Consider the following 115,343-nt stretch of genomic DNA (forward strand, 5'->3'; position numbering starts at 1 on the left):
TTGGTTGTCCGTGTTTAAGGTAGTAGGCTGGGGACTTAGGCAAATCCGGGTCCCTAAGGCCGAGAGCTGACGACGAAGCTTACTTCGGTAAGTGAAGTGGTTGATGCCATGCTTCCAGGAAAAACTTCTAAGCTTCAGGCAATTGCGAACCGTACTCTAAACCGACACAGGTGGTCAGGTAGAGAATACCAAGGCGCTTGAGAGAACTCTGGTGAAGGAACTAGGCAAAATGGTACCGTAACTTCGGGAGAAGGTACGCCGGTTTTGGTGATGGGACTTGCTCCCTAAGCTGAGGCCGGTCGAAGTGACCAGGTGGCTGCGACTGTTTATTAAAAACATAGCACTCTGCAAACACGTAAGTGGACGTATAGGGTGTGACGCCTGCCCGGTGCCGGAAGGTTAATTGATGGGGTTAGCGTATGCGAAGCTCTTGATCGAAGCCCCGGTAAACGGCGGCCGTAACTATAACGGTCCTAAGGTAGCGAAATTCCTTGTCGGGTAAGTTCCGACCTGCACGAATGGCGTAACGATGGCCACGCTGTCTCCACCAGAGACTCAGTGAAATTGAAATCGCTGTTAAGATGCAGTGTACCCGCGGCTAGACGGAAAGACCCCGTGAACCTTTACTACAGCTTTGCACTGAACTTTGAGCCTACTTGTGTAGGATAGGTGGGAGGCTTTGAAACTGTGACGCCAGTTGCAGTGGAGCCATCCTTGAAATACCACCCTGGTATGTTTGAGGTTCTAACTCTGGTCCGTTATCCGGATCGAGGACAGTGTATGGTGGGTAGTTTGACTGGGGCGGTCTCCTCCCAAAGAGTAACGGAGGAGTACGAAGGTGCACTCAGCATGGTCGGAAATCATGCAATGAGCATAATGGTATAAGTGCGCTTGACTGCGAGTCAGACATGACGAGCAGGTACGAAAGTAGGTCATAGTGATCCGGTGGTTCTGTATGGAAGGGCCATCGCTCAACGGATAAAAGGTACTCCGGGGATAACAGGCTGATACCGCCCAAGAGTTCACATCGACGGCGGTGTTTGGCACCTCGATGTCGGCTCATCACATCCTGGGGCTGAAGCCGGTCCCAAGGGTATGGCTGTTCGCCATTTAAAGTGGTACGCGAGCTGGGTTTAGAACGTCGTGAGACAGTTCGGTCCCTATCTGCCGTGGGCGTTGGAGATTTGAGAAGAGTTGCTCCTAGTACGAGAGGACCGGAGTGAACGAACCTCTGGTGTTCGGGTTGTCACGCCAGTGGCATTGCCCGGTAGCTATGTTCGGACGGGATAACCGCTGAAAGCATCTAAGCGGGAAGCCTCCTTCAAGATGAGATCTCCCTGACTCCTTGAGAGTCCTGAAGGGCCGTGGAAGACTACCACGTTGATAGGCTGGGTGTGGAAGCGTTGTGAGGCGTTGAGCTAACCAGTACTAATTGCCCGTGCGGCTTGACCATACAACAGAGATGGTTACTGACGATAACTGATCGATCGAACGAGAGATCAGCGGATTGTGCGCGAGACGAGACATACAGTTCTTGCGGTGTATTACTACAGAATGTTTTACCGACTTATTTGGGGTTATCGCCGATCAGAGAGCTGATCGAGGCAAACAGCGATAACAGGCCAGGCCGAGCCAAATGCTTATAAGACCACGCCAACCCAAGCCAGTTTGCCTGACGACAATAGAGTTGTGGAACCACCTGATCCCTTGCCGAACTCAGAAGTGAAACGCAACATCGCCGATGGTAGTGTGGGGATTCCCCATGTGAGAGTAGGTCATCGTCAGGCTTCAAATCCGAAAGGCCGTACAGGAAACTGTACGGCCTTTCTTCTTTTAAGCCTGCCGATGACCTATTTTTTCGCTGGGCGAAAAGTCATGGTGACTCGGGTCTGTGGCCCTCACCCTTCGGGTTGCCTGCGGCAGTCCAAACGGCGTTGCCGTTTGTCAGGCTTCTATTCCAAAAGCCCTGATCGCTCACGCGGTCAGGGCTTTTTAATTTGGAGTACGATGAAACTCTGTTATTGCCTAGAAAGCTATCGAGCAATTCCACTACCGCCCAAGATTCACAAAAATATCCGTCCCGCTGTTGCGAGAACTTTTAATCGAAAAGTCTCCACTGAACAGCTCTACCCGATCGCGCATGCTGCGCAGTCCGAAGCCGTCTCGCTCTGATGCACAGGCCTGATCCACATCGAAACCAATACCATTATCCGCGATACACAGGGTGACGCGCTGATCGGTGCAGGTGAGCCGGATATCGATAATGCTCGCTCTACTGTGTTTTTGCGCATTCGTCAGTGCTTCCTGCGCAAGCCGGAAGAGGAGGGTTTCCATATCTGGTGGTAACCGCTCTTCCAGTCCGGAAATTCGCAGAGATACCTGGATTTCAGCCTGATCCTGGATAAGCTGACACAGCCATTCGAGTGCGTGGGCCAACCCCAGATCATCGAGAACAGCCGGCCGTAGCAAGCGGGCAAGCTGGCGGGCTTCACTCAATGCAATTTCGGTTATTTCCAGTGCTTCGGTTTTTTCAGGAGAAGCCTCCATGGTCGCAAGACGAAGTTTCAATGCTGTCAGTGTCTGGCCGATGCCATCGTGAAGCTCACGGGCGAGTCGTTTGCGTTCCTCTTCCTGCACAGACCAGACACTGCGCGCCAAGGCCCGGAAGCGTTGCTCTCCATCAATCAGTTTCCGTGTCAACTTGTCCTGTTCGATAGACAGGCGCTGCAGCCGGTCCATTACCTCTAGCTTATCCATCAAGCGCTCTCCATGCTTCTGGAACCCAGGGAAGTTTCAAAAACTTTTTCAGTCTGTCTTGTTCTATAGTCCGTAAAAACCACTCGGGCAGTTTTTCACAGGTGTCGGGCTTGCATTCGCGGGCTCTCTGGCGAATCGCAAACCAAGACTCTTCTGGAATCGTGTCAGGGTGCAAACCCTGGGCCCATCGCCAGATTTGATTGGTGGGGTTAGTGGATTCCCGCTCAAGTTGCAGGCTGTTGACGAGGTATTGCCGCCAGCTGGACTCCCATGCGGGTAGTGGCTGGTTTAATAGTTCTCGGATGACTGGCTCACTTTCCGCCGCTCGGCCATTTTCCAGTAGCCATTCGGCTTTAATCAGTTGCCGGCGGGCAACCTGATCGGGGGTGGCGTGCTCTGGTAGTGCATCAAAACTGGGTGTGCCCCCATAGCGAAGAGAGAGCTCGGCGCGTAACAGCGCGATTTCCTGCTGCGCGCGTGAGTCCTGAAGCTCGGAGGCAATGGCGGCGGCTCTTACGAGTTCTGCTTCGGTTTTGGCAGGTTGGCCGCGCCAAAGGCTCAGCTGTGCCAGATGGATAAATGTGGCAAGTTGAGCCTGCAGATCCCCAATCTTCTCTGCTTCCTGGCGGCTTCGAAGCCAGGCTCTGGTTGCTTGTGGCCAATTCCCTTCACGTGTGTCGAGACTCGCGAGGTACTGATTGACGTACAGTAACCCTCTGCGATCACCAATATTCTGATGTTCCAGCAAAGACTGTTGAAAATAGACTCTGGCACTTTCATTGTCGCCGGCCAGCATGGCGATGTAGCCGATATTTGCCTGGCTTTCCGCTATGAGGCCTGGGTCGTCCAGCTCACGACGTAAGGTCAACGCTTTCATGTACTCTTGTTTTGCCGCGGTGTAATTACCGGACTCTTCGAGCAATACGCCTTTGTCGTTGTGAATGCTTGCCTGTAGTCGCGGTGCGCTCTCGTATGTGAGTAGCGAAAGCGCATCGTCCAGCTGTTGCTGTGCTTCTTCCGGAGCGCCCGCGACCGCATTGAGGTAGGAGATATTCGCCAGTAAGCCGGCTTGTCCAATCTTGTCACCAAGCGAGCGCCTTTTCTCGAGTGCTTCCCGATAATATTGGCTGGCATGGTTCAGCTCCCCGAGCCGCTCCTGGGCGACACCGATTGCGGCGAGTGTATCCGCTTCCAGGGTTAACTGACGTTGACTGCGGGAGAGTACCAGCGCGCGGGAAAGTGGTTCCTCGATGGCTTTCCGCGCAGCGCCGCTTTGTATCAACTGTCTTCCCAGCAGGTACCAGCCCCGTGCGTCTGTGGGGCTGCTCTCCAACCAGCTGCGTAAATATTCAATGCCTGCTTCGAGGCCTCTGTGATCTGCCAGTAAGTCAGAGTGCAGGTGCGCCAGGCGACTGTCAAAGGGCAGTCGCTCCTTCAGAATTTCCAGTGACCGCAGGGCTTTGTCACTGCTTCCGGCTAATCGCTGGCGCTCGAACTGGATTTTCAGTGCAAGGGTTGAGCTGGGGTTATTGATCAGCGACGCGGCCTCGTTGATAGATTTTTTTGCTTCTGAAAGATCGCCAAGCCCTTCCTGTGCCCTGAAATTCAGATACAGGCTCAATGGGCTGCGCCAAACTTCCGCCAGCGGCTGTGACAATTCCGCCGCCCGCTCGAACTCCCCCATATCGAGGTGACGCCGCACCTGTACGACTTCTGCCCGGAACGCATCGGGAATCGCTATCACTCTGGGAGCGCGCTGGTCCAGCTGCGCAAGTAAAGCACTACCGGCCTGCTCCAGTGCGGCAAGTGCATGTCCCGGTTCGGTCAGTCGCTGGATGGAGCGGGAGGTTTTCTGGCCCGGTGGGCCATAACGGACGGTTAGGCTCCACTGATCGCCCATCGGGCGGATTTCAGATGTCACCACCCACATAGCGCCAAAAGCCTGTAGTAATTCCTCTTGTTGACTGGTTGAAAGAGGCATCGGCCAGCTGACCTGGTTGATGTAGTTCAGCACGGGCTGCTGCTCGACCAACCTGAGGTTTGGGGAAAGCGCGAGCTGGCTGTGTAATTGTTCCGCAGCCGTGCGGGAGAGCCAGGCGGGCACCGGCGGCGTGTATTCAGCCGGTAGCACTAATAAGGTCGGTAGTGTCTGGGTTTCTGTCGGCGCCGGAGGTTCAAGTGTTGTCCACAGTAACGCCGCGATGAATGCAATGGCCGGGACTGCCCACAACCACTGCCTCAGAGGGCGAGGTTGGGTCATCCGGGTGAGTGCAATACGCGCACTCACAGGTCGTCGACTCGGGCGTTGATGGAGTAACTGAAGAATAAACTGGCTGAGATGCTTGGGTACGTCTATGCATTGCTCGTGGGGTGCTCGCGGGCGGATATTCAGCCGAGCAATCATGCGCGCGCGGCGGTCAGTGCCTTCAAACGGCAGGGAACCGGTGGCGGCTTCGTACAGGATGACCCCGAGGCTATAAAGGTCGCTACGGCCATCCACCGGCTTCTGCTGTATTTGTTCGGGGGATACATAATCCGGTGTCCCCGATGGTGCGTCGGGCTTTTCACCAAGAGCGCGAGCAACACCAAAATCGGTGATAAATGCCTGTCCGTCCGGCCGTAATAAAATGTTTTCGGGCTTAAGGTCTAGATGTACCACCTTGTTCTGGTGTGCTTGATCCAGCGCTTCGAGCAGAGACTGCGCGAGCGAGATTACCGCCTGTGGCGCAAGTCGTGTTTCCCGGTCAAGCCTGGTTGCCAGACTTTCACCCGGGATATAGTCCATTGTGTAGAACTGGCCATGATCCGAGTCAAATATATCGTGAAGTCGGACGACGTTGGGGTGGCTGATTTTGCGAGCAAGTAACACTTCTCGGCGTAAATTGACGCCTTTATGCTGATCGAGAAGCTTTAGTGCTACCTGAATACCGAGCTGTTCATCCGTTGCAAGATACACGGAGCCGTAGCCCCCTCGACCGATCAGTTGCTCGATGACGAAGCGGTTTGCCAATCGCTCGCCTTTTTGTAAAGGGCGAAAAAGATTGTTTATTGTTTTTGTTATTTCAGAATCTACTTCCACTAGTGAGGAAATCCTCGTTACCAGGCTGAAAGGCTGGGAATTTGCGTGTCCGCGGTACACCGATTTAGTTGGTCAAGATCCGCTTTAAGTAATGTCGCGGCAATCGCCATGGAAGCATTATCTGCCATGGCTTCGAGAATACTTAAATCAAGTTCGGTAATTCCTTTCCCCAACAGTAGGCTGTCCGTATAGATAACGCCGAGTTGTTTATCATCCATTACCAGTGGCAAACATGCGAGTGCTCGTATGGCGTTAAGCTGGATACTTGGCTGACTGGAGAGGAACTGATGGTCGAGGCTGTCGGATGTAACCAGAGGGCGGCCAGATTTCAGCACCTCCGCCACCGCACTGCGAGAGCCGGCAAAGTCCGCGCACTGTAACGCCTCGGGGGTTACACCGTGCATCGCGCTGATAGACAGGTTGTCTGTATTGTCTTTGAGCAAGATGAATGCCCGATCGGTACCCGCCAACTGCACCACGCCCTCGAGTACGCGCGCGAGCATCTGCTCCAGATCGCTGCTATCGGAAAGCCGTTTTCCGATTTCCTCGCAGTGTTGCCAGCGCCGGGTGTTCTGACCATGAATACGCTCAAGCTGGTGCTCGCCCAGGAGTTGGAAGCGGGCCTGTAACTCGCCGACGGACAGCCAGCAATCATCCGTGAGCTGGGCAACACGGATATTGCTGCCGTGTAGTTTGGTTCCGTTTTTGGACGCCAGATCCCTTAGAGTCCAAACACCTTCAACCTGTTTCAACTCGGCGTGCAGGCGGGAGACAGAAGGGTTGTCCAGCTGTAAATTACAGTCGGTACCGCGGCCCAGTCTGTAGACCCTGTTATCCTCGAGGCGGACTTCTTTCACCGGACGGCGAGGATAGTAGATACTGAACTGAGCCGGCACAGCTTTACCCTTGGGAGAGGCTAAAGCGCAGCGTTGCACTGGCGCCAAGTAGGTCACCCGCGGTATTGGTCAGAGGGGATGTGGCTTCCCAGACATTGCCGATTACCGAGCCTGCCAGGCTTTCGATCAAGCCAATTACCACATCCAGTGTCGCGATGGCGAGCAAGGTGTTCCCCTGTTCCCAGAACAGTCGGGAGAGATTCAGCTGATCCAGCAGTCGGTTGGTGGTGAGCCACCCCAGCCCGCTGGAGCTGATTGCGTTGCTCAGTCGTTGGTATTTGAGCGCAATCACGTCCGCGGGGTCCCTGTTATCACGGACGATCATCCATTCAGAGAAGTTGCCGGTTCTGAGGCGGGCGCGATACGAGCCTTCACTATGCTCGGCGGTCAGATCGTGGAATGTCTCACCTTCGTGTGACTTAAACACCCGGTAATTATTGTCAAAGTGAATATCGCGGGTGTAAACCATTACTTCTGCGGCGCCGCGAAAGGAAAGTGATTCGTCGACAGGTGGTTCAATCACGATCATGACCGGAAAATCGCTAACGGGCTCGACGCCAGCGGGCAGCCTGGCGACCACGTTTGGGTCGGTCACGGAAAAACGATAAGAGTCTACCCCTAAGCTTGTTGGGCTCAGGTTCTCTACTGAATTAAAAGTAACAGAGAGTTCAACGGAGTTACTGCCTTCGGCGATGAGGAATTGCGCACTGTCATCCGAAATTTCCGTTTCAGTGATGGCTGCCAGCGAGGGCAGGCTCAAGGTACATCCGAGAATACAGGCCAGTAAGCGAGACATTTTATGCTACCCCGGAATCGTTATTGAAAGCATTGTGTTCGTTTTGATCACTTTTACATCTAACTACATTAGGAAATGAAAATAAAGCGAGTTTGAGAAGTGTGTCATGGAATTTTGTCAATAGTGCGACACCGATTCTTCGTGGCATAAGCCATAACTGACAGAACGGAAATTCTCTCTTTTTGCTCGGCGAAACCCGGTACGGCAGCCGTCGAAAATTTAAACGCTTTCTGTAGCGCAACAGCTGCGCCGCTCAGATCAAATATCCCGAAGTTATCCCCAGCTCTGTCCAGTGTTTCTGTGAGTAACGGGAGTGTGTATAACTTGAGAATTTCTCGAAAAATCAATTTCTCAGATTGTCGCAGTACTCAGTCTCAAGGGCGCGATACCGCAAGTTTTATCAGGCCACACGGGCTTGACTGAAGGCTTGCACGGCAAATGCGCTAAAAATGGATGCTCCAGCCCAGCGACGCAGACTCCACCTGATAGTCTCCCCGAAGTTCCTCATTCCCGACTTCGGGGAAGAGTTCCCACTCCGCGCGAATAGTCCAGCGGTCTTTCAGCTGATAGCTGACGCCGGCTCCGTAACCCCAGTGAAAGCCGCTACTGGTATCTGAAAAGGTGCCCTCCACCGGAATGGCCACCGGCTGCAGTGAGCCGTCTTCCAGTTGGAATACCGCCAGAGCTTCGCCCCGTTGCAGTGAGCGCAGCTCGTTAAACCAGAAGCCGCCGCCCAACTTACCAAATACGCTGAAGCCCGAGCGCCCTACGGGTAAATGCCCGATGAAAAATGCATTGCCCATGCGACTGGTTAGACGGTCCTTGACGGCGAGGCGAGGAAACTGCGGGTTTGATACGACGAAATTCGAAGTGGATGTGGCGGTCTGCCGGAGATCGGCTTCCACTGCGAAGTTGGGGCTCCAGCGCCACCCGGCGTAGAGTTTCGCGCCTTCCCCTCCGTCGGTGCAGCCTGAAAGAGTGGCGACCTGATTCGTACTGTTCAGCTGGCCGACAAAGTCGCGGGTATCAGTGCACAGGTCATTGAGATCGGTAGCCTGGAGCGCAATGCCCCCGTAGCGATGGGAATAGAAGTCCGCACTGACGAGGCTGCTGCCCAGCAGTGCAAGGGGTACCACAAGCAGAAGGAGAGGCCTGACCATGGCGATACCTGCTCTGGAGTCGAGTGAATCATGTCGATAGGCCGCTCCCCTACATCCGCGGGAGCGGGCCTGAGGCTAAACCTCAGCCCCACACATCACATCATATTTTGAGGTACGCGCGCAATTCCGCCAACTTTTTGGCATTTTCGGCTTTCGAGAGGGGCTTCGCCGCCTGGTGCTCCAACTGTACCTGCTTAGGAGCGGGTAAGCTTTCACCGGCCATCAGGCGCTCACAGATCTTTTTGTAGTGACTGGCAAGCACCGGATAGGCTGAGGACTCCGGGTTGTTTGCCAGAAAGAACCAGTCCGCAGCGCGCCCTGCATGGTAAACCGCCGGGTGGCTCCAGCGGTGATTTGCTTTGGGGCTGGGAGCGTTGCAGGCTTCACGGTAGGCGGCGCGAGGGTCGGGTAGTCCGTGTTCACCCTCGGCGCAGAACTGCAGCATCTTGTGGATGGTGGGCAGATATTCGGACTGCTTAATGGCGCGCTTGGCACCGGCAACCAGTTGCTCAGGAGTAAACCCGGAGAGAGACTCGAGCCACAGCCGTTTGGCATGATTTAACGTCTGCATATCCGGGAAGGCGGAATTGAACTGATTATGGAAGCTCAATTTCAGCAGACCGAACACCTCATTCAGGGCGCGCTTGCGCGCTTCCAGCTCCGGGTTACCAGTTTGTGTCTGTGACGATGTCCCAGACTGATGTGTCCCTTGTGCGCTGGTTAGCTGAGTGCCCGGATTCTTGTGGCTTGCCATGTTGTTGTCCTATCGCGAACTTATTGCGCTCGGCCCACTTGTGCCGCGCATGGCGCACAAATACCGCATCCCAGCTTTTGCGGGCGGCATTCTGGCTGCGCCAATAGAGAATGAACTCCGGAACCAGCGAAAGCGCAAAGTCCCGATCAATTTCGCACTGATTCAGCAGGTGCCCGAGGCAGTCACTGGAGGGTTGCCAGTTGCGGGAAATGGGCTTGGCTACCGGGTTCTTTTCAATTCCCTGGCAGTAGTAAGCCCATTCCGTGCGTGCATACTCGATAAACTGTTCACCCCAGCGGGCACTGTGGCCGCCGCGCTCGAGCCATTTATAAATAAACTCTGGCAGCAATTCTGCGGCAAAGTTGGGGTTGATGGCCAGTCGGCGCAGTTGTTCCCAGGTATTCTCGCTAGGCTGCCAGTCCCGGGTCATGGGCTCAGGCTTACGCTTTTCGATAAATGGCGTGTCCTGTTTTTCCCAGTCTTCTATCACCCAGTCATTGAACTCGAGATCCCATGACACGGATTGTTTGGCACTGTTGCGGTGGTACTCCACAAAGCGCTGCAGACAGCGCTGCACAAAGGTACTGGGTACGCCTTCGTCAGAAAGCTTGCGCAGAGTTTCTTCGCTGGGTCGCCAGTGATCGGGAAGCGGCTGCTTGCGCCCCTGGGTCGCGCGAAAGGATTCCCATTTATTCTTGACCTGCTTGAGAAACAGGGAGCCAAAGGAATGACGGCTCTCCCCGCGATCCCGCCAGTAGGTGACAAACTCCGGTAACTGTTCGCGAACGAAATGTTCCGGGACGCCCAGTTGGGCGATGCGCGCCATGGTTTCGCCGTCCGGCTGCCAGCTGGGCGAAATGGTATTCGCTGCACGTGGTGCGGGGGGCTGCGCGGCGGCAGGTCGGCCGGCCGTCGCAGTGGTGGACAGCGAAAACTTGAGCATCGCACTGCTGCCGTAGGGGGCGGCCCCCAGCAGCAGGGCGCCCTGGTTGCGCAGGCTGGTGGATACCCGTTGAATATCTGCCGGCTCCCAGAACGGCAGCAACTGTTGCAGCTGTGTCCCGTCAGCGGTGTACCAGTCACGGCCCGAGTGTGACTCTACCGGCAGAAACGGTATCAGATCTCCCAGCGCACCCAGCAATACGGACTCCTCCAGACCGAGCGTGGTGGCCAGAGTGGGAGAGATGACGAGGGGGCGTTCCGGGAGCAGGGGGTGTTTCATGGGCGCGATGATACCACCCGGGAGGGCGGCATCGGGAGAGCAATTGGCTCTGGTTTAGGATCGGGAGCTGTGACTCTAAGGTCGATTCAGCGCCCCGGGTCGATCCCCGAGGGCCGCGGCATGCTAGCCCTACCTGGCCGAAATGCGGTAGGCACAGCGGCGCGCGCCATCCAGCAGGTAGTCGCATCGCTCTACCTCTGCGTCAGGCAGACACTGGCGGAAAATCGCCAGTTCCGATCGGCAAAAGCTGCGACACACGCGGGCCGCGGCGCAGATGGGACAGTGATTCTCCAGCAGCAGCCAGACACCACGCGCCTCTTGTAGAGCCTGGGCCATATATCCCTCGCTGTCGCGTAGTTGCGCCAGTTTGCGTACCCGGGCACCAAGGCTTGTGCAGCTCCCCAGCGCGGCGCGGTAGTCCGTCAGTGACTCGCTCTCCCGGCGGGCAATCAAGGCATCCAGCCCCTGTTCGCCGAAGACTTCCCGTACATTCTCGATCAGCTTTACGGTGAGGTCCCCGTGGCGGTCGGGAAACCGGTTCTGCGCCTTTTCTGTCAGCTCCCAGTAGCTGGCCGGGCGGCCGACTTTTTCCGCACGATCGAAACGCCGCAGGAGCCCCTGCTCTGCCAGTGCGTGCAAATGCTGGCGCGCCCCGACAGGGGTCATTGCCATGCTGTCAGCGATGCTGCGGGCGGAGAGTGGACCACGGGTTTTCAGCAGGTAGAGAATCTGTTCCCGGGAGTCGCTGCCGGCGAGCACTTCAGGTTTTTCAATACTCATTGTGCATTCGCCTCCTGTGGCCAGGTTTCACTGTGGCGCTGGAGTCTTGCAAACCAGGCAGCACTGGCGATGCACAGCAGGCCGCCAAGTATCAATGTCCAGTGGCTGCCCAGCAAGGCCACACTGCTACCCAGTAGTGCAATGATGGTGCTTGTCAGACAGAAATTGGCGGTGAGCAATCCCATCACCCGGCCCTGTCCGAAGTGTTCAAAGCGCTCGGACATCATGGCCGGAAAGACCCCGTTCACCGTTGCGATACCCACCCCGATCAGGACAAACAGCGCTGCGCTTCCCCGGGCGCTCGCCAGAGGCAGCAAGACCAGAATCAGCCCGAGCCCAAGTGCGCCCCTGAAAACCAGGCGCTGAGTGCCGTAACGCCGTTTGAGCGCCGGTATGGCCACTACGCTGGTCGCAATCATCATGCCGGTGACCACCACCGTGTTCCAGGCGATCTGATGGGGTGGGAACGCAAACTTCTCGACCAGCCAGAATGGATAAAACTCGTAGAATGCGTTCACCCCAAGAGTAAATAACAGGTTGAACAGGGCCAGTGCGCGTATTGCGGGTTCACGCCAGAGGGCAAGAGAATTTTTTGTGCGTACCAGCTGCACGAAACTGGTGTTGCCGTTTGTATTCAGGGGCTCGTCTGCCGGCATCAGCAGGCGTGAGATAAGCGCGCAGGCGAAAACAGCCAGCGCGCCAGCCCAGAACACGGTGGCTGGACCGGCAGCCGCCAGGTACCCCCCGGTAAGTGGACCCAGCAACCATCCGGCGTAGGCGCAAGCCATCGCCAGTGATAGGGCCCGTGTACGGTCAATGGCCGGGTGGAGGTCTGCTGCCATGGCGCGGGCGATGGCGATATTGCCTTCGCAGAGGCCGGTGATAAAGCGTGCCACGGCAAACAGCGCATAATTCTCCCAGCGCAGTGCGAGGGCCGACAGCGCATAGCCTGCTGCGGCCAGCACCAGAGTAATGACCAGCGTGCGTCGGCGACCATACTGATCGGACAGTGCGCCGATCACACTGCTGCCAAGCAGCAGCCCCAGGGGAAAGAGTGCCAGAAGAACCCCCAGCAGCAATTTCGGTGGCAGCCCCATAAATCGGGTCAGTGCGTTTTCCGGGCCATCCAGAAACAGTGGCGCGAGTACTGGATAAGGCAGTGCAATGCCGGCGGTCCCGATTGTGGTAACGAGCAGGACCGCGAACAGAGTGGTTTTGGGAGAGAGCTTGGGCATGGGAATAAGATAAGTAAATTATTTCTTTAAATAGTAGCAGGGGCGAGAATAAAGAAACTGATTACTTTTCTATTGTGTTGATAGCGGTATGCAATGCCTCGGGGGGCGATGTCACAGCCGCTATGCTGTCTGTCAGATCAGACGTTTCGAAGTCGCACACACAGGAGTGAACACATCGTGAGCACTTTTCTGGAAGCCTGGCACCAGGCCGCCGTTACCACCCTCGGACTGTTCTGGATGGCCTTCTGGGCCTTCGCGCTGGGATATCTGATCAGCAGCATGATCCAGGTGTTCGTGACCCGCGAGCGCATGCGGCAGAGCATGGGTAGCGCGGGGGCAAAAAGTGTTGGTCTGGCGACTCTGTTCGGTTTTATTTCCAGTTCCTGCTCCTTCGCCGCACTGGCCACCACCCGCGCACTGTTTGCCAAGGGGGCGGGACTGGTGCCCTCTCTCGCTTTTCTGCTGGCATCCACCAATCTGGTGGTGGAGCTGGGGATCGTAATCGCGGTTTTCCTCGGTTGGCAGTTTGTTGTGGGCGAGTATGTGGGTGGGGTGCTGCTGATCTTATTGATGTGGATACTTGTGCGACTCACGCGCCCTAAAAAACTGATCGAGACGGCCAGACAAACCGCGCGGCAGGCAGAAGAGAGTGACGATGACAGCGGAGCAATCCCGGACTGGCGCAGACTGATCCGCAGCCGGGAAGGCTGGCAACGGGTCGCAAATCGGTTTGTCATGGAATGGAAGATGGTGTGGAAAGACGTCACCATCGGATTCACTGTTGCGGGTATTATCGCGAGCTTCGTGCCAAAGACGTTTTTTCAGGCGTTGTTTATCGGCGCTGGGGACAGTGAGCCCGCGTTCTGGCAGGTACTCGTACAATGTCTGGTGGGGCCGATTGCCGCGTTTTTTACCTTTATCGGTTCTATGGGAAACATTCCTCTGGCTGCGGTACTGTTTGATAATGGCGTTGCATTCGCAGGTATCATGGCGTTTATCTTCAGCGATCTGGTGGTGTTGCCGGTGCTGCGGATTCAGGCTCGCTACTACGGCTGGAAAATGGCCCTTTATATTCTGGCGATATTTCTCTGTATTCTGGTCGCTACCGCAATGCTGCTGCACTACGGCTTTATCGCACTGGATATTTTGCCTGATGCCGCCAGTGGTAAAAGCGTTACAGATCGCGACTACTTCAAGTTGGACTACACCTTTTTCCTGAACGTCAGCTTTCTGCTGCTGAGTATTTTTCTGTTTGTATGGCGGGTAAAATCCAGGGGTTTCCCCACATTAAATACCGATAAACTCAGCGAGATAGTATTGCTGGTGCTCGCGATGCTGGCATTGCTCTGGCTGCTGGTGGGTAGTCTGCTGCCGGTGTGAATCGTCATGCCCTGGCAGCCCGATTTTATCATGAACAAAACGATCACCCTGGGTACCTGAATGAGCCAGAGAGCCGCCTCACCGCAAACGTTTCGCCTGCAAGGGGTCAGTTGTGCGGGCTGTGTGAAAAAGATTGAGTCCGCTCTGAACGAAGTGGCCGGCGTCGAAGAGGCGCGGGTAAACCTGGGCGACAAAACCCTGCTGGTTCACGGCCCGGTGAATGCGCAGGCCTGTATCCGAGCGGTGGAATCCGCCGGCTACGGCGCAGAAGTGGCACAGGCGAGTGCGCGGGAACTGCGCGAACAACAGCGAGAGGAAGAACACCGCCATTACCGGCATTTACTCTGGCGTGCGGGCATTGCCCTGGGGTTGGGTGTACCGCTGATGGTCTGGGGGCTGATTACCGGCGAGATGGGCGTACACAGCAGCGTGCAGCAGTTCGCCTGGGGGACCGTTGGTCTGGTGACCCTTGGGGTACTCATGTTCTGCGGCGGGCACTTCTTTAGCGGGGCATGGCGCGCATTGCTCCATCACAGTGCCACCATGGATACGCTGGTGGCGCTGGGCACTGGCACCGCCTGGCTGTTCTCAATGCTGGTTGTTTTATTGCCGCAATTACTGCCGGAATCCGCGCGCCATGTCTATTTCGAGGCCAGCGCCATGATCATTGGTCTGATCAACCTCGGTCAGGCTCTGGAAGTGCGCGCTCGCGGTAAGACCAGTGCGGCAGTGGAAAAGCTCCTGGAGCTGCAGGACACCAGTGCACGTGTGATTCGAAGCGGAAAAGAGGTGGATATCCCCATCGCGCAGGTCCAGGTCGGCGACCGGTTGCGCGTGCGTCCGGGTGAAAAAATTCCAGTAGATGGCCGAGTGGTCGATGGAGAAAGCCTTGTGGATGAGTCCATGCTTACCGGCGAACCGGTGCCGGTAAGCAAAGCGGCGGGGGATGCGCTCAGCGCCGGTACGCTGAATAAAAACGGCAGCCTCGTATTGAGCGCGGAAAAAGTGGGCGCGGAAACCCGTCTGTCGCAGATCATTGAGATGGTCAAAAACGCCCAGAGTTCGCGGGTTCCCATCGCGCGACTGGCGGACACTATCTCCGCGATCTTCGTACCCACGGTCATGGTTATCGCAGTGGCGGCCGCGCTGATCTGGTACAACTTTGGCCCCGACCCCAAGGTCGCCCACATGCTGGTGGTACTCACCTCGGTGCTGATTATCGCCTGCCCGTGTGCGCTGGGCCTCGCCACGCCCATGTCGGTGATGGTTGGGGTGGGCAAGGGCGCGGAAAACGGCGTACTGGTGCGCAATGGCAAGGCGCTGCAGCAGGCAACGGACCTGGACACCCTGGTGGTGGATAAGACTGGCACCCTTACCGAAGGCGCACCGAAACTGACGGATATCGAAAGTGAAGGTGATGAAGACGAACTGCTACAGCGACTGGCGAACCTGGAAAGCCACTCCGAACATCCGCTGGCGGAAGCGATTGTCACTGCGGCCAAAGCGAAAAACCTGCCGTTGGGTGAGGTAAACAATTTTGAAGCGATTACTGCCCACGGAGTGCGCGGCGACGTCGATGGTAAAACCATTCTGCTGGGTAATCGCAAACTGATACAGCGCGAGGGCATTGAAACCGGACCGTGGCCAGAAAAAGCAGAAGCGCTTGCCGCACAGGGGCGCACCGCCATGTATGCAGCAGTGGATGGGGCCATGGCCGGTGTGATCGCGGTGGCCGATCCTGTTCGCCACGATGCGCAAGCGGCAGTAAAGCGTTTGCAGGAACTCGGCCTGCGTATCGAAATGCTGACCGGTGACAACAAGGCAACGGCAGAAGCGGTCGCTAGGCAGCTGGGGATTGAGCATGTACATGCGGATCTGCTGCCCGAAGACAAGGAAACAATCGTCGCTGATCTGCAAAAGGGTGGCGCCAGAGTGGGAATGGCCGGCGATGGTATCAACGATGCGCCTGCACTGGCGCGTGCCGATGTGGGCTTCGCCATGGGAGCCGGTACCGATGTGGCGATTGAATCTGCCGATGTCACCCTGATGCGCTCGTCGCTGCATGGAGTGGCCGATGCGGTGGAGTTATCCCGCGCGACCCTGCGCAATATCAAACAGAACCTGTTCGGCGCATTTATTTACAACACCCTGGGAATCCCCATCGCTGCCGGTGTGCTTTACCCGATCACCGGCATGCTGCTGAGCCCGGTAATTGCCGGTGCGGCCATGGCGTTTTCCTCGGTGACGGTGGTGAGTAATGCCAATCGGCTGCGGTTGTTCAGACCGTCCCAGGATTCGGCGAAATCCAACGGAGGTGATGCCTAGTGGAATCCGTACTGATTAATTTTCTCGGACTGGCCGCTATCGCATGTACCCTGTGGTGGTTCTGGTTGGCACCAAAGCAGCAAAAATCGCAGGCGGCTGAAGCCAGTGAAACACTGGAAATCCTGGTCAAGGACGGTGTTTACGAACCGGAGTGGGTGCGGGTGGCCGCCGGCAAAGAAACCCTGCTGCATTTCCGGCGGGAGGATACGTCGCCCTGCGCCGAATGGGTATTGTTTCCCGACCTTGAAGTGAGTGCGCAGTTGGCGGTGGATAAAGTCACCCAAGTAAAAATCCCCGCGGCGGACGCGGGGGAATATCCGTTTCACTGCCAGATGCAGATGTATCGCGGCACGTTGGTTGCGGAGTAAAACGCGGGATCAGGCGGCGTAGTGACTGAGAAATAACGCCGCCGTGCGCTCCGCCAGTTCGGCGCGCTCTTGTGGTGTGAGCAGTGGGCTGACCTGCATCAACTGGGGCCAGAAACAGCTGCCCTTGATCAGGCTGTGAATTTGCTTGCTGCCGATTTCAATGTCCAGGTTCTGCAGGCGCCCGTCGGCAGTGGCCGCCTTGAGCCAGCGCATGATACCCGTCTCAATGGCCGAGAACTTTTCCATCTGCTCGCGCAGCGCTTCCGGCTGATGGAAAAAGTGGTCGAAGGCGACGCGGTTCAGTTCGATATATTCGCGACTACAGATTACCCTTACTTCAGCCTCGATCAGTTTGCACAGTTGCAGTTTTAAATCGGTATCGGCCTCGTAAACCCCGTCGGCACACTGGGTGGCCTGCTGCCAGAGTTCGCCCATCAGCGTAATGATCAGCGCTTCTTTGCTGGCGAAGTGGTTGTACACGGTGCGCTTCGAGACTTCCGCCAGCGCGGCCAGTTCGTCCATGCTGGTGTTGTGTACCCCGCGCTCCTGAAACGCCCGCTTGGCAGCCTGCAGAATTGCCTGGCGCTTCAGTTCACTTCTTGTGGGTTTCTTCTCGGTCATCTGACCCTCTGGTCTCACATCGCTCAACTCGGCTTGAGAGGGATTTTACACTAGGCAGTTTACTTTTTGCGATTCCGGATTACACTACACTGTATAGTTTACTTTTTGGGTTGATCCTCATTTCATCATGAAAGCGCATTGGTTGGTAATTACAGGGGTAATCGTTATGGCTGTCAGTCTGTTCAAAGGCTGTTCCTCCGCACCGCAGAAGTTTTACAGCCCGGGCATGGATGCCAGTGCCGGGGCGAGCAACCTGTGGGAAATCACCAAGATGTATCTGCGCGCGGAACGCAAAGCGCCCACACCCACTGCGCCGCTCCCCATGCGAGACATTTCCGTGGCGGAACTGGCCGAGCCGGAATCGGAAGCGAAGGTTTATCGATTGGGGCATTCCAGTGTGTTGATCCGTATGGACGGTGAAACGGTGCTTGCCGATCCCGTATTCAGTGAGCGCGCATCGCCGATGCAGTGGGCGGGCCCCAGGCGTTTTCACCCGCTGCCGTTTGAACTGTCGTCGCTACCGCAGATCGCGGCGGTGGTGATCAGTCATGATCATTACGACCACCTGGACAAGGCCAGCATTCTGGCGTTGGATGAAAAAGTCGGTCAGTACCTGGTGCCGTTGAAAGTGGGCGATCACCTGCGCCGCTGGGGAATTGCTGATGGCAAAATTGTCGAGCTCGACTGGTGGCAATCACACACCGTCGGCACACTGAGATTTACCGCTACCCCGGCCCAGCATTTTTCCGGGCGCAGTCTGGGGGACCGGGATGAAACCCTCTGGGCCGGTTGGGCGATCGCCGGGCGGGATACCAATATTTTCTTCAGTGGCGACAGTGGTTACTTTGACGGGTTTCGAGAAATCGGCGAACGGCTGGGGCCATTTGATCTGACCCTGATCGAAACCGGCGCCTACAACGACTTGTGGAGCAAGATCCATATGCTGCCGGAGCAGAGTGTGCAGGCCCATCAGGACCTGCGTGGCCGGGCGATGATTCCCATCCACAACAGCACCTTCGACCTGGCCCTGCACGACTGGTTCGAGCCGATGGAGCGCGCCGCGGCCGCGGCCTGGGAGAAGAGCGTGCGGATGATTACTCCGGTAATTGGTGCGCCGGTTGCGATCAAGAATCCTCAGGTGATGGATTACTGGTGGCAGGAAGTTATGGCACCAGAGTCCTCCCCGATGCCACCTGAAAACGGATCAGAACCAGGCATGTAGTCCGATCACCCATAGGGTTTCACTGACCGATTCCCCCTCCTGCCGTGCGAAGTCTGCGGTATTGCCGAATTTCTTTTCGTAGTTCACGCCGATATAGGGCGCGAACTGCGGGGTGAATTCGTAGCGCAAGCGCAGGCCGGCTTCGATATCGGAAAGGCCGGAGCCGGTGTGCTGTTCGGGAGAATTCTGGCCGAAGAAATTCACTTCGATTTCCGGGCTCAGGATCCACTGCTGGGTAAGCAGCAGTTCGTACTCCGCCTCTACGCGAAACGCGCTTTCACCGTCTTCACCGATAAACAGTGAAGTGTCCACTTCGAAAAAGTAGGGCGCCAAGCCATTCAGGGCAATAACGCCCCAGTTGCGGCTGTCGGTTTCCAGCTCGAAGTCGTGGCGCGCACCCAGCTGCAGATCCCAGTAGGGGGCGATGGCGCGGCTGTACAGTGCTTGTAACTCGGCCTTCTCTGTCTCCCCTTCTTCCCGTTCAACCTCAGTTTTCAGCCACAGTTTATTGAAGTCGCCGCCAAACCACAGGCTGCCTTCCAGTGCGCTGCCATCGTGCTCGCGCGCTTCCAGCTGGTCGATGGTGACCTTGGTCAGCAACACCTCGTGATCCATTACGTGATCCGGCTGGTTCGGCGCATGTTCCAGGTTCGATACGGCTGGTGCCGGCGAACGGTCGTGATGATCGTGTTGCATGTGGTGATGCTGATGTTCGTCTTGATCAGCGAGGGCGCAGGCGGGAGCGATCGCAGCCACCAACAAAAAGTTTTTCATTGACCTCATCGTTAAACCACCCTCACTTCGCGGAACATCCCCGGCATGTGATACAGCAGATGGCAGTGGTAGGCCCAGCGACCGTAGGCGTCCGCGGTTACCAGGTAGTTGATGGTGGAACCGGGTTGCACGAGTACCGTGTGCTTGCGCGGAATATACTCCGGGTCACCGGTTTCCAGTTCACTCCACATGCCGTGCAGGTGAATGGGGTGGGTCATCATGGTGTCGTTCACCAGGGTGATTCGCAGGCGCTCGCCGTACTTCAGAATCAACGGTTCGGCATTGGCGAACTTGACCCCGTCCATGGACCACATATAGCGCTCCATATTACCGGTGAGATGCAGCTGGATTTCCCGCTGCGGCTCGCGCCGGTCGATGGTGGGGGTGAGGTTGCGGATATCCGCGTAGGTGAGCACGCGGCGGCCGTAGCGGCTCTGGTGATCGCGCAGGCCGATACCCGGGTCGCCCAAGCCATTCGCCGGCATATCCGCGCGCATATCGACACCGGGGCCGTACTCGCTGGCGTGGTGTCGCACCGGCGCGTTGCTGCCGAAGCCGGAACGGCCGAGGCCGCTGGTTTTTCCCGGCATCTGGTGGCCGGCGTGCTGGCCCATGTGCTGGCTGTGATCCATGGCGCTCATATCGTGGCCAGAGTGATCCATGCCGTTCATGCTGCCCATGTCGTGGCCGCTGTGGTCCATGCCACTCATACCGCCCATATCATGGCCGGAATGATCCATGCCCATATCTCGATGGGTCAGCACCGGGGCGTAGTCCATGTACGGTACTTCGGCGCGCAACTCCGGATGCGGCGTTAGGGTGCCGCGTGCATAGCCGCTGCGGTCGATGGTCTGGGCGAACAGGGTGTAGGCGCGATCGTCTGCGGGCTCCACCACCACGTCATAGGTTTCCGCCACGCCGATGCGGAATTCGTCCACGCTCACCGGTTCGATGTTCTGTCCGTCGCTCGCCACCACGGTCATTTTCAGCCCCGGAATGCGGATATCGAAAATCGACATGGCGGAGCCATTGATAAAGCGCAGGCGAACCTTTTCCCCCCGCTTGAACTGCGCCATAAAGTTGGCGTCCGGCGTCTGCCCGTTCATCAGATAGGTGTAGGTGTAACCGGTGACGTCGGAGATGTCGCGGTCGGACATGCGCATCTCGTTCCACATCTTGCGGTCCCGCCAGGTCTGGGCCACGCCTTTGTGGCGAATCTCCTCCCACAGGTCGCCGGCGGTGCGACGGCGGCGGTTGTAGTAGTGGCCTTCTTTTTTCAGTTTGGCGTAGATGTCATGGGGGGAGTCATCGCTCCAGTCGGTCAGCAGGATCACGTGATCGCGATCATAGGCGACCGGGTCCGCTTCGGCGGGGTCGATCACGATGGCGCCGTAGTGGCCCTGTTGCTCCTGAAAATCCGAGTGGCTGTGATACCAGTAGGTGCCAGACTGGGTAATCGGGAACTGGTAGGTGAAGGTTTCCCCGGGGCGAATGCCGTCAAAGCTGAGCCCGGGTACGCCGTCCATATTGCTCGGCAGGATCAGTCCGTGCCAGTGGATGGAGGTGTCGTGGGCGAGGCGGTTGGTGACATTGATGGTGACGGTGTCCCCTTCCTTCCAGCGCAGTACCGGTGCCGGCACTCCGCCATTGACCGCGACTGCGGTGCGCTCGCGGCCGGTGAAATTGACCGGCAGATAGTTCACCTGCAGATCAAAGCGATTGCCTTGCAAAACCTGAGGTAGAGGATTGGCCGTCTGTGCCGCGGACTCGCGGCTCGCGGGCAGTCCCGCAAGCGCGGCACCGACGGCCATACCGGTGACAAAACGCCGCCGGGAGATCGGCAGCGTGGTGACGGACGGATCAAAAAAATGCTTCATTGCGCGACTCAGAACTGTTGCTCGGCGTTTTCGATACGGGCGTAGACACTGTGCCCGCCGTCCTTATGCAGCAGCACTACGTCATAGGGGGTGAAGCGGTCGCCCACTTCCATGCCCGGGCTGCCAAGCGGCATGGCCGGAACCGCGAGGCCACGGGCGTTGGCCGGTGGGTTCTGCAGAAATTGGCGGATAAATTTGGCCGGTACGTGCCCCTCAAAAACATAGTTATTGTCGGAAACACTGGTGTGGCAGGACTGGAATTCCGGGGCGATATCGAAGCGCTTCTTCACTCCGTTCAGGTCATCCACATCCTTTGCGTCCACCGCAAAGCCCTGCTCGTTGGCGTGATCCACCCACAGTTTGCAGCAGCCACAGGTGGCGGATTTGTACGTGGTCAGCGCGATGGACGGTTGAGTAGAAGTTGCTTCGGCTGCCGGGTTTGATGCGGCGTTCTGGGTCTGTTGCGCGCGGTCGCAACCGGCACTGAGCAGGGCTGCGCCCAGCAGTAATGCGGTAATCATTTTCACGGTACTGGTCTCTCAAAAAAGTTGGAATGCGATCGGTAACCGGATTTCCGGCGAGGGATCGGATTGTCTGGAAATCAACAGAGAGGCAGCATGCGCCAGCGGTGGGCGCACCTGTCCTGTGTCAGGCAGGAATGGGTGGGCGAATATCGGATTCCGGGGCAGGAGAAGAGTCCAGCGGCCGGTAGGCAGTAGAAGATAGATTGCAGATAAGGAATTCGGTGTCTGCCGCCGTGGTAGGCAAGGCGCTGGCACAGTGGCCAGGGCAGCAGCTGCAAGCCTGGTCACAGTCGTGTGGCGCGCCCGTGGCAGAGGCATCCTCGCAGGCGCCATTGCTGCAGTGAGCAACTTCCGCGGGCTGGTGATGCTTGGGGGAGGAAATACTGTGGCTGACTTCGGCGACCGGCATTTCGACCTGTTCGTCCTCATGGCACGGCTGCGCCAGCGCTTCGCCACCAAGGGCAAGCAGTGCGAGCAGCAGGTATGTGCGGAAGACGTTGGTCATTGTGCTGGTTGAGTGAAATTTATCCGACGGGAATCTTAGGTGGGAATACCCGCGCGTGCAAGTCGACGCCCTTGGTGACTCAGTCGGGAAGGCCCCGCAGGATACGCTCCTGAGAGATCTCGCCAATTCCGCCATCAGTGCCTGCGACCGCCAGGTGCAGGTGGCTTGCGTCCGGCAGCGGCAGCATGGCGTAGTGAAACTGCCAGGGCTCGGCAGCGCCCGGGAGGTCGTCGGCGAACTGGATACCCTGCCCCAGATGGAACCCTGCCAGATTAATGCGGGAGAGCCCTTCCGAGATACCGGTACCGCGACCTTTGAAGAACGCTTCTTTCATAGTCCACAGGCGGTAAAAGTGCACGGGTAACAGTTCAGGTGGTGAGGCTGCTAGCAGCGACCGTTCGTCCGGGTGAAAATAGTGATTGGCGATACCCAGGAAGTCGCGCTTCCGTACCGGTTGTTCGATATCCACACCGATATCCGCCTCACAACTTACTGTGAGCGCAATCCACTGGCCGCTGTGGCTGAGACTGAAGCGGAGTTCGGGCACATCAAGAAGTTGCGGCTTGCCGGACTCCGCAATTTCAAACTGAAGGCTCTCTGGCGACTCCCCACTGATGCTCCCGAGGACCCGGCGCATCAGTGCGCGACTCAACAGGAAGCGATAACGGGCTTCCTCACTCCTGTAGCGTTCCCGCCGCGTGCGCTCGTCGTTGCTCAGCAGAGTTTCAAGGGCTCGGGCATCGTCACTGCCCGAGGGAATATCGTTGATATGTAAAAGCCAGACTGCCGGTAAGGTCATAGCGCAAAAAAATCAGAAACTGTGAAGTCATGCTAATCCCTGACTGGGAGGGCTGCCAGTGCTTTGAGTATTCTGGTGTTATTTGATAGTTTTGCTGGCTCTAGGGGCCTGTGATCAAGCCTCTCTTTTATGACGGTTTTTGCCACATGCCAACATTCTCCATTAATGCCCTGTTTGGCTATCTGCTGTTGACGCTGCTGGTGATCCAGCAGGCGACGGCGTGCTATGAGGGCCATGGAGATTTGGCAGAGCCAGTTGCAAACGCGGTCGTGACGCAATCGCTGGTGGACTGTAGTGATTCAGACAGCGGCAGTCCCTGTGATGCAGCGGAGCTGGCCGGGCTGGATCAGGAGTGCAATCACTGCTGCCACTGTCATGCCGGCACCAGCCTGTGCCTGCCTGCAGGGCACTATGCGCAGTGGCCTATTCCCGGTATACGCTGGCTCGCTACTATAGACAGCACCTTTCCTCGCGAGATTATCTCCGCCCTCTACCGACCTCCCATTGCCTGAGTGAACTGAAAATTCCGCGGATTCGACGCGCATCCGCGCACCGAACTTCAACCCTCACTCGGGAATTGTTTTATGTCTTTTCTTGCGACACCCGGTTACCGGTGTCTGTGTGCTACTGCACGTGTGCTGTTTGTAATCGCAGCATGCATTCCACTGTTATGCGCCCCCGTACAGACCGCTTTTGCCCGGGACCGCGATGCGCGGCCGTCGATCACCCTGTCGGAGGCCATCGCCAGAACGCTGAATCTCCACCCCTCGCTCGCGGTCTTTGACTACCGCAAGCAGTCCCTGGATGGCCGCGCACAAACGGCGGATCTGCGCCCCGCGCTCAACCTGGATATGGAGCTTGAGAATTTCGCAGGCACCGATGGCAGCGAAAATACGGAGATTACTGTCGGCCTGTCTTCGGTTATCGAACTGGGAGGTAAACGCAATGCCCGCGGAGCAGTGGTCGCCAGCGAGCGGCGACTGATGAATCTGGAGCGTGAAATCCAGGCGTTGGATCTGCTCGGCGAGGTGACCCGGCGCTATGTTCAGGTGCTCTCGGTCTCCGAACGTGTGGCGCTGGCAAAAGACACCGCGCAGCTGGCGGAGGGCGCTCTGGCTTCGGTGACGGCGCGGGTTCGCGCCGGGGCCGCTCCCACTGCAGAGAAGCTGCGCGCATCAGCGGCGCTTTCCCGTGCACAGCTACAGCAGCAGCGTCTGGAAAAGCAATTGCAGGCGGAGCGGATCGCGCTGGCGGCCATGTGGGGGGAGGCAAATGGGGGCTTCTCTGTAGCTGGAGGGCAGTTGTACCGGATGCCGCAGGTCGGCGATTTCCAGAATTATCTCGCCCGCGCGGAGCAGAATCCCCTGCTGATGCGCTTCGCTTCCGAGGCGCGCGTGCAGCAGGCGCAGCTGCGACTGGCAAGCAGCGCGGCCCGCGCCGATGTGAGTTGGGGTTTGGGAGTGCGCCAGAGCAATGAGACCGACAGTACCTCCCTGGTAGCGGGGCTCAGTGTGCCGCTGTTCAGTGGCCGTCGCGCCCGGGGGGAAATTGCCAGCGCCCGCGCCGCCCTGCAGGGTACCGCCGCGCGTGAGGATACTGCGCGTTTGCAGCTGTATACCCAGCTGTATCGTGCTTATGCGGATCGCGCCCAGGCGGTGCAGTCCGTGCGACGCCTGCGAGAGGAGATCATTCCCACGCTGACCCGCGCCATGGGGGAAACCGAGACCCTGTATCGCGCCGGTCGCTACTCCTATCAGGACTGGGTGGCGGCGAGGGAAGAGTTACTCGATGCCCGCAGCGCACTCATTGACAACGCTACTCGGGCGCTGCTGGCGGGGGCTGAGATGGAACAGCTTACCGCGGCACCACTTCTCGCTAATAACCCTGTGTCCTCGGCTGCACCAGCGACAGTGAATGAAAAATGACTTCAGGTAACACCATGTTCAAGACAGTACATATTGCCGTATTTTTACTCGCACTTTCGGCTGCGGGTTGGGCCAGCGATGACCATCATCATGAAGAAGATCATCACGAAGAAGGTCATCATGACGAAAGCGTGGTAGAGCTTTCCGATACCACACTTGCCCGCGCCGGTGTTGCCGTTGCTACGGCTGGAGCCAGAGCAATCGAGTCCACCATTACTCTCTACGGAAAACTACAACCGGAGCCCACCGCGATCAGCCATATTCGCGCGCGCTATCCCGGCCTGGTCTCCAGAATTGCCGTCAGTATTGGCGACCCGGTCAAGAAAGGCCAGTTACTCGCATCCATCAATTCCAATGAAAGTCTGCAGGAGTACACACTGCGCGCCCCCTTTGACGGAGTCGTGATTGAAAAGCACGCGGGTCCCGGGGAGTTTGTCAGTGAACAGGTGCTGTTTACGGTCGCGGATTACAGCAAACTGTGGGCCGACCTGCAGGCATTTCCCGAACGCCTTGGCCGTGTGCAACGTGGGCAACCGGTAGAAATCATTGCCGGTGAGCAGTCGTACCGGGGTGCGATTGGAAATTTGGTGCCCGCTGCAAACGGTGCGCCTTTTCGGCGTGTGCGGGTACCGCTGGATAACCATAATGGCAGTTGGTCGTCAGGGATTTTCGTCCGCGGCCGAGTAACCGTCGATGAAAAACCTGTAGCGATCGCTATCGACAATCGCGCATTGCAGACTCTGGAAGGTGAACCAGTAATTTTTGTCGAAACCAGACCTAACCACTTTGAAGCGCGCCCGGTGCGCCTTGGGTTGCGCGGAAGCGAATTCAGTGAAGTGCTGGGCGGCATCCAGGCGGGTGAGCGCTACGTGGCGGAAAATAGCTATCTGATCAAGGCCGAATTGAAAAAGTCGGCCGCCGGCCACGCGCATTGAGGGTATTTCGCATGATTGAATCCATATTGCGCTTTGCCATCGAGCGCCGCGTGCTGGTGCTTTTCAGCAGTCTGATTATCGTTGCCCTGGGATTGTGGAGTTATCAGCGACTGCCTATCGACGCGGTGCCGGACATTACCAATGTCCAGGTGCAGATCCTTACCGAAGCGCCGGGTTATTCACCTCTTGAATCGGAGCAACGGGTCACTTATCCGGTGGAAACCGCACTGGCGGGGCTGCCACAACTTGAATATACCCGCAGCCTATCACGCTACGGCCTGTCCCAGGTCACCGCGGTGTTTCGCGAAGGCACCGACATCTACTTTGCTCGCAACCTGATCGCCAACCGCCTCACCTCCATTCGCAGCCAGCTGCCCGCAGGGCTGGAACCCACCATGGGCCCTATCGCTACCGGCCTCGGGGAAATTTTTCTGTACACGGTCAGCGCGGCGGAGGATGCACGACAGCCGGATGGAGCGTCCTACGACAGTACCGCATTGCGGGAAATCCAGGACTGGATCATCAAACCGCAGCTGGCGCTGGTGCCAGGAGTGACCGAGGTAAATGCCATCGGCGGGTTCCGCAAACAATTTCATGTCACACCGGATCCGCAAAAGTTGCTGACGTTTGGCGTCACTATGGCGGATGTGATTGCGGCACTGCAGCGCAGTAACCAGAACCGCGGGGCCGGTTTTGTAGAAGTTGGAGGAAATCAGTTACTGGTGCGCTCTCCTGGCCAATTGAAGTCGATTACCGATATTGAAAGTGTCGTCGTGAAATCGGCCGGAGGTCGCGAGCGCGATGAATTCCTGGCTCCGATCACCGTTGCCGATATTGGTAGCGTTGCGATTGGCCGGGAATTGAGAACTGGCGCTGCCACGGAAAACGGTCGCGAAACCGTACTGGGAACGGTGATGATGTTGCTGGGCGAAAATTCGCGCACCGTAGCGGCCGATCTCGGGGAAGCGCTGCAGAAAGTACAGCACTCGCTACCTGAGGGTGTGAAGGTCGAGGCCGTCTACGACCGCACGCGTCTGGTAGACCGCGCCATCAATACCGTTCAGAAAAATCTTCTGGAAGGCGCACTTCTGGTGATCGCGGTGTTATTTCTGATGTTGGGAAATCTCCGTGCCGCATTGATCACTGCCGCGGTGATCCCTCTGGCGATGCTCGCCACACTCACCGGAATGCTGGGTGCCGGTATCTCCGCAAATCTGATGAGCCTCGGTGCGTTGGATTTCGGGTTGATAGTCGACGGTGCGGTAATCATCGTGGAAAACGCTACCCGGCGTCTGGCGCAGGCCAGTCACGGCCGCGATTCGGAGCTTCCGCTCAGGCAGCGTCTGGACATAGTGTATACCGCCACCAATGAAGTTATCCGGCCCAGTGTGTTGGGAGTGCTGATTATTACTTTGGTGTATATACCCCTGTTTTCGCTCACCGGCGTGGAGGGCAAGATGTTCCACCCGATGGCGGCCACGGTGGTGATGGCGCTACTCGCGGCCATGGTGTTCTGTTTTACCCTGGTGCCGGCGGCGGTGGCGGTTTTCCTGCGTGGGAACATTCGTGAGCGGGAAAATGTCGTGGTGCGCAGTCTGACAGCCCTGTACAAGCCGATACTGACAGTCGCCTTGCAACTGCGCTGGCTGGTAGTTTCTGTAGCGCTGCTACTGGTAGTGTTCTGTGGTTGGCTTGCCACCACCCTGGGTTCCGAGTTTGTACCGCAACTGAACGAAGGCGACATTGCCACCCACGCTCTGCGCATCCCCGGTACGGGTCTGGAACAGGCGGTGAAAATGCAGAAAGAGCTGGATGTGTCGCTGGGTAATGTGCCAGAAGTCGCGCGGGTATTTTCCCGTATTGGTACCCCGGAAGTCGCCACCGATCCGATGCCACCCAATGTGGCGGATACGTTCATTACCCTGAAACCGCAATCGGAATGGCCCGACCCGAAGCTACGCCGCGAGGAGTTGATCGAGCGCTTGAAGGCCGCGATTGAGGTGGTTCCGGGAAATAACTACGAATTCACCCAGCCGATCGAAATGCGTTTCAATGAACTGATTTCCGGGGTGCGCGCAGATCTGGCGGTGAAACTCTACGGAGATAATCTCGCGCAGTTGCGTCGTTCCGCCGGAGAGATTCTTGCGCAGGTGCAGCAGGTCGAGGGTGCGGCTGATGCCCGTCTGGAGCAGGTGGAGGGGCTGCCGGTGCTGTCGATTACCCCGCGACGCATGTCGCTCGCCCAGTATGGAATGGGCGTGCAAACTCTACAGGACTACGTGGCGACAGCCATCGGAGGCACCAGCGCGGGGTTGATGTACTCTGGTGATCGTCGCTTCGAATTGATGGTGCGGTTGCCGGAGGACATTCGGCAGAATATCGGCGAGCTTTCTTCTCTGCCTGTTCCGCTTGCCCAAGGTGGATTTGTGCCGTTGGAAGAAGTTGCCGACTTGAAATGGACAGAATCACCGGCACAAGTGAGCCGGGAAAACGGAAAGCGGCGGCTGGTGGTTACCGCCAACGTGCGCGGGCGCGACCTGGGATCATTTGTGCAGGCCGTGCAGGAACGGGTTGAATCGGAGGTGGAAATACCCGCGGGCTATTGGCTTGATTACGGTGGCACCTTCGAGCAACTGCAATCCGCCGCCGATCGGCTTTCCATTGTGGTGCCGGTAACACTGTTGATGATCCTGCTGTTGTTGATGGTGGCGTTCAGCTCTCTGCGCGATGCACTGATTATTTTTACCGGGGTACCCCTGGCACTCACCGGTGGTGTGCTGGCGTTGTGGCTGCGGGATATGCCGCTATCGATTTCTGCCGGGGTCGGCTTTATCGCGCTCTCAGGCGTGGCGGTGTTGAACGGTCTGGTAATGCTGTCGTTTATTCGTGAGCGCTGGCGAGAGAGTGGTGAGCTGTACACCTCCATAGTGGATGGTGCCATGCTGCGGCTGCGCCCGGTGTTGATGACGGCGCTGGTGGCGAGCCTGGGTTTTGTGCCGATGGCGCTCAATACCGGAACCGGTGCGGAGGTACAGCGTCCGCTGGCGACAGTGGTGATTGGAGGAATTATTTCCTCCACACTGCTCACCCTGCTTGTACTGCCTGTGTTGTACCGATGGGTGCATGAGAGATCCCGTAAATTTTCCCCTGCGGCAGTGGAAGGGTAGAATTGTCGACTTTCTGGGGCCCCTTGTCTGAGGGCCAAGGCTTAGCTTCGTGCCGCAGTGCTACCGGATACTGCGAGGTAGCCTCGCTTACGAAGCCCTAAAGTTTTCGAGAAGGTGTCGATATCGGGTGTGAACTTCTGAGACCTTCCGCGAGAGGGGCCTCGCGGAAGAGCCCCCATGGATGGGTTCACGGCGTGTCTCAGAAGTTCACACCCGATAGCGGCATCGCCACAGCACTAAAAAAGCGCTAATACCACCGCACCCTGAACAGAGAGAAAACCTTGGCCAAAAAATCCAAAACCGCGTTTGTCTGCAATGAGTGCGGAGCTGATTACACAAAATGGGCGGGGCAGTGTAATGCCTGTGGGGCCTGGAACAGCCTGAGTGAAGTGCGGCTGGGGCCTGCGCATACCGATAGCCGCGCGGCGAATTTCACCGATGCACAGGCGGGCTACGCGGGTGCCGCGGGGCAGGGCAAGGTACAGAAGCTTTCCGAGATTGATCTCAGTGAACTGCCCCGGATTCCTACCAACGCCAGTGAACTGGATCGGGTACTGGGCGGTGGTTTGGTGCCGGGTTCGGTAGTGTTGATCGGTGGTCATCCCGGTGCGGGTAAGTCCACCGTACTGTTGCAGACCCTGTGTCACCTCTCGCAGAAGCTACCCGCTCTGTATGTAACAGGGGAGGAGTCCCTGCAGCAGGTGGCCATGCGCGCTAAGCGATTGGGGCTGCCCGCAGATCATCTGCAGATGCTGTCGGAAACCAATGTCGAGCAGATCTGCCTCACCGCCGGTGAGGTGAAGCCCAAGGTGATGGTGGTGGACTCCATTCAGGTCATGCATATGGCGGAGGTGCAGTCTGCACCCGGTTCCGTGGCGCAGGTGCGCGAGAGTGCGGCGTATCTGACGCGCTTTGCCAAGCAGACCGGAACCGCATTGATTCTGGTGGGCCATGTTACCAAAGACGGCACCCTTGCCGGACCCAAAGTCCTCGAGCACATCATCGACTGCTCCATCATGCTCGAGGGTACCCACGACTCCCGCTTCCGCACCCTGCGCGCGCACAAAAACCGCTTTGGCGCGGTAAATGAGCTGGGCGTGTTTGCGATGACCGAACAGGGTCTCAAGGAAGTCTCCAACCCCTCCGCGATCTTCCTGCAGCGCGCCGATGAAATCGCCGCGGGTTCGGTGGTGACTTCTGTGTGGGAAGGTACTCGCCCGCTACTGGTGGAGCTACAGGCACTGGTGGACGACAGCAGCCTCGGTAACCCGCGCCGTGTCGCCGTCGGGTTGGATCAAAACCGCCTGAATATGCTGCTGGCAGTGCTGCACCGCCACGGTGGGGTACTGGTGGGCGATCAGGATGTGTTTATCAATGTGGTGGGCGGTGTAAAGGTGATGGAAACCAGCGCCGACCTGACGCTGCTGATGGCCGTGGTTTCGAGCTTCCGCAATCGCACCCTGGACCGGGATCTGATGATTTTTGGTGAGGTCGGTCTGGCTGGTGAAATTCGCCCGGTACCTTCTGGTCAGGAACGGCTGAGAGAAGCGGCCAAACATGGCTTCCGCAAGGCGATTGTTCCGGCCGCAAACCGGCTTAAAACCGATATTGAAGGTTTGCAGGTAATTCCGGTGAAAAGTCTATCCGAAGCTCTAAATGCTTTGGATATGGCTTAAGTGTCAGTCGGGGTATTAATTTCCAACCTCGTCTGTATAAGTCGCCAGCTCAGGTTGATAAGAGAGCATCGAGCAGTATTGCCAAAATCATCGTTGTACCAGATATGAAGAAAGTCCAGAAAAAAATTATGGCGAGGAAGCGATCAAATTTATTTGTATTTCTTCTTATTACTTCGGAGTTCGCATTGAGAGAGGATAGCCGACCTCTCTCCAAGACTTTGTGAAATTTTCGAGGTGTGGCTAAAGCCTGTGCAGCATTGAAAATATCCCAGCCGCTGACCAATTCAAGCCCTAATTGATCTTTTGTATCTGGGTTTTTCCTTAATCTCTTAACAGTTACCTGCCCGAAAACAACGAATAGCAGCCATCCGATTAAAAGGCCAAGAAAAGAAAACAGAACAACGAAATTTAGCGTATTCATGGCGTATTCACTGCACCCATGATTTGGTCATAATAGAGTTCTCCATTGGCCTCAAAGTGTCGATCTGCTGCTAGGGAAACAGCAGCTGTCCCCGCAATTATCAGACCTCCCGCGATAACCGCAGCCCACCCGACTGGTGTCATGAACATGAATAGCGCGACTCCCGCTTTTGCTGCAATTACACCTGCACCTGCACTTGCTGCAAAGCGGCTAGACTCTACAAACAGGTCCTTTTCCCACTTTCCCCCAGCTTGATACGAATTGTGCACTTTACCTGCACGGGACCCGAAATCTATCACCGCCAAGCCATTGCCCAGCACTTTCGTGTATTGGCTCAACTTTACCAGCCTGTGCGCCTCAATTTCACTGCTGAGTTGCAATTTCACTACATTCCGGCTGCTGCGAGCAATATTAGTACCGCGCTCGGCACTGGTCAGCGGTGTGCCACGCCGTGAGCGAATATGGCTGGTTACCACGTGCAATTCTGCGCGAAACTGTGCCTGCATACGATTAAAGGCCGTATGCGCCTTTTGCTTTAACTGGGCCTGATTCCCTGCCTTGCTCAGTTTGGCATCCCGATAGGTGAGTAGCGCTACCTGGTACTCCTTTACCGATTTGGCGAAAGCACTGATTCGCTCGCCGTAGACACTAGTCGAAGCGCCAGTCAGGGCAATGTTGTAATCCTTGAGTTGCTCCATCATGACCGCAATCGCCAGTGTATTATCTTCACCAAAGGTAAGCGACAGCTCGGTCACGGGCTGGGATATGTACTTTGGTGCCAGTAGCGTTTGGATTCGCTTGCCCTGAGCGTCGCTGTGGCCATTTAACAAGTATGGGGTGTTGGCTTTGGCAAATTTGGGAGTGGGGCAGTGCAGTTCGGTGAGCTGCTGGATGTTAACGTTACATGCCTGTTGAAGGGCGGGTGAGCTGAGACTTTTGTTACAGAGGAATACGGTACTCACTTTCAGATCCTTTGAAAATGTGCGAAACAGGAAGGCTGAAAATTCTACCGTCAATATAATCGTTGTTGAAGCGAAATTCGGAGTTTGAGCGTACCAGTCAGCGGTATCTGTGAGGGGTGGGCCGCTCGCATTCGAGCGGCCTTCGGGCTCTGCTTTACATTTTCCAGTTAAACCGCAGACCCGCGGTACGGGGTTGTCCCCATACACCGTAACCCCAATCGGCCCCGAGTGTATTCTGGTAAGTAAAATACTCTTCGTTGGTGAGATTGCGGGCGAAGGCTTCCACGCTATATGCATCGGAAGGGGAGTGCCAACTGACCTTGGCGTTCGCGAGACCGTAGGCGGACTGCATTGAATAGGGGTCGTTTTCTACCTGCAGGTAGTGATCATCCTGCCATGCATAATCGCCCTGGAATACGAGCTCACCATTGCTACCCAGACTCTGGTAATAGCGTGCTACCAGGTTGTAAGTAAACCCTGGCGCTGAGGGCAGTTCATTGCCATCGAGGGTGTAAGTGTCAGCGGCAACAACGAAGGACTGCTCGGAATCAAACTCGGTACTGAGCCAACCCGCGCCGGCGATCACTTCAAAATTGTCGGTAATCGGAGCGGTCAGCTCCAGCTCCGCACCGGTACCGGTTACATCCCCTGCATTGGTAATGACACTGCCCTCGGCGACGCTGATAAATACCTGCGCCTGAAAATCCTGTACTGAATAGTGGAAGGCGGCGGCGTTCAATCGGTAGACATCGGCAATGGTGGTTTTCAGGCCCAGTTCGAAATTATCGATGGTCTCTGCGCCGACGGGATCGGTGGCGAGATCGTTGCGGTTGTAGCTGCCAGAAAAGCCACCGCTTTTAAAGCCGGTAGAATAGCTGGCGTAGGCCAGTGTCTTCTCGGACGGACGCCAGTCGAGGCCGATGCGGCCGGTGGTTGCCTGGTCGCTCAGTTTCTTTTGTGTATCCACGGCATCGGCGTAAAAGCTGGGGCCGGCATCCTGTGAAAAATCGCGCTGTTCTTCGGTATAGCGCACGCCGCTCACCAGTGTGAAGGTGCTGCTGAGATCGTATTCAACCTGTCCGAACAGAGCCCAGGAGGTGCTGTCGAGGGTGACAATTTCCTGGTGCCACAAACCGTCCGCTGTTGTCGGTGCCTGGGTATTCAGACCTCGGTCATCCTTGTAGTAGTAAGCTCCCGTTACCCAGTTGCTGTTCTGGGTTACGCCATTCAGCCGGATTTCTTGTGTATATTGCTCCGCATCTACGGCGTACTGTTCGTCAAACCAAACTGCGGGGAGTCCGTCACCATCATCCTGCAGCAGCTTGTCCAACTCTTCGTAGGCGGTGATCGAGGTGAGGGTAAACCCTTCAAAGTCGTGGATGAGTGTGGCGGATGTACCGAAGGTGTTGATTCTGGTTGCCAGTCCATCGGCTGCACCACTGGCGACATATTCGGGTCCGAAGTTCCCGTCTACCGCCTGTTCTCCCGAGATTCCTCCCAGCCCCGGGTTCGCGCTGAAGCACTTTCCGTTTTGAATGCGCACGATCGAGCAGGTTGCAGCGCCAGCGTCCGGCGAATCCAGATATCCCAGATGGGCAAACCCAACAGATTGCTGATCAGCACTGCTGCCGTGAAGGTTTAACAGCAGGCTACTGTGATCCGCGAGGTCGATCTCAAGCTGTGTACGGTAACCGTAGCTGTCGGTGTCGTTGAGTTTCTCTCCGGTCACCACATTGGTTTGCCAGCCGTCATTGTGTGTGCTTTTGACGGCGACCCGTCCGCGGATATTTCGGTGCAGCGGGCCACTCACAGTACCTTCGAGGATACGTTCGGAATAGCTGCCATAGCTGGCGCTCGCGGTCGCCTCCAGCGTTTCAGTGGGCTTGCGGGAAACGTAGTGTACGAGACCACCGGTAGTATTGCGGCCGTAGAGTGTGCCCTGTGGGCCGCGCAGCACCTCAACCCGCTCCAGGTCGAACAATTGAATGGCCGAGCCTGCCGGGTTGCCGCGATATACGTCGTCGACATAGATGGAGACGGGGGATTCCCAAGAGTCGGAGAAATTCACCAGGCTGATGCCGCGCAGGCTGACGGAGGGGCTGGAGGCTTCGCCGAAAATGGCAAAGAAATTCATATTCGGTACTTGCTGGGTAATATCCAGCCCTTCTTCAAAGCCCATTTTGTCGATGGCATCGCCGGAAAATGCACTGACCGCGACGGAGACGTCCTGCAGGGACTGCTCGCGCTTTTGTGCGGTAACGGTGACTTCTTCAAGGACAGATTGCTGGGCGAAGGCAGTGGTGGCGGTAAGCGTACCGGCGAGTGCAATGGCGGTAGCCAGTAGTCTGCGGCCGGGTAGAAATAGCTTGAATGTTTGTGTGTCAGAATGGTGAGGCTTGCTGCGGTTTGGTGCAGGCATTTTTTTCTCCTTGTAATCGCGCGCGTTCCGTAAGAATCCGAGCTGGATTGCGCGATTGAATAGCGGGCGTCATTGCCCAGAGTGCACGGTGATATTGCATCGCCGCGATGGTGCTGGAAGTTTTCTTAAATGAAATCCAGAAAAAAAGAGCGCCAGACTGGCTAAGCTCTGGAAATACCCTACCAAAAATTACGGTTTTATCGCAATTTTGTTTCGGGTTTGAGGGGGCGGGCTTGGAGGGAGAGGTATTGAATCCGTATTGCGAAGGTGAAATTTATTCCCTTCGCAATACGTGGAAAATCAGGTGCTTGCGTTACTTGGTTAAACGCAGCATCAGCTTCATCATTTTATTCGCCAGATTGCCGTAAGGTGGCATCAGCAATTTCAGTGGATCCAGCGGGCCCTGATAGAACACCGGGCGCAGTTTGGAGAAGGTCAGGAAACCTTCGTAGCCGTGGTAGTGGCCCATGCCACTTTCGCCCACACCACCGAAAGGAATATCGTGCTGGCCAACGTGCAGTACGGCGTTATTCACGCTGACTCCTCCGGACATCACGTGATCAATGTAATAGTCCCGCAGTTCCTTGTCTTTGGTGAATGGGTAGATCGCCAGCGGACGGTCGCCGCTATTGATGTAGCTGGCCACTTCTTCGCGGTTTTTGTAAGTCTTGATCGGCAGTAACGGGCCGAAAATTTCCCGCTGCATTACGTCCATGTCTTCACTGACATTGACCAGAAGGTGCGCGGGGAATTTTTTCAGGGTGTCGTTGCGGTCACCCTGTCCGTCGGTCAGGTCGATTGCGGTCGCGCCTTTCGCCAGCGCATCGTCAAGGGTGCTCCAGATACGCTGGAAGGATCGATCGTCGATTACCGAGGTGTAGTCCGGGTGCTGAATATCCGGATAGCGCTTTTTGAAAACGCGTTTCGCTTTTTCCACAAACGCATCGACCTTGTCTTCCGGCAGTAACAGGTAGTCTACCGTCGTACAGATCTGTCCGGCATTGAACAGCTTCCAGAACAGAACCCGCTCTACGGCGGTATCGGTGTCGTAGTCGGGACCGACGATCGCCGGGGATTTGCCGCCAAGCTCCAGGGTAACCGGGGTCAGATTTGCTGCCGCTGCGGCCATAACCTTGCGCCCGGTTGTTCCGGAACCGGTAAAGATCAGGTGGTCGAATTTGAGGGTGGAGAACTCTATGCCGACGCCGCCGGTCTCCTCGAGAAATACCAGTTTATCCTGGGGGAAATAGTCGCTGCTGATACGTTGCAGCAATGCAGTGAGGTTGCGGGAGTTTTCCGACATTTTCACCATGGCGCGGTTGCCGGCGGCAAAGATATTGATCAGCGGTCCGAAGGACAGGTTGATCGGAAAATTCCACGGCACGATCACGCCCACTACACCCAGTGGCTGTGGAATGACCTTGGTCGATGAGGTCGGAAACGCGGTGATGTCGATATGGCGTCGCTGGGGCTTCATCCACTTCTTCAGGCGCTTGATGGTGTCCTTGATACCATCCAGCGCGGGAAAGATTTCTGCGAACAGGGTCTCATGATGAGAGCGGTTACCGTAGTCGCTGCTTACCGCCTGCACCAGTTCGTCCTGATGATCGCGGATCATCCGGGCCAGGGATTTCAGGTCTTCAACCCGCTGCTGGTAGTTGGGGGCGGGGTTGGCCAGGTAGGCCTGGCGCTGGTTGGCCAGCAGGTTTTCCAGGGTTGCGGTATGGGCGCCTTCGCTGGTCAGGGACTGGGTATTCATCATCGCTTACCTAACTGTGTTTCCGGTGATACCTGGGGCGGTGTTCCGGGATAGATGCTGGTCAGTTTTGCACAGGATACGGGTTTTCCCCGGAAGAGAGTTGACCGAAGGCGTCGGCAAATTGACAGATCGCGCAACCTTGAGTCCCGCTGACTGTTTAGTCGGACCTTTGGCGCAGCCAGGCTCTGGGGCTGGCGCCCATGATGCGCTTGAAGGCACGGGTCAGCGCACTGAGCTGGCTGTAGCCCACCAGTTCCGCGATCTCGGTCAGTGAGCGGCTGCCTTCCAGTAAGTAGGTACACACCTGCTCCACGCGGGTGCGGTCCAGTAGTTGCTGAAAACTGGTGCCCTGCTGGTTGAGACGCAGCTGCAGCGTGCGCGGTGCCATGTTCGCGCTATCGGCGACCTTTTCCAGAGTCACTGGCCCTCGTGGCAACAGATTGGTAATGGTCCAGAGTAACTGTTCCTGGAAGTCATCCAGCTGCTTTTTCTTTAGAAAATCATTGATCAGGCCGAGCATTTCCGGGTTTGCACCGGCGACGGGGCGCTGCAGCAGTTCCCTGGCAAACGCGATCCCGTTGTGGTCCTGCCCGAATTGCACCGGGCACTGGAACAGTTCACGGTAGGGTGCGAGTCCTGTGCTCCCTGTGGGTGCCGTACCGCACAGCTGGACCGAGCGCAGGGCGACGGGCTCGGCGAGAAGAAAGCGGATCAGATTAAATCCGCTGGCCACCAGATTGTCACTGTGCTGGCGGGAAGCAGCGGAAGGACCGGCGAACTCGTAGCGTGAACACAGGTAGGCGGTATCCGCCGACTCCTCCAGCCAAACCTTCAGCCCCTGGGCCGTCTGTCCAATGGAGGAGGTGATCGTCTCCATAGCATCGCGCAGGGTCGGGCACTGTTGCAGCAGCAGGCCGATGGTACCGAGGGCGGCAATACTCTGCTGTTGGGCCAGCTTGAGGCCGAAGTGCGGGCAGCCGCTCAATTGAGCCCCCAGTTCCAGCAGTTCAACCTTGCTCTCCATCGGGATCATCAGGTCCGGACGATCCAGATAATCCGCAGGCAGCGCAAGGCGTTGCAGCAGTGCCCCGGCATCGACGCCGAAACTGCCAAGCAGAGATTTATAACCGGTGAGCGCGCTGGCGCGGACCATTGGGAGCAAGGGGTATCCTCTCCAGAATCAATCTTCCGGATATGATACCCAACCTGCCCCCGTGCACGCGATAGTGCGTCCGCGGCGAACTCAGTCGCGTTTCTGTTGTTGCTCTTGTTCTGCGACCATCTCCGCGAACGCCAGCAGTATCGGCGATAGCTGTGACTCCCGCATCTCTTGTCCGATCAGATCCAGTTGCTGCTGCAGCTGGCTACGGTCACCGTTGATATGCCGCTGCTCTCCGCCGTTGGAAGAAGACTGCAAGGGCGATGGCAGCGGTTCAACTTCCGGTGTCCAGCGCGGGACATCTGCGGGCAGATCAGGACTCGCTGCGGGACGTTCAAAATTGCCAAACAGGGAGTTGTCACGGAAACCGGCAAAATCCTTGTCCATCTGCAGCGGACTGGATTTGTGTGAGTCCTTCGGCGCGCTGGTATCGATGCTGAGGTCATTACCAAACACCCGCGACCAGTCGTTGGGGTATTTCCCTCCATCCACCGGGCCGAAAGCCGGGTCGTAATAGTCCCCGTTGCGGCCACCCTGTAAATTGCTGGCGACATCCTCTGTTTCTTTGGAGATCAGTCGCCCGTGCATCTGTGGCATCTGGCGCTCCCACGCCCGCAGTGGCTCCATGTACTGCGGATACAATTGCGACAGGGTGATGTTGTCCACATTGATTTCGTTTTCAATGTGCGTGTTGTCGCTGTCTGTATTGTCGTCCGGATTCTGATCCGGGCCATTGCCGCCATCATCGGTGATACTCGCGGTGTTCTGAGTTTCCTGAACGGTGGGGTCCAGCGGGAAATTCACGATGACCGAAAAAGTGACGCTGCCTTGCTCTCCGGGGGCGAGTGTGCCGACGTCGAATGTGTAGCTATCGCCGTTGCGCACCCAGCCTGGCGTGGAATTAGCCGCGTCAAAGGTCGTATTTGGCGGCAACGTTTCGGTAATGACGACGCCGGTGGAGGTGGTGTTACCGCGGTTGCCGAAGTCGATCGTGTAAACAATGGATTCCGTTGGCCGAGGCTCCACATCGCCGTCGTCTTTATCGATGTACAGGTCGACAAATTCGATGGCAAAGGTCTCGCTGTCGGTATTGTTTTCCGGTGTGGGGTCGGGGCCGTTGCGGCCGTCGTCTTCTACCGCCACGGTGTTGGTCTGCAAGGAAACGTCCACGGGGATCTGGTCGGTGACGACCGCCGTCAACGTCAGCGTGATCGTGTCGCCGGCGGCCAGAGGGCCGATATTCCAGGTTACCGTGCCCGCGGCGAGGTCAACGATGCCGCCATCGCTCGCAGTAATATCGGTAAGCAGGCTGGTGTCCGGCAGGGTGTCGGTGACGACAACGCCGGTACCGTCCTGATTGCCCTGGTTGCTGACCGAGATTGTCCAGCGAATGGTGTCTCCCGGGTGTGCGGGATCGCTGAAGTTCTCCGTTTTGTCAATTGTGTAGTCCGGTCGGGCCGCGACAATGACCGCGGGGTTGTCCCGATCTTCAGTGGAGTTGTTGCCTGGCTCCTGATCTGGTCCGTTACTGCCATCGTCCACGATCGTGGCAATGTTGGTAAAACTGGCAAGGCCAGATGGTACCGGATCGGGAACGATCACCGCGAACTGCACGGTGCCAGTTTCTCCAGGCTCGAGGTCGCCAAGGTCAAAAAACAGTTCATCGCCGATTCGGGTCCAGCCCGGTGTGGAATTGGTCGGGTCGAATGTGGTGGCACCGGGAATCGTTTCGGTGATGGATACGCCGGTTGCGGTTTCGGTGCCGAGGTTCGCGTAGCGCAGGGTATAGGTAACGACATCACCGGGGAACACGATACCGTCGTCATCATTTACCTCTTTGTTAATCGCTACATCGATGTAAGTGATCTCGAACTCAGTGCTATCGGTATTGTTGTCGGGGGTCGGGTCAGGCCCGTTGGTGCCATCGTCGGTCACCGCTACCGTGTTGGTCTGGATGCTAAGCGGGAGTTGGGCGGTAAGATCATTCACCACTTCAGCGGACAGTTCTAGCGTCAACGTTTCCCCGGCGGCGAGGTCGCCAATATCCCAGGTGACAGTCCCGGCATTCAGGTCGATCACGCCGCCGTTGCTGGCGGTGAAGTTGGTAAACAGGCTGGTATCCGGCAGGGTGTCGGTGACCACGACACCGGTGCCATCCTGATTGCCCTGGTTGCTGATCTCGATGGTCCAGCTGACCGGGTCACCGGGCTGTACCGGGCTGGTGAAGTCATTGGTTTTGACGGCCACGTAGTCTGGCGTTGCCCCGATCGGGGTTACTTCGTTGTCCGTATTGTTATCCGTATTCTGATCGGGACCGTTTTCGCCATCGTCATTGATGCTGGCGGTATTGCTGGTTTCTACCACACCGGTTGGCATCGGATCGTTAAAGATCACGGCAAAGTCGACACTGCCGGTTTCGCCGGCGGCCAGAGTGCCGAGGTCGAGGGTCAGGGTGTTGCCGTTCTGTACCCAGCGCGGATCCGAGTTGGCCGCATCGAAGGTGGTGTACTCTGGCAGGGTTTCGGTAATGACGACACCGGTTGCTTCCTGGGTGCCGTTGTTGGCGTAATTCAGGGTATAGACCAGGGTATCGCCCGGTGCGGCGGTAATGCCACCATCGTCTTTGTCGATGGCGAGATCCACATAGGTAATATCAAATTCGGCTTCATCGGTATTGTTATCCGGGGTGGGGTCGGGTCCGTTGCTGCCATCGTCATCCACCACCACGGTATTGGTTTGGGTGGGGATGGTCGTGGGTACCGACTCGGCGACTTCTGCGCTGAGAGTCAGGGTAATGGCCTCGCCAGCGCCGAGGTCGCCGATATCCCAGGTGACGGTGCCGGCACCCAGGTCGATCACCCCGCCGGTGCTAGCGGTAAAGTTGGTAAACAGGCTGACATCCGGCAGTGTGTCGGTGACCACCACACCGGTTCCGTCCTGATTCCCCTGGTTGCTGATTTCGATGGTCCAGCTGACGCTGTCGCCGGGCTGAATGGGACCGACGAAGTCGTTGGTCTTGTCCGCGACGTAGTCCGGTGCTGCGTCGATGGGGGTAATGTCCGTATCGGTATTGTCATCGGGTGTCGGATCGAAGCCGTTGCTTTCATCGCCATCGATGGAAACGGTATTACTGGTCTGTTCAACACCGGAGGGCACTGGGTCAATGACGGTCACGATCAGCTCCACGGAGCCATCCTCGCCCGCCGCAAGTTCCCCCAGGTCATAGGTCAGGGTATCGCCGTTTAGCACCCAGCCCGGGTTGTCGGCGGGATCGAAATCAACATAGTCCGGAAGACTTTCGGTGATGACCACGCCGGTGGCTGGGAGATTGCCGCGGTTGCCGTAGTTGATGGTGTAGGTGATGGTGTCACCGGGTACGGCGGGGTTATCGGCGTCGATACCGCCATCGTCTTTGCGGACGAATAGATCCACCGCTTCGATCACTGCGGAGACGTCGTCGCTGACGTTGTACTCGCGCTCGATGTCGCCGTCGTCACCACCTTCCGGCGTGTCCAGAGAGGTGTAGTCGGCAACGGTGGTATTAGTGGTGGTCTGGCCGATGGCGGCGGGGTCGGTCGTTACCAGAGTGTCGATGGTAATGGTTACGGTGGTGGTGCTGTCGATCTCGCTGATGCTGATCGACAGCAGGTTGGCTGCGGAATTATCCACAATGTCCGGCGACCCGCCTCCGGAGACATCAATGGTGACATTCTCTACCGTTGCAATATACGGTGGCAGGGTATCGCGAATGACTACGTCGTAGGCGTCTGCACTGCTGTCGGGATCCAGCTGGACGGTAATCTGATACTGGGCCGGACCACCCAGGGTGAGTGGCGTACTGGTCAGTAACTGCTTGTCGATCATCAACAGTGGCTCGACGACGTCCACCGACGCCTCTGCCTCCGCACTGCCATCCAGAGTACCGTCACTATCGGTATCGAATTGCAGTTCTACATCATTGCTGAGGGTGGTGCCCGCCACGTTGGCGGGGATGTCGGTGACACGCAGACGATAGGTAAAGGTAACGGTTTCTACGGTACTGTTGTCGGTATCCGTATTTTCCAGCGTGCCAAATTCCATAATCAGTTGATTGTTTGCGGCGTCGTTCATCATCGTGATCTGATCCGGATCAACCTGCAGGGCATCTGGATCACTGGAAATCACACTGACCAGATCCACAAACTCGAAACCCGGGCCATACACATCCACTATGCGGCCGGTAAGTGAAGCCTCGGGAATGGCAACGGTTACCGAGAAGGTCACCACTTCACCGATGGTGGCCTCACTATCACTGTTAAGGTCATCGTTCTGCGAGGTGGAAACCAGTACCTTTTCCACGGTGGGAGAATTTACCGTGATAATGGCGTCATCACTGACCGCGTAATTGTTGAGCCCATCGCCCTCGCCATCACTTCCGTCGCGCTCGCCATCGGCATCGCCGTCCATGCTGCTCCAGCGTAGATCGGTATCATTGACAATTTCACTGCCCGCAATGGTGTTGGCGAGTGTGCCGGTAATGGTCAGGGTCACGGTGGTACCGGGGAATATATCCAGCTCCGCCTGGGGATCAATTACCAACTGATTGGTTGCCTCGTCATAAGTAAAAGAGCTGGTGACATCGCCGCTTTCCCCCGCCAGTTCAATCGTTGCGCTGAAGTCGATGATTTCGAAATTGTCGGGCAGCTGGTCAGTGAAGATAATGTCATACGCTGTGGTACTGCTGCCATCACCTGGATTCTCGGCGACGATGGTGTAGGTCACCTGATCGCCGTTATCACCGGTGCCAGGAACCACGGATTTGTCGATCAGTAGCTGTGGTTCTATGACTTCGATGTCGGCAGTCTGGGATACCGCCTGATCGTCCGGATCAATCTCGCCGTTGTCATTGGAGTCCCAGACAAAAGTCGCCGTATTGGTCAGTACTTCCCCTGCCTGATTGCTTTCCACATTGAGTACTTTCACCGTATACAGGAGCGCGATGGTGTTGGCCCCCGCGTCGTTACTGGCATTGCTGTTGGTCAGGGTGCCCAGTGAAAAAACGATTTCTCCGGTTGTCCCTTCGGGCGGAGGGTTCAGGGTGGCGGGATCCGTCAGGTCTCCCGGAAGATCAGAGGTAATATTGCTGCCGACGATCACTTCATCGAGACTGACAAAGGCCAGCCCCGGAGGCAACAGGTCGGTAATGGTGGCCAGTGGTACCTCGCCTTCCGGAATAATAAAGTAGGAAGCGTAACTGGCGGTTTCTCCGATAACGACTTCGGTCAGCCCGTTGAACTCCCCCTCTATTGATGTGGCAGTGACCTGCTTACCTTCGGCGAGAATGGCGGTTGTGGTAAAGGAAACCCCACCGATAGCGCGGTAGTCGTTCAGCTCACCGAGACCATCTTCACCGGTACGCTCATTTGGATTGTCTCCGTCGATACTGGTCCACTCGGCAAAGGCGCGATTGGTAATGGTGGTGCCGGGGACGATAAATTCGTCCACCGTGGCGGAAAACTGCAGAGTCAGGGTCTCGCCCATGAGCAGGTCAAAGCTCTCGCCCGCAGCCATGGAAATGGTGTTGCCGTTCACCACGAAACGGTCCGACACATCGACGCCATCCAGCGTGGCGCTCACCAGGGTGACGCCTCCGAGTTCCGGAGGCAGAGTGTCGCTGAAGGTCGCATCAAAGGCATCGGTCTCCGAGGCGCTGGCATGGGAGATGACCACGGTGTAATCGATCTGGTCATTTGCATCGATGCGCGAAGATGAGGAGGAGAAGGTCTTGTCCACCTGCAGTTGCGGTTCAATCACCGTGATGTTTTCCGCCGACGCGGTGTCCTGCACGGTGGGGTTGTTGTCCCCATCTACTGTACTGTCCCAGGAAAAATCTGCCTGGTTGTTCAGTGTTACCCCGCTCTGGTTTTCAATTATATTCTCGACCAGAACCGCATAGGTGATGGTGATGGTTTCCGTGCTGGTATTGTCGCGATTGACATTGGTCAGATCACCCAGATCGAAGGTCACCTGCTGGCCATTTTCGCTCACGACCAGATCGCTCTGGCTCCAGGAGACGCCGGCCCCATTCTGGATATCCGGGGATGCGGAGACCGATACGATGTTCAGAAATTCCAACCCCAGATCCAGAGTGTCGATAATCGATGCACTGGGGGTTTCACCCTCTGCGATAACGAGGGTGAGGGTATAGGTCGCGGTTTCGCCGATAACCGCTTCATCGTCAAGATTGGTCGCTGAATTGATGCTGGTACCGTCGAGGGTTTTGCTTACCGTGTTTGCTCGAATGGTGACAACGGCGTCGTCCTGCCAGTTGGGGCTCGAGTTGCCCTCGGTGTAATCGTTGCCGTCATCCACGCCGCCGTAAGCTTCAAGCGCGGCGGTATTGGTAATCTCCTGATTTGGCTGGACGGTATCGATGGCTTCCAGGTCGTAGGTGATGACGAGAATGTTGCTGCCATCATTGGTATTGCCCGCATCGGGTTCGCGCCCCTGGTTCAGTGCGCCCTCGGTCGATGACGGATCATCAATCACAATGCCACTGCCGAATAGGTCTCCATTAAAGGTAAGCGCGGTACCGCTACCGGTATATACCTGCAGATTCAGATTGGTGATATCGCCGCCGGGGTAATCAAACCCCGGGGGTAAAATATCGCTGATGGCAATATTGAATGCATCGGAACCACCGGTGTTTTCCACGGTAATGGCAAAGCGCACCAGGTCACCGGCATCGACTTCGCTCAGATTGGAATCGATGGGGGCAAGACCGAGATTGTCACTGGTGATCAATCCGCCGCTCCACGGCGGCGCGGTAACGGTGCCCGGCTCATCGAAGTTCACGGGCGCATTGGGATCCGGGTCGAAAACCCCGCTCTCATTGTCGGTGGAGACTACGCCCTTGGTGACAATCAGTTCTGGTGACAGGATTTCCACCTGCACCGCATCGGGATCCAGCACCGTGGTACCCTGGGTATTGGTAATGGCTACCGACGAGACATTGGTGAGTGAGAGTCCATCGGTAAACGGCTGATCTTGTACCTCGACGGTGAACAGAAGCTGGACCTTGCCGCCATTGGAACTATTTTGCGTTTCCGGTTCGAACAACCAGTTGATGGCGTTATTGTCTGTGTCGACACTGGTCGTGGTGTTGCTCCCGTTTAACGAGCCCGGGGGCCAGTTTCCGAATTCCGTGGCCGGTCCGAAACCCCACTGGTTTACATCGGGAATGATCGCCCCGTTGCCGGTATCGAAGTAAACAGGTTCTTCGGCGAGAAATACCGGTAGCGGCAGGTAGTCGGTAACACTGAGTGCTTCAAAGTCGATGGTGCCGAGGTCAAGCTCCAGAGCAAAGGTCACCGTGTCCCCTACACTGATTTCATCGAGGTCGTCGGGGTTGGTACTCCCGTTTACCGCGAATACCGACTTACTGGAATCCACCTGGGAGATAACAATTTCTTCGCTGCTGCCGTTTTCGATGATCTCGCCATTGGCAGATGCCGCGGTGGCGGTCAGTGTCGCCTGATTGCCGATCACATCCAGCGCATCCACGGAGCCACCGGGCCCCACATACTGCTCTCTGATCGCCGCCTGGTAGGTAATGACAACCGTGGTTGTCCCCTGGCTGACACCATCCGCAAACAGGTCGCCGTCCAGGCTGCCGTTGGTCAAGCTCTGGTCAATCAGCTCCTGTGAGATATCCACATCCACGGTGGTGGAACCATCCCCGTTTACCACAACCGAGGTGTTGCCGGCGGCAATGGGTGAGGGGCCGAAGCTGGTACCGTTCAGAAACAGGCTCATGGAAATGGATGAGGGGTCCACTTCAATACCATCACCGACCAGGTCACTGACCGACAGATTGTCCAGTGACATATAGTCGGAGACCTGCATGGTGAGGGTGTATTCGATGGTGTCCCCCGGGGTGTAACCCGGGCCTCCGACGTCATTGACCAGCGTGACCGCTTTCTGCAGTGAAGCGGCGGTGGCAACAATCTGTGCGTCGTCAGTACCGCTGATATCCAGGTCGTCATAAGTGCCGGTCGCGGTCGCGGTGTTCAACACTGCGTCGTTGGCGGCATCGTTCACCACAATCGGGTTACCGTTGGCATCGACCTCGGGCACATAACCGGAATAGGTCACGACAATGTCGTTGTCCGCCAGGGTGCCCTCCACCGGTGTCAAAAACGTAATGATGAGTTCTGAACCGATTTGCGCGCCTTCTGGCGGTTCGGAAATGGTGTAATCGGTACCCTCAACCAGGCTGGCACCCACAGCGCCGCCCAGGGAAACCGTTCCCGGTAGATAGTAAAAATTTTCCGGTATCTGTTCGGTAACCACGAGATCACTGATCGAGGACATATTGGCGATGTCCACATTCACCTGCCAGGTTACCGGTTCACTGGGGCCGGTAACGGTCTCGCCATCGTCGCCGATAGAGTCGTTGTCTCCATCGCCGTCCAGCGCAAATTTATCCACCAGCAGTACCGTGGGGGTTATTTCGGTTTCGATTGGCGGAGCGACGATGGCGGGGTCTGTGTCGGGGTTGTTGAGCGGATCGTTGCCGTAGGCGAATCCCGGGCGCACGTAGATCGGGATGGGTAAACCTACCATGGCGCCGGCGGCTTCATCGATCAGCAGGGAGACGTCGAGTTCGTAGGCGGGCTGGTCCGGGGTGAAGGAACCAAATGGTAGCGCCAGTGCATACCAGGTTGCGCCTTCCTCTCCCGGAGGCAGCGAGATATCACCGGTCTCATTAAAGTCGTACGGGTGGTACTCAACCGGGTTGCCGTTGCTGTCCACCCATTGCCCACTTTCGTAGGTGTAGGTTTCCACCTTCGCCCCCAGCAGTCCGCTGACGTTCTCGACTTCCAGGCCGGGCCCGACAACGATATCCATAAACGGACCATAACCGGTGGTATTCCCGGCGTTGTCGAAGGTAAACGTCATATCCGTGGACTCATTGATAAAGTCCTCACTGGGCCCGTCTACGACAGCGGTGGGGGTGGCAACCATCAGTCCCTCCCAGCTGCCCTGCAGCAGCTTGGAAAACACAATATCGGTTTCCACGTCTCCCTGATGCTGCTCCAGCTCCCAGTCGCCGCCACGCAGAGCATTGCCAGTGGCATCGTCCGAGGCGGCCACATCGGCACCGGTGAGATCCGCGATCTCCGCGATAAATTTTTCGCCGGTCAGGCTGTAGCCGGTATTGCATCCATACAGCAGGATATCGGCACCGCTACTTAAATTGCTGGACCAGCTCCGCAGTTGTGCGCGATGGCTGCTGTCGAGGTCGGACAGTGATGCGAGCGACAGGGTCTCTGCACCGATATCTATGCCGCCGGCGCCCCCGTGGGAAATCAGGTGAACGGCGTCAAATGTCTGGCCGCTTTGCTGGATCAGATCGGAGACCGTGTTGAGAGTGTCACTGGCATCCAGGGTCAGGAGTGTCACACTACGCGCGCCGATCGTCAGTTGCGTTGTCTCCTTGTCCCCAGTCAGGGCCGTTACCTCAGAGGCGCGCTGCACCAGGTCGTCGATCAAGGCCTGAGCATCGTCGAGCTGCAGGTCGATCACCACCAGCTCGGTTTTTGCTGCCCCTGCGTCGTGCAGCATGGCGGCAAACTTATGCTCGCCATTTTCCTGTTGATCCTGTTGGGCCTGCATGCCCGCCCCGCTGTCGCTGTCGTTCAGGGAGCCGGTATCGTCCGCGTTGGGTGTCTGACTCACATCGGCAGCCACCGAAGCATCCAGCAATACCCGCTTCTCCAGTGCACGGTGCAGACTGCCGAGCCTGCGCCCATGCTGGTGGATGGCATTGGCCAGGGACGATCTGGAAAACGCATTGAGTTCCATGGAGTACCTCTTTCCTTGCGGTAGCTGTCGGCAATCTTCCGGATTGCATCAAATTCGGGATTCGTAGTTACGGCTATTTATTCGCGGTTACACGCCACTTTCGCGGATCAGTACACCTGCCACGCGCTGGATCAGCAATTGCAGGAGACTTACCGGCTCACCGAACAACACCAGGTGACCGGTGCGCTGGGCGCTGACCGGGAGCGCTGCCTGCGCGCCGGCAGGGTTATCCGGTGACGGGGAAAATTCGAACTGAATCAGGTGTAGAGCCTCCGCAGTGTGGCGCGGCTGTCCGCCAGTGTTTGCAGCGGGCCGCCATTGGCGGAGGCGAGTGCCGGATCCTGAATACGTCGCGAGGCGATCGGTTCTACCGCGCTGAGGGAAACCGGCACCGGTCGCCATTGACCGGCGAGAAACAGTCGTCCCCGGCGAGCGGTGGGTTGCTCGGTACTCAGGCGCATGAGCTGTCGGGTTTGCGCGTAGGCGCGGCCCGCAAGGCTGCGGCGGTCGGCGATGCTGAGAAAGGGCTGGTTGATATCCAGAAACTGATCCGCATTCAGCCCGGGCATCACCCAGTCCACGGTGCCGGAGACTTTGGCGGTCACCTGCAATTGTTGCTGCTCTGTTTCCAGGGCGTGCAACAGCTGCCGCTTGCTGAGCAGATCCTGCAGATAAACACCGTCCAGGGCGTCCAGGGTTTCCGCAAACCCATCGCTGTGCTGGCGCCGCTGCAGCAGATTCAGCTCGGCGCGGGTGCGGGCAATTCGGTAGGCCAGTTCGTCGTTGTGAAATTCCGCGATGATCTGCCCGGCAATGACGTTGTCTCCGCGCGTGGCAAAACTGCGCAGGGTAGCGCCGGCGGGGGCCATGGCTTTCTGCTCCGCGGCAAAATAGGTGGCGGCAGGAATCTGTACCGGCCACGGCAGGGGGATCAGCAACAGAGCGAGGAGCGTGGTTGCGGCGATCATCGCGCCGGGGCGGAACACTTTCCGCCAGTGGGTCAGGGGGCGCGCCTGAGCGGTCTCCCCCGGTGCAGTCTGCATCGCAATCTCTCCCGATGGTGGGGCCGCTGGATGATCCGTACCCCTGGTACGCAGCTCGTTTACGAAAGCGAAAAAACGGGAACATTCCCGGTACGTGGGGACACACAGCAGCAGGCCGATACACAGCAGAAATACCACGATACCGGCGGCCTTAAACAGTAGCTGGTATGCGGCATAGCTGATGACGGCGAACACCATCAGCCGGTAGCACAGACTGGCGAACCCGAAAATCACCAGTAGCCGCTGTCGACGACCCGCCGGCGCCGGGTAGTCGCGCACCAGTCGCGACCAGAGCCAGTGACGCAGGCTGGCGTTGGCGGTTTGCTGAAGATTTTTCTCGCCGGTGAAATCGCTCAGCAGGTAGTAACCATCGAACTTCATCAGCGGATTGGCGTTGATCATCAGTGTGGTCAACAGCGACGTGGTGAACAGGTAAAACATCAGTGCGCGCAGGGGCCCGTCATCCAGCAGACACCAGGCGACAGCGGCGGCAACACCGAGAGTGCCTTCAAACACGACCCCGGCGGCGGAGATATGCAGGCGCGCGCCCCGTGGCAGGCGCCAGGCATCGGTGATTTCGCTGAACATGATGGGCATCAATGCAATCAGACCGACGCCGATGCTGTTGGTCCGTATACCGTACACCCGCGCCACACTGGCGTGACCCAGTTCGTGCACCAGGCTGAGCAGCAGGTAACACAGAAAAAAGATGACCGCGCCCACGGGATTCCAGCTGGCATCAAAGTAGGCAATAAATTCAGCCCAGTGCTGGCCAACGGAAATGGCACAAAAAAATGCACTGCAAATCAGTACAGCGTAAAACCAGCGCTGCGCCGTCGCGCGCGCAAGGGGCTGCAGTAGCCGGCTGCTCAGGTCGGGTGTAAAAAGCGGGCGTCGCCAGAACAGGCTTTTTTGCAGTGCTGCCAACCGCTGCTCGGTTTTGCTCACCGACGCGAGCTTTGCCGACAGGGCCACGCTGGTGGTCTGCAGCAGTTCATTGTCTTTGATAAACCGCACCACGGATTCGATTTGCTGCGGCGGGATTTCGCAGCCCTGCTGTACGGCGATTGTCCGGGCAATTTTTTCTACGCTGCCGAGATGCCAGTATTGCAGCACCAGCACTTCCAGCTCACCCAGCTCCAGATACTGTCCGCGCAGGGGGTCAAACAGCAGCCAGGTTCGCGCCTGGTGAGCGGCGCTATCCTGCCGGTTTGCGTCGTTCGGCGCACCGCTGCGATGAATCTGCAGATCGTTGCGCAGGGGTGCCCAGCCGCCACCCGCTGCATCGCGCGGGGAAGTCCCGTTGTCGGCCATTGAATCGTGGGTGTCGAATAGCTGTGTCTGCACCGGCGCGGTTACCTCATGGGAGAGCGTCAGATCCCGACCCAGCGGCGGGCGGAAGCCAGTGGACGGCGCAACAGGTAATAGATCAGCGGCACCCGCGCGCCGTACACTCGGGCGTGACCGCGGGTGTTGAGCTGGATCTGGGGGCGATCCTGCTGGATGTGTGCCAGCAGGCGATAACTGGCGGGCAGCTGCTCGCCCTCGCTGGTCAGCAGACTGTGGTAATGGAGCCTGCCTTCGATCGGCGCGAGGGGATCGGATTCCGCGTAAAACATCACGCGGGCATTCTGTGGCAGCTGGATGGCATCGCGGGTAGGCAGGTCAATCTGGATCTGACGTGCGTCGGGTTGCACGATTTCCATTACCTTTTCACCGGCGCGCACCCGGCGGCCGATCCACTCCGCGCGATCCGTATAAATGGCCACGCCGGTAGCGGGTGCCCGCACCCGGGTTTTGTCCAGTTGCGCCTGTTGGAATGCCAGTTCGAGGGTGCGGATGGAGAGATCGGTTTCCGCTTCCGCCAGTTTGTGGCCAGCGGAAGCTTGCTGGAAGTTGTACTGTCGCGTCATGCGCAGGCGCTCGCTGTACAGGGCAAGTTCCTGCTGTACTCGATCCACTTCCGCCAGAACCTCGGCGTCTTCCAGGGTAAACAGCGGGTCGCCGCTGCGCACTGCTGCGTTGGCGGGGATATGGATTGTGCGTATCACACCGTCGGTGCGCGCGGATACAATGCGGGGCTCTATGGCCGCCAGCGTTGCCGGGGCCAGTACACTCTGGCGCACCGGAATCACACAGAAAGCTGCAATTGCGGCAGCGACAATCAGGGGGCGGCGCCCGAACCACCTTTTCCAGTGCCCCTGTTTTTGTCCCCGCTGGGCCAGCAGCGCGTGGCACAGGGTCGCGCCGATTTCGCGAAATATCTCCTGCTCTTGCGGCGTAAGCAGGCGGGCGCGCAACAGGGCCAGACAACCGAGTACATCGCCATTATTTTTTGTGAGAGGTAACAGGACCAGTGTGCGATCGACGTCGCCGGACGCGGATTCTGACGATGCGTCGTTCGCGGTGTCGAGCGGCACCTGCAGGGGTGGCTGCTTTCGCGCCTCGGCGAAATGTCTGCGAATTTTACCGCGCCAGCGCTGCGCCTCGCTGCTGGTTGGGTCCACCGTGCTGACATTGGATGCCGCGGCCAGTTGTAACTGGGAGCCGGAAAAAAACAGACAGGCATCAAACGCCAGCAGTGACTGGCTGTCGGTACACAGGATGCGGCCGATCTGCTGTGGGTCGGTGGCGTCGCGGAGTTTCTTTTGCAGAGACAGAAACCCGTTGAGTTTCTCCAGCAGTCTGGCATCCATTTCAGTTGGCTCCCTGCTGACCGGAGCCGTCGGCGAGAAGGTCGCTCGTGCTTTTCGCCCGCTGGAACCTGGCCTCACCGCTCATACCGGAAATCAACAGCCGGGATGTATTTATGGCGTCGTCGCCGGAATCAATAACACCGATGACCCGCACCGTACGGGTGACCGGGTCCACTACCGGTACGATACGTTGCAAGGTCGCCGGATAGGTGTGCCCGGTTTCCGTGATGGTGACCTGAAAGCGGTCACCGAGGGAGAGGTCGGCGAGCCAGGCGGAGGGAATAATGGCTTCCACCTCCAGCCCACGGTTATCCACCAACTCGAACAGTGGTGCACCGACTTCGGTGCGCTGGTGGGGCTCCACGCTGCGCTCAACCACGTAGCCATCAAAAGGTGCGCGCACCTCGCACAGGCTGTTCCGGTGAGTGAGTACTTTGGCATTGGCGGTGGCCTCGGCCAGCTGGGCCTCGCTCTGCACCATTTCCAGTTCGCTGATATTGCCACCCAGCTGGCGCAGGGAAATATTCGCATCCAGCTGGCGACGTGCCAGTGTGCGCTGGGACTCGGCACCCTCCAGCTCCGCTTTCAGTTCGGTACAGTCAAAGCGCGCCAGCAGATCGTTTTTCTGAAAGCGATCGCCGGCGCGTACCCGCACTTCGATCAAGCGCGCAGCCAGCTCGCTGGAGAGCTGTACCCGACTGAGCGCGTTGAGCTTGGCGGGGGCGGCGTTGTGGTTGTTGCGCGCTTCGCTGGCAGCCCCGGTACAGACCACTGCCAGGCAGGCTGTCAGCAGAGCCTGGAAAAATACACTTCGGATCGCCATTACGGGTACCACCTGTACATCTGTCGCCGTCACTACTCGAGATGATGTGACTTTCAGTATGTGAAGTTTCAATCGGTAAATTGCGGTTTGCGCAGGCCAAGACGAACTCCGGCGCGCTGCTGCGCTTCCCATGCACTACCAGTGCGCTGCGGCCTGTCCGTCTGCACGGATTTCCGCCTCGCGTTTTTCCACACCCTCCGGGTTGTAGCCTCCGATGGGCAGCAGTTCCATACTGGCGCTCTGAGTACGCATATCCGCGACCTGTTGCTCGATCACCTCCAGGGGCTGGCGGTAATCGATATAGAACTCGGGCTGGTAGCCCACCGCATTGCTGAGGCGGCCATTGGCACTGCGCCAGTCGGCGTAGCTCACATCTTTCTGCACCGCGGAAAGCAGGGCCTGGGTAGCGGCGTGAATACTCTCGAGTTCGGTGCCCTGGCTGGATTGCCAGCGGGCCTGGGACTGGCTCGCCATCTGGCGATCAATATCCGCCAGTTCCACCGCGTAGCTGTGATTCAGCTGCGCGCGTTTTACATGGCTGTAGGCGAGGTCAACCTGGGTAAGCACGGCCACAGTCAGCGCGGCACGGCGCACATCGCCGAGACGCTCGTTGTCGCGGGCGTAATCCACCAGATCGCGGCCGGCGACCACGGTGCCGAGTAGATCCCAGGTCAGGCGCAGGCTGCTTTCCGCCCAGTCGTTGTAAAGCAGAAAGCTGTTGTCGTCGTAGAAGTAGCCGGTGCGCAGTTCGAGGCCGGGCAGCAGTTGTAGGCAGGCTTTGCGGATTTCCGTGGCGGCGATACGCTCGCGATAATCCTCCTCCAGCAGTTCCGGGCGGTTGCGCAGGCTGTACTGTTCCAGTTCCAGTACGCTCATTTCGGCAAACGGACTGCGCAATACATCGCTGGGAGCGGCGCTGACCTGAAACGCGGTGCCGGGAGGCAGACCCATCAGCGAGGCGAGCTCCATTTTCGCGCTGTGCATATCCCCTTGCAGGGCGAGCAGCTGTTGCATCAGATCCAGCAGATCGCGCCGGTAGGCCAGGCTGGCCTCGGTCTGGCGCAGGCCGCGCTCGGCGCTCTCGCGGGATTTCTCCAGGGCCCGCCGGGTCTGCTCGATCAGCGGCGGCAGCTGTGCTTCGGCGCGCTGGGCCGCTGCGGCCATCCAGAAAGCGTATTCCACATCCATGATGACGTTGTGCATCAGCTTGCGCTGGCGCTCAATCGCGATCATCACGCCATCGGCGGCCTGTTTGGCGGACAGGTAGTTGATGCCGAAGTCGAGCACGTTCCAAGACAGCTCCATTCCGGCGGTACTATAGGTTTTATCCAGAGAAGTGGACTGCACCAGTGACTGGTTGCCGTTCACGTCTTCGCTGCTGGCGAAGTGCTGCTTGTTGCGGTGGTTGTAACCGGCACTGGCGGCAATTTCCGGCAACATTTCCCAGCGCGACAGGCTGAGGTTGCGATTGGCAACCACCGCTTCCATCAGTTTGAGACGGTTGTCCATGTTGTAGGCAATGGCGCGGGCAATGGCTTCGTTCAGGTCGATCGGACCGGTCACCGGTTGCTGATTGCCGAATGCGGTCTGCCAGTCGCCACTGGCGCGTTGATCGATGGTGGCGTCGTCCATCGCGGTGGGTTTTACCGAGCAGGCGGACAACGTGACGAGGGTGATGCCAAATGTTGCAACAAAAGCCACAAGGGGGGCCTGGCGCATAACTCTGAGTCCTTATACATACTTATCGACTACTACGCGGTACATCTGCGCCCGTGAAATCTAGTACAAAGGTGTCACTTAGCTGGTGGATCGCACGCCAAAACGCCTCGATTGGCGTCTATTTGCGGGATGACCCGCGCCCCGGGGGCAAATGACTGGCGGTATGGATGGCGGCCTGCGCTTTACTGGTTAGACCAATCCCGAGGCGATGGGGGGAGGCACCGGCGGTGTTTCTGGGGCACAATCCGGTCGCTGGTAGAGAATGCTGCCAGTCACAGAACGACAATAATAAAAGCGGAAGTCCGACGATCAGAGAGATACATTCCCTTGGCCAAGATTGAGTTCAAAGGCGTCAGCAAGCGCTACGACGATGGCCCCGCGACCGTGCCCGGCCTGGATCTGGAGATCCGCGATGGCGAGTTGATGGTGCTGGTGGGCCCATCCGGATGCGGCAAATCGACGACCCTGCGGATGATCGCGGGACTCGAATCCATCAGCGGGGGCGACCTGTATATCGGTGGGCACCGGGTCAACGACCTGCCACCGAAGGACCGGGACATTGCCATGGTGTTCCAGAATTACGCGCTCTACCCGCATATGACGGTATTTGAAAACATGGCGTTTGGCCTGCGGGTGCGCAATTTCCCCAAACTGGGTATTGATCGCCGGGTGCGCGAAGCCGCCGAGACCCTGGGCCTGTCCGACCTGCTGCACCGCAAGCCCGGCCAGCTCTCCGGGGGGCAGAATCAGCGCGTGGCGCTGGGCCGGGCCATGGTGCGCGATCCCCAGGTTTTCCTGTTCGACGAGCCCCTGTCCAATCTCGATGCCGAGCGGCGGGTACAGATGCGCGGAGTGATTCACCGGTTGCATCGCCAGCTGGGCACCACTTCGGTCTATGTGACCCACGACCAGGTGGAGGCGATGACCCTGGGTACCCGCATTGCGATTCTCGACAAGGGGGAACTGATGCAGGTCGGTACCCCTCTGGAGCTCTACAACGACCCGGACAACACCTTTGTGGCGGGCTTTATGGGCTCACCGCCAATGAATCTGATCCCGGTGCGCAATGACGGTACCCAGTTGCACGGTGATCTGTTGTCCCTGCCGCGACCGCAGTTGCGGGACCTGGGCAATACACTGTTGCTGGGGTTGCGCCCGGAAAAACTGGTCTACGCCGCCAGTGCCCCCGCTCACTGGCCACGGTTGCGCGGTGAGATTGAGCTGGTTGAGAGCCTGGGCGCCGAAATGCTGGTGCATCTGCGCAGAGGCAGGACTCAGGTCATAGCGCGGCTACCGGGTTTGCGGGCGTTTACTCCCGGCGACTTACTGGAGCTCGCCTTCGATCCCGCGGCGGTGTATCTGTTTGACGCGCAAACCCAGCAGCGAATCCGCAGTGATGCGGCCCGCGCCGGAGTGCGCGCGTGACGATCGCCACCATACCCGGTAGCAGCCCGCTTGCGACAATTTCGCTGGCGGGCTGGTTCCTACAAGCAGCACTTTGCCTCCTGGTTCTCCTCTCGGCCTCCGCCAGTGCAGCGGATGATCTCACCCTCTGGCACAGCTATCGCGGCGCTGAACGCAGTGCGTTTGAGCAGCGCATCGAGGACTTCAACCGCAGCCAGAGCACGGTGCAGGTGCGGGCCCTGGCAGTGCCTTTCGGTGGTTTTGCCGACAAACTATCCGCGGCTCTGCCGCGGGGACAGGGGCCGGACCTGTTCGTTTTCGCCCACGATCGCCTCGGCGGCTGGGCCAGTGCCGGGCACACCATCGCCCCTATCGATCGCTACGTCAGTGAGCGGTTACTGCGGCGCTTCCCCGCGAATCTGCTGGATGCGATGACCTTTGCCGGCGAACTTTACGGCCTGCCTTTTGCTTTCAAGAGCCCGGCGCTGATCATGAATACCGACCTGCTGCAGTCGCCACCGGCGTCTACGGACGAGCTGGTGGCGCAGGCCCTGCGCCACACCGACCGCGCCGCTGGCCGTTTTGGCCTCGCTTACAGCTACACGGAGCCGTTTTTTCACGGCGCGCTGATGAACAGTTTCGGGAGTGGTCCGTTCGACCGCGGCGGCAACCTGGATCTGGACAGCGCGGCCAATATCGCCTCTTTACGGATGCTCGCACGCTGGGCGCGTCAGGATCGCATTCTGCCTGAAGACCCCAATAGCACCCTGGTAACGGATCTGTTCAATCAGGGGCGTGCGGCCATGGTGATCAGTGGCCCCTGGATGCTCGGCGAAATTTCGCCGCAGGTGAATTACCGGGTGGCGCCACTGCCGGTGAACAGTGAGAGTGGCAAACCCCTGTCACCCTGGGTGGCGGTGGAGGGGCTGTTTCTGTCGCCATGGACGCAACACCCTCAGCAGGCGGTGGCACTGATGGACTTCCTCACCAGTCGCGCCTCCGCGGAAATCATGGCCACCCAGGGTGGTCAGCTGCCGGCAAATATCAGTGCCTTCGAACACCCCAGTGTCGCCACCAACCATGTGGCCATGGCGTTTAGGGCGCAGCTGGAACATGCGGTGCCGATTCCCAACCTGCCGGCCATGACGCTGTTGTGGCTCCCTCTGGAGAATGCCCTGAAAAAAGTGGTGAAAGGGGTGGCGCAGCCGGAAGCGGAGATGCGCCAACTGCAGCGGAGGTTGAGCGCGGATCTCGCCCGCCTGGAGCGCTCCCGCACCCGGGGTGAAACCCCGGCGCAGATGCCGCTGTGGTTATGGAGCCTTCCCCTGGTACTGGTGCTGCTCGCGGCCTGGACCTGGGCCCGTTACCGGCGGCGCCTGATGGCGGGCTGGCAGGCCAACCGCACTGCGTACCTGTATATCCTCCCGGCCATGCTCGGTATGTTGATACTGGTGTTTTTCCCCCTGTTTTACGGCCTGTTGCTGTCGGTTACCGATACCACCGTGTTTAACGAGCACGCGCCCCTGTGGTCGCGGTTTATCGGGCTGGATAACTACGCGGCGATCCTTGGGGATTTCCATCTGTGGCGGGGGCAGGGCAGCGAGCGCAGCCTGGACTTCGACAACTTTTACTGGACCCTGCTGGTAACCATTATCTGGACCGCCAGCAACGTGATTCTGGCACTGGGGCTGGCAATGGTACTGGCCCTGGCGCTGGACAGGCCCATCGTTGGTCGCAGCGCGTTCCGTCTGATTCTGATCCTGCCCTGGGCGATTCCCAACTACATTACCGCGCTGGTATGGAAGGGCATGTTCCACCCGCAATTCGGCGTGATCAATCAGGGGTTGCAGGTGCTCGGGCTGGCCCCGGTGGCCTGGTTCGACTCCATTGGTGCCAGTTTCCTTACCGGGCTGGTGACCAACGTGTGGTTGAGTATTCCGTTTATGATGGTGGTCATTCTCGGTGGGCTGCAGTCGATTCCTCGGGAATTGTACGAGGTGGCCCGGGTGGAGGGGGCCGGACGCTGGTTTCAGTTCCGTGCCATAACCCTGCCGCTGCTCAAGCCGGTCCTGATCCCGGCGGTGATCCTGTCGGTGGTGTGGACCTTCAATATGTTCAACGTCATCTATCTGGTCAGTGACGGGGCACCGGCGGGAGCCAACGATATCCTGATCACCAAGGCGTTCCGCATCGGCTTTGAGAAGTACCAGTATGCCTATGCTGCCGCCTATTCCATGGTGATTCTGGCACTGCTGTTCGGTTATGCCCTGTGGCAGACCCGGGTCAGTCGCACACTGGAGGCCGCGCGATGACGGCAGCGCACAAACCTCTGCCTGTGGGGGAGCGGGGCTGGCAGCGGGCCCGGCGCGGGGCGGGGAGAATCGCCCGGGACCTACTCAGCTGGCGCTTCGCCCTGCTGGTGGTCGCCTCGCTGATTGTGATTTACCCGCTGCTGTGGGTGTTCAGCCTGGCTTTCTCGGGCCAGCAGTCCCTGACGCTGGTACGGCTGGCGGAAGATGCCGGAGCCGGCGAGCAGTTGCTGGCACTGATCCCGCTGCCGGAGCAATGGACCCTGGACAACTTCCGCGCGGTGCTGACCGAGCAGCCGTTTCTGCAGTGGCTCGGCAACAGCCTGGTGGTAGCCATCGCCACGACCGTGGTGGGTCTCACACTGAGCTGCAGTGCCGCCTACGCCTTCTCCCGTTTCCGCTTTGCCGGGCGCCAGCGGGGCATGATGCTGTTTCTGGTCTCGCAGATGTTCCCGGCGGTGCTGATGCTGATTCCACTGTATGTCATCGTGGTGCAATGGCTGGGGCTGGGGAACTCCTGGCTGGGGCTGATTCTGGTGTACTCGATCACCGCGTTGCCCTTCTGTGTGTGGATGCTGAAGGGCTATTTCGACACCCTGCCCTATGAGATTGAGGAGTCGGCGCTGCTCGACGGCGCCAGCCACTGGACCATCTTTACCCGCATCATTCTGCCGCTGGCGCGACCGGCGATCGCGGTAACCGGGCTGTTCGCCTTTATGACCGCCTGGAACGAGTTTATCCTCGCGTCGATTTTTATGGACGACGAATCCCGCTACACGGTGCCCGTGGGGCTGCGCTTCTTTGTGAGCGACTATGCCTCCGAGTGGGGGTATTTTGCCGCGGGTTCCATTCTGGTCTCCCTGCCGGTCATGTTGCTGTTCCTGTCGCTGCAGCGCTTTCTGGTGGCGGGGCTCTCCGCCGGCGCGGTCAAGGGCTGACGGCGCAGAAGCCGCTCCCGTGTACGCGTACCCGGTGCCCGCCGAGCGCGGAACCGGGCAAATTTCTCCCGCACGACCCGTCTCGCCCCGAATTGGACGGGGCCGTGGGCCAGTTCGGTGCGTGTCGCCCTCGATCCTGTAAGTTTATGATTTATAAGGTTTTTCCCGTTCCCGCTTTGCGGGAATCAAGGTGGGAAAGTCCAATTTTGGTCAATTTCCCAAGGTGGGACGACGCATTCTGGCGCGGGGCGGGAGTATAGGCTCGCGCCAGATCGGGTTACCCTGTTGCGGTCTCGAGAGGTACCTGCCCTGGCGCACACCAATAAATAAAATGACGTGACGATGGGGGAGACAACTCCATGAACAAAATGACCGGATTCAAGAAGAATTCCATTGCGGTAGCCATCGCTACCCTTGCGGGCGTAAGCGGTGGCGCCCTGGCTCAGACGGAAGCAGAGTCCGCCCTGGAAGAAGTGGTGGTACTGGGCATTCGCGGCAGTCTCGAAAAATCCATGGATGTGAAGCGCGATGCCAAAGGCATTGTCGATGCCATTTCCGCGGAGGATATCGGCAAATTTCCCGACACCAATCTGGCGGAATCCATGCAGCGGATCTCCGGGGTGTCGATCGACCGTGTCAACGGTGAAGGCAGCAAGGTCACCGTGCGCGGTCTGGGCCCGGATTTCAACCTGGTAACCCTGAATGGTCGTCAGGTGGCGCGCACTACCGGTGGCCGCTCCTTTGATTTCCAGAACATCGCCTCCGATATGGTGACCGGTGTCGAGGTCTCCAAGACCAGTGACGCCACCCTTCCTTCTGGGGGCATGGGTGCCACCATCAACCTGCGTACCGCGCGTCCATTCGATACCCCGGAGCGCACCATCCGCTTCGGTGTCAAAGGCGTGCTGGACGAGTCCTCCGATGATGCCAGCATGACCCCGGAATACAGTGGTTTCTATTCCGATACCTTTGCCGATGGCAAATTGGGGGTGGCCATTTCCGGTTCGGTGCAGGAGCGCGAAAGCGGCAGCCAGCAGGCCCTGGTGCCCGGTGGTTGGATCAGTGTCGAAGGTCAGATGGACAACAACTGGGACGGCGTGAACGACGCCTGGGGTGCGGTACCGCTGGAGAACCAGGTGAACCGCCCGGGGGAGGGTGACATCTACTCCGTAGCCCAGAACGCAGCCTTCAAGTTTGAAGAGCAGCAGCGCAAGCGCACCAATGGCCAGCTGGTACTGCAGTGGGCGCCCACTGACGATGTGACCGCAACTCTGGATTACAACTACTACCAGAACAAGATCGCCAAGCAGTTCAATGATATTTCCGTTTATCATGCGTGGCAGGGTGACCAGCGCGGTGTCTGGAGCGACGGCCCCATCTCCACGCCGATTATCTACTCCGAATACTACGGCGCACCCAGCGACGTGGCCATGGGTGGCGGCAGCACGGCCGAAGTCCACGAAGGCGACATGCTGGGGATCAACCTGGAATGGCAGGTCAGCGATAAGCTGAATCTGTTCTTCGACGGTCAGCACTCGGAAGCCGAGCGCACCCCGGACAGCCCCTGGGGTACCAGCAATGTACTGACCGTCGCCGCGATGGTGCGCGACGCCAGCAGCGTGGACTTTACCGGCGAGATCCCCGCGATCTATGTGGACTCGGCCAATGGCCTGAATGCCTCGGATATCATTGTTACTGGCTCTGTGTTCACCAACTCCAAAGATTTCTCGGAAGTGGATCAGTTCCGCTTTGGTGGTAATTACGAGATCAACGCGTCCAGCGATATCGATTTCGGCATCGCCCGCCAGGAAGTGAGCAACCGCTCCCAGTCTGTTTTCGTGCAGCGCAATAACTGGGGGGGAGCCGGCCCCGCATCGGATCTGCCCGACGAATTGTTCACCGCGAAAAGTATTTCCGATCAGTTCGACGAATCCTGGGGGGACTTCTCCGAGGTCGGTGGACTGGAGCCGCTGGATATCTACTACGACTGGGATTTTGATGCGGTCCGTGCCATTGCCGAAGATCTCTACGCAAACAATGCGACCGATGCTGGCACCGCCAACCGGGTAGGGGACTGCGGTACCGCCTTCTGCGCATCGACCGACTATGCGTCGGATACCGACCGCGCCACCACAGAGACCTCTACCTCGGCGTATGCGCAGTACAACTTCGCCTCCGAAATGCGCGGAATGCCCTACGAGATCAACACGGGTCTGCGTTACGAGCAGACCGATGTGGATTCGGTATCCGTGGTGCCGGAATACGATCGCGCAGAGTGGAACTCCAACAACGAAGTGGCGATTATCGGCACCGGTGAGCAGGTCTATCTGAGCGAGGAGGGGAGCTACGATTACTGGTTGCCCAGCATCGCCTTCAGACTGGACGTGACGGACGACCTGGTAACCCGCGCGGCGGTCAGCAAGGCGATCACCCGCCCGGATTACAACTCCATCAAGGGGGGCACCACCATCGGCACCATCGCCAACGGTGGAATCGGTGGTGGTTCTACCGGTAATCCGGGTCTGCTGCCCTACGAGTCCATCAACTACGACTTGTCTGTGGAGTGGTACTACGGCGAGACCAGCTATGCCTCCATCGGCCTGTTCCGTAAGGACGTGTCCAACTTTATCAGCAACGCCAAAACCGAGAAGTCGCTGTTCAATATTGCCAACCCGGCAGACGGTGCTCTGGTGGATGAGGCGCGTGCCAACGGTGCCAATGATGCGGAATCCATCCGCCAGTATATTGCCGCCAATTACGCCGACAGTGATTTCGTCAACGTGACCTACCTCGAAGACGGCGTGACTGTGGATAAGATATTTATTACCGGTAACCCGGCCACCGACAACGATATGGTCTTCCTGGTGGATACGCCGGTCAACAGCGATGTGGACAACACCATCGACGGTGTCGAACTGGCGGTGCAGCACATGTTCGGTGAAACCGGGTTTGGTCTGCAGGCGAACTACACCATCGTGGATTCCGAGCTCGGTTACGATCCGTTTATCCTGGTGGACCAGGAAGCCATGGTTGGCCTGAGTGACTCCGCGAACCTGGTAGGCTTCTACGATAAGAACGGCTTCCAGGCGCGGATCGCTTACAACTGGCGTGATGAGTTTCTCAGCTCTCGCGGTCAGAATACTGGTGCCAATCCCCAGTATGTGGAGGCATACAGTCAGATCGACCTGAATGTGAGCTATGAGATACCGCAGCTGGAGGGGATGCAGGTGTTTGTCGAGGGCATCAATGTCACCGACGAGTATCAGCGTGTGCACGGCCGTGACGCTCGCCAGCTGATGGGCTACTACCAGGGTGGCGCGCGCTGGCAGCTGGGTGCGCGTTACGCCTTTTAAACCGGTACACAGGATGGTTTAACCAGGCAGGGAAAGCCGCTGGTCGTTAGATCAGCGGCTTTTTTTATACGAAACAGACTGGTATTTCCCTGCACAGCGGGAATTCAGAGAATAAAAAACGGGAAAAAACGTAGTATGACAAACGCGGTATTGCTGAATAACGTGGAGCACCGTGATCTCCGGGTACAAACCGAACGCTCTGCAGAACTGGGTGATGATGTCTGGTATGCACTCACATTTCCTCTGGAGTTTCGCGCCCTACAGGGGCAGTACCCAATATTTTTTCAGCGGGATGCCAGCACCGGTAGCTTTTTTCCACTGGTGTTGCTTGGTTTCGAGCCCGGTGAAAACCTCTACCTTCGCGATGGCCACTGGGCCGCGGCCTATCTTCCCCTGACCATTCGTCGCGAACCATTCCTGATTGGCCGCCAGCACTTTGTGGAAGACGGCATACAGAAAACACGGCGTGTCATTCACATCGACCTGGATAATCCCCGGGTCAACCGTAAGCGTGGGGAGCCTTTGTTTCTGGAATACGGAGGGAGTTCTCCGTTTCTCGATGGCGTGTCGGAGATGCTGGAAGCGATCCACCAGGGAGTCGAACAGAGCGAAAAGTTTATCCGCCAGCTGCAGATTCACGGATTGCTAGAACCCTGCACCATGGACATCACCCTGAACAACGGCGAAACCAATCAGTTGAAGGGTTTCTACACCATTGATGAGCCGCGTCTGCGCGCACTGAATGCGGAAGACCTCAGTGAGCTCCATCAGGCAGGGTTCCTGGAGGCCATCTATATGGTGCTGGCGTCCCAGTCGCAGATGCGGCAACTGATCGATGAGAAGAATCGCCGCTGCTGTGGGGGATAACCTGACCGGAGATGATGCAATGAATGCGTGCGTACAGCCATTTATTGAGACCGCAGATCTGGCGGTCGCCGATGAAACCCATGAGATTACGCCGGACAATGTGCTCGAGTCTCTGAGCGGCGTCACCCGCCCTCGCATTCTGCGCAATTACTGCGCCCATTTTCCCGCGGTGCGCGCCGGTACGCAGTCCGCGGAGAAAATGGTGGAATACCTTCTGAACCACTACAGTGGGCAACCGGTGAATGGGTGCTATGGCGCCCCGGAAACGGAAGGACGGGTGTTTTACAACGAGGATCTCACTGGCTTCAATTTTGAATCCCGCAGAGTGCCTCTGGACGCGTTACTGGATGATATCCTGTCCACTGCGCAGAGTGCGCAGAAACCTATGCGCTATATGCCGTCCAGCGAGGTTTCCTACTGGTTTCCAACGTTTGCCGGAGAAAATAATGCCGGTGTCGCCGGTGTTTCTCCCATCGGGTCTCTGTGGCTCGGGAACCGCGTTCGCATCGCCGCCCATTACGACTTCCCCAATAATCTGGCCTGCAATATTGCCGGGCGACGACGCTTCACTCTGCTGCCTCCGGAGCAGATTGCCAATCTGTACCCGGGACCCCTGGAGTTTGCCCCGGGTGGACAGGAAATCAGCCTGGTGGATTTTTACCAGCCGGACTTCACGCGCTTCCCCCGTTTCCGCAAGGCGCTCGACAGCGCATACCTCGCCGAGCTGAACCCGGGGGATGCCCTGTATATCCCGGGAATGTGGTGGCATCACGTGGAAAGTCTGGATACGCTGAATGTGCTCTATACCCACTGGTGGCGCGACTCCGCCGCCTACCTGGGCCGCCCAACCAACGCGTTGATGCACGCAGTGCTGGGGCTGCGTGACCTGCCAGCCCACCAGCGGGCGGCGTGGCGGGCACTGTTTGATTATTACGTATTCGACGCCGAGCCCGAGCGAGCAGAACATATCGAGCCTGCCGCGCGGGGAGTGCTCGCACAGCCCCTGTCACTGGAAATGGCGATGCAGCTGCGGGCCAGGCTACAGAATGATCTGAAACGTTAAGCACAGAAGCTTGCAGAAACATCTGAAAATAAAAGAGAGAGTGCACCTGTGAACACAACGAGAAAAATCCGCAAGGTGGTGATTGCTGGCGGTGGAACCGCGGGCTGGATGGCCGCCGCTGCGCTGGCGAAGTTGCTGGGAAAAAACCTGGATATCCGCCTGGTCGAATCCGAGACCATCGGTACCGTGGGAGTGGGCGAGGCAACCATCCCCACTCTGCACCTTTTCCATCAGCTTCTCGGAATCGACGAGCGGGAAATGATGGCGGCGACCAATGCCACCTTCAAACTGGGGATCGCCTTCGAAAACTGGAAGGAAACCGGTCAGGACTACATCCACTCCTTTGGTGCCGCCGGTAAGGATTGCTGGGCGTGCAATTTCAGCCACTTCTGGGTCCGAGGTCGGGAATTGGGTATCGCACACGACATTGGCGATTACACCAGGGAACATCTCGCGGCACGAATGGGGCGCTACGCCGTGTCGCCGCGCAGTGAGCGCACCCATGCCTATCACTTTGATGCGAGCCTGTACGCAAAGTATCTACGCACGCTGGCAGAAAAATACGGCGTAGTGCGCATTGAAGGAAAGATCGATCAGGTGCAGTTGGATCATCACAGCGGATATATCCAGTCCCTGCGGCTGGAGAACGGTGAAACCCTGGAAGGTGACCTGTTTATTGACTGCACGGGTTTTCGTGGATTGTTGATCGATCAGGCATTACATACCGGATTTGACGACTGGGGGCACTGGTTGCCGTGCGATCGCGCGGTCGCTGTGCAGACCGGGAAGTCTGAAAACCCGGTGCCCTATACCCGATCCATCGCAAGGGAGTCCGGATGGCAGTGGCGCATTCCGTTGCAGTCCCGCACGGGCAATGGCCTGGTGTATTGCAGCCACTATATGGATGAAGAGCAGGCGACAAAATTGTTACTGAAAAATGTCGAGGGTGAACCGCTGAACGCCCCCCGGGTGATTCCCTTTCGCACCGGTACCCGTCGTCTGCACTGGAATAAAAACTGTATCGCTATAGGGCTTTCCAGTGGCTTTATCGAGCCACTGGAATCCACCAGCATTCATCTTATTCAGCGCAGTATTGTGCGCTTGCTCACTCTTTTTCCGTCTGACGGCATCGTGCAGACAGATGTCGATGAATATAACCAGCTGATCCGCGAGGAAACGGAAAATGTTCGTGACTTTGTGATTCTTCATTACAAGCTCACGGACCGCATCGACTCGGAATTCTGGCGCCATTGTCGGGGCATGGCGATTCCAGAGTCACTGACACGGCGTATGGAGGTTTTTGCGCAGAGCGGCCGCGTTTACCAGAACGGCACCGAGTTATTTGGGGAAAGTTCCTGGCTGCAGGTCATGCTTGGCCAGGGGTTGATGCCAAAGCGTTATCACCCGATCGTCGATATGATGAGTGAGCACGAACTGACAAATTTTCTCGCCGGTATTCGTCGCCAGGTTCGCGATACGGTAGAAAGTTGGCCCAATCATATGGAATTTATTGAGCACTACTGCAGGTCAAAAACGGCGTTAGTGTGACCATGTAGGCGTTTTTGATCTCTTGCTTTGCACCATGTTTGGAGAAGTCTCAAAGTGGGACGACATTCGGCACCCCGGGTAACTAGTTTCAAACTCGAGGTGAACCGAAACGGGCGCTGTTGCGCCCGTGCTCCAAATATTAAAAATTATGATGAAGCGAGGCTCGACCATGCGTCTATTCACCAAAAGGGGCGGCACTGTTCCTGTGCCCGATATTCCCCTGATTACCTCTACTGCGGTTGCTCTGGCACTGCTATTTCCGCTGCCTGTTCTGGCACAACAGTCCAACTTGGCAACTGGCGCAAGTGTTTCTGCCAGTACTGCTGATCTCCCCGCGAACAATGCCATTGATGGGGATACCGGCACCCGTTGGGCGTCCGCCGGACAGACCGATCCTTCCTGGATTGCCCTTGATCTCGGTCAGCCCTACGACCTGGATCAGGTTGAAATTTTCTGGGAAGCGGCCAACCCCGAGACCTATGAAATCTGGGGCTCCAACAACGGCGTGGATTGGGCTACCCTGAGCGTGCAGACCGGCGGCCAGTTCGGGCATCGCACCGACACCGTCGACGTCAGTGGTATTTATCAGCACGTGCGCATTCAGGGGCTTACCCGCAGTGCCGGCAACTACTGGGGTTATTCCATCTGGGAACTGGGGGTATTCGGCAGCCCTGCAAACTGTGATTCCGGCTGTGTGCTGGCAGTGGATGACAGCACTTTTGAAGCACGGGTGACCGGTGGCGACATCGTAGACCTGCACTACTCTGTGAATGGCGGTGGTCAGATAAATGTCCGAATGCAGGAGTCTGCAGGTTTATGGACCTACGCAATTCCCGGTTTGAGCGACGGCGATCTTGTTACGGTTTCCTTTACAAAAATAACCGCGGGGGTGGGGCAAAATATTCCGGCCAAGGACTATGTATTTAGTGGGCCCGGGGGCTCTTCCTCGTCTTCTTCTTCCTCTTCCTCCTCCTCTTCTTCTTCCTCCTCTGGCGGTAGCTCCAGTAGCTCCAGTAGCTCCGGCGGTAGCGGTAGCGGCAGTTCCAGTAGCTCCTCCGGTGGCACTTCCTCCGGCAGTTCCTCCTCCTCGGGCGGTTCGTCTTCCGGCGCTGACCTGGGGAGTATCGTGCCCCTGTATGACGGCAGTACACCTCTGGAACCCGCCATCACGGTTGAAACACCAACGGCGTTGATAACCCGTTTTTCCGACCGGGCTCGTGATCGCCATGCGAAAGAAGATATGTTCCAGGCGTACGATCACTACCTCAGTTTTTACTGGGAGGATCGCACCGCTTCTATCGAAATTATTGATGAAGTGGCCAAGGGTGGGGACTCGGTGCGAATGAATGTACGCACCCAGTTCAAGCTGAGTGATACCGAAGCAGAGAATCGCTGGTTTTATCGTGGCGTTGGCACCGTGGCGGAATACTGTGACAACGGAGTGATGGTGGTTGTCGATCAGTACAACTACTACAAGGAGCGTACCTATAACTGCCGGGAAGGTCGCAACATTCAGGTGGGTGACAAGCTGGAGTTTGAAATTAGTCAGTTTCTGGACCCCAGCGTGCCGAACGGTCGTGCAAATTATTACGGAACTACGTTCCTGTATATCGTGGGTGAGGGACTGGTTCCCTGGGATGTTGGCGGCGCGACACCGTTTGGTGGAATAAAAGACTCGGTCAAAATTCCCGAGACGGCATGGCTCGGTGGCGAAACCACAATACACGCACTGACCTCCGGTGAAACGGATAACCACTATATGCAGATGGCCACCAATCTTGGCTACGACAATGCGCAACCGTTTATGCGTGGTCGCCGGGTTCTGCACAGCTCTGCGGTCGATGGTGTTCACGATGAGAATCCCATTGATAATCCGCCCTTTGCACCGATGACAGGCCTTGCCGGGCCGCACTATATCAACGACAGTTGCGCCAGCTGTCACCAGCGCAATGGCCGTGCGGTACCGGCAGCGGTAGGCGAACCTCTGGATAAATGGACCTTCAAGGTGGCAGCGGCCAGTGGTGCGCCCGATCCGTACCTGGGTTCCGCATTGCAGCCGAAAGCACGCAGTGGCGCCGCCAGTGAAGGACAGGTTTCCATCGCCAGCTGGAGCGAACAGAACGGCCTGCGCGCGCCGAACTATGCCTTTACCGGCGTGGTCCCGGAGCGCTTTTCCGCGCGTATTGCCCCAAGCATTGTGGGCATGGGGCTGCTGGAAGCCATCGACGAAACTGTACTGATTGCGCTGGCCGATCCTGAAGATAGTGACAGCGATGGAATTTCCGGGCGCGTCAACCGGGTGATTGATCCGGAAACCGGAGACACGCGTCTGGGGCGCTTTGGTTGGAAAGCCGGGGTGGCCAGTATCCGGCACCAGCTGGCTCGAGCACTCAACACGGATATGGGGGTGATGACTTCGGTATTCCCGCAACCGGATTGCGGTAGCAGCCAGAACGACTGCGGTGCGTCCGGTGCGGAGCTGGCCGATAGCCATCTGCAGGACCTGACCAAATACGTGGCCCTGCTCGGCGTGCGCCCGCAACGAAACTATGACGACCCTTCAGTGGTAAGCGGCCAGCAGCTGTTTACGGACATCGGGTGCGCCAGCTGTCATACGCCCACCCACCAAACCAGTGCGCAGCATCCCTTTGCAGAACTGCGTAATCAGACCATTCACCCCTATACCGATCTGCTGTTGCACGATATGGGGCCGGGGCTTGCGGATAACCTGGGAGAAGGTGAGGCCACTGGTGCAGAGTGGCGTACGCCTGCACTCTGGGGGCTGGGCTTGTCGGCCTGTGTGACCGGTGGGGTGGAAAACCCAAGCGGCGGTCAGGGCAATGAAGTGTGTACCCCGCAGCACGGGTATCTTCACGATGGTCGGGCACGCAGTATCGATGAGGCGATTCGCTGGCACGGCGGTGAGGGACAGGCTTCCAACGATGCCTATCAGAATCTCAGCGGTGCTCAGCAGCAGGACCTGCTGAACTTCCTGAACTCTCTCTGAGGCGAAGTACAAATCCTCGAGTACAACACCAAAGGGCGCGGAGCATTTTCCGCGCCTTTTTTGTGTCCGCTATTGAAGTTTGCGTGGCCCAGGTTCTGTACCGGTGGAAGGTGGGGCGACGTCTATGGTGACAATGGGCTACAACCATGGCGCTCCCTCGGGAGCGAAACGGATAACAATAACCACAGTAAAAGGAGACAGCGATGTCGAGATTTCTGAGTCGTATTTCCACCCTCGCCGTTGCGATAACGGTTGGTGGGTGTGGAGACGGCAGTTCAAACGATGGTGACATCGGGGAAACAATTGACCCGCCGGCAGTGGATACCCGCCCCGAGCAGTGTCTGGAAGACCCGATGAACTCCGGCTATTGCCTGGTGTGGGCCGACGAATTTTCTGGCAATGCCATTGACACTGAAAAATGGTCCCACGAACTAAATTGCACCGGCGGCGGAAATAATGAGGCTCAGTGCTATACCGATGCTGCGGAAAATTCCTGGGTGGCGGACGACATGCTGCATATTCGCGCGATCCGCGAAGATGCCACGGGTCCTTCCACGGTCGATGACGATCCGAATTACGACCCGGACGACACGTCCGGTAGCGGCACCTACACCTCCGCCCGGCTGCGTACCAAGAACCTGGGCGACTGGAAATACGGCCGTTTTGAAATGCGCGCGAAGTTGCCCTTCGGCCAGGGCAGCTGGCCTGCCTTCTGGATGCTGCCCACCGACTCGGTGTATGGCGGCTGGCCACTGTCTGGCGAAATCGACATTCTCGAGTCGGTCAATCTGAAAGTGGGCGGTGAGGACCGGATCTATGGGACCCTGCATTACGGTGGTAGCTGGCCCGGTAACAAGCACTCCGGCGAGGCGTATCAGATCCCCGGTGGTCTCAATCCCGCCGATGGCTTCCACACCTATGCGGTAGAGTGGGAAGAGGGAGAGATCCGCTGGTATGTCGATGGCGACCACTATGCTACCCAGACCAGCGCCGGCTGGTATACCACTGCGGATCTGGAAAACCCGTTGGCCCCCTTTGATCAGCGATTCCACCTGATCCTGAATCTTGCAGTGGGAGGCGACTGGCCTTCCAATGTGAACGATACCGGCATCGACGAAGCGGCGTTCCCGCAGGAGTATGTGGTTGATTACGTGCGGGTATACCAGTGCACGGAAAATGTTGAGACCGGCAAGGGGTGTGCCAGCAGTGATGGCGACTTTGTCCACAATCCCGGTCTGGAGCCGCCGCAAGCGCCCGACAGTGAAGGCGACGAGCTGGTGATTTTTGACGGTGAGGCGAAACCCCCATACGCCTGGTATACCTGGACCGCCCACGGGGATATCAACTACACCATCGAAGACATTGGCGGCGACTATGGTCAGGTCGCCCAGATCACCTACAACACCAATCAGGGGATTGGTTTCTATCAGTCCGACAGCGCTTACGACCTGAGCGATTACACCTATGTGGAGTTTGACCTGCGGGTGCTCAACGAGCCAGCGGACACCGGCGCTGCCGGATTGACCTTCCGGGCGGATTGCGGCCATCCCTGCTCCTCCGGCGACTACCCTCTGGATATGCCCGCACCGGATCAGTGGACGCATTTCCAGATACCGGTGCTGGATCTGGTGGAAGCTGGCCTCAATGCCGGCAGTGTCAACACGCCCTTTGTCATCTCGCCCACCTGGGACAACCAGATGGGGGCTATCCTCCAGGTCGACAATATTACCTGGACCCGCTAGATAGACTCCGGGCGGCCCCAGCCCGTCTGTCGCGTCCCATTTTCCTGATCTACGCAGAGTGGAAAGGTGGTCTGCACCATTTTGCGATGGGTTGGGGAAGTGGGACGATCCTTTTTCCCGGAATCCGTACAAAGAAGCCTGCAATGGTCGGGATGACTGCGCGCTGAGCGCCGTCTTCCGGCTGGATCCGGCACTAACAGCACGACAAAAACAAGTGGGAATCTGGGAACAGGAGTAGCAGGGCGATGAAAAAGCGAATTTTGCTGGGGGTCATCTCCGCACTGGTAGCCGGGGCCGGGCTTAGCGGCTGCGGCGAAGAGAACATGACCGCGCCGAAAGTGGGACACAGCGCTGGCGATAACCGGGAATCCGTCGCCGCCTGGCCGGCGCTCACTCCCGGTATTCCACAAGACCCGGCGATTGAGGCGCGTATCGACGATCTTCTCGAACGGATGTCGGTGGAAGAGAAAGTGGGCCAGATGATCCAGGCGGAGATCAAGAGTGTGACTCCGGAAGAGGCCCGGGCCTACCACCTCGGCGCCATCCTGAATGGTGGTGGCGCCTTCCCCAATAACGACAAGCACGCGAGTGTGGCCGACTGGGTGGCGCTTGCGGATGCTTTCTATCACGCCTCCATGGATACCAGTGACGGCGGCGTTGCGATCCCGATCATCTGGGGTACCGACGCGGTGCACGGCCACAACAATGTGATCGGTGCGACCCTGTTTCCACACAATATCGGCCTTGGCGCCACGCAAAACCCCGAACTGATGCGTCAGATTGGCGCGGTGACCGCGGCGGAAGTCTCGGCCACCGGTATCGATTGGGTCTTCGCCCCCACACTGGCGGTCACCCGGGATGACCGCTGGGGCCGCAGCTACGAATCCTACTCGGAGGATCCACAGATCGTGCGCAGTTACAGCGGTCGGCTGGTGGAGGGGCTGCAGGGCAGCCCCGACAGTGATGCGCTGTTCGCACCCAAGCGGGTGGTGAGCACAGCCAAGCATTTTATCGCCGATGGCGGAACCGAAAACGGCATCGACCGCGGTGATGCAATCATGTCGGAAGCAGAGTTGATCGAGGTTCATGCGCAGGGTTACTTCTCTGCCATTGAATCCGGCGTTCAGACCGTCATGGCGTCGTTCAGCAGCTGGAACGGGGAAAAACTGCACGGGCACAAATACCTGCTCACCGATGTGTTGAAAGAGCGTCTCGGATTTGATGGATTCGTGGTCGGCGACTGGGCCGGCCATCAGTTTGTCAATGGCTGCTCCAATGTGAGTTGTCCCCAGGCGGTCAATGCCGGCCTGGATATGTTTATGGCCCCGGACCCCAGCTGGAAAACCCTGTACGCCAACACCGTGGCCCAGGCCAAAAGCGGAGACATTTCCCCGCAGCGTCTGGACGACGCGGTGCGGCGGATCCTGCGGGTCAAGTTGCGTGCGGGACTGTTTGACGCCGGTGCACCATCGACCCGGGCCTATGCGGCGGATGAATCCTTGATCGGCGCGCCGGCACACCGGGCTGTGGCCCGTCAGGCCGTGCGCGAGTCACTGGTGCTGCTGAAGAACAACCACGGATTGCTGCCCCTGGCGCGCAACCAGCGAATTCTGGTGACCGGAGACGGCGCCGACAATATCGGCAAACAATCCGGGGGCTGGAGTATTACCTGGCAGGGTACCGGCAACGAAAACGCCGACTTCCCCGGTGCGACCTCGATATACGCTGGCATCGCCGAGGCAGTGTCCGGTGCCGGTGGGGTTGCTGAGCTATCGGTTGATGGCCGCTATCGCCAGAAACCCGATGTGGCCATTGTGGTCTTTGGCGAAGATCCCTATGCGGAAATGCAGGGGGATGTATCGAACCTCGACTATCCGGGGGATGCGGATCTGGCGTTGATGCAGCGGCTGAAAGCCGAGGGTATCCCGGTCGTCTCCCTGTTTATTACCGGGCGTCCGTTGTGGGTAAACCCAGAGATCAATGCTTCCGATGCGTTTGCCGTGATCTGGCAACCGGGCACGGAAGGTGGCGGTGTGGCCGACGTTATTCTTCGCGATGACAAGGGCGCGGTGAACCACGATTTCAAAGGGAAGCTGACGTTCTCCTGGCCCAATGATGCGCAGCCAGTGGTGCGAAATCGCGGTGAAAATACCGAGCTGGCGCAATTCCAATACGGCTACGGCCTCGACTACGGTCAGTCCGTGCAGCTTGCTGCACTGCCGGAAAACAGTGGCCTGGCGGTATCCCGCGGCGATGAGGCCCTGGCGGTGTTTAATGGACGCGCGCTGGATCCGTGGCGTCTGCAGGTGACCGATGCCGGAAACAATCAGACGGTCATTGCCAGCAGTGTTTCCCGTTTGCAGGGCATCAGCGTGCAGTCGGTGGATCGCAATGTGCAGGAAGACAGCCGCCGTCTGCAATGGAGCGGGGAAGGGAGCGCTGTGGCCGGCTTCTTTGCCAACAGCCGTACCGACCTCACCGGTTATCTGCAGAATCAGGGTGCACTGGTATTCGATGTGAAAGTCGATGGTGCACCCAGCGATGCGGTCAATCTCGGTGTTTTCTGTGGCCAGGATTGTGGCGCGGAACAGCCGATTACCGATGTTCTGAAGGGCGCGGTACCTGGCGAATGGCGCACGGTCAGCGTCGACCTGCAGTGCCTGGCTAACGGTGGGGCGAAAATGGATATGGTACTGTCCCCCTTTTATGTGCGCACCGCCGGTGCCCTGGATATGACCGTGCACAACGTCCGTATCGCGTCCCAGGCCAGCGCGGATATTCACTGCGGATAGTCTGATCCCCCCCCGTGCGCTCCGGTTGCCAGGCATCCTGCCGGTGGCAACCGGAGTCGGGCAGCAGCCTGCGGTTGCCCATCCTTTCACAAACCCTGCGATCGCACGCTTTCCTCTATCAACTCCGAGCGCACCCCGGGAGGGACATCCCGTCAGGGAGGCGGTGGGGGTGCCTGAGCGGCAAGCGCCTGTTTCCGGAACTCGGTGGGGGACATGCCCACCAACCGACTGAAAAACCGGTGAAATGCCGACTTGCTGTTGAAGCCGGATTCCAGCAGCACATCCAGTACCGTCATATCGGCCTTGTCCGGGTTGGCCAGCAGCGCCTTGGCGGTTTCTACCCGGTAGCGGTTCACGAATTCAAAGAAATTGGTTCCGAAATGCTTGTTGATGACCGCGGAAACCTCTTTGGGGGGCAGGTCGATCCGGTCGGAAAACTGTTCCAGGTTCAGGTTTTTTTTGAGAAAAATCTTATCCTGCTCCATGGCATTGCGGACCTTCTCTATGGCCGGCTCGGAGGGCTCCTCCTCCGCATTCACCTCGGGCGTTTCCTCTGTGGGCTGGGTAACCAGTAGCTGGTGCGCGTACGTCAGGCTATAGGCAAAAAACGCGTTGATCAGGATGAACGACAGATAGTTGTCGGCAATACCCATATAGTCCGCCACCACTTCGCTGGAGAATTTGGCCACGACGTGCACCACCATGGTCCAGGCCCAGGCGATGCATACGCCCCATACCAGTGCCGACAGCCAGTGCAGCTCCACTTCGGAGATATGCGAATACTCGTCTTTCAAGGCGTGGCGGTAGCGGCGCAGCTGCAGCAATGCCGCAACTGCATAGGCAAAGGGCACCAGCGAAGCCAGATCCCAGATCAGTTCAATAAAAGAGGCGGGGAGTGCCTGCTCTAGGTTGTGGGCATTGCGCAGGTCACTGCTGGATATACCGAACAGCGCAATACACAGCAGCACCAGCAGTGTCGGCAGCAGGTGTATCGCCATGTTCGGTGTAAAACTCAGCTTCTGCCGGGTCAGCGAGCAGACATACAGGTAAATCGCAGGCCCCTTCAGCAAGAGCGTTGCAAACAGCAGGTACGGCAGTGCCGTTTGCTCGAACCAGGGAGCAAGAGTGAACTGATCATTCCACAGCAGCAGGGTACAGCCGGATGCAACGGCAATGATCAGCAGAAACGCTGTCAGCAAACGGCCATCGTGGCGGGCGCGGGTGGGCAGGATTGACTGGAATACCGCAAGCAGCAGGCACTCGGCCGCCGTCATCAACAGGACCACGTCGTGGATATTGAAGATGTATTGTTTCATTGAGACATCGCCGAACGGTTCTTGTGGTTGTTGTTATATTTTTATGGGATTCAGGGATGGCAGTATATGAGAATTCCCTCCGGGGGAGGAGCGCGCAGGCCGGCGGCGGCACCACTGCTACCATCCCGGTTTGTGGAATTGCGCAAAGTGACACAGTCCAGTTTGCGGAATCTTTCAAAGTGGGGCGACGCAAAAGAGGCGGTTCAGGAAACTGGGCCTATCGGGAGCAAGGGCGGGCATACGCCGATGTGCTTCCCGACATCTCTCTCTTCTCCCGTTGAGGGGAAAATCTCGTCGACCTTCCACATTGGCAGGGCCGGCAGGGAACACCTGCCGGACTTTTTTCCACTAACGGGTCACAGCGCTGGCCTCCCCGCGCAATCGAATGTCCGCGATAGGATGCTATCGGCGCCTCATCCCCCCATATTTCGCTCTCCTACACCCGCCAGGGCTGGAGTTTTTGTTGGCAAATCATTACCTTATAGCGCCTTTTTTGGGGCGGTAATCCCTATCCTCTGAACCTGTCCAGCCCCGGAAGCTACTCGGAACCTAAAAGGAAAGCGTCATGACCAGAATTGTTGCGGACATCGGCGGCACCAATGCCCGCTTCGCCATTGCCCATCCGCACCAGGGCGGCTATCGGCTGGAAGCCATTCACGTGGTGAACTGCGCCAAATTTGACGACTTCTATACCGCCATGGGGCAGTGGCTGGAAGGCCTGGAACAGGCGCGCCCCAGCGAAGCCTGTGTCGCCGTGGCCGGGCCGGTAGAAAAGACCCCCGAGGGTGGCCGTGTCACCATGACCAACCTCGGCTGGGATATTCGCGCTGAAGAGCTGTGCAAGCGCTTCGAGCTGGACCGCGCTCTGGTGGTCAATGACTTCGCCGCTCTGGCGCTCTCCTTGCCGCGGTTGCAGGGCGAAGACAAGTGGGCCCTGCGGGATGTGCCCTCGGAAGCGAATGGCTGCATGGCGGTGCTCGGCCCCGGCACCGGTCTCGGGGTGGCCGCCATCATCCACGAAGCGGGTGCTTACCGGGTGGTGCCAGGAGAGGGCGGCCACGCCAATCTCTCCGCGGGCAGTGAGCGCGAGCTGGAGCTGCTGCAGATCCTCGCGCGTCAACAGATGCCGGTGTACAACGAGTATGTACTGAGCGGTGGCGGGCTGGTCAATCTGTACCGGGCGGTAGCGGCCCTGCACGGCCGCCCGGCGGAAGACTTCACTCCGCCGGATGTGAGCAGCCGCGGTCTGGACGGCTCCGATCCCCTGTGTCGGGAAACCCTGATCGACTTCCTCAACTTCCTCGGCAGCGCCGCCGGCGACGCGGCCCTCTATTATGTGGCTCGCGGCGGCATCTTTCTGGGCGGCGGTGTGCTTCCGCGCATTGAAGCTCTGCTGCCGGAAAGCCAGTTCGAGCAGCGCTTTACCAATAAGGGGCGCCTGAGCGACTGGCTGAACGGTGTGCGGGTGGAAGTGCTGAAAGCGGGCTATCCGGCGCTGATCGGCGCCGCCGCCTGGCTGGAGCGCTGACCGGCCGGTTCTCCAGCCTTTTCGCACATTCGGAGCTGAACAAAGTTTGTTCAGTCCGTATAATCTCCCACCATATGGTGATCTGGGTCGGCCCTTCCATCCCTCTACCCCTCTGCCGGCCCCAGCTTCTCCCCCCTCCTCCCCCCATGGGGGTGGAGGATAAGGACTTCGGGTAAGCCTAGGATGGCATTACTCACCATAACGATAAGTCCAAGGGAGAAGATGATGAGTCTGACTAACAAACGTTTCCGGCCGGCACTGCTGTCTGCAGCCATTGCCGCGTCCGTGACATCCGTAGGCGTATTTGCCCAGGAAGATGCCAGCACCAGCCTGGAAGAAATTACCGTTACCGGTTTCCGCAAGAGTCTGCAGGATTCCATCGGCACCAAGCGCGATGCCAAGGGCGTAGTCGAAGCAATCTCTGCAGAAGATATCGGCAAGTTGCCGGATTCCTCAATCGCCGAGTCTCTTTCCCGTCTGCCGGGCCTGGCGGCCCAGCGCCTGGATGGCCGTGCCAGTAAGGTATCTATCCGCGGATTTGGTGAAAACGAAAGCGCCACTACCTTTAATGGCCGCGAGCAGGTGTCCATTGGTGATAACCGCGGTGTAGAGTTTGACCTCTACCCCTCTGAAATCATGGCCGGTGTAACCGTCTACAAGACACCGCAGGCGAGCCTGGAAGCTGAAGGCATTGCCGGTGTCATCGACATGCAGACCGTCAAGCCTCTGGAGCGTGGTGAGCGCACCATTCAGTTCAATGCGCAAATGGAGCAGACCAGCTTCGGCAAGCTGAACCCGGACGGCGAAGACCAGGGCCAGCGCGCAACCTTCTCCTATATCGATCAGTTCGCCGATGACACTGTCGGTGTGGCGTTTGCCTTCAACACCATGAGCTCTCCGAGCCAGGAAGAGCGCTGGAACTCCTGGGGCTACCCTGAATTTGAAGTGGATGGTGAGAACTATTCCATCCTCGGCGGTGCCAAGCCTTTTGTGCGTTCCTCGGTCCTGGATCGTGACAGCGCCATGCTGGTGGTTGAGCTGCAGCCGAACGAAAAACTGCACACTACCTTCGATGCGCTCTACGTAGATTTCGAAGATGAACGCATCCTGCGCGGTATCGAAATTCCCTTCGCCTGGGGGCAGGGCAGCCTGTCCGCCGACTTTGCCGATGCGGATCCCGCCTCTGGCTTCCTGACCAGCGCCAGCACTGATGGCCAACGCGTGGTCGTGCGGAATGACCTGGAGTCCCGCAAGGCGGAAATGAATTCTTTTGGTGTCAACACCAAGTACGATTTCACCGATACACTCCAGCTGGAATTCGACGCGAGCCACTCCAAAGTAGAGCGTGAGATCTGGAGCTTCGAAAGCTACTCCGGTACCGGCCGTGGCGACAGTGAAGGTGTCGCGGATAACCTGAGCTACACATTCCGCCCGGGTAACACCGGTGCCCAGTTTACCCACGAGCTGGATTACAGCGACTTTGACCTGATTCAGCTGGGTGGCCCACTGACCTGGGGTTGGAGTGCTGCCCTGAACGACAAGTACAATCTGGCGGGTACTGATTACGAAAACGCTGCTCAGGATGGCTTCCTCAATACACCGGAGATCGACGACGAGCTGACCCAGCTGAAACTGGCTGCAACTCAGCTGGTTGAACTGGGCCCGGTAAACGAGATTTCCTACGGTGTGTCCTACCGCGACCGCGAGAAGGTGAAGCGCTCCGAGGGTTACTACATGACCCTGGCAAACTTCGATGGCACCACTGAAAACAGCACTCTGATTGTGCCGGAAGAGTACCGTCTGGGCAGTGCGTCTCTCGACTTCATCGGAATGGGTGACATGATCGCCTACGACGCGGCGGCGATGCTGCGCGATGGTTACTACGACCTGACCGACGAATCCCTTACCGGCATCCAGCATCTGACCAAGTCGTACAGCGTTGCTGAAACGGTAACCTCTGCATTTGCTCAGGCGAACTTCGAAAGTGAAGTGGCTGGCCTGGTGCTGACGGGTAATCTGGGTGCGCGCTACGTTTATACCGAGCAGCAGTCTGAAGGTTTCGGTGGCCAGGTGATCGATGGCCTGGTGGTTGCGGAAGCCACAGATCTGAGCCACGACTACGGACATTTCCTGCCGAGCATGAACCTGGCGCTTGAGCTGACCGAATCCCAGACTCTGCGCTTTGGTGCCGCCAAGACCATCTCCCGTGCCCGCATGGACCAGATGAACGCCTCTGTGGAAGTGAGCTACAACCAGACCCCGGATGCCAATGGCAACAACTGGAGTATCAGCGGTGGTAACCCGCTGCTGGAGCCGAAGGAAGCGGTGGGTGTCGACCTGTCCTACGAGAACTACTTCAGTGAAGAGGGTTACTTCTCTGTTGCCGTGTTCTGGAAAGACCTGAAGCAATGGCACTTCGATGGTAACTACGAAGTTGATTTCTCGGGTGTTGCGGATCCGGCCACTGGTGAAATCCCCGAAAACTCCACCGCGACGGCCTACGGCATGATCAATGGCGGCGGAGGCACTCTGCAGGGCTACGAGCTGGCAGCGACTCTGCCGTTCAACCTGTTCCACGAAAGCCTGGATGGATTTGGTCTGCTGGCAAGTCACACTGGCCTGTCTTCCGACGTTGAAGACCCCAATGGCAACGAGTATGAGCTGCCGGGCCTCTCGGACAGCATCCAGACCATGACGGCGTATTACGACAACCGTGGTCTGTCCGCGCGTGTCAGCATGCGTAAGCGCGATGACTTCAAAGGCGAAGTGTTCGGTGTCGGTTTCGACAGCGTACAAGTGGACGTAATGGGTGAAACCATTGTCGATGCGCAAATCGGCTATGATTTCTCCGAGTCCAACATCAGCGGCCTCGACGGTCTGTCTGTATTCCTGCAGGGTCAGAACCTGACGGACGAGCCTTTCACCACATTGAGCGGTGACAACGCCCTCCAGGTTCGTGACTACCAGAGCTATGGTAAGACCTACCTGCTGGGCTTCAGCTACGAGCTGTAAGCGTAACTGAGTTGTCTCGATGGCCCCTGTAATCTCGATTGCAGGGGCCTTTTTGTTTGCAGGTGTATTTACAAGCCGGGTGCAGGGAACGCGATAGGTGATGACTGACAAAAACTAGAAGAGTTTCGGAAAATATCGTGAATCAGAAAATAATAAAAAAGCTGGTTATCCTCGGTGGCGGTTCCGCCGGCTGGATGACGGCAGCGCTGGTGGCTCGCAGTATGCGCGGCACTTTGGATGTTGTCCTGGTGGAGTCCGATCAGATCGGCACTGTTGGTGTCGGCGAAGCGACTATCCCTCCGATACAGAATTTCAATCGCGCTCTGGGCCTGGATGAGCAGGCGTTTTTGCAAGAGACCAATGGCACGATCAAACTGGGCATTCAGTTTGAGGGCTGGTCGCGACCAGGGGCGAGTTACATGCACGCCTTTGGTGGAATCGGAAAAGATTTTCCATTTTGTGATTTCTACAATTACTGGCTCCGCGCGCGCGCTCGGGGCGATACCTCTTCATTTTGGGACTATTCGTTGAACTATCAGGCGGCGCTGTGTAATCGATTTGCGCCGCTGGCAGCGATACCGAATACCAATCTCGCCGGAATCTCCTACGCATACCATTTTGACGCGGCGCTGTACGCACAATTTCTCCGCCGCTACTGCGAGAGTAATGGCGTGCAACGTGTACAGGGCAAAGTCTGTGACGTATTAAGAAACAGTGACAGCGGTTTTGTTGAGACACTGAGGATGGAAAATGGTGGCGAGGTAAATGGTGATCTGTTTATCGACTGCTCCGGGTTTGCTGCTCTGCTGATAGAAAAGACCCTTGGTGTGGAATATGAGCATTGGGGGCAATGGCTGCCCTGTGATCGCGCCATGGCGGTGCCGAGTGAGTCGGAAGAGCAGATCGCACCCTATACCCGTTCCATTGCCCACGCCTGTGGCTGGCAGTGGCAGATACCGTTGCAGCATCGCACTGGGAATGGATTGGTGTTTTCCAGTGGTCACTGGAGTGATGAGCAGGCGCGGGAACGATTGCTGAGCAACTTGCCGGGGACGCCGCTGGCGGAACCCAAAGTCATTCCATTCAAAACGGGATACCGGCGTGAGCAGTGGTGCAAGAATGTGGTGAGTCTTGGGCTGGCCAGCGGTTTCCTTGAACCCTTGGAGAGCACCTCCCTTCATCTCGTGCAGTCCGCTGCCACTCGGTTGATCAAGTGTTTCCCTCACCACGGTATCCGAGGGCAAGAGGTGTCTGAATTTAATCGGCAATCCCGTGTCGAAATGGAGCGGATCAGAGACTTCATTATCCTGCACTACAAGGCGAATCAACGTCGGGACAGTGATTTCTGGCGTCATTGCGAAGCGATGACGGTGCCCCATACGCTGCAGGAAAAAATGGAATTATTCCGCGCGACCGGAAAAGTGTTCCGGGATTACGATGATCTTTTCACGGAGGTGGCCTGGCAGCAGGTGATGATCGGGCAGGGGATTCTGCCGGAGGATTATCACCCGGTCGCGGATGCTTTGAGTGATACACAGATGGATGACTTGATGCAAAGCCTGAAAACCCTCATTCAGGGAACGGTCAGGCAGCTGCCGTCCCATGAGCAATTTCTTGCGGGTATCCAGGGCGTTGCTCAATAGTGAGACTATACGGCGGGAAGGCGAGACGGTGCATCAGCCGGGATGCGGATGGAGAGGCCCCGCGAACACGGGGCCGAAGGCAAGACAATCAGTGTGCCGTGGTCGTAAACGCGTTACACACCATCACATCGGTCTCTACAGAGCCAATCACCCGCTCGGCAGTGTTGCCGCGCAGCAGTGAGCCGGTTTCGCCGTACTGGTTCAGGGTGCCCATCACCACCACGTCGGCGTCGATCTCTTTGGCTATCTCGGCAACGACTTCGTTGGTGTAGCCCTGCTTCACGTGGATGCGGTCAGTGGGAACACCGGTCTTGTCGGCCAGTTTGGCCAGCGCGCCGCGGTCCGGGTAGAGCATGGAATCCAGATAGGCGTTTACCAGGTGCAGCTCCGCACCGTACACCTCGGCGATATAGTTGGCGCGCTCGGTAATCTGGCGGTTGAGCTGGCGTTGCTGGTTGGTCTGAGCCTGGTAGTTGACCGTGGCCAGTACCACTTTGCGGCGGTCCTTCGCGCCCGGGCGGATCAGTACCACCGGGCACTTGGCGTGCTTCAGCACCTGCCACTTGGATTCGGCGAAGGTGAAGCGGCGGCTGCTGGTGCGGGCGTGTACCGGCAGGTAGATCATTTCCGCGTTGTAACGCTTGGATTCCTGGATGATGGCACCCTGCCAGTCGCTGGACCAGCAGACGTTGATCTCGAACTCCACGCCTGCGTCTTCAATCGGTTTACGAATCTGGTCGCGGAACCAGAACTCGTCGCGGAACAGGTGGTCGTTCACCGCGCGGGTGTCGACGGCTTCGCCATCCACGGCCACGAATACCGCCAGCTTCGGCTGCGGGTTGCGCTCACGGGCGGTGGCCAGGGCGCGCTCCAGGGCGACGTGGCGGTCATCGTTGGGGTCTACGACTACGAATACGACAGGTTTGTCCTGCATGTTCACTCCTTCAAATTAGAAATCTGTTTCCCTAAGTTCTCTCTCTGCGCAATAGGTATTCTTCTCCAACGCAGACGCTCCGCCCCATTATTATTGGCGCCCTGATTTTGGGGTGTCAGGGCATCTGGGCGGCCCCGCGGACGGGTAGTCAAGCCTATCACCGGCCGCTGCTTTTTTCATCTACGCCCCACCCCGGGAGGATGAAACCGGGGAGGAGGTGGGTAAAGTAGGCTGCAGTGATGACCGTTCGATAACGACGCAGAGAAGATAATGAGAAAAATGAACGCACTGGCCGCGCTGATTTCTGCCGCGGCGCTGACCATGACCGCCTGCTCCGATGAGGGCACCCGTTCAACCGCAGCAACGGCGGCGGAAACAGCGCTATCTTCCGCGCAACAGGCAGCCCCGGCCTTGACCGAGGTCAAGCAGGGGGCCGTCGATCCCTTCTGGAATAACGCCACCATCTACTTCATGCTTCCGGACCGTTTCCATAATGGCAATCCGGACAATGACCTGTCTTACGGTCGCAAAAACGACGCGGCACATCTGCGCGGTTTCCATGGCGGCGACCTGCGCGGTGTCATTCAGAAACTGGAAGAGGGCTATTTCACCGATCTGGGTGTGGATGCCATCTGGATGTCGCCGATCATCGAGAACGTGCACGGGTTCGATGAAGGAGACAAGCGTACCTATGCCTTCCACGGCTACTGGCCGAAAGACTGGACCAATGTAGACGAGAACTTCGGTACCGAGGAAGAACTGGCCGAGCTGATCCAGGTCGCCCGCAGCAAGGGTGTGCGCATCCTTCTCGATGTCATCATCAATCACACCGGCCCGGTCACCAGCGAGGACCCGTTGTGGCCATCCGACTGGGTACGTACCAACCCCCAGTGCGACTGGAGCAGCTTTGCCCAGAACGTACAGTGCGCCCTCACCGACAACCTGCCGGATATCCTGACCGAAAGCGAGGAGCCGGTAGAGCTGCCGCCGCAGCTCACCGAAAAGTGGCAGCGCGAGGGTCGTCTCGATCAGGAAGTGGCCGAGCTGGACGCCTTCTTTGAGCGCACCGGTTACCCGCGCGCGCCGAAGTACTACATCGTCAAATGGCTGACCGACTGGGTGCGCGAATACGGTGTGGATGGTTTCCGTGTCGATACCGTGAAACACGTCGAGCCGGAAATCTGGGCGCTTTTGAAGAAGGAGGCCAGCCTGGCACTGGCAGAGTGGAAGGCCAACAACCCGCAGGAAAAGCTGGACGATCGCGCGTTCTTCATGGTCGGTGAAGTTTACCACTACGGTGTGAAGGATTTCGCCAGCAGTGATGGCCGCTTCTATGACTTTGGCGACCGCAAGGTGGATTTCTTCAACTACGGTTTCGACAGCCTGATCAATATGGGCTTTGCCGCCCACGCAGCCCAGGACATGGAGAGTATTTTCAGTGACTACTCCAGCATCCTGCACGATGGTGAGCTGAAAGGCGTGTCGGTGCTAAATTACCTCGGTTCCCACGACGACCACCACTCCTTCGATCGCGAGCGCAAGCAGGTGAAAAGCGCCGCGCTGAAACTGATGCTGGCCCCGGGGGCCGCGCAGATTTACTACGGTGACGAAATCGCCCGCCCGATGATCGACGAACAGGCCTACGGCGACGCCTCCATGCGCGTACCCATGGACTGGCGCAGTATCGAGCAGGCCAGCACCAGTGAGATCCTGAGCCACTGGCAGAAGCTGGGCCAGTTCCGCCAGTCTCATCTGGCAGTGGGGGCCGGGGTGCACCAGCAGCTGAGTGAAACGCCATATGTCTTTTCCCGCACCCTGGGCGATGACCGTGTCATGGTCGCACTGGAGTTGCCGGTGGGTAAAAAATCCGTGGCTGCCGGTGCGGTATTTGCGGAGGGCACTCTGGTCAGAGATTACTACTCCGGCGCGGAAGCTACCGTCGAAAATGGCACTATCACGCTGGATACCGAATTTGACACGCTGCTATTGGGCCCTGTGGCGTCTACAGCGATCAGTGCACGCTAATGCACATCTGTTCATGCAACGTCAGTAAGTCACCTTGTTGTTCCCGCAAAAGCGGGGATTCAGGCACCCCCTGGGTCAGGTAGGACCCGAACTTCTCTTTCTCGTCGAAAGGCTTGCCGATATCAGCACTTCTGATATCGGCTTTTTTTGCCCATTAAAAAGTGACCCGGCGATGGCTCACCGGGTGCAGCCGATCAAGGTTTTGTCATCCCGAAGCACTACGCCCCCGGGGAGGAGGAGGTAATCTCCCCGCAACCGCGTAATTTGATCCTGTGCAATTGCGGTTTCAGCACAACCCTGCTGAGAGAGCCGGCCAGAAGCAGTACCGGGTCAATCAAGCGAATAAATATAAAAGCCGCCTGCAAAAGCAGGACGGACTTCCGGATAAAAATAACTCCCGGAGCATAGCGATGATTTCTGCCCCTGTGAAAGCCGGAGTGTCACACTCCGTTGCTGCTGTCTATCTGCGCGCCTGTGTTGCGCTGATCTGTCTTTTTTCCCTGTCGCTCGATGTCAGTGCGCAGACCTGGCCCGAGGCCTGGTTCCGCGGCACCCCGAACGACTGGGGCACGACCCCCATGACCTATGACGTCGATGCCGGTGTATGGGTGACCGAGCAGGATTTTGAAGGAGGCAACCCTCGCTTCAAAATCAGCCGCGAACAGAACTGGAACGAAGCCTACCCGGCGCAGGATTACCAGGTGCAAAGCGGCCGCTACCGAATCACCTTTGATGATGCCAGCAAGGCCATCACCGTGAGCGAAATCACCGAGCCCCCACCTGCCGGCACGGCAACCAGCCTCTGTTTCGACAATCCGCAGAACTATGCGGCGCCCCATATCTATTTCTGGAATCCGGCACCCGGCGGCAGCGTCAACGACCTGCCCGGTTGGCCCGGGGTCGGTATGACTGAGGTCAATGGTAATTACTGTTACGACTTCACCGCGCAGCTGAACAACGGCGCCATGCCGGATTCACTGAATGTCATTTTCAATGACAATGGCGGTGCGCAGACTGTGGATCTGCAATACAGCGGCGATCCCTGCTATGTCGATGCCCAGTGGCAGCCCGCGGCGAGCTGCGGTTTAGATGAAGAGCCCACCGATGACCTGCCCCCGAGTACCCGTCCGCTACTGGCGCAGCCGCTGAACTTCCCGATCAGCGGCAATGTCTCCGGAGGCAACTACCGCTTCGAGGTGGCCTACCCGAACCTGCAGGGCCAGTTCATGTCGCCGGTCATGGTGATTCCCGATGGTATCAACGACCTGCTGTACGTGGTGGACAAGACCGGCACCATCTTTGTGTTTCCCAACCGTGAAGACGTGGCGCCCGGCGAAATCCGTGAACTGCTGAATATCAACGGTGAAGTGCGGAACTACCACGAGCAGGGACTGCTGAGCATGGCCTTTGACCCGGGCTTTGTCAGCAATGGTCATATCTACATCTATTACATTCACGGTACCGATGATAATGAGCGTGCACCGGATGGCAGTTACGGTGACGCGATTCTCGAACGCTGGACCCTAGACAATCCCAGCGATCCATCTCAGGCGCTGGCCTCTTCGCGCACGGAAATTCTGCGGGTGCCGCAGCGCGGGCCGGACCACAAGGGTGGCATGATGCAGTTCCACCCGGAAGACAATTATCTGTACCTGAGTATCGGTGACGGTGCCTACGGTCACAGCGCCACCATGAGTTATCCGGAAGATCCGCGCACCAATAACGGCGCTCAGGAAACCGACAACCTGCTGGGTACCTTTATCCGTATTAAACCGCTGGAGCAGGCGGTGAATGGAAAATACTACGAAATTCCCGCGGACAACCCGTTTGTAGGTGTACCCGGTTTCCGCGAAGAAATCTGGTCTTACGGCCACCGCAATCCCTGGCGCTGGAGTTTCGATACCGAAGCGCCCTACACCCTGTGGGAAACGGAAGTCGGTCAGGCGGGATTTGAAGAAGTAAACCTGATCGAAAAAGGGAAAAACTACGGCTGGCCCGTGTGTGAAGGCACCAACAACCGCGGTGACCTCGGCGGTGATCCGGGCAAGAACTGCAGCACCGATTTCGAGCCACCGCGGGATGGTTATGCCCACCCCACCGGTTATTCGATTATCGGCGGTGTGGTGTATCGCGGAGACGCCCTGCCGGGTCTGAGCGGCAACTTTGTTTTCGGCGACTATGTCACTAAGCGTATCTGGTCCATCGTGGACGGCGAGGCCAAAGAATTGATCAGCGACGCCTTCCCGGAAAATATTGCATCCTTCGGTACCGACCTGAGTGGCGATACGCTGCTGGTTTCCACCTATGGTGTGGAGTACGGCGGTCAGTCGACCATTTACAAGGTGGTAGACGATGACGCGGAAGCGGCGGTTATTCCGGCCAGGCTCTCGGAAACCGGCCTGTTTGCCAACCTGCAAACCCTGGAACCGGTGAGCGGGGTGATCGAGTATGCCCTCAATACCGAAGGCTGGTTCGACGGCGCGAATCTGCGGCACTTTATCGCGGTGCCCAACGATCAGCAGATCGAGTTTGATGCGACCAGTCAGTGGGATCTCCCGGTCGGCACCGTACTGGTAAAACACCAGAGTATTGCCACCGCGGAGAATCCGCACAAACCGTTTACCACGTCCGTTCTGTTCCGGCAGGATACGGGCAAGTGGCAGGCGGCCAACTATTACTGGAACAGCGCCGGGACCGACGCTGACCTGGTCACCGAAACCCTCACAGTGATGGACGGCGGTATTGAAAACCGCCAGCGGGCCGTGCAGTCAGCCGCCGACTGCGGATCCTGCCATATCGGAAGTGGCAGTCGCGAGCCCCTGGCGGTGCACACCCGTCAATTCAATCGGGAATTCCAGTATGGTGAGACCGAAACCTCGGTGGCCAATCAGCTGGATGTGTTCAACACCATCGCGCTGTTGTCGGAAAATATCGGCAGCGCGGACAGTCACGGTGCCTTCGTGAATGCCGCCGATACCAGCGCGGATCTCGATGAGCGCGCGCGTACCTATCTCGAAACCAACTGCGCCCACTGTCACGCCAGTGGCTTTATGGATCTGCGCTACGACACCCCGCTCGGTGACACGCGCCTGGTGAATGTGGAGACCACCGGCGGCGCCGCCCGTTTGCGCCCCTTCGATCACGCCAACAGTCTGGTGTATATCTACCAGACCACCGATAACAACCGCATGCCCAAGGGCACCCGCTATACCAACCCGGTAGCAGAAGCGCTGTTCAGGGAGTGGATTGATGGTAGCGGCCTGCAGCCGGTGGGAATCCAGCTGGACGCCGACAGTGATCGACTGAACGGCGGAGATACGCTGACGGTCCAGGTGCATTCCCTGTATCAGAATGGCTTCACCGCACCGGTACCCAATGCGCCGAGTGTCAGCTCCAGCAACAGCAATGTCGTGGCGGTGGAAGCGGTCGGCAACGATGACTTTGTATTGCGTGCCGGCAATACCGGCAGCGCCATCGTCACCGTACAGCAGGGTGGGTTCAGCGCGCAGTTGACCATCAGCGTTACCTCCATTGATACGGCCATCACGGGACTGGAAATCGCACCCCAGGGACAGTCGCTGGAAAGCAGTCGGCAACTGGTGGCCGTGGGCCTGCGCGCAGATGGTACCCGGGAAAACCTGTTCGGCCAGGTCAGCTGGTCCGTTGCCAGCGGCCCCGCCACCATCGATCAGAGCGGTCTCGTTACGCGCACGGGGACCGGCGCGGTCACAGTGGCAGCCAGCCTCGGGGAATTTACCGCAACCTTAGATCTCGCCGAGGGTTTTGATGGTATCCGCCTGCGATACGACAACCCGGAAAACTGGGCGCAGGTCTTTATCCACCTGTGGGTAACCGTGGATGGCCAGGACCAGCCGCTGACCGAGTGGCCCGGACTGCTGATGAGTGGCCCCGATAGCGAAGGCTGGTGGATGCACACCGTCGAGCAGGAGGATCTGCACAATGGCCAGGTCAACCTGGTGTTCAACAGCGGCAATGGCGCGCAGACCGGAGACCAGCGGAATATCGGCGCGTCATCCAGTTTTGTCGGCGGCGCCTGGGAACCCTGGACACCAGAAGGTCCCGTTGGCGGTGACACGTCGCGGGTCTCCGTGGTCGGTGGCACCACCGCCGACGGCGGCCGCGACTACAGTATCGGCAGTGTCATTTCCGTCAGTGCCGACGATGCGCCACTGGGCACTGTGTTTGGCGGCTGGAGCGGTGATGCCGCGCCCTATATCGTCAGTGATCCGTCGCTGCCCCAGGTGCAGCTGCTGATTCCACAGCACGATCTTTCACTGGTGGCACTCTTTCCCAGTGCCACCAATGAATACGAAGCGGGGCAGAACTTCTACGCAGCCCAATGCGCCAGCTGTCACGGCGATCGGGGCGAAGGTGCTGTCGCCCAGGCACTGGCCGGCACCGGTGCCAACTGGCAACTGGGCGACCTTACCCAATATATCGAAGACTTTATGCCCATGGACGCGGCCGCCAGTTGTACCGGCGATGAGGCTGGTGCCTGCGCCTATGAAGTGGCGCGACTGATCGTCGACGAAGCCTGGAGCAATGGTAATTGCAGCGGTAGTGCCTGCGACGGCAGCACACTGGATCAGCGCAATCTGCGCCTGCTCACCCGCGAGGAATACCTCAACAGCGTGCGGGATATTTTCGCGATCAACTTTGACGCTTCCCTGATGAATCCGGTTCCCGCCGACGGTCGGTATCGTAACTTCGATACCGCCTCTTACCTCACCGCGGACAACGACCGCACCCTGGGATACGAGATGGTGGCGGAGCAGGTGGCGGATATTGCCATCGGCCAAGCGGGCTTTATGAATCTGGTAAGCGGCTGTAGCGAAGTGCAGTGTGTGGTGGATACCCTCGGCTTCCGCCTGTTCCGCCGCCCCCTGCAGAGCGAAGAGATTGCCCGCTATGCCGGTCTTTACCAGAGCGACGATGACGGCCGTCTGGCGCTGCAGGCAATGCTGATGTCCCCGCACTTTATGTACCGCTCCGAGCTGGGTGTCCTGGACAGTGCGAGCGGACTTTACCGGCTCGACAATTACGAGGTGGCGACACTGCTCGCGTACACCTTCTGGGCCACCACCCCGGACGATACCCTGCTACTGGCGGCCACCGAGCAGGACTTCGATATTGCCACGCAGGTGGATCGCCTGCTGGCGGATCCCCGTGCCGAACGCGGCCTGCGCCGCTTTATCGGCGGCTGGCTGATCAATAATCAGTACCCCTTCCCGGCCATCACCGATACCAATCTGGTGGCGGCATTCAAGGAAGAAACCGTGGGGTTCGTGCTTGAAAATATCCGCACCAATGCGGCGTTCAGCGAGCTGCTCTCGGCCAATTACACCTGGGCCAACGGCGATCTGGCGGCGCACTACGGACTGGATACTGGTGGCAGTGACTGGGCCATGCGCACTTTCCCGGCGGGTGATCCCCGCAGTGGTACTGGTCTGCTCGGCCACGGCAGCTTTCTTGCCTCTCGCACCAGCACGGTCAATCCGGCGCCGATCAAGCGGGGCGTGTATGTGCGTGAAGTGCTGATGTGCCAGGAGTTCCCGCCGCCGGCCGCCGCGGATTTCAATGTGGTTTTCGAAGAGACCGACAGTAACCGCGAGGCTACCGCCCGGCACACCTCCGATCCCGCCTGCGCCGCCTGCCACCAATTTATTGACGGTGTCGGGTTCGGCTTCGAGCGGTTCGGCAGCGATGCCCTGTATCGCACGATTGAAACCATCGGTACCGGTGAACAGCGCGAGATCGACGACAGCGGCAGCATCAAGAGCCTGTACACCCCCGCCACCGTGATGGACCCGACCAGCGCCAGTTACGACTTCTACTCGGTGCCGGAACTGGCCGCTTTGATTGCCGGTAGCGATCAGGGCGAGGCGTGTTTTGCGCGGCAGTTCTACCGCTATGTGGTTGGACGTGAAGAGGGCGCCAGCGACGATGTGATCATTCACACCACCAGTGAAGACCTGCGCAACGGCGGCGGTATGCGCGATATGTTGCGAGAGCTGGTGCTGTCCGATGCATTTACCCTGCGCCGCTAGGAGATAATAAAAATGAAATTCTTCAATAAATTCGGTTTTACCTCGGTCAAAGAATCCAGCAGCCGCTCGCGCCGTAAATTTCTGCGCAACCTGGCCCAGGCGGGCATGCTGCTGCCCCTGGCTGGCAGCATGCTTAGCCAGCGCGTATTCGCGCAAACCGGTGGCGCGCAGCGGGTACTGTTTCTCTACTACCCCAACGGCGTAGTGCCCTACAACTGGGTACCCCAGCAGGGGCCGGGTAATATCGGCGGCAGCCAGGAACTGAGTTTTGGCCTGGGACCTCTGTCTTCCTGGCACAACCGCCTGATCGTCTTACAGAACCTGACCCTGGATATCGGCGATGGTGCCGGTGCCCACTACAACGACATGCGCGGGATCCTTACTGGCAACAACCAGATCGATTACAGCAGTGCCAGTATCGACCACTTGATTGCCGAGCAGCTGGGCAATGAGGGTGTGTTGAGTCTGGGTGTGCGCACCGGCGATCGCTCCGACATCATGATTTCCAAGCCGCGCAATGTGGCGTCCGGGAATCGGCCGATTCCGAATAACGATCCAGCAGACGCCGCGCAAAAGCTGGCCGTGGGTATTTCTGGTGGTGGCACCGGTGGCAGTATCGACCCGGACAGGCAGGCCTACTACGAGGCCATTTTGGACGACTTCGACAGCCTCGCCGATGTCACTCTCGAAAATGCCCAGCGCGATAAACTCACCCTGCACGAAAACGCATTGAGGCGCCTGCGGGATCTGGCCGGTAACCAGGTTGGCGAATGCAGCTTCAATACCAATGTCATGAGCGATCCCTACTTCGCCTCCTCCAGCCCCTTGTCGCCCAGCGAGTGGCAGATGTTCCCCCATCTGGCCCGCGCACAGGTCGACAATATTGTCGGGGCCTTCTCCTGTGGTCTGCACCGCGTCGCCACCCTGCAGCTTTCCAAAGGCGATGAAAACGGCAATCTGGTGAACTACTCCTATGATGAATGCTGGCAGATGGCTCAAGACGCCATCAGCCAGGGGATTCAGCACAGTGACGGCAGTGGTCCCGTCGGCCCCATGACACGCTGGTACAATGAGTTCGCCAGTCACAGCGCCTCCCACCGCCCCGGTGACGTGCCCCACACGGCCCAGGTGCGCTGGTACCACTCACTCCTCGCTTACACTCTCCAGCAACTGGAAAACAAAGGCCTGCTGGATGACACCCTGGTCGTTATGTTCAGTGAAGTGGGCGACGGCTCCAAACACGGCGGCGCCGCCGGCGCCGTCACCCTGGCCGGAGGCGCCGGCGGCACCCTGCAGATGGGGCGTATCATCAACTGTGGGGATGGCATCAACAACGGCCAGCGGATCTACGGAACTCATCAATTGTTTGGGGATGTAGCGCGCTATTTGGGGGTGAATTCTTTGCCGGAAAGTCACTGGTCTGGCGGGGTTATCTAACGTCAAAGATACCTGTTGAGCGGGGTGTTGCCTGCAGTAGTTGGTACGATTGAGCCAAGTAAACTTCTAAAACTGTTAAGTGCGCCTACTATTTTTACTTCTTTGAAACTTCGGGGTTGATAGAATCAATCCCGGTTTCAAGGAGTGGAAACATGACAATCCAGTACAAAGTCGGGCGCAAGGCCCCCAACAAGCGTGAGGACGTCCGCTGTATTCAGCAGCTGTTGAATCGAGCGCTTAAGCAATTTCCGAGTATTCGCGGTGGATTTAAGCCGCTCACCGAAGATGGTGTCTGTGGGAATCTAACACTCGAAGCAATCAAAGTATTTCAGACAAAGTGATGGGCTATCAATACCCTGATCAGGTTGTCGATCCGGGCGGAAAAACCTGGAAAAAGTTAAACGGTAATGTGCCCTCTGTGGACACCCTATCGGTAAAAGCGTCAGAGTGGAACTTGTCTTCTGTTCAGGCTTGGCTTAACGAGTTAATTCCCCAGTCGGTGATCGATCAGTACCATATGATCGAGCGTGAGCTGAAGAGTCTCGTGGCAGGCCCGGCGAAAGCGGAAAGTCTTTCTTCAAAAGGCCGTAGTATCGCTGTATTCCGGCAAGGGGATAAGCGGTGGGGTTCGACAAAGCTTGGTTTTGGTAGTGGAACAATTCATGGATACGGCTGTACGATGACCAGTCTGACCATGGCCGCAACCTATATTGGCAGTGCCAACAGCCACTGGCCTGAAAATTTACAGCCCTCACAATTAACCCCTCTCATCGCAAATAAGATATTGAAAAAAGCACAGGCTTTTCAGCCTGGAACCGTGAACATGTATGTTGCTCGCGGTGCGCAAGCGTTAGGAATGAAGGGAAAAGACAGCGGTATAGGGACGAAGATCCAGCAAAGTGATTTACAGACTATTGACCAGTGCCTCCGCCAAGGCGGATTGGTTTTGGCACATGTAGACTATAAAAAAGACTGGATCGGAGACCACTGGATTCTAATATCAAAAAAAATGTCTGCAGGAGAATACCAGGCGATAGATCCAACCTATGGTAAACATATGACGCTGTATGGTTCTCCCGACGGTGGTGTGCAAGCGCAGTCTCATGTGGTTCTGTATGGAAGAAACAGTAGTTGGGTTGATAAAACGCCTGAGAATGTAAAACGATATCGCGTCGTTCGTTATCTTACACTTCACGAAGCGGATACGAAAAAATAGTGGAAAAGATATGAATAAGGTACCTCATCTCCTGTGTGTGATTGCCGCCACGACACTGCTGGCGTGCGAGCAACCGGTGGCGGAGATCGGCACAGTAGCGATCCAAGAAAAAATGGATAATGCTGGTGAAATTGTTTTGCACCCAAAATTCGAGAACGAGTGCGCGAGTTGGGATAGTGCATCCATCCGGGTTTCTACGTTTGCGGATCATTGGGTCCTGGCTGGGTTCGAAAACAAGGCGTGCACGGGCGGAGCAAAGTTCGAGCATCGCTACGAACTTGATAGTCAGTTTTCCGGCGTTTGGAGGGATTCACTGTTAATAGACGTGGGTACAGCAGATGCTGATCGAGAGATGTATCTGCTGGACTCTGGCTCTGGAGATCGTATCGGTGAACTCTGGTATGTAGGACAACCAATTTTTTCGGATCAGGCGATTACCTATTTTGAGCCTACTCGTGAAAAGGCGGTGTTAAGTCAATGTCCACAGGATCTGCCCGACTTGAAATCCTCGCAGAATCTTGGGGCTGTAATCATGTATTCTACGAAGAAAAAATTTGACTTGAATTCCAGAAATATAACCGAGTTGAAAGGTCGAGGTTGTTACGCCATGCGGTAGTCTGTCGAAGCATTGGTCGAACTGTTGAACAAAAAGCCCGCTAGATTTCTCTGGCGGGCTTTTTTTTGAGAGGACTTATTGCTCTGAAGGCATATTCTGAAGTGCACTTTTCAGTTCGCGCAGCTTCTCTTTCACTCTCGCGGCATTGTCCGGACCGATGCGAATCATCAGTTTGTGCAGGCCGGGCATTTTTTCCAGTTTTTCGTCTTCAAACTTGTAGTAGACCGTGGGGCGCACCAGTTTGATGGGGCCTTCGATTTCGGGGGCGGCGAGGGCCTGGTCGATGGCGGCGAGAAGGGCGGCATGGAAGTTTTTGTTTTTCAGGCCCAACTCTCCGTAAGCCTGCTTCAGGCGCGGGTACCAGAACTGGTAGAGATCGACGGCGGTGTCGGTGTCCACCATCGCGAACAGGCGCACCGGCTGGTCGTAGCGCTGATAGTTTTCCTGGGACAGTACATACACCTTCTGCCCATCGTCTTTGATTTCCAGTTCCTTGACCGCGAGCTTGCCGTCGACGTTCTTGAACGGACGGTTCTTGTGCATCAGGTCGCCCTTGGTGGCGGTGTTTACCGCGGCCACCCATTTGCGCACCACTTCATCGGGTACGATCCATTTGACCAGGGCGCCGTCGGAGGAGAGGCTGATGATGTCTTTGCGGGCCTCGCTGTCGCTGTCATTGAGTGCGGGTAGCTGGCGTGGGGGATCTTCCGGCTCGGTGGGTTCCGGTGCCGGTGGAATGACCGGCTCGTCTTCGGGCTCGTCGAGGTTAACCTTGGGCTGGGTTTCGGGGGCAGTCTCGGGAACCGGTTCGGGAACGTCCTGCTTGACGTTGTCGCGCACCGCAAACCAGTAGATTCCAAAGGCGACCGCTACCGTCACCAGTAACGCGATCAGCCACTCTTTGATCGAACCACCCATCTCGACATCCTCCCATTGATTCCCGTTTGCCCGATTGAAAAACCAAGGCTGGCGCCTCAAAACTCAGTGTAAACCACTGACTGCGAAGTCTAGGACAGTATCAGGTTGGGAAGGTTTCGCCTATAGGTAAGGTATAGGCACGGTATAGGCTCGGTATAGGCCCAGAGAAAAAGATGGGAGCCGGCGTGATACGGGGAGAGGACAATACCGGGGGCGCGCCTGCGCCCCGGTGATGGTGAGAATAATTATGGCGTGACTTTCAGAATCTGCCCGGCGAGCGCTGGCGCGGTCAGCGGCAGCTGGGCGGACAGGTCATCGGCGACGACCATTTCTACGGAGCCCTGGGTCAGCTGGTTGGTAAGGGTGTACTTACCGGGTGCCAGTTGCCACTCCTCGACCAGTGCTGTTGGTAGCTGCAGGGTGGTGGTAGCGTCGCTGTCAGCGAAGTTGGCGATCACCAGCAGGCGCTCGTCACCGGACCAGCGGGCAAAGCTATACAGCTTGTCCGTGTAGTTTTGTCCCCGTTCCCGGTTGTAGCGGTGCAGGTCGCGGTACTCTCCGGTGAGCGCCGGGCTCTGGCGGGAAAAGGTCAGCAGTTTGGCGTAGAAGTCGCGCAGGGATTTTTCGGATTCGCTGAGCTTTTCGCTATTGAACTGCCCTTCGTTATTCCAGCGACGGATGGTGGGCACGGACCAGTAATCGAAAATAGTGGTGCGGCTCGCTTTGCCAAAGCCCGCATCGCCGGCACCGGGCTCGCCCAGTTCCTGACCGAAGTAGAGCAATGTGGGTGCGCCGCTGCTGGTTGCAGAAACTACCATGGCGGGGATACCCGCCTTGGGGTTGCCGGCAAATTGCGGGCTGGCGATACGCTGCTCGTCGTGGTTTTCCATAAAGCGCAGCATATGGTCTTCGATACCGCTGAGGCTCTCCTGAATGTCCACCAGGGGATCGGTGCCAGCCTTGCCCTCCATCACTGCGCGGATCGCATCGTAGGTACCCACCTTGTCGTACAGATAATCCATTTTGCCCAGGTGCACATAGTCGCGGTAGAGGTCTGGCTGGTAGATCTCCGCCAGCAACAAGGCGTCGGGTTTCTGCATTTTGATGGAAGAGTTCAGGTAGCTCCAGAACTCCACCGGCACCATGCCGGCCATATCGTAGCGGAAGCCATCCACACCGAAGGCGAGCCAGTAGTCGGTGATCTCACGGAATTTTTTCCAGCTGCTGGGAATGTCTTTGTCAGCCCAGAAGGCGGCATGTGCGCGGTAGTCTTTCTGCGCGAGGTCTGCCGGTAACTCGGCAAAATCGTGGGAGCCATCCGGGCGCACGCCGAAATTGATTTTTACGGTTTCGTACCAGTCGCCCTGTGCCGGTTGCGGTGCGCGGCTGCCATTTCCGGTCCATTTGGCCGGTACTTCCTTAAAGGCGCCGTCAATCAGTGGGTGGGCTTCGCCGTTCAGTGGAAGGTAACCGTCTTCCGCCACCGGTACCCGAAAGGATTCGCCGGGAACATAGTAGAAGTTGTTGTCACGGGCGTAGGCAACACTGGTGTCGTCGTCCACCCCGAAATCGCGCACGCCCTCGGGCTTGGCGAGAGACTGATAATTGCGCGCTACATGGTTGGGAACAATGTCGATAATTACCTTGAGACCGGCATCGTGTGAGCGTTCGATCAGAGCCCTGAATTCCTCCAGCCGTTTGGCTGGGTCATCGGCAAGGTCTGGGTTCACACTGTAGTAGTCCTTGACCGCATAGGGAGATCCCGCGCGCCCCTTGATCACATCCGGATCGTCATTGCTGATACCGAAAGCGCTGTAGTCGCGCACCACCGCATGGTGCAGGGAGCCGGTGTACCAGATGTAGTCCGCACCCAGGGCTTTAATTTCCTGCAACGCTTTGGGAGTGAAGTCACTGAACTTGCCCACGCCGTTCTCTTCGATCGTGCCCCAGGGCTTGTTGGTGGGGTTGGTGTTGCCGAACAGGCGCGGCAGCACCTGATAAATGACCGGTTTGCCATTGCTCTGGACTTCGGCCGTGGCCGCCCTGGGTTCACTGGTATTGGTGGGTTCCTGATGGCAGGCGGTAAGCGTGCCGGCGGCAATGGAAGTGGCCAAAAACAGGTGGATAAATTTTTTCATAAGCTCGGTATTTGTTGTCTAGTGTAGGAGCCTGCTTGCAGGCGATTTTTCGGGCTGCAAATCAAGCAGCCGTCCATGGAGCAAACGCCGGCCCGGCCATCCATGGCCGGTCGCAAATACGAGCAGCGAGCAGTGCTCGCTATGCGCTCAGATTTGCCCTGCAAGGTGTGCGTTGTAGCTTGGTTAGTTAATTACAGTCAGGCTCTGGCTTTTCTCGGACCAGTTGAATTTCACATGCAGGGTCTTGGCGCGCTTGTTGTACCAGGCCGTATTTTCGGCCAGCGCACTTTCCTTGCGCACCAGCGCCAGAGTCTGTTCACCCTGCTGCACGGCAACGGGCTGCGCTACGTTATGCAGCACCAGCTCGATACTGCGTGCCTGGGGAGCGCCGGCATAGCCGTTGCCTTCACGGCCAAAGCGGAATGCAATACCCGATTTGGTGCGCTCTCCGGCAAACGTCAGTTTCTCGTACTGACCCTTGGCGTAGGCATCCGCGGTAATCCCATCGTCTTCGTAGATATAGCCGCTGGAGCGGGGTGCGGATTCGTGAGCGTAGTAATCCAGACGCAGATTCGCGCTGGAGTAATCGCGGGTATTGTTCAGACCGGACACCGTTGGGATAAAGGCGCCGGCACGGACCAGCACCGGAATGGTTTCGAGGTCCACATCAATTTTCGCCAGGTCCCCACCGTACTGGTTATCGTTCCAGTAATCGAACCAGATGCCGCCGGGAAGCTGCACGGCAACTTCATCCACATCTTCCGCCGTAACCGGGGCAACCAGGAAATCGTTACCCCACAGGTAGGCGTCTTTGTGATCCATCAGCGCCAGGTCATTTTCGTTTTCGAAAAACAGCGGGCGCATCAGCGGCATGCCGGTCTGGCTGTTTTCAAACGCCAGGGTGTAGTTGTAAGGCAGCAGCTGATAGCGGAGCTTGACGAACTCGCGGGTGATATTGCGGGTTTTGCGGTCGTGGAACACGGGCTCCGGGGCGATGTGTTCCTGAGCGTGGGGGCGATACACCGGCTGGAACACACCGTATTGTAACCAGCGGATGTACAGTTCCCGGTCAAACTTCTCGCCGCCGGCAAAGCCGCCGAGATCCGAGTGGGTATAGCCGAAGCCGAGCAGTCCCATCTGCAGAGACAGTTCTACCTGTGGCTGCAGACCACCCCATTCCCGGGCCACGTCACCGGTCCAGGGAATCATGCCGTAGCGTTGCGAGCCCGGGAAGCCGGCGCGCATCATGATAAAGGGACGCTGTTCCGGGCTATCTGCCTTCTCGTTTTCGAACAGCATCTGGGCCCAGCGGTGTCCGTAGGCGTTGTGAATCTCATCGGCCATACCGATGGCGTGCACTGTGTCTGCGGGGTGGACCTCGGGTTCGCCGAGATCGCCCCACCAGCCGGAAACGCCCTGTTCTTTCAGGTCTTTGTAGATTTCCCAGAACCAGTCGCGACCGTCCTCGGAGAAAACGTCAATCAGGCCGGTATTGCCGAAATAGAATTCAAACTGCTTGGGGTTGCCGGCGAGATTTTTTGCCAGCGCATTACTTGCCACTGCGTCGCTCCAGCGCTCGGAGGTCGAGAGCACAAACGGTTCGGTGACGAGGATGGTTTCAATTCCCTGCGCGCGCAGGTCGGCCATCATGTCCACCGGTGTCGGGAATGCGTTTTTATCCCACGCCAGGTTGCCCATATGGCCCTTGATATCCGGGCCGAACCAGTAAAGATCCAGTACCAATGCATCCAGCGGGAAATCTTCCTCGCGGAATTTTTCCACCACATCGCGCACTTCCTGTTCTGTGCGGTACCCGAAGCGGGAAGCGAAGTTGCCCAGCGCCCAACGCGGAGGCATTGGCTGCCGGCCGGTAACATCCACATAGTTCTCGATCAGCTGCGGGTAGGTTTCTCCGGCCACCACGATATAACTGGTGCGGCCCGCCTGCGCTTCAAACTGCAGTACGTTTGCCTCGCTGGCCCCCAGGTCCATCGCACCGGTGGCACTGTTGTCGAACAGCAGAATATATTTGTTGCTGCTCATGACCGCCGGCAGCCCGAAGTACATCTGGTCCGATTCGGTGGTATACCCGTAATGGGCTTTGTTGTAGAGCGGCAGGCGATGGCCGCGACGATCCATACCCAGTACCCGCTGGCCGCCGCCGATCAGTTTTTCATTATCACTCAGAGTAAAGCGAAAGCCGCGCATGGTCTGATTGGCAAAGAAACCGTGTTCTTCACTCAGCAGCGGCTTGTCGTCGCGCAGGTATTCGATGGCAAACGGCGACTTGTGGATAACCGCGGTGAGATCGCCGAGGGCGTACTGCAGTGCGTCCTGGGAAACACGCAGTTGCGCCGCGACATCCCGCTTGAGCTGATCGGCGCGGGCAAACGACGGCAGTTGCTTGATGCCGTCGCGCTGGTAGTGCACTTCCAGTGCGCTGGGGTTTACCGGGGTCAGGGTTACCTGACTGTCACTGGTTTCGATCACCAGTTGGTTATCGAGCAGCTGGTGGCTGCGATATTCCCGCACAGATTCTGCGAGCGCCGGTTGCGCGGCGGTGGCGAGGAGGGTGGGCAGCAGGGTAGCCAGCCCGAGTTTTTTCAGCAGCCTTGTGGGCTTCTTGGAATTTACTACTTTCATCGTCTTCGCTTTTTGTATCTGTAATGTTAATTCGGGTTTACGGTGCTCGCTCCGCAACTCCGTCATGCCGGACTTGATCCGGCATCCAGCTGTGCTGGATCTGGATACCGGATCAAGTCCGGTATGACGAAGTGAGAGGGTTTCGCTAGTGGACCTCAACAACCGCCACATCACCTGCAGGGATCACCATCTCTTTCAGCGGAGTGGACTTGCCGGAGGTAATGTTGGTTGCTTTGGATTTTGTTCCCAGCATTTCTGCCAGATGCGCCAGCGGCAGCTCACGGGCGGTATCGCTCTTGTTGATCGCTACCATGACCGTGTCGTTGTCGTCATAGCGGAAATACACATAGAGGCCATCGATGGGGGCAAAGTGCTTGAGCTTGCCGTTGTGGATAACGTCTTTGTCCTTGCGCCAATTGAACAGGGTGCGCACAAACTGCTGGGCCTGTTTCTGTTCTGCGCTCAGGTTTTTACCGCTGAATGCGTTTACCTTGTCGCCGGCCCAGCCGCCGGGAAAATCGCTGCGCACAATGCCATCGTCCCGGTGCTTGGGGCTTTTCGCCAGAATCTCATCGCCGTAATAGAACTGCGGAATACCGCGCATGGTGGCGATGTAGGCCATGGCCATCCGGTACTTGCCCAGGTCTTCATCCAGCTGACTGTAAATCCGGCTCATATCGTGGTTGCCGGCGAGGATCACCAGATTGTTCGGATCGGGATAGAGCACATCGTTGGCCAGTGACTCATACAGGGAAATCAGGCCGGTGCTCCAGGTTTCGGATTTTTCCAGCCCTTCACGCAGGCCGTAGAGCAGGGGGAAATCCATCATGCTGGGGACATGGGAGACGTAGCCGTTGCGGTTGTGATTGCCGGCCTGCCAGTAGGCCACCAGCGCCGCCTGCCGCGTCCACTCTTCGCCGACGATATTGAAATTGGGGTATTCCCGCATCAGGCGCTCGGACCAGCGGGTAAGAAAGTCCGCATCGGAATAGGCATAGGTATCCACGCGAATCCCGGAGAGGTCCGCGTACTCCACCCACCAGATGGCGTTCTGGATCAGGTAATTGGCCACCCGCGGGTTGCGCTGATTGGGGTCCGGCATGGAGTCTACAAACCAGCCGTCGGTAAACAGCTGGTGGTCCTTGTGACTGGCGTAGGGATCCATATGTACGGTACGGGCGTGATTGGTGTACTCGAATTCGCCCTTTTCGATACCGGTGCCGTTGAGCCAGTCATCGCCGGGCAGATCTTCCAGCCACCAGTGACCGTCGCCAATATGGTTTGGCACCATATCCTGAATCACCCCAATCCCTTTCTGCTTTGCCGCCGCCACAAACCCGCGGAAGTCTTCATTGCTGCCGTAACGCGGGTCGATGCGGTACAGATCCGTGGCGGAATAACCGTGATAGGAGTAGGCCGGCTGGTTATTTTCCACCAGCGGGTTGGGCCAGATCTGGGTAAAGCCCATATCGGCGATGTAATCCAGGTGCGCCTGCATACCGGCGATATCGCCGCCGTGACGGCCACCGGGGGCGCTGCGGTCCGGCCCTTCCAGCATATCCGGGGCGCGGTCATTGGCGGGGTCGCCATTGGCGAATCGGTCCGGGGTGATCAGGTAGATGGTGTCACTGCTGTCGAAGCCCTGGCGCTCGGCGGAGCCGACGCGGCGCTGTTTCAGGGTGTATTCAACGGTGATCGGATTGTCGCCGTTGTGCAGTTTGATCGGCAGGGTGCCGGGCCTGGCGTCGTCGCTGATCGCCAGATTGATAAACAGGTAATTGGGGTTCTGCTCCCGCTCGGTACCGCTCAGGGTAACGCCGGGGTAGTCGATGGTGACTGCGGCGTCTGCAATAGCGTCGCCATACAGCATCAGCTGCAGGTTGGGCTCCGCCATCTGCGTCCACCAGAAGGGTGGTTCCACCCGTTCAACCGCGGGCTGGTCGGAGGCATTCGCCCCCATGGTCAGTGCCATCAGCGCCGAAAACAGCGGGGCGGACAGTCGTGCCCGAGGGCGGCGGGGAGTATCCATCATCATCGCGGTCACCTGTTATTGGTCTGGGCGCTCTATCCCAAGGGACGCTAATCCGGGGACTGTTCGCACTTTTTTTCACCATTGTGCCCACTCTGCACCCCCCTGTTATCCCCCTCCCGGCGGGGGGAGTCGCCGGGGCTCCCCTTTCGTGGGGCTGGCGCGCAATTTCACCACGCCCCACCCGGGGAGGAGGTACCGCAGCGCCAGTTCGGCAGTATGTACAGGAGCCCGCAGTAGCGCGGATCTGCAGTAGAAAGTTCGCCGGGCACACCTTTAAGAAAAATAATCAACCGAGATGATGAATATGAACAAGAGTTACCTGGCCCTGGCGGCACTGCTGCTGGGTACGAGTTCTATGGCGCAGGCAGAATGGTTCCTGCGCGGCACCCACAACCACTGGCAAGCGGATCAGATGCAGGATGTCGGCAGCAACACCATGCTCGCCGACGATGTGGTCTTCACCACCGCCGGCGAGATCAAATTCGACCGCTGGGGAGACTGGAGTGAAAACTATGGTGCCAATGGGCAGTTGAACGGCAATAACATTCCGGTCGCTGCCGGCACCTGGGACATCAAGTTCTACACCGATACCCACGACTATCACATTATTCCGGCGGACGACCCGGTAACCCCCGCAGCCACCCTGCACCTGCGCGGGACGCACAATGGCTGGGCCGCCGGTGACCTGCTTACGCGGATCGGTGACAGCGATGAATACGAAGCCTGTCGCAACTTCACTAGCGGTGACGGCAACGGTGGCCCGCGCTTCAAAATCGATCCCAGCGGCAGCTGGGCCGGGAGTCAGTTCCCCGCACAAGATGCCACCGCCAGTGGCTGGACCCATATTGTCGCCAATGGCGAGAGCAACAGCCTTGTGAGCATCACCGTGGATCTCGACGAAAACTGTGGCACAGCTCCCCAGGATAGCGATGGCGACGGCGTGCCGGACGGCGCAGACCTTTGCCCCAACACCCCTGCTGGTGCCACTGTGGATGCCGATGGCTGCGAAGTGGAGCAGCCGGTACTGAGCGATTTCCGCAACCGCAGCATGTACTTCGTATTTGTGGACCGCTTCGCCAATGGCGACCCCAGTAACGACAACGGCAACAATCCGGCCGCAACCTCCAGCACCAAATCCGCCGGCGGCCTGTCCGAGTGGAAAAAATACTGGGGGGGCGACATTCAGGGCCTGATCGACAAGCTCGACTATCTGGAAGCGCTCGGCGTTACCGCTATCTGGGTCACTCCGCTGAACGACAATATCGACAATTCAGGATCGGATGGGGCCTACCACGGCTACTGGGGGCGCGACTTCTACGAAGTGGACGAGCACCTGGGGGACTGGGCGCTGGTGGATCAGCTGGATGCGGAAATGGAAGCGCGCGGTATGAAGCTCGTGCTGGATATCGCCCTCAACCACTCCAACCAGGACGATCAGTACGAGTTTGGCGCACTCTATAAAGAGGGCACTTTTATCACCGATGTGAATCAGGATAACGGTACCTGGTATCACCACAACGGCGCTATCGCCGACTGCGGTGACAGTGACCCATCCACCACCTGTGGTGGCGAATGGGACGACCCCTGGTCTTTCACCAACAAGACCCTGTTCAACCTCACCGACTTCAACCACGGGTTTAACAGCAATAGCGCGGCAGATCAGTACCTGATTGATGCTGCGATCAAGTGGATGAGTCACGGCGTGGATGCCTTCCGTATCGATGCCATCAAGCATATTGAGCCCAACTTCATCAATCGCTTCAGTCAGGCCGTACGCGCGGTCGACCCGAATGTGTATATCTTCGGAGAGTGGTACGGCGCCGGTGCCGGTGAAAGCCTGTCGATGACCTTCCTCAATGAGAACCGCGGCTCCGAGCTGTTGGACTTCCAGCTGCGCAACAACATCGAAGCGGCCATTGCCGGCGATATCACCATGACCCAGCTGAACACGCACATCGAGTCGCGCGCGGGGGCCATGGGCAATCGGGAAAGCTGGCAGCCCATCTTCCTCGACAACCACGACGCGACGCGCACCAGTGTGTTCCTGCAGACTACCGGCCCGGTTGATAACGGCCGCACCGGTAAAGGGTTCAGCAAGGCGCTCGCCGATGCACGCCAGAACCTGGGGATGGCCCTGGTGATGACCCTGCCGGGCATTCCCACCATCTATTACGGCAGCGAACAGAACAGCACCTGGTTTGCCGCCAATGGCGATGGTCAGGTCGGTCACGATCCCTACAACCGCGAGGGTATGCCCTCCTTCAGCGAAACCACGCAGGCGTTCCAGCTGATCAGCGCCCTGGCCAACCTGCGCGCCCAGAGCCCGGCACTCGCTTCCGGCAGTTACAACGAGCGCTGGGTGAATCAGGACATTCTGGTGTTCGAGCGGATCCAGGGTAGCGACGCGGTAATGGTGGCCGTTAACCGCGGTGGCAGCACCTCCATCAACGTGAGCAATCTGGCACTGGCCGACGGGCAGTACAGCAGCCTGGTGGGCAGTGATTCGGTGAGTGTGAGTGGTGGCTCCGCGGTTCTGAATCTGGATGCCAACGAAGTCATCGTGTTGCACTAAACAGCATTGTCCCGTGCCTGCTCACAGGGCACTGGGCTAGCGGTCTTTTCCTGAAGCCCCGGGCAGCCGCTCGGGGCTTTCTATTTTGGTGATGGTGCCCCGGTCGATGTGTACCAGAGAAATGCGTTGTGTCTGCAGCTTTGCCATCTCCGCGGGGTGCACGGAAAACCTGCGCGCCTGGGATTCCGGGGGGAGCGGTGAGGGTGGGTTTCTGGCATCGGCAACCGACTTCAGGTATTCGCGGCGGCTGATCGCAAGAACGGAAAGTGATAGAGAAAACAATACGATCAATTTGAAGAATGGCAGCAGTTCCTGGAAAAAAAGTTTCGCGTGAACCGGCGGGAGAGCGTCGCGCAGGCCAAGCGCCACTTCGGTAGCGTGCCAGGCGATAGTCAGCACTGGTTGCAGCAACCAGATCATCAGGGCCCACGCCAGAAAGGTGAGAGCACCATCGCGCAAACGGCACCACCTGGGAACCTTTGCCCGGTCAATAATCGGCGGCCAGACTGGATTCATCGGAATCCCCTGTCGGGGCTTGTCCAGGTACCGGTTTGATGTCGCAAGTAGAGAATGCTGCGAGGTAAACCGACGATTGCGGTCAGCGCCTGTACAACCCAGAAAATCAGTGGGTACCAGATAATCCAGTAAAGGCTGCGGAATATATCCGGTTCAACTCTCCGGTCGAGCAATGCGGCGATCAGCGCCTGCAAGAGGTAGGTCAGTGCAAGGGTCATCCCCCACTTGTCAGGCAGGAACCCCAAGCTGTTAAAACCCAGTCCAAACGAAATTCCCAGCTGATGCAGTAGCCCGACACCCATAAACAGAAGTATGGTGTAAGACCAGAGTATCGAGAGCACATAGTTGATCCAGATAGGCCACATACGCAGCCCTTTGCGCGAGAAAAGCTGAGGGAAATATCGGAGGATGACTGTGGTTCCCCCTTCGCTCCAGCGCACCCGCTGTCGCCACAGGCCGCGAAATGTTTCCGGGGTCAGTATCCACGCGAGAGCCTTGGGTACAAATTCGACATTCCAGCCCGCCATCTGAACACGCCAGGTCATATCCACATCGTCCGTCAGGGCGTGTGTATTCCACCAGCCCGCCTCCTGCAGGGCGCGCTTACGGAAGGCGCACACCGCGCCGGACACTGTAAAAAAGCTGCCGTAAATATTCTGTGCCCGGCGGATCAGGCCCACCATGCCGGAGAACTCCCCCACCTGCAGTAGCCCCACAATACTGCTGCGGTTGCGAATGCGCGGATTGCCCGCGATACCGCCGATCCGAGGGCTGACCTGAAACTGCCGCACTATCCAGTGCAGGGCATTGCGATCCAGTAGTGCATCGCCGTCGATACACACCAGGATTTGATATCGCGCAGCCAGAGCCCCAGTATTGAGCGCACAGGATTTGCCCTGGTTGCTGGCAAGATGAATGACCGACAGGCGCGAGTTAGCTTCGCAAAGGTCATCCAATATTTGCCCGGTTTCATCCACGGAGCCATCATTAACTGCAATGACTTCGAAATTCGGGTACGTAATACGACTCAGATTTTCAATGGTTTCCCGGACTTGAGTGCCCTCGTTATAGCAGGGCACCAGAATGGAAACCCCCGGGTAGGTGGTCAGCTCGGGAGGGGAATCAAGCTGCGGTTGATGCCGTTCGCGCACGATGAAAAACAGCACCGCACCGGTTATCCAGTAGTAGGCCATGACAAACGGGTAACCGAAACAGAAAATGGCCAGGGCCTGTTCTACATAGGTCCAGTTCACGGTGTTTTCTCCCCGGATTGTTTGGCAGAGGCGGGGGGATCCGTAACGGTACCCTGCGCAGGGAATGTCCGGGCGGAGTTGGTGGGGGACAGCGAAGTTACCGGGGGGCGATCGTTGATAAGGTCCTGTGGGTCCCAGCCAAAGGTTGTGCCGCCGAAACTCTGATACTGCAGAATCGCATCGCGGATTTCCGCCGCATTCGCACTGTCGCCAGTGTAGCCCCACAATCCTGTACGGTGTGCAATGCGCTGATAGGGCGAAAGCCCATAGGGAGGAGCCGGGTCGCGCTCGTCTTCGCTCAACGGAATGGGGTTACTGGTTGGGCCGGGTACCAGTGTGATATCCGCAAGCGCTGCGCCGCGCATCAGCGGGTAGTACTGTGGCGCGCGCCAGAACAGCTGAAGCCCGGGGCGCTCGTGCTCTATAAGAGCAAAGCAGCGCATTGCCAATTGATCGGCCAAGGGCCAATCACTGTAGTCTTTGTGTCGACGTTTTGCCCGCATTTGCCATGGTGTATCTGTGGTTTCGGCCGGTTGTTCGGCCAGGCGGGGCACATCGTTGAGTAACAGTCCATCGAGGGGGACATATCGCCCCAGGTCCTGGCACAGTTGTTCCACCGCCCGGGTAGAACCGAGGGTGCGCAGCGCCTGCCGATGGGGAAAGCGGATAATCACCCGCGTACCTGCGCGAGCACGCATCTGTGCTGCCAGCCGCGATAGCAGATCCTGTTGCATAGGCAAGGTGCGGGTAGGAAACCAACTTGCGGTAATGTCGCCGTTGTTGTCTTCCACCAGGGTATCAACCAGAACACTGGTGGTACCCAGGGTCTGCAGATTCTCCAGTGCTGCACCCAGTCGCAGATTTGTCACCTCCGCACTGTCGCTGGCAAAGGCTGAAGGATCGACAGGCACGATACGCCGGGTTTTAGTCCATGGGTCGATAAATTGCATCGCCGAAACCCACTCCCCGAGGGACGGATTTTCCGTAGGCAGATAACGGGCGACCTGCATGGGAATGGATGACGACGGCAAGGTAAGTTGAGCAGGCTCCGGATCCAGCGTCAGTGAAAAGTCAAAACCTGCCGATCGGGCGATCTCCAGAGTTGTCTGGTTATAGCGTCCGTAGGGCCATACCAGTGCTCGGGGCGCACGGCCCAATTGTTTTTGTATTCCGTCGCGGGCGCGCTGTAGGTCGCGGCGGATACGGGCCCGATATTCCGTCTCGTTTTCGTACCCGCGTGTCGGGTCATACTGGCGGGTGACCGCGGCGGGCAAGCCGTTCCCCTGCGGATTGCCAATCTCTTCCCGGTGCAGGTTAAACGTGTGCGAGGCAAACTCGATCAACCCCGATGCCTGCATTTGCCGCGCCTCATCCCAGGTGATAAACGCGCTGCGCGGCAACTGCTGGCGCCCGTAAGTCACCGTCCCCCCCGCAGGCGTATCCATCCACTGCCCTACAACGGCCGCTACCACCGGGTAGCGATAAGTCAGGGCAAGTGGGTAGACGCGGGAAAAGGTACTGCGGCGGCCGTCGTCTACAGTCAGCAAAATGGCATTGTCCGGCAGTGGCGCTTCCCCGCGCTGCGCGCGGGCAATATCGTCGAGGCTGATGGGCGTCCAGTCGTTACCGGCAAGCCATTCGAAAAAAGCCGCCAGCCGATCACTGGTGATCCCCGAGTCGTCCAACTGATCTTCCGTATCGGCAATATCGTGCAGCGCCACACTGTAGAACACGCCGGGTTCCGCGGGATCAGCGTGAACGGAACTGCAGAGCGCCATAAATGAAAAAACGATTCCGAGCAGCAAACTTGGCCAGTAGTGCATGATCAGAACCTCTGGCTGTAATCGAGAAACAGCCCCCAGGAATATTCATTTTCGCCGTCATAACGCCGCATCGACCGCTCGATACCATAATGCAGCCAGGTGCGTGATGAGGGTTGCCAGTACTGGCTATAGCGCAGGGTGCCAATAGGGCCGGATGAGTAATTTTCCTGCCAGTAGCTACCCAGCTCGACAAAAAACTGTTGCACCAGATCCGCGTCGTACCAGCGCCACAGACGGTGTTGAATCGCAGTGGATAGTGACACTGAATAGTCTTCTTCCGGGTTGAAGTAGGGTGCCCCCAGCAGACTGTTGTTCGACGTATAAAAGGTAGGGCGTAAATAGATATCCAGGGAATGGCCGTCATGCACCTTGGACATGCCGCTCACAATCCACTGCTGGCGGTTATTGCCATCGGTAAAATCCGCAATGGCAGCGTTTACCGAAATACTGCCCGCCTCGCTAAAGGTATAGGTGGTCCCCAAGCTCGCGGAGTCCGCGCGAATACCCGCCTCCTGAGCGCGCAGTGGTGTCATTTCTGAATAGCGTTGTAGATCTGCCGAGAAACTCCAGTGGTCCGTAGGCTGCCACTCGGCAAGGAGGCTGGCGCCGCCACCATCCAGTTCGCCACTGTGGTTCCAGCCCGCCAGGGTAACGGTCAGGTCTGGCCAGCGCCCTTCAATACCTGCACCAATGGCATTACTTGTGAGTGAGCGCCCTTCGGGGGTCGAACTGGTGCGGATATCGGCGGCAAACAGGCGGTAGCGCTCAGCCAGCGGTGGGGTGTATATCTGGAGAGTACCATCAAGCCCGCCGCCCTCTGCATCGGGACCGCCGCCTTGGGTTTTTGACGGCCGTAATTCCAGGTGCAGTTCGGCCTTATGATAATTGGCCAGGTCCCGCTGCAACCGCCGCACCTGGCCATTGCCCGGTGCGATCTCGGCGAGCGCGGTGATCTCCTGTTCCGCGACACGCCAATGGCGTCTACGCAGCAGCGAGTCTGCGGTCGATATACGGATGTCGGTCGCCTCTGGAGACAGGCTGCGTGCGATCAGAAGCTCCTGATGCGCACGCCTTGGCCATTCCCGTGCCGCTGCCATTTCGCCCCATTCTGCGCGCAGCCAGGCATTGGCCGGCGCGGCTTCTACAAGAGGCTGCAATCGCTGCCAGCTGGCTTTCGGCATGGCAACCAGACGACGCGCTTGTGCGGCGAGAGTCTGATTACTCAGCCATTCGTCGTTGGGTGAGGGGCGGCTATCAATGCCCACCTTTCGCCAGGCGCTGCCCTCCGCCGCGAGCGCGTCCGCCGTTGCCAGTGCGGCGTCCAATTGTTCCGCCTCAAGCTGAGCGTAAAAGAGTCCCACACGGGCATCGCGGTTGTATCCACCTTCGGCAATCACGGTCTGGTACAGGGGAATGGCGCGCAGCGGCAGCCGCACAGCCAGCAACGCATCGGCCTTTGCCTGCAGGACATAGAGTGGAAGTTCGTCGCCGTGCTGTTCGAGACGGGCGATTTCGTCTAGTGTCTGCTGCCACCAGCCCCGGTCCCGCAGAGCGATAACCAGGTCCCGTCGCAGCCGGGTCACCAGCCCCTGGTCGACGGGTTGGCTGTTTTCGGCGCGCTGCAACTGCGCGCGCAGCTCGACGATTGCGCGATCAGTCCCATCGAACTGATGCGCCGGTCCCCGAGTATTGACCTGCTCCCCCCAGCGCACTAGTAGCGCCGCCTGGCGCGCATCGATACCGGGATCGCTGGAGCCCCGAGCGCGCTCTGCAGCAAATGGCGCATTCAGCTCCATCACAATATCCGCCTGTGCGCGGCGAATATGGGGATTATCAGGCGCAATTAGCCGCGCCTCACCAATCAGGCGAAGCGCGGTGTAACGGTCGCCCTCTCGAAAGGCAGCCCGACCCTCTTCGAGTAACGCCTCCGCCTTCGCTGGCAGTGGCGCTTCATTGTTCGCAAATGCACTAAGCGGCGCCATTGCCGCCAAATAGAGTGCGCCCAGAAAAGCTCGCATTCCTTTGCTCCGGACCAGGAGCCCCTCCGGCTCCAAATCCTGTTTTTCGTTTTTTAGATCACAGCTTTAAAACTTAGCAGCTTCGGTGCGAGGCATTGGAAAGAATCGGGGTGGGCGGGGAACCTATATATACTCTTGAAGGGAAACCGGCCTTCGTTTCGAGCTGGTGATTGCGACACACGTTTTCTATTGGTAAAAGTCCCCGTTTCGCTATAGCGTTGCCAGTGTGTACCGGCAGCGTGTGTTAGAGTTCGCGCCGTCTCCATCCTCACGAGCGAACCCCACTATGAAACCCTGGATTCAACTCGGTACTGCAGAAATTCCCAATGATGGCGGTACGCTGACCCTACGAAAGCGCGACCAAGAGTTCTCCATCTCCCTGTCTGGCCCTCGTGGCGAGCTGATGAACAGTCGCAGGTTCCACAGTGAGCAGCAGCTATCTGTGTTGGGCTGCGCGCATCTGCAAAATCGTAAGGATGCCCGGGTGTTGGTCGGTGGTATGGGGATGGGCTATACGCTGGCTTCCGCATTGGAAGCCGTGCATGCGTCGGCACAAGTGATTGTCGCCGACCTTATCCCCGAGGTAGTGGAGTGGAACCGTGGCCCACTGGGCGAGTGTGCCGGGCGACCTCTGGATGATAGCCGGGTCGCCGTACACATCGGCGATGTGGGCGAGCTGCTGGTAGATCGAAGCGATGAATATGATGCCGTGCTGCTGGACGTCGATAACGGCCCCGAGGGGCTAACGCACAGCGACAACAACTGGCTGTATTCCATTGAAGGCACTAGCAGTATCCATAAATGCCTGAAGCCGGGAGGTATGCTCGCCGTATGGTCGGCGTCACCGGACACGGTATACGCCAGTCGGTTGAAGAAGGCTGGCTTTCAGGTGGAAGTGAAAACAGTGCGCGAGCGACCGGGGAAGGGCGCTCGCCATGCGATATTTCTCGCTCAAAGACCGGGTACGGAAAACAAGAATCGAGGCCGCTAATCTGCACTCGGTAGTTTATGAGAGTGACCCGACCCGGCCTACTCGACGCGGCGCCAAACCTCATATTCAACGCGCTCGCCATCTTTCCAGCGCTCGTTATACCAGTATTCATCTTCAACTCTGGTGGTAAACACAAATTTTGCACCAGACTGCTCGCCAAAAGAATTGAAGTGGAGTGTTTCCGTATACTTCCCATCGGCGACCTCATAAGTCCCGGTACCTGATGCCCAGAACTTGCCGCCTTTCATCGACGTAAAGCTAAAATGACGATTGCTGATGATCTTCAACGCCTTAAAGTCGAGCTCCTGATAATCGAGCAGAGTCCCCTTGTTGTCTACATAGCTCCCGGAAACCAACTCCCAGGCACCGGTAAGGTTGTCGGCGTATGAGAGAGAACTAAACAGGGAGAATATGAAAGCGCAGATATATTGCCGTTTTCTCATAAAATTATAATAACCACGAAGGATGATTGAATTATTTTCCGGGTAAGTATGTAAGATACAACAAAATCGGTGGCTCCAGTAGAGCTTTGCGATTGACTGGAATCAAATCCATCGGCGAACTTTGCGACAGTAGGTTTCGTAATCTTTTCCAAATTTTCTCATCATTACCCTTTCTTCGAACGCTATATACCAGCGGTCAATAATGAGAAAAAATAAAACGGTTAGCACCATAGATAGAATCGTTGCGCCCACCAACAAAGAGAATCCGAGCATGGCTCCAACAAGGCCTAGATACATAGGGTTTCTTGTGTACTTGAACGCCCCTTCTGTTACGAGCTTGTCAGGCTCGTCAAATGTCATGATGTTAGTGTCCAGTTTTCTGAACAGTGCTTTTCCAGAGGAAGCTAGTATCAGGCCGGAGGCAATAAAAAGTAAGCCTATCAGGTTGTATGGGAATGCAAGGGAGTAGGAAGGCTCTATCTGCCACCATGCTGCTCCCATGATGATGATAAAAAGCACAAACAGAGTCGGTGGCAGTACTATCCGCATGACATATCCCCAGTAAAGTGTTGCATGACTATACCGAGCTATCACGGTAGCGGCCTTAACCTATGTTAAGCCCATCTCTCTCCGTATACGCGACAAAGTAACATCCGTTACACCGATGTACATCGCGACATGGCGGAGTGGTATACGTTTGCTTTCATTACCAAATTCGACCAGGAAGCGCTCGTACCGCTCTTTTGCATTAAGCAATAAGAAATCGGCCTCTCGCTTTTCCTTCTTCAAGATTAAACGCTCTAAACTTCTTCGTAGAAAATCGCTCCAGTTTCTACTGTTTTTTGAAAGTTCGATTAAATGCTCGTACTGTATTGATCCGGTCGTGCATTGTGTAATTGCTTGCGCAAAGAAAGGGCTGGGCTTTCCCTCTACCAGAGAGCTAACACTGGAAAATGCGCCTCCTACCCTAACCAGAGACTTGTTTCGCTCATTGCCTTCTTTGTCGATGTAACAGTACCTTCCTATTCCTTCCATCATGAAATGGACGTCTTGGACGATGTCTCCACAAGAAAAAATATAATCCTTTGGTGCGAAGGTATGAAATGTGAAATACGGATAGGCCTGCTCCAGGTCGACCTGATCAAAAGGTGTGAGATGTGAAAAGATCTTTTTCAGGCGCTCTTGGTAGCTGCGTTCCATGGCTTTCCCCAGTGTGAGTTCGAATGCCGGATTATCTTTTGTCGCCGTCTATGCTTGGTGAGTCTGTCAGCACATTCTATAAAAATCAGGTGGTAAAATCGTTCTCGCTCAATTTTCTACTTTTCAGGTTTATCGTCCGCGCTGTCTTGGCGAACAATTGTGCCAACAGTTATCACCCTTCCTTCAGCCTTGGCTCTAAGAAAGCTTTTTCCGAGTTTGCTTGGTTTGTCGGCACCGACAGTGAAAAACTGGGGTATATTGTTGGATGGCTTGCAGATCATTCTAGGTTCAGCGGTGTGCTCAATCTCCGAACTCAGCGTTTGGATCCGCCAGTCGGACTCTGGCAAAGTTGAAAGTTCTTCAAATAGATCCGGAGAGATTTCGTAAGCTCCACACTTTGGGCATCCGACGAACATGCGGCCACCACTCCATTCTTTGGGGCGGGTGGTGACGCTATTTCTACAAATCGGGCAGCTATCCATGTTCGTCAGCATCTGTCGTATGGCCTGCGTAGGAGCGAATAAATCTAAATGTCATTGAAGTGAGCGAAGAAAACTACCAATGATTCAGATGGCATGCTTTTGCTTTTGCTTTGTCAGTGGCTGCTTTCACCCAAGCTCTTGTGCTAAGCCAATGAGAATTCCTTCTGGGCCCCGTATGTAGCAGAGTCGATAGATCCCCTGGTAATCGACAATTTCATCAACCACTGTGGCACCAAGTGGACGAAGACTGGTCACGGTGTCCTCTATATCTTCAACGGTAAACATAACACGCATATACCCTAAAGAGTTTACCGGAGCTGTACGATGGTCAGACACGATAGCAGGGAAATCAAAACGTGTTAGCTCAATTCGACTGATATCGTCTGGGGTTTTCATCATAGCAACTTCAACTCGCTGACCTCGTACACCGGTTACTCGGCCAGACCAGTCGCCTTCTACAACCATACGGCCTTCCAGTGAAAGACCAATGGCACTAAAAAACTCAATACTGGCGTCTAGGTCTTCGACCACAATTGCCACATTGTCCATTCTTTTTACAGTCATATGTACCGCCAAGTATCGATGAATTTATCTGCGATGTGGAATCTTACTGAGCTCACTGTCCACGTGGATTCACGCGTTTCAATTTTATCCTGTCACTGTTGACGTTAAATAGTTAGTAAACTCATTTGTAGCTCTGCAAAGTACACCGTAAGGTCGCTTCTGCCATCAAGCCACACATGTGTGCATTAGCTCTGCTAGCTTTTGGGGAATGGTAAGCATCGGCCAATGCCCACCCTCAATATTCTTAAATCGCCAAGATCCACTGGATTTCAAGGTAGCAAGTAAGTCATGCTCGCGGGAGAAAGACAGCCAACCCTCGTGCGCAATGAATGTGGCTGGTATATCTACCAGGGGAGATTCGAGCTTTACCGCCTCGGTAACGGTTTTGCCCGGATGTGGCCTCTGCTTTGCGCAAAGTAAGTTAATGTCGGCATCATTGAGCCTTGGTTGCGTCGCTAACTCCGCCCGGGAGGGTGCCGGCCACGCGCCTTCATTCTCCGTAATTGCTCTTTCTTCTTCATCAATGGACAGGCCCGACACTTCCAGGAATGATTGGTCAGACACAGGTAAAAAGGCCTCAATAAAAATGGTATGCCGGATAGATACGCGCCCGCGAGTAGACACTTGACCTACGATAATTCCAGAATAGCTGTGACCAACAAGGACGATCGACTTTAGGCCATGCCTAATGATGTACGATTCAACATCCTCAATATGCGTGCTCAGGCCAATTTCGCACGTCTCGCTTTGTTCATTGAGGCCCGAAAGGGTGAGTTGATGAACGTTGTGTCCTCTATCACGCAGCGACTTGGCAACTTCATCCCATATCCAGCCTCCTGCCCATGCACCAGGTACGAGTACGAACTCCATAGCTTCTCCTATCAGTCAGTGCAGCGGGGCGTGCGCTACGTATAGCGCCGCGCTTGCTATTTCTCTCAAGGATTCAGCCTTGCCACTTAAGGCCAATTCCATAGGTCGAATCCGATCGGTATCTGTACTTTCAAGTTTCAGCTCGCTTATAGAATACCCAAAGCTTTGAGACTTTCTTTCCCCAGCTTCACACGCTGTTTCGCATCGGATGGGTTTTTGATGTCCATATTTAGGGCAAACGAATACACATGGTTACCCTTTGTGACCCATCCGACCCACCATCCTACGCCAGGATTTGGTACATTTTCCCAGCCTGTCTTTCCGTAAAGCTTCCAGCCTTCACCTTGTTCTAGCAGGACGATATCTCGAACAGCTTTTTGGATATCTTTTGATACCGGAAGTTGATCTTGAGCGAGTCGTGATAGAAAAATAGCTTGCTCTTGAGCACTGATTTCCAGCGGCCCATCAAGCCAGAATGTATCTATAGACGTACCAATATCTTCATTCCCAAAACCTAGCTTCGTGACATAGGCCTGCATTCGCTCTAAACCAGTACGACGAGCCAGCGCCTGGTAGATGGGAATGTTGGATATAGAAATAGCTTCACGCAGCCCCATATCCCTTTCCCAGATTTTAAATAATTGCTTCTGCCCGCCGTAGGGGAGAATGTCGTCGACATCCTTTACTGCGCCCACAGAAAGGCCAATCAAACTATTTGCAATTTTGAATGTAGATGCTGGAACAAACCGCACTTCAGATCTTTGAGGATTATGCCCTATGAATTTTCCAGAGCCGGAATCGTATAGAACGAATGTTCCAGAGACGCCGGACCTAGTAAATAGACCATTGACTTCAGAACTTTCTTCCCAATCTGCGGAAAAGCACGGAGTAGAAAGAACGGCAAAAAATATAGCTACAAACTTATTCATGTTTTGATGTCCAGTGAAGCCAAATATTCGATACAACAGAAAGCCAAAGCAGCGTGGGTCGACGCCACTGTTTTCCGAGGGATCTCAAAAGCCAACGGCTACCGCGCCATGCCGTTCTATGGGCTCCTGTGTGAGTTCAATACCACGCTCACTCAAACGCTCATAAGCAGCGCGACAGCGATTAAATTTTCTGCGGCAGCGCTTGTTAAATGCCTCCGGACCTTGAGTTGCCCACCAGTGGTTGATTTCCGACCAGAACCGGCCTAGCATGGAATGCGCACTATTATGCGCATAACTTGGAGCGCCACTATGACCACTCTTTTTGACGTAAATGCCCCCAAGAAGGCAACAAATCTCAGCATAAATAGTGACTTGTTGGTCAAATCTAGATCAATGCACATTAATTTATCCGCGACTTTGGAGCAAGCGCTAAGCCAGGAGCTCGCAAAGCGAGAGGCTCAAAAATGGAAAGATGAGCATAAAGCCGGAATTAAGGCCTACAACGAATTTGTTGAAGAACATGGTTGCTTCAGCGATGAGTTTAGGAATTTCTGATGCCGCAGTTCGACGTATATAAAAATCCCAGCAAGACAACTCAGAAGACTTTTCCCTTTATTCTAGATATTCAGCACGAGTACATTTCTGATATAGGAACAAGGATCGTGCTCCCTCTCGGCCGGTTGCAATATTTTAAAAATGAAAATCTTGGGAAACTTACCCCCGTAATTGAGTATGAGGGTGACGAGCTAATCCTACTCACTCCACAGATTGCCGCTATGCCAACGAATAGACTAAGAAACCCAGTCGGTACACTTGAGCATTTTCGAACAGAAATTTTAGCCGCTCTGGATTTTGCTATTACCGGCATTTAACGAGCCTGTAGAAAAACGACTCTCACAATCGCTCTCTCTTGGCTGCTTTCAATTGACATTTCTTGATCACAATTCAATCACACATCTTTAACATAATCACGCTTGTGTGTATTTTTCGCATATTTCGGTGACACAAGTGTGGATAACCCTGCTAATCAGTGGATAGCGCCGTAATTCATCAACTTCTCGATGTTGTGCACCAGACAAAACATCTGCCATTGCCCCTGCACCTTGCGTTTGCCACGCAACGAGAAGCGATTTAATCGCTTGTTGGTACCGATATTGCCAAAGACTGGCTCCACCACCGACATGCGATGACTGTAAATCGTTTTCCCTTCCAGGCTATCGATCCGCTTCTTCATCCAGTCCATTGCGGTTTTGCCATTGGTCCAGGTAAAGGACACCTGTCGGCCGTGGCCGTCTCGGGTATCGGCCGAAGCCGGGTTACGCATGCACTGATGTTTAATTGGGCAGTGGCGACAATCCGTCAGCCGACCTTCAAAGAAGAGCTTTCGCTTTCCTGCACTGACGTGCGCTTCTCGATAGAGCAACATTTCATTGCCAGCGGGGCAGATACAGGTCTTGCTTCTTTTATTAAGCTTGAACTCGCTCGCAGGAATCACCTGCTTAACACCCT

At 57.4% G+C, this 115,343-nt stretch carries 75 protein-coding genes and 2 rRNA genes (2 of these 77 only partly in view); 36 read left to right on the forward strand and 41 right to left on the reverse strand.

Annotation, left to right across the window (positions count from 1 at the left end):
- Both LRR79_RS05150 and rrf read left to right on the forward strand, forming a co-directional pair.
- Positions 1–1,453 (forward strand): 23S ribosomal RNA (locus LRR79_RS05150); it begins 1,429 nt to the left of the window's first position.
- Between the two features lie 218 nt (positions 1,454–1,671).
- Positions 1,672–1,787 (forward strand): 5S ribosomal RNA (rrf, locus tag LRR79_RS05155).
- A 262-nt stretch (positions 1,788–2,049) separates the two neighbouring features.
- On the opposite strand, the gene LRR79_RS05160 is transcribed toward rrf, so the two are convergent.
- From LRR79_RS05160 to LRR79_RS05200, 9 genes are all read right to left on the reverse strand, one after another.
- Positions 2,050–2,757 (reverse strand): sensor histidine kinase, encoded by a 708-nt coding sequence (locus tag LRR79_RS05160; RefSeq protein ID WP_231759336.1) that lies wholly within the window; start codon positions 2,755–2,757, stop codon positions 2,050–2,052.
- Complete coding sequence (locus tag LRR79_RS05165; protein WP_231759337.1) at positions 2,750–5,836, reverse strand: serine/threonine-protein kinase; 3,087 nt, start codon at positions 5,834–5,836, stop codon at positions 2,750–2,752. Before LRR79_RS05165 ends, LRR79_RS05160 begins: the two co-directional genes overlap by 8 nt.
- 17 nt (positions 5,837–5,853) lie before the next feature.
- Positions 5,854–6,732: a GAF domain-containing protein gene (locus LRR79_RS05170; protein ID WP_231759338.1), complete on the reverse strand. Its 879-nt coding sequence runs from the start codon at positions 6,730–6,732 to the stop codon at positions 5,854–5,856.
- A gap of 4 nt (positions 6,733–6,736) precedes the next feature.
- Entirely contained in the window at positions 6,737–7,492 is a 756-nt protein-coding gene (locus LRR79_RS05175; RefSeq protein WP_231759339.1) for a DUF6689 family protein, read from the reverse strand.
- A gap of 479 nt (positions 7,493–7,971) precedes the next feature.
- Positions 7,972–8,688, reverse strand: a complete 717-nt coding sequence (locus tag LRR79_RS05180) for an outer membrane beta-barrel protein (protein ID WP_231759340.1) — start codon at positions 8,686–8,688, stop codon at positions 7,972–7,974.
- 100 nt (positions 8,689–8,788) lie between these two features.
- Entirely contained in the window at positions 8,789–9,442 is a 654-nt protein-coding gene (locus tag LRR79_RS05185; RefSeq protein ID WP_231759341.1) for a replication protein P, read from the reverse strand.
- A complete protein-coding gene (locus LRR79_RS05190) occupies positions 9,354–10,664 on the reverse strand; it encodes a DnaT-like ssDNA-binding domain-containing protein (protein ID WP_231759342.1) in 1,311 nt (436 codons plus the stop codon). The genes LRR79_RS05185 and LRR79_RS05190 overlap by 89 nt, the downstream gene beginning before the upstream one ends.
- Before the next feature lie 129 nt (positions 10,665–10,793).
- Positions 10,794–11,444: a helix-turn-helix transcriptional regulator gene (locus tag LRR79_RS05195; RefSeq protein ID WP_231759343.1), complete on the reverse strand. Its 651-nt coding sequence runs from the start codon at positions 11,442–11,444 to the stop codon at positions 10,794–10,796.
- Entirely contained in the window at positions 11,441–12,679 is a 1,239-nt protein-coding gene (locus LRR79_RS05200) for an MFS transporter (protein WP_231759344.1), read from the reverse strand. The genes LRR79_RS05195 and LRR79_RS05200 overlap by 4 nt, the downstream gene beginning before the upstream one ends.
- A 177-nt stretch (positions 12,680–12,856) precedes the next feature.
- Between LRR79_RS05200 and LRR79_RS05205 the strand changes: the two genes are divergently transcribed.
- Genes LRR79_RS05205 through LRR79_RS05215 form a run of 3 tightly spaced genes read left to right on the forward strand, consistent with a single transcriptional unit; the run spans position 12,857 to position 16,752 of the window.
- The gene (locus tag LRR79_RS05205; protein WP_231759345.1) at positions 12,857–14,059 is read left to right on the forward strand and encodes a permease; all 1,203 of its coding nucleotides are present in this window, start codon (positions 12,857–12,859) and stop codon (positions 14,057–14,059) included.
- Positions 14,060–14,119: 60 nt separating this feature from the next.
- Positions 14,120–16,384 (forward strand): heavy metal translocating P-type ATPase, encoded by a 2,265-nt coding sequence (locus LRR79_RS05210; RefSeq protein WP_231759346.1) that lies wholly within the window; start codon positions 14,120–14,122, stop codon positions 16,382–16,384.
- Positions 16,384–16,752 carry a cupredoxin domain-containing protein gene (locus LRR79_RS05215; protein WP_231759347.1) on the forward strand — a complete coding sequence of 123 codons (369 nt, stop codon included), beginning with the start codon at positions 16,384–16,386 and terminating at the stop codon, positions 16,750–16,752. Before LRR79_RS05210 ends, LRR79_RS05215 begins: the two co-directional genes overlap by 1 nt.
- Positions 16,753–16,761: 9 nt before the next feature.
- Here the strand turns inward: LRR79_RS05215 and LRR79_RS05220 are convergent, their stop codons facing one another.
- Positions 16,762–17,373 (reverse strand): TetR/AcrR family transcriptional regulator, encoded by a 612-nt coding sequence (locus LRR79_RS05220; protein ID WP_231759348.1) that lies wholly within the window; start codon positions 17,371–17,373, stop codon positions 16,762–16,764.
- Positions 17,374–17,539: 166 nt separating this feature from the next.
- Here LRR79_RS05220 and LRR79_RS05225 point away from each other — a divergent pair, with 166 nt between their 5' ends.
- On the forward strand, positions 17,540–18,595 hold the full coding sequence (locus LRR79_RS05225) for an MBL fold metallo-hydrolase (protein WP_231759349.1): 1,056 nt from the start codon (positions 17,540–17,542) through the stop codon (positions 18,593–18,595).
- Here LRR79_RS05225 and LRR79_RS05230 read toward each other — a convergent pair.
- The 3 genes from LRR79_RS05230 to LRR79_RS05240 are packed head-to-tail and all read right to left on the reverse strand — an operon-like array spanning position 18,578 to position 21,767.
- Positions 18,578–19,369, reverse strand: a complete 792-nt coding sequence (locus tag LRR79_RS05230; protein ID WP_231759350.1) for a copper resistance protein B — start codon at positions 19,367–19,369, stop codon at positions 18,578–18,580. The genes LRR79_RS05225 and LRR79_RS05230 overlap by 18 nt on opposite strands.
- Positions 19,370–19,380: 11 nt before the next feature.
- The gene (locus tag LRR79_RS05235) at positions 19,381–21,246 is read right to left on the reverse strand and encodes a copper resistance system multicopper oxidase (protein WP_231759351.1); all 1,866 of its coding nucleotides are present in this window, start codon (positions 21,244–21,246) and stop codon (positions 19,381–19,383) included.
- Positions 21,247–21,254: 8 nt separating this feature from the next.
- The gene (locus LRR79_RS05240) at positions 21,255–21,767 is read right to left on the reverse strand and encodes a DUF411 domain-containing protein (RefSeq protein ID WP_231759979.1); all 513 of its coding nucleotides are present in this window, start codon (positions 21,765–21,767) and stop codon (positions 21,255–21,257) included.
- Positions 21,768–22,026: 259 nt separating this feature from the next.
- On the opposite strand from LRR79_RS05240, the gene LRR79_RS05245 reads away from it, so the two are divergent.
- Complete coding sequence (locus tag LRR79_RS05245; protein ID WP_231759352.1) at positions 22,027–22,287, forward strand: hypothetical protein; 261 nt, start codon at positions 22,027–22,029, stop codon at positions 22,285–22,287.
- A gap of 67 nt (positions 22,288–22,354) precedes the next feature.
- Here the strand turns inward: LRR79_RS05245 and LRR79_RS05250 are convergent, their stop codons facing one another.
- Positions 22,355–23,074 carry a 4'-phosphopantetheinyl transferase family protein gene (locus tag LRR79_RS05250; protein ID WP_231759353.1) on the reverse strand — a complete coding sequence of 240 codons (720 nt, stop codon included), beginning with the start codon at positions 23,072–23,074 and terminating at the stop codon, positions 22,355–22,357.
- A 146-nt stretch (positions 23,075–23,220) separates the two neighbouring features.
- Between LRR79_RS05250 and LRR79_RS05255 the strand changes: the two genes are divergently transcribed.
- The 5 genes from LRR79_RS05255 (at position 23,221) to radA (ending at position 30,777) form a co-directional block, all read left to right on the forward strand.
- A complete protein-coding gene (locus LRR79_RS05255) occupies positions 23,221–23,586 on the forward strand; it encodes a hypothetical protein (RefSeq protein WP_231759354.1) in 366 nt (121 codons plus the stop codon).
- Positions 23,587–23,658: 72 nt separating this feature from the next.
- Positions 23,659–24,999: a TolC family protein gene (locus tag LRR79_RS05260; RefSeq protein WP_231759355.1), complete on the forward strand. Its 1,341-nt coding sequence runs from the start codon at positions 23,659–23,661 to the stop codon at positions 24,997–24,999.
- 14 nt (positions 25,000–25,013) lie between these two features.
- A complete protein-coding gene (locus LRR79_RS05265; protein ID WP_231759356.1) occupies positions 25,014–25,934 on the forward strand; it encodes an efflux RND transporter periplasmic adaptor subunit in 921 nt (306 codons plus the stop codon).
- Between the two features lie 11 nt (positions 25,935–25,945).
- Positions 25,946–29,101, forward strand: a complete 3,156-nt coding sequence (locus LRR79_RS05270; protein WP_231759357.1) for an efflux RND transporter permease subunit — start codon at positions 25,946–25,948, stop codon at positions 29,099–29,101.
- A gap of 281 nt (positions 29,102–29,382) precedes the next feature.
- Positions 29,383–30,777, forward strand: coding sequence for a DNA repair protein RadA (gene radA, locus LRR79_RS05275; protein WP_231759358.1), 1,395 nt, complete (start codon positions 29,383–29,385; stop codon positions 30,775–30,777).
- Positions 30,778–30,826: 49 nt separating this feature from the next.
- Here the strand turns inward: radA and LRR79_RS05280 are convergent, their stop codons facing one another.
- The 10 genes from LRR79_RS05280 to LRR79_RS05325 all read right to left on the reverse strand — a co-directional run bounded on the left by LRR79_RS05280 (position 30,827) and on the right by LRR79_RS05325 (position 53,624).
- Positions 30,827–31,198: a hypothetical protein gene (locus LRR79_RS05280; protein WP_051687378.1), complete on the reverse strand. Its 372-nt coding sequence runs from the start codon at positions 31,196–31,198 to the stop codon at positions 30,827–30,829.
- Positions 31,195–32,160, reverse strand: a complete 966-nt coding sequence (locus LRR79_RS05285) for a hypothetical protein (RefSeq protein ID WP_231759359.1) — start codon at positions 32,158–32,160, stop codon at positions 31,195–31,197. Before LRR79_RS05285 ends, LRR79_RS05280 begins: the two co-directional genes overlap by 4 nt.
- A gap of 154 nt (positions 32,161–32,314) precedes the next feature.
- On the reverse strand, positions 32,315–34,579 hold the full coding sequence (locus LRR79_RS05290; RefSeq protein WP_231759360.1) for a TonB-dependent receptor: 2,265 nt from the start codon (positions 34,577–34,579) through the stop codon (positions 32,315–32,317).
- 313 nt (positions 34,580–34,892) lie between these two features.
- Positions 34,893–36,341 carry a coniferyl aldehyde dehydrogenase gene (locus LRR79_RS05295; RefSeq protein WP_231759361.1) on the reverse strand — a complete coding sequence of 483 codons (1,449 nt, stop codon included), beginning with the start codon at positions 36,339–36,341 and terminating at the stop codon, positions 34,893–34,895.
- Between the two features lie 154 nt (positions 36,342–36,495).
- Positions 36,496–37,491, reverse strand: coding sequence for an AraC family transcriptional regulator (locus tag LRR79_RS05300; protein WP_231759980.1), 996 nt, complete (start codon positions 37,489–37,491; stop codon positions 36,496–36,498).
- 90 nt (positions 37,492–37,581) lie between these two features.
- Positions 37,582–47,343 (reverse strand): isopeptide-forming domain-containing fimbrial protein, encoded by a 9,762-nt coding sequence (locus tag LRR79_RS05305; protein WP_231759362.1) that lies wholly within the window; start codon positions 47,341–47,343, stop codon positions 37,582–37,584.
- Between the two features lie 257 nt (positions 47,344–47,600).
- Positions 47,601–49,733, reverse strand: coding sequence for a M50 family metallopeptidase (locus LRR79_RS05310; RefSeq protein ID WP_231759363.1), 2,133 nt, complete (start codon positions 49,731–49,733; stop codon positions 47,601–47,603).
- A 26-nt stretch (positions 49,734–49,759) separates the two neighbouring features.
- Positions 49,760–51,082, reverse strand: a complete 1,323-nt coding sequence (locus tag LRR79_RS05315) for an efflux RND transporter periplasmic adaptor subunit (protein ID WP_231759364.1) — start codon at positions 51,080–51,082, stop codon at positions 49,760–49,762.
- A 1-nt stretch (position 51,083) separates the two neighbouring features.
- The gene (locus tag LRR79_RS05320; protein WP_231759365.1) at positions 51,084–51,905 is read right to left on the reverse strand and encodes an efflux RND transporter periplasmic adaptor subunit; all 822 of its coding nucleotides are present in this window, start codon (positions 51,903–51,905) and stop codon (positions 51,084–51,086) included.
- Between the two features lie 135 nt (positions 51,906–52,040).
- Complete coding sequence (locus LRR79_RS05325; RefSeq protein WP_231759366.1) at positions 52,041–53,624, reverse strand: TolC family protein; 1,584 nt, start codon at positions 53,622–53,624, stop codon at positions 52,041–52,043.
- A 327-nt stretch (positions 53,625–53,951) separates the two neighbouring features.
- Here LRR79_RS05325 and LRR79_RS05330 point away from each other — a divergent pair, with 327 nt between their 5' ends.
- From LRR79_RS05330 to LRR79_RS05375, 10 genes are all read left to right on the forward strand, one after another.
- Complete coding sequence (locus LRR79_RS05330) at positions 53,952–55,049, forward strand: ABC transporter ATP-binding protein (RefSeq protein WP_231759367.1); 1,098 nt, start codon at positions 53,952–53,954, stop codon at positions 55,047–55,049.
- Positions 55,046–57,340, forward strand: a complete 2,295-nt coding sequence (locus LRR79_RS05335; RefSeq protein WP_231759368.1) for an extracellular solute-binding protein — start codon at positions 55,046–55,048, stop codon at positions 57,338–57,340. The genes LRR79_RS05330 and LRR79_RS05335 overlap by 4 nt, the downstream gene beginning before the upstream one ends.
- Positions 57,337–58,275 (forward strand): sugar ABC transporter permease, encoded by a 939-nt coding sequence (locus tag LRR79_RS05340; protein WP_231759369.1) that lies wholly within the window; start codon positions 57,337–57,339, stop codon positions 58,273–58,275. The genes LRR79_RS05335 and LRR79_RS05340 overlap by 4 nt, the downstream gene beginning before the upstream one ends.
- A gap of 359 nt (positions 58,276–58,634) precedes the next feature.
- Positions 58,635–61,628: a TonB-dependent receptor gene (locus tag LRR79_RS05345; protein WP_231759370.1), complete on the forward strand. Its 2,994-nt coding sequence runs from the start codon at positions 58,635–58,637 to the stop codon at positions 61,626–61,628.
- Positions 61,629–61,763: 135 nt separating this feature from the next.
- Positions 61,764–62,495, forward strand: a complete 732-nt coding sequence (locus LRR79_RS05350) for a SapC family protein (RefSeq protein ID WP_231759371.1) — start codon at positions 61,764–61,766, stop codon at positions 62,493–62,495.
- A 19-nt stretch (positions 62,496–62,514) separates the two neighbouring features.
- Positions 62,515–63,558: a cupin-like domain-containing protein gene (locus LRR79_RS05355; RefSeq protein WP_231759372.1), complete on the forward strand. Its 1,044-nt coding sequence runs from the start codon at positions 62,515–62,517 to the stop codon at positions 63,556–63,558.
- A 48-nt stretch (positions 63,559–63,606) separates the two neighbouring features.
- A complete protein-coding gene (locus LRR79_RS05360; protein ID WP_269455102.1) occupies positions 63,607–65,106 on the forward strand; it encodes a tryptophan halogenase family protein in 1,500 nt (499 codons plus the stop codon).
- 205 nt (positions 65,107–65,311) lie between these two features.
- On the forward strand, positions 65,312–68,113 hold the full coding sequence (locus LRR79_RS05365) for a di-heme oxidoredictase family protein (RefSeq protein ID WP_231759373.1): 2,802 nt from the start codon (positions 65,312–65,314) through the stop codon (positions 68,111–68,113).
- A gap of 203 nt (positions 68,114–68,316) precedes the next feature.
- Positions 68,317–69,855, forward strand: a complete 1,539-nt coding sequence (locus tag LRR79_RS05370; RefSeq protein ID WP_231759374.1) for a glycoside hydrolase family 16 protein — start codon at positions 68,317–68,319, stop codon at positions 69,853–69,855.
- A 245-nt stretch (positions 69,856–70,100) separates the two neighbouring features.
- Positions 70,101–72,647: a glycoside hydrolase family 3 protein gene (locus tag LRR79_RS05375; protein ID WP_231759375.1), complete on the forward strand. Its 2,547-nt coding sequence runs from the start codon at positions 70,101–70,103 to the stop codon at positions 72,645–72,647.
- A 152-nt stretch (positions 72,648–72,799) separates the two neighbouring features.
- On the opposite strand, the gene LRR79_RS05380 is transcribed toward LRR79_RS05375, so the two are convergent.
- Entirely contained in the window at positions 72,800–73,963 is a 1,164-nt protein-coding gene (locus tag LRR79_RS05380; RefSeq protein ID WP_231759376.1) for a helix-turn-helix domain-containing protein, read from the reverse strand.
- A gap of 565 nt (positions 73,964–74,528) precedes the next feature.
- Between LRR79_RS05380 and glk the strand changes: the two genes are divergently transcribed.
- The 3 genes from glk to LRR79_RS05395 all read left to right on the forward strand — a co-directional run bounded on the left by glk (position 74,529) and on the right by LRR79_RS05395 (position 80,146).
- Positions 74,529–75,491, forward strand: coding sequence for a glucokinase (gene glk, locus LRR79_RS05385; RefSeq protein WP_231759377.1), 963 nt, complete (start codon positions 74,529–74,531; stop codon positions 75,489–75,491).
- Positions 75,492–75,713: 222 nt separating this feature from the next.
- A complete protein-coding gene (locus tag LRR79_RS05390; RefSeq protein ID WP_231759378.1) occupies positions 75,714–78,503 on the forward strand; it encodes a TonB-dependent receptor in 2,790 nt (929 codons plus the stop codon).
- Between the two features lie 137 nt (positions 78,504–78,640).
- Complete coding sequence (locus LRR79_RS05395) at positions 78,641–80,146, forward strand: tryptophan halogenase family protein (protein ID WP_322790440.1); 1,506 nt, start codon at positions 78,641–78,643, stop codon at positions 80,144–80,146.
- 88 nt (positions 80,147–80,234) lie between these two features.
- Here the strand turns inward: LRR79_RS05395 and LRR79_RS05400 are convergent, their stop codons facing one another.
- A complete protein-coding gene (locus tag LRR79_RS05400) occupies positions 80,235–81,080 on the reverse strand; it encodes a universal stress protein (protein WP_231759379.1) in 846 nt (281 codons plus the stop codon).
- 270 nt (positions 81,081–81,350) lie between these two features.
- On the opposite strand from LRR79_RS05400, the gene LRR79_RS05405 reads away from it, so the two are divergent.
- The 6 genes from LRR79_RS05405 (at position 81,351) to LRR79_RS05430 (ending at position 92,442) form a co-directional block, all read left to right on the forward strand.
- Complete coding sequence (locus LRR79_RS05405; protein ID WP_231759380.1) at positions 81,351–83,105, forward strand: alpha-amylase family glycosyl hydrolase; 1,755 nt, start codon at positions 81,351–81,353, stop codon at positions 83,103–83,105.
- 410 nt (positions 83,106–83,515) lie between these two features.
- Positions 83,516–89,173 (forward strand): PQQ-dependent sugar dehydrogenase, encoded by a 5,658-nt coding sequence (locus LRR79_RS05410; protein WP_231759381.1) that lies wholly within the window; start codon positions 83,516–83,518, stop codon positions 89,171–89,173.
- 12 nt (positions 89,174–89,185) lie between these two features.
- Positions 89,186–90,610 (forward strand): DUF1552 domain-containing protein, encoded by a 1,425-nt coding sequence (locus tag LRR79_RS05415; RefSeq protein WP_231759382.1) that lies wholly within the window; start codon positions 89,186–89,188, stop codon positions 90,608–90,610.
- 152 nt (positions 90,611–90,762) lie between these two features.
- Complete coding sequence (locus LRR79_RS05420; RefSeq protein WP_231759383.1) at positions 90,763–90,951, forward strand: peptidoglycan-binding domain-containing protein; 189 nt, start codon at positions 90,763–90,765, stop codon at positions 90,949–90,951.
- Positions 90,948–91,826 (forward strand): hypothetical protein, encoded by an 879-nt coding sequence (locus LRR79_RS05425; RefSeq protein WP_231759384.1) that lies wholly within the window; start codon positions 90,948–90,950, stop codon positions 91,824–91,826. Before LRR79_RS05420 ends, LRR79_RS05425 begins: the two co-directional genes overlap by 4 nt.
- A 10-nt stretch (positions 91,827–91,836) precedes the next feature.
- The gene (locus tag LRR79_RS05430; protein WP_231759385.1) at positions 91,837–92,442 is read left to right on the forward strand and encodes a hypothetical protein; all 606 of its coding nucleotides are present in this window, start codon (positions 91,837–91,839) and stop codon (positions 92,440–92,442) included.
- A 75-nt stretch (positions 92,443–92,517) separates the two neighbouring features.
- On the opposite strand, the gene LRR79_RS05435 is transcribed toward LRR79_RS05430, so the two are convergent.
- The 4 genes from LRR79_RS05435 to LRR79_RS05450 form a co-directional block, all read right to left on the reverse strand.
- On the reverse strand, positions 92,518–93,360 hold the full coding sequence (locus LRR79_RS05435) for a DUF3014 domain-containing protein (protein WP_231759386.1): 843 nt from the start codon (positions 93,358–93,360) through the stop codon (positions 92,518–92,520).
- A gap of 245 nt (positions 93,361–93,605) precedes the next feature.
- A complete protein-coding gene (locus tag LRR79_RS05440; RefSeq protein WP_231759387.1) occupies positions 93,606–95,498 on the reverse strand; it encodes an alpha-amylase family glycosyl hydrolase in 1,893 nt (630 codons plus the stop codon).
- A gap of 183 nt (positions 95,499–95,681) precedes the next feature.
- Positions 95,682–98,141 carry a glycoside hydrolase family 31 protein gene (locus tag LRR79_RS05445; RefSeq protein WP_231759388.1) on the reverse strand — a complete coding sequence of 820 codons (2,460 nt, stop codon included), beginning with the start codon at positions 98,139–98,141 and terminating at the stop codon, positions 95,682–95,684.
- A gap of 145 nt (positions 98,142–98,286) precedes the next feature.
- Positions 98,287–100,176 (reverse strand): glycoside hydrolase family 13 protein, encoded by a 1,890-nt coding sequence (locus tag LRR79_RS05450; protein ID WP_231759389.1) that lies wholly within the window; start codon positions 100,174–100,176, stop codon positions 98,287–98,289.
- Positions 100,177–100,477: 301 nt separating this feature from the next.
- Between LRR79_RS05450 and LRR79_RS05455 the strand changes: the two genes are divergently transcribed.
- Entirely contained in the window at positions 100,478–102,745 is a 2,268-nt protein-coding gene (locus tag LRR79_RS05455; RefSeq protein ID WP_231759390.1) for an alpha-amylase family glycosyl hydrolase, read from the forward strand.
- A 36-nt stretch (positions 102,746–102,781) separates the two neighbouring features.
- Here LRR79_RS05455 and pgaD read toward each other — a convergent pair whose 3' ends face one another.
- Genes pgaD through pgaA form a run of 4 tightly spaced genes read right to left on the reverse strand, consistent with a single transcriptional unit; the run spans position 102,782 to position 108,355 of the window.
- Positions 102,782–103,261, reverse strand: coding sequence for a poly-beta-1,6-N-acetyl-D-glucosamine biosynthesis protein PgaD (gene pgaD / locus LRR79_RS05460; protein ID WP_231759391.1), 480 nt, complete (start codon positions 103,259–103,261; stop codon positions 102,782–102,784).
- Positions 103,258–104,514 (reverse strand): poly-beta-1,6-N-acetyl-D-glucosamine synthase, encoded by a 1,257-nt coding sequence (pgaC, locus tag LRR79_RS05465; protein WP_231759392.1) that lies wholly within the window; start codon positions 104,512–104,514, stop codon positions 103,258–103,260. Before pgaC ends, pgaD begins: the two co-directional genes overlap by 4 nt.
- Positions 104,511–106,337, reverse strand: coding sequence for a poly-beta-1,6-N-acetyl-D-glucosamine N-deacetylase PgaB (gene pgaB / locus LRR79_RS05470; RefSeq protein ID WP_231759393.1), 1,827 nt, complete (start codon positions 106,335–106,337; stop codon positions 104,511–104,513). Before pgaB ends, pgaC begins: the two co-directional genes overlap by 4 nt.
- A gap of 2 nt (positions 106,338–106,339) precedes the next feature.
- Complete coding sequence (gene pgaA / locus LRR79_RS05475) at positions 106,340–108,355, reverse strand: poly-beta-1,6 N-acetyl-D-glucosamine export porin PgaA (RefSeq protein ID WP_231759394.1); 2,016 nt, start codon at positions 108,353–108,355, stop codon at positions 106,340–106,342.
- A 286-nt stretch (positions 108,356–108,641) separates the two neighbouring features.
- On the opposite strand from pgaA, the gene LRR79_RS05480 reads away from it, so the two are divergent.
- Positions 108,642–109,346, forward strand: a complete 705-nt coding sequence (locus LRR79_RS05480; RefSeq protein ID WP_231759395.1) for a spermine/spermidine synthase domain-containing protein — start codon at positions 108,642–108,644, stop codon at positions 109,344–109,346.
- A 38-nt stretch (positions 109,347–109,384) separates the two neighbouring features.
- On the opposite strand, the gene LRR79_RS05485 is transcribed toward LRR79_RS05480, so the two are convergent.
- The 3 genes from LRR79_RS05485 to LRR79_RS05495 all read right to left on the reverse strand — a co-directional run bounded on the left by LRR79_RS05485 (position 109,385) and on the right by LRR79_RS05495 (position 110,989).
- Positions 109,385–109,789: a hypothetical protein gene (locus tag LRR79_RS05485; protein ID WP_231759396.1), complete on the reverse strand. Its 405-nt coding sequence runs from the start codon at positions 109,787–109,789 to the stop codon at positions 109,385–109,387.
- Positions 109,790–109,891: 102 nt separating this feature from the next.
- Positions 109,892–110,338 (reverse strand): methyltransferase family protein, encoded by a 447-nt coding sequence (locus tag LRR79_RS05490; protein WP_231759397.1) that lies wholly within the window; start codon positions 110,336–110,338, stop codon positions 109,892–109,894.
- Between the two features lie 60 nt (positions 110,339–110,398).
- Positions 110,399–110,989, reverse strand: coding sequence for a Crp/Fnr family transcriptional regulator (locus LRR79_RS05495; protein WP_231759398.1), 591 nt, complete (start codon positions 110,987–110,989; stop codon positions 110,399–110,401).
- A gap of 23 nt (positions 110,990–111,012) precedes the next feature.
- Here LRR79_RS05495 and LRR79_RS05500 point away from each other — a divergent pair, with 23 nt between their 5' ends.
- Complete coding sequence (locus LRR79_RS05500; RefSeq protein ID WP_231759399.1) at positions 111,013–111,342, forward strand: hypothetical protein; 330 nt, start codon at positions 111,013–111,015, stop codon at positions 111,340–111,342.
- A gap of 255 nt (positions 111,343–111,597) precedes the next feature.
- Here LRR79_RS05500 and LRR79_RS05505 read toward each other — a convergent pair whose 3' ends face one another.
- The 3 genes from LRR79_RS05505 to blaOXA all read right to left on the reverse strand — a co-directional run bounded on the left by LRR79_RS05505 (position 111,598) and on the right by blaOXA (position 113,834).
- Entirely contained in the window at positions 111,598–112,035 is a 438-nt protein-coding gene (locus LRR79_RS05505; protein ID WP_231759400.1) for a VOC family protein, read from the reverse strand.
- A 165-nt stretch (positions 112,036–112,200) separates the two neighbouring features.
- A complete protein-coding gene (locus tag LRR79_RS05510) occupies positions 112,201–112,905 on the reverse strand; it encodes an alpha/beta fold hydrolase (RefSeq protein ID WP_231759401.1) in 705 nt (234 codons plus the stop codon).
- A 146-nt stretch (positions 112,906–113,051) separates the two neighbouring features.
- On the reverse strand, positions 113,052–113,834 hold the full coding sequence (blaOXA, locus tag LRR79_RS05515; RefSeq protein WP_231759402.1) for a class D beta-lactamase: 783 nt from the start codon (positions 113,832–113,834) through the stop codon (positions 113,052–113,054).
- A 309-nt stretch (positions 113,835–114,143) separates the two neighbouring features.
- Here blaOXA and LRR79_RS05520 point away from each other — a divergent pair, with 309 nt between their 5' ends.
- Positions 114,144–114,389 carry a type II toxin-antitoxin system CcdA family antitoxin gene (locus LRR79_RS05520; RefSeq protein ID WP_231759403.1) on the forward strand — a complete coding sequence of 82 codons (246 nt, stop codon included), beginning with the start codon at positions 114,144–114,146 and terminating at the stop codon, positions 114,387–114,389.
- Positions 114,389–114,706, forward strand: coding sequence for a CcdB family protein (locus tag LRR79_RS05525; RefSeq protein ID WP_231759404.1), 318 nt, complete (start codon positions 114,389–114,391; stop codon positions 114,704–114,706). Before LRR79_RS05520 ends, LRR79_RS05525 begins: the two co-directional genes overlap by 1 nt.
- Positions 114,707–114,861: 155 nt before the next feature.
- Here LRR79_RS05525 and LRR79_RS05530 read toward each other — a convergent pair whose 3' ends face one another.
- Positions 114,862–115,343: the final stretch of an IS1182 family transposase gene (locus LRR79_RS05530; protein ID WP_456085665.1), read on the reverse strand. Its footprint extends 1,075 nt past the window's final position; only the last 482 of its 1,557 coding nucleotides appear in the window; its start codon lies beyond the right edge, outside the window; the stop codon is at positions 114,862–114,864.

Origin of the sequence: Microbulbifer elongatus (assembly GCF_021165935.1) — a bacterium.
In the GTDB taxonomy this organism is placed as follows: Bacteria; Pseudomonadota; Gammaproteobacteria; order Pseudomonadales; family Cellvibrionaceae; genus Microbulbifer; species Microbulbifer elongatus.

Coding starts and splice junctions, on each gene's coding strand:
- LRR79_RS05400 (WP_231759379.1), bottom strand. CDS start 81,080: ATGCAGGACAAACCTGTCGTATTCGTAGTCGTAGACCCCAACGATGAC.
- LRR79_RS05210 (WP_231759346.1), top strand. CDS start 14,120: ATGAGCCAGAGAGCCGCCTCACCGCAAACGTTTCGCCTGCAAGGGGTC.
- LRR79_RS05445 (WP_231759388.1), bottom strand. CDS start 98,141: ATGAAAGTAGTAAATTCCAAGAAGCCCACAAGGCTGCTGAAAAAACTC.
- LRR79_RS05260 (WP_231759355.1), top strand. CDS start 23,659: ATGTCTTTTCTTGCGACACCCGGTTACCGGTGTCTGTGTGCTACTGCA.
- LRR79_RS05440 (WP_231759387.1), bottom strand. CDS start 95,498: ATGAAAAAATTTATCCACCTGTTTTTGGCCACTTCCATTGCCGCCGGC.
- LRR79_RS05250 (WP_231759353.1), bottom strand. CDS start 23,074: ATGACCTTACCGGCAGTCTGGCTTTTACATATCAACGATATTCCCTCG.
- LRR79_RS05500 (WP_231759399.1), top strand. CDS start 111,013: ATGCCGGATTATCTTTTGTCGCCGTCTATGCTTGGTGAGTCTGTCAGC.
- LRR79_RS05340 (WP_231759369.1), top strand. CDS start 57,337: ATGACGGCAGCGCACAAACCTCTGCCTGTGGGGGAGCGGGGCTGGCAG.
- LRR79_RS05420 (WP_231759383.1), top strand. CDS start 90,763: ATGACAATCCAGTACAAAGTCGGGCGCAAGGCCCCCAACAAGCGTGAG.
- LRR79_RS05230 (WP_231759350.1), bottom strand. CDS start 19,369: ATGAAAAACTTTTTGTTGGTGGCTGCGATCGCTCCCGCCTGCGCCCTC.
- LRR79_RS05380 (WP_231759376.1), bottom strand. CDS start 73,963: ATGAAACAATACATCTTCAATATCCACGACGTGGTCCTGTTGATGACG.
- LRR79_RS05300 (WP_231759980.1), bottom strand. CDS start 37,491: ATGGTCCGCGCCAGCGCGCTCACCGGTTATAAATCTCTGCTTGGCAGT.
- LRR79_RS05185 (WP_231759341.1), bottom strand. CDS start 9,442: ATGGCAAGCCACAAGAATCCGGGCACTCAGCTAACCAGCGCACAAGGG.
- LRR79_RS05325 (WP_231759366.1), bottom strand. CDS start 53,624: ATGCGCCAGGCCCCCCTTGTGGCTTTTGTTGCAACATTTGGCATCACC.
- pgaA (WP_231759394.1), bottom strand. CDS start 108,355: ATGCGAGCTTTTCTGGGCGCACTCTATTTGGCGGCAATGGCGCCGCTT.
- LRR79_RS05305 (WP_231759362.1), bottom strand. CDS start 47,343: ATGGAACTCAATGCGTTTTCCAGATCGTCCCTGGCCAATGCCATCCAC.
- LRR79_RS05405 (WP_231759380.1), top strand. CDS start 81,351: ATGAGAAAAATGAACGCACTGGCCGCGCTGATTTCTGCCGCGGCGCTG.
- LRR79_RS05480 (WP_231759395.1), top strand. CDS start 108,642: ATGAAACCCTGGATTCAACTCGGTACTGCAGAAATTCCCAATGATGGC.
- LRR79_RS05485 (WP_231759396.1), bottom strand. CDS start 109,789: ATGAGAAAACGGCAATATATCTGCGCTTTCATATTCTCCCTGTTTAGT.
- LRR79_RS05435 (WP_231759386.1), bottom strand. CDS start 93,360: ATGGGTGGTTCGATCAAAGAGTGGCTGATCGCGTTACTGGTGACGGTA.
- LRR79_RS05490 (WP_231759397.1), bottom strand. CDS start 110,338: ATGCGGATAGTACTGCCACCGACTCTGTTTGTGCTTTTTATCATCATC.
- LRR79_RS05320 (WP_231759365.1), bottom strand. CDS start 51,905: ATGGCGATCCGAAGTGTATTTTTCCAGGCTCTGCTGACAGCCTGCCTG.
- LRR79_RS05280 (WP_051687378.1), bottom strand. CDS start 31,198: ATGAATACGCTAAATTTCGTTGTTCTGTTTTCTTTTCTTGGCCTTTTA.
- LRR79_RS05290 (WP_231759360.1), bottom strand. CDS start 34,579: ATGCCTGCACCAAACCGCAGCAAGCCTCACCATTCTGACACACAAACA.
- LRR79_RS05255 (WP_231759354.1), top strand. CDS start 23,221: ATGCCAACATTCTCCATTAATGCCCTGTTTGGCTATCTGCTGTTGACG.
- LRR79_RS05315 (WP_231759364.1), bottom strand. CDS start 51,082: ATGGATGCCAGACTGCTGGAGAAACTCAACGGGTTTCTGTCTCTGCAA.
- LRR79_RS05495 (WP_231759398.1), bottom strand. CDS start 110,989: ATGGAACGCAGCTACCAAGAGCGCCTGAAAAAGATCTTTTCACATCTC.
- LRR79_RS05240 (WP_231759979.1), bottom strand. CDS start 21,767: ATGATTACCGCATTACTGCTGGGCGCAGCCCTGCTCAGTGCCGGTTGC.
- LRR79_RS05195 (WP_231759343.1), bottom strand. CDS start 11,444: ATGAGTATTGAAAAACCTGAAGTGCTCGCCGGCAGCGACTCCCGGGAA.
- LRR79_RS05160 (WP_231759336.1), bottom strand. CDS start 2,757: ATGGATAAGCTAGAGGTAATGGACCGGCTGCAGCGCCTGTCTATCGAA.
- LRR79_RS05235 (WP_231759351.1), bottom strand. CDS start 21,246: ATGAAGCATTTTTTTGATCCGTCCGTCACCACGCTGCCGATCTCCCGG.
- LRR79_RS05345 (WP_231759370.1), top strand. CDS start 58,635: ATGAACAAAATGACCGGATTCAAGAAGAATTCCATTGCGGTAGCCATC.
- LRR79_RS05190 (WP_231759342.1), bottom strand. CDS start 10,664: ATGAAACACCCCCTGCTCCCGGAACGCCCCCTCGTCATCTCTCCCACT.
- LRR79_RS05415 (WP_231759382.1), top strand. CDS start 89,186: ATGAAATTCTTCAATAAATTCGGTTTTACCTCGGTCAAAGAATCCAGC.
- pgaB (WP_231759393.1), bottom strand. CDS start 106,337: ATGCACTACTGGCCAAGTTTGCTGCTCGGAATCGTTTTTTCATTTATG.
- LRR79_RS05265 (WP_231759356.1), top strand. CDS start 25,014: ATGTTCAAGACAGTACATATTGCCGTATTTTTACTCGCACTTTCGGCT.
- LRR79_RS05450 (WP_231759389.1), bottom strand. CDS start 100,176: ATGATGATGGATACTCCCCGCCGCCCTCGGGCACGACTGTCCGCCCCG.
- glk (WP_231759377.1), top strand. CDS start 74,529: ATGACCAGAATTGTTGCGGACATCGGCGGCACCAATGCCCGCTTCGCC.
- LRR79_RS05430 (WP_231759385.1), top strand. CDS start 91,837: ATGAATAAGGTACCTCATCTCCTGTGTGTGATTGCCGCCACGACACTG.
- LRR79_RS05200 (WP_231759344.1), bottom strand. CDS start 12,679: ATGCCCAAGCTCTCTCCCAAAACCACTCTGTTCGCGGTCCTGCTCGTT.
- LRR79_RS05220 (WP_231759348.1), bottom strand. CDS start 17,373: ATGACCGAGAAGAAACCCACAAGAAGTGAACTGAAGCGCCAGGCAATT.
- LRR79_RS05225 (WP_231759349.1), top strand. CDS start 17,540: ATGGCTGTCAGTCTGTTCAAAGGCTGTTCCTCCGCACCGCAGAAGTTT.
- blaOXA (WP_231759402.1), bottom strand. CDS start 113,834: ATGAATAAGTTTGTAGCTATATTTTTTGCCGTTCTTTCTACTCCGTGC.
- LRR79_RS05180 (WP_231759340.1), bottom strand. CDS start 8,688: ATGGTCAGGCCTCTCCTTCTGCTTGTGGTACCCCTTGCACTGCTGGGC.
- LRR79_RS05410 (WP_231759381.1), top strand. CDS start 83,516: ATGATTTCTGCCCCTGTGAAAGCCGGAGTGTCACACTCCGTTGCTGCT.
- LRR79_RS05375 (WP_231759375.1), top strand. CDS start 70,101: ATGAAAAAGCGAATTTTGCTGGGGGTCATCTCCGCACTGGTAGCCGGG.
- LRR79_RS05510 (WP_231759401.1), bottom strand. CDS start 112,905: ATGGAGTTCGTACTCGTACCTGGTGCATGGGCAGGAGGCTGGATATGG.
- LRR79_RS05455 (WP_231759390.1), top strand. CDS start 100,478: ATGAACAAGAGTTACCTGGCCCTGGCGGCACTGCTGCTGGGTACGAGT.
- LRR79_RS05525 (WP_231759404.1), top strand. CDS start 114,389: ATGCCGCAGTTCGACGTATATAAAAATCCCAGCAAGACAACTCAGAAG.
- LRR79_RS05295 (WP_231759361.1), bottom strand. CDS start 36,341: ATGATGAATACCCAGTCCCTGACCAGCGAAGGCGCCCATACCGCAACC.
- pgaD (WP_231759391.1), bottom strand. CDS start 103,261: ATGAATCCAGTCTGGCCGCCGATTATTGACCGGGCAAAGGTTCCCAGG.
- LRR79_RS05520 (WP_231759403.1), top strand. CDS start 114,144: ATGACCACTCTTTTTGACGTAAATGCCCCCAAGAAGGCAACAAATCTC.
- LRR79_RS05370 (WP_231759374.1), top strand. CDS start 68,317: ATGTCGAGATTTCTGAGTCGTATTTCCACCCTCGCCGTTGCGATAACG.
- LRR79_RS05270 (WP_231759357.1), top strand. CDS start 25,946: ATGATTGAATCCATATTGCGCTTTGCCATCGAGCGCCGCGTGCTGGTG.
- LRR79_RS05355 (WP_231759372.1), top strand. CDS start 62,515: ATGAATGCGTGCGTACAGCCATTTATTGAGACCGCAGATCTGGCGGTC.
- LRR79_RS05390 (WP_231759378.1), top strand. CDS start 75,714: ATGATGAGTCTGACTAACAAACGTTTCCGGCCGGCACTGCTGTCTGCA.
- LRR79_RS05350 (WP_231759371.1), top strand. CDS start 61,764: ATGACAAACGCGGTATTGCTGAATAACGTGGAGCACCGTGATCTCCGG.
- LRR79_RS05505 (WP_231759400.1), bottom strand. CDS start 112,035: ATGACTGTAAAAAGAATGGACAATGTGGCAATTGTGGTCGAAGACCTA.